The sequence below is a fragment of the Pseudoalteromonas arctica genome (assembly GCF_012927645.1).
GTDB lineage: Bacteria > Pseudomonadota > Gammaproteobacteria > Enterobacterales > Alteromonadaceae > Pseudoalteromonas > Pseudoalteromonas arctica_A.
The window spans coordinates 1-115,343 of the sequence record NZ_JABBMT010000001.1 but is presented as its reverse complement, the minus strand read 5'-3'; the positions used below and the strand labels follow the sequence as shown (position 1 = coordinate 115,343).

Here is a 115,343-nt window from a genome sequence, read left to right as displayed (position 1 = left end):
ATATCATTGCCAGTGTTAAGCAATTTGCCATTGCAGAGCAAACCGATATGCTGCAGTTTAAGTTGGCGTCAGGGCCTGTTGGCGTAATGGCAGCAACCAATGAATCAGTGGCTGCTGCACAACTGCCTATGATGTTATATGTTTATGGTGCGGTCATTATTTTATGCTTAATTAGCTTTAAGAGTGTAAAAGCGACCATCGCGGTAGTGTTGCCTTTGTATATTGTATCGACTCTCGCGCAAGCGTTGATGGTGCAACTTGAAATCGGCCTGACTGTTTCAACGCTACCCGTGATTGCATTAGGTGTTGGTATTGGGGTGGATTATGGGATTTATATTTTGTCATCAATGGTGGGGCAATTAAAACAAGGTGTTGCTCTACCTGTGGCGTATCGTAACGCACTTGTTGAGCGTGGTAGTGCGGTGTTATTTACCGGTATCACGTTAGCTATTGGTGTGAGCACCTGGATTTTCTCTGATCTGAAGTTCCAAGTTGACATGGGAATATTGTTAACCTTCATGTTTTTAGTCAATATGCTTGGCGCGGTCTTGCTTTTACCAGCAATTGGTAGTTTGATCTGGACTGACCAGAAAAAATAATCTGAATAATTTTGCTCCTAAATGGCCTGTAAAGGCCATTTATATCTATAATTTGTGAATAGATGACCAAATAGCTGAAATGCTTAAAATGTTTTCATCGAAAGGGCTGTTTATTAATCTTAAAAGGGTTAGAATTTGCCTGACTCCACACACTAAATTGCTGTACAAATTTTCCATCTAAGTAGGTGGTATAGATTTAAGGAACATGTAATGACACGAAATGAAGGGCAAGCCTCGGTTATCTTAGATAATGTCTGTAAGCTGATCCAGAAAAAAGTTCACGCTGATAATGTGTTACTCGTTGAGAAATTCGCCAAATCCTTGTACAGCAATATGTCTAAAGAAGATTTGGCACATCGCAATGATAGTGACTTATATGGCGCTGCACTTAGCCTATGGAACTCGCTAGAAAAAAATACCTCTGATGATGCGGTGATCCGCGTTTTTAATCCTGAAGTAGCAAAAGATGGCTGGCAGTCATCACACACTATCGTCGAAATTATCGCTAAAGATATGCCATTTTTAGTTGATTCTGTTCGTATGGCGATGACTCGCGAAAATATCGCATCTCACTTGCTATTACACAGCCCACTTAAGATTCAACGCGATAAAAACGCTAAAATCTCAGCTTTATCAAATTTAAAAGCCGAACAAGAGTCTAGCTCTACAAAAACAGTGTTTTTTATCGAGATTGATCGCCAAACAGATTCTTCAGTAATTGACTCGTTCAAAAAAGAGCTTGAGTCAGTGTTGAATGATGTGTCTACTGCGGTAGAAGATTGGCAACCGATCCGCAAAAAGTTAATTGCGGTTAGTAAAGAATTACCAAAACGTAATCATAACAACAATGCCAATGAAGTGGCAGAGACTGTTGAGTTCTTAGATTGGTTAGTTAAAGATAACTTTACCTTAATGGGCTATCGTCAATACGATTTATCACCAGTGCAAGGTGATTACCAGCTTAAAGGTAAAATCGAGGGCAGCTTAGGTTTAATGAAAAATTCAACCGAAGAGCATTCTCGCCTGTTATCTGAATTACCAGAAGTTGCACGTCAAGAAGCTCGTAGCAATAACTTGTTGATCCTTACTAAAACTAATTCGCTATCACGCGTACATCGCCCAGCTTACATCGATTATGTTGGTATCAAGCGTTTTGATGATGAGGGGAATGTGATTGGTGAAGACCGTTTTATCGGGTTATTCTCATCAAGCTTCTACAACAACAGCGCCGCTGATGTGCCGGTTTTAAAAAGTAAAATAAACCGCATCATGGAAATGTGTGACTTTGCTAAAGGCACGCATGCTTATAAAGCGGTGTTAAATATTCTTGAAACCTATCCACGTGATGAACTCGTTCAGGCCCGAGAAAGCGAATTACTTGAAGTTGCAATGGGTGTTTTACAAGTACAAGAGCGCGATATGTGTCGCTTATTTGTGCGTAAAGATGCCTATGGTCGTTTTTTCTCTTGCATGGTCTATGTACCGCGTGAGCGTTACAACACCGCGCTGCGGCGTGAAACTCAGTCTATTTTAGGCTCCGCATTTAATTCTGGCGATAAAGTCGAATTTACTACCTTCTTCTCTGAGTCTACACTGGCGCGTACTCATTATACCGTGCGTGTGACTGACAACAATATAGAATATAACGTGAAAGACATCGAAAATAATTTAGTAGAAGCAGCTCGTACTTGGGAAGATAAATTACAATCCGCATTGTTAGAATCTGCTGGTGAAGCGCGTGGTAACGATTTAAATCGTAAATATGCTAATGCATTCGCGCGTTCATACAAAGATGAAGTTCTGCCAAGTGCCGCTGTTGTTGATATTGAAAAGCTTGAACTATTGAATGACGATAACAAGCTTGAAATGTTGTTTTACCGTCCGCAAGAAGAAGCAAGCAGCAATATTGTACGTTTGAGCTTATTCCACAAAGATGAGCCAATCCATTTATCAGACGTTATGCCCATGCTTGAAAACTTTGGTTTGCGTGTCATTGGTGAAACGCCTTATTCGGTTAAAACCAGCGATGGCCGTATCAACTGGATCATGGACTTTTCAATGCTACTAGATAGTAAAGGCATTGCAGATTTCGATAAAGTATCAGCACGTTTTCGTGCCGCACTAACTAGCGTGTGGAGCAACCGTTTAGAAAATGACGGTTTTAACCGCTTAGTGTTAATGGGTGGCTTAACAGGCCGCGAAGCATCAATTTTACGTGCTTACGCAAAATATATGCGCCAAGTTGGGGTTACTTTTTCGCAAAGTTATATCGAGAGCACATTAGCTAATTACCCGCATATAGGTACGCAAATTGTTAATTTATTTGCTAAAAAGTTCTCGGTTAAAAGTCCTGCCAGTGTTAAGACGCTTGATAAGCTAATTGCACAAATTTATGTAGAGCTTGAAAACGTTGCTAACTTAGATGATGACCGTATTATTCGTTTATATGTCGATATGATCATTGCTACGCTGCGTACTAACTACTTCCAAAAAGATGACATAGGTCAGTTTAAGTCTTATGTGTCGTTCAAAGTAAACCCAAGCTTAATTCCAGATATGCCATTGCCATTACCTGCATTTGAAATATTTGTTTATTCTCCACGTGTAGAAGGTGTGCATTTACGTGGTGGTAAAGTTGCGCGTGGTGGCCTGCGTTGGTCAGATCGTCGTGAAGACTTCCGTACTGAAGTACTTGGTTTAGTTAAAGCACAACAAGTAAAGAATACAGTGATTGTACCTGTAGGCTCAAAAGGCGGCTTTGTTTGTAAACAACTGCCAACAGATCGTGACGCATTCTTCAAAGAAGGCCAAGAGTGTTACAAAATCTTCATTCGTGGTTTATTAGATATCACAGATAACATCATCCAAGGTGAAATTGTACCACCGGTTGATGTAACTCGTCATGATGAAGATGATGCATATTTGGTTGTAGCAGCTGATAAAGGCACAGCTACTTTCTCTGATATCGCCAATGGTATTGCTAATGAATATAACTTCTGGCTAGGTGATGCGTTCGCATCAGGTGGTTCAGTAGGTTATGACCATAAGAAAATGGGTATTACAGCCAAAGGTGCATGGGAGTCGGTTAAGCGTCATTTCCGCGAAATGGACATTGATACACAAACAACTGATTTTACAGTAGTTGCAATTGGTGATATGGCTGGGGATGTATTTGGTAATGGGATGTTGTTATCCAAGCATATCCGTTTGCAAGTGGCATTTAACCATCTGCATATTTTTGTTGATCCAAACCCAGATTCAGCGACTTCTTACCCAGAGCGCGAGCGCCTGTTTAACTTACCTCGTTCATCATGGGAAGACTACAACAAGGACTTGATTTCAGCGGGCGGCGGGGTGTTTTCACGTGCGGCTAAATCAATCACTTTAACGCCAGAAATGAAAAAAATGTTGGGCACTAAAAAAGCCAGCATGACACCAAACGAGCTGATCAAAGCATTCTTAATGATGGAATTCGATCTATTATGGAATGGCGGTATTGGTACTTACATTAAGAGCAGTAAAGAAAGCGATGCAGATGTAGGTGATCGTGCAAATGATGCCCTACGTATTAATGGTAGTGAGCTTGGTGCAAAAGTACTCGGTGAGGGTGGCAACTTAGGTGCAACCCAATTAGGACGTATTGAATTTGCAGCTAAAGGCGGTCGCGTTAATACAGACTTTATCGATAACGTAGGTGGTGTTGCGTGTTCTGATAACGAAGTAAATATCAAAATTTTACTTAATGGTTTAGTTACAGCTGGTGATTTAACACGTAAACAACGTGATGAACTACTGTATTCAATGACCGATGAAGTTGCACAACTAGTATTGAAAGATTGTTATCGTCAAACGCATACACTGTCAATTACGCAATTAAAAGGCTCATCAACGCTTAAAGAAAAAGTACGTTTTATTCATGCCCTTGAAAAAGATGGCAAGTTAAATCGTGCAATTGAATTTATTCCAAGCGATGAAGAGTTGGCTGAACGCGCTGCAGCGGGTAAAGATTTAACTCGCCCAGAGTTATCGGTACTTGTGTCGTACGCTAAAATGGTACTTAAAGAGTCACTCGTGACTGACGACATCACAGAAAACCCATATTATCGTCAGCTGTTAGTGAAGTCTTTCCCTTTACCGCTACGTGAAAAGTTCAATACAGCGATGGATAATCACCCACTGCGTAAAGAGATCATAGCTACTAAGTTAGCTAATAATATCGTTAACGATATGGGTCTGAACTTCATGGTACGTATGCATGAAGAAACTGGCGCAAACGAAGCTGAAATAGCGTTATGTTACTCTGTTGCCAGTGAAGTATTCCAAATGCGTGATACTTGGTCTGCAATTGTTGATCTTGATAACAAGATCCCAGCTGCAGTGCAAACTGAAATGTTGTATCAATTACGTCGTACAGTACGCCGAGCAACACGTTGGTTCTTACGTCATCGCAATAAAGCACAAAATATTGAGCAAACAATTGCCTTCATTGCACCGACCTTTGCTGATTTAAGTGCAAACTTAACTAACTACATGGTTGAAAAAGAAGGTGAACGTTTAGCCGCTGCCGCAGACAAGCTTATTGAAAGTGCAGTGCCAGCTGAACTTGCAACACGCATCGTATCGCTTTCTAGCTTGTTCTCAGTAATGGACTTAGCTGAAGTTGCAGCAAATTCAGGACGTAGTATTGATATGGTATCTAATACCTACTTCAAACTAGGTGCACGCATGGGACTGCATTGGTTCCTTGACCAAATTACTCATCAGCCTGTGGCAAATCATTGGCAAGCATTGGCGCGTGCATCTTATCGTGAAGAACTTGATTGGCAACAACGTACATTATCGGAAGTGGTATTAAACAACTTCACAGGTGATGACAAGGATGTGGACGGTCAAATTGATCAGTGGATGGATAGCCAAGATTTGTTACTACAACGCTGGAAGCAAATGTTAGCCGAATTTAAGACTTCACAAAGTCATGATTTTGCTAAGTTCTCAGTTGCATTACGCGAACTTATGCTACTTAGCCATAACTGTGATACATCTGCAAAATAAGCAATTGGCACTGGCTGGTTATTTTCTCACATGAAAATAATGAGTTAATCATTAAAATTGTTATACAATACCCCAGCCTAGTCTGGGGTATTTTTTTATTAAGAGGATTATTTCATGTTTTACGATCTTGCTCGCCGTTTTATGTTCACCCGTGATGCGGAATGGGCCCATGAATTTGCACTGCACAATTTACGCCGTTTTAACAATACCCCATTCAGTGCTGCATGGTCGCAATCAGTGGCAGATCATCCAGTCGAATTTTTAGGCTTACAGTTTAAAAACCCAGTAGGATTGGCCGCTGGTCTTGATAAAAATGCAGAATGCATAGATGCGTTTGCAAAGATGGGTTTTGGCTTTATTGAAGTTGGTACTGTAACACCTCGTCCACAAGTAGGTAATGACAAGCCGCGTATTTTCCGTCTGCCGGAGTCAAATGCAATTATCAATCGTATGGGCTTTAATAATAAAGGCGTTGATAACCTAATTAATAACGTCAAGGCTGCTAAATACGACGGCATTCTAGGTATCAATATTGGTAAGAATAAAGATACCCCAAATGAACAAGGTAAAGACGATTACATCCACTGTATGCGTAAAGTGTTTGAGCATGCTTCGTACATTACGGTTAATATCTCTTCGCCAAATACCCCTGGCTTGCGTGACCTTCAATATGGTGCGGCGCTTGATGACTTACTACAAAGCTTGAAAAACGAGCAACTTGATCTGATCGCAAAACACAACAAACAAGTGCCAATGCTAGTAAAAATTGCCCCAGATCTTGATGCTGTACAAATAGCGCAAGTTAGTGAGTCATTAGTAAATAATAATATTGATGGTGTGATTGCAACAAACACCACTTTAGAGCGAGCAGCTGTACACGGACAACAGTATGCTGATGAGGCTGGTGGCTTGTCTGGTCAACCGGTTCGTGAGCGTTCAACGCACGTAGTTAAAGAGCTCAAGCGCCTAACTGCGGGCAAGTTACCTATTATTGGAGTGGGCGGCATTGATGATGCTGCCAGTGCGAAAGAAAAGTTAAATGCAGGTGCGGATCTGTTACAGATATACACTGGATTTATATATAAAGGACCGCAATTGGTAAAAACGATCCTGCAAGGCTTATAAAGATCCGTTATTTAAGCTTTTGATCGTTCAATAAATGTTCTAAAGAAATATATATTAATTGGTCAAAAGCCGCTATACTCCACTATTCATAAGATTAATTAATAGGGGGGTAGGGAACGCATGTTACAAGCATCAAAGCAGTGGCAATGGATTGCTTGTCCAGTACGAAATCGTTTATTGATCGATTTAGATCAAGATATGCAGCTGTGCACGCCTTATAAACTACGCCAACTCACCGATGCTATTTTTACCCAACCTAACTTTAGTTTAGAAGATGCCGCCTTTTATCAGCAGGTTTATCAATATCTTGCTGGATTTAATCTATGGAATGGCGCACAGCTATGCCAAATCGCACTTAATGCGACAGCGGCTAAATTTTATTTGAAGCCAATGCTGGCAAAAAGTTGGTTTTTCGAACCCTACAAAGGCAATGAGCCCAGTATTGAAGCAGTTATAAGATTGCAAACTAGCGAACAAAGCGGTGAGTTTTTGATTGTTGACCACTGTAAAGAAGCCTCTTTGTGCATTTGTCTATCTGAGCATTTTAAGCTTGATGAAAATTTAAGCCTTAATCAATTTGAAGCTATTCGTATACTTAACAATCGTGTTCATCCAATTTATAACCACGCACAAAACAGTAAAACAGCCTAAGCATATTTTTTGTAGTTCCTTTGTTTATCGCGTGTTTGTGACCCAACCTATGTTATAATCCCGAGCAATTAGCTATTAAGGGTTATTACTTTGCATTTTATCGCACTTACTTCTATCGGAATCGAAAATTTATTGGTTGATGAACTTACTGACATTGGCGCTACGGTGACCAAACAAACAGTCGGTTCTGTGCGTTTTGACGCCGACACTACATTAGCACAAAAGGTCTGTTTAATGAGCCGCTTCGCGACACGAGTGCTGATGTTGATCGAAGAGAAGGAGGGCGTTAATAATAAAGAAAGCCTTTACAATTTTGCTCGCTCACAGCCTTGGCAGGAATGGTTTGGTCCAACGCAAACTTTTGCAGTCGACTTTAATGGTACCAACGACTCACTTAAAAATACCCAGTTCTCAGGTTTAGTGATCAAAGATGCGATTGTTGATTATTTTAATGATTTATTTGAACAGCGGCCAAATGTTGATAAACAAGATGCCAATGTACGCGTTGTTGCGCGTTTATCGCGTCAAGGTGTGGCCATGTATATCGATTATTCAGGGCCGCGTTTATCTGAACGTGGTTACCGAGAAGGTCAAGGTAAGGCACCTATTAAAGAGCATTTAGCGGCAGCACTGATCAAACGCAGTGGTTGGCTTGATAATGTTCAACAGCCGCTATTTGATCCCTGCTGTGGTGCTGGCACTATTTTGATTGAAGCTGCTGGCATGGCGCGTAATGAAGCGCCGGGTTTATTCCGTGAGGGATTTGCATTTGAGCGTTTACCAAGTTTCAGTATTGCTAAATACAAAGAGTTAAAAGAGCAGCTTACAGCACAAATTACCGACCCTAAGTTATGGCTTATTGGTCATGACAATGACGCTAATGTACTGAGCAAAGCAGTAGATAATGCTCGTAGAGCTGATCTAGGTGATGTGATCAAGTTTAAACAAAGCGATGCAACTAAGCTTACCTCAGTGGCAAAATTACCAGGTGTGGTTATTTCAAATTTACCGTATGGTGAACGTATTGGTTCGATGGCTGAGTTGGTGAGTTTACACAGTGCTTTAGGTACAGGCTTTAAAAAACATTTTAACAACTGGAAACTTGCTCTACTAGGCATGGATGAAAGTCTGTTTAAGTTATTAAAACTGGTAAAACTGAAACGTTATAAGTTTAAAAATGGTCCCCTTGATGTCGTACTTAACTTATATCAGTTAGATGATAAACAAGTAAGTCAAAGTTCAGAAGATAAACCGGCTTTAAACTTCGAAGGCTCAATGTCATTTGCCAATCGGGTAAAGAAAAATAAGCAAGGCTTAAAAAATTGGCTTAAGCAAAATGATATTCAGGCTTATCGTGTTTATGACGCCGATATTCCAGAATACAATGTTGCTGTGGACGTCTATGGTGATTCAGCCGTTATTTTTGAATACGCTGCACCGAAAGAAATTGACGATGTGACAGCGCATAAACGCTTGCAAGACGTGATTTCGTTAACCTCACAGCAGCTCAATATCGCACCTGGAAATATTGCTGTAAAAGTACGTAAAAAGCAAAAAGGTGAAGAACAATACACACCGATGGCTAAACAAAATCGTACTCAAGTAGTTGAAGAGTTTGGTGCGAAGTTTAAAGTTAACTTATTTGATTACTTAGATACAGGCTTGTTTTTAGATCATCGCCTTGCACGTCGTTATATCCAAGAAAATGCCAAAGATAAACGCTTCTTGAATTTATTTGCCTACACAGGCACAGCGTCTGTGCATGCCGCTCTTGGTGGCGCTAAAGCGATAACCACAGTTGATTTATCAAAAACCTACTTAAAATGGGGGCAGGATAATTTTGAACTGAATAATATCAGTAATACTCGCTATCGATTTGAGCAAGCTGATTGTTTGAAATGGCTTGAACATGCAACCAGTCAGTACGATTTGATCTTTTTAGATCCGCCAACATTTTCAAACTCAAAACGAATGAAAGACGCATTTGATGTGCAAAACGATCATATCAAGCTGCTCACATGGGTTAAAAAAATCCTTAGTCCATCAGGGACGTTGATTTTCTCGAACAATATGCGAGGTTTCAGCATGGATGAAGTGGGCTTGATTGGCTTAGGATTAAAAGCAGTTAATATTTCAGAGCAGACGATTTCTCCTGATTTTAAACGCAATAAAAAAATACATAATAGCTGGTTGATAACCCATGGCTAAGTGGATTTTATATCATACCGATGGCTGCCATTTATGTGAGCAAGCACAGGACTTGATCACGCCGTTGTTAGGTGATGATCGCTTACAGCTTGTTGATATTATGAGTGATGAAGAATTAATTACAGAGTATCAGACCAGTATACCCGTTTTAAAAAGCGATCAAGGCCCGCAATTATTTTGGCCTTTCACTGCACAAGATGTGTGTCAGTTTTTACGCAAACAGAATAAGAGTAAACAGATAGTATGGATTTAATTAGAATTTCTAAAGCGCAACTCGCCTATGGTACGCATCCACTGTTAGACAACGCTGATGCCGTCATCGAAACTGGCGAGCGTGTGTGTGTGGTTGGCCGTAATGGTGCGGGTAAATCAACGTTACTAAAAGTCCTTGATGGCCAAGTTATTTTAGATGATGGTGAAATAAATCAGTTAGGTAGTATTAAAATATCTCGTCTAGAGCAAGATCCACCAAAAGGAGCTAGTGGCTCGGTGTTTGATTATGTTGCGCAAGGAATGCCTGAAATTGCAAATTTATTAATTGATTTTCACCATGTTAGTACCCAGTTACAGACTGAATGCACGGATCAATTATTAAATAAATTAGAGCGTTTATCAAATCAACTCGAAGCCGCCGATGGTTGGCGTTTTGATAGTCGTATTCAATTGGTATTAACCCAGTTAGAATTAACACCAGAAGCGAAACTTGAATCACTTTCCGGTGGCTGGTTACGCAAAGTTGCCCTTGCTCGCGCACTGGTTAGTGAGCCTGATTTATTATTACTTGATGAGCCTACTAACCATTTAGATATGGAAAGTGTGATGTGGCTTGAACAATTTCTAAAAGAGTTTAAAGGTGGCATTGTTTTTATTTCTCATGACCGTGCGTTTATTCGTGCAGTGGCGACGCGGATCTTAGACTTAGATCGCGGTAAGCTGATTTCATATCCAGGCGATTATGCTACTTATTTAGAGCAAAAAGCCCATGATTTAAAAGTTGAAGAAACCCAAAACGCATTATTTGATAAACGTCTAGCTGAAGAAGAAGCATGGATACGCCAAGGTGTTAAAGCTCGTAGAACGCGTAATGAAGGCCGTGTACGCGAACTAAAGCAGTTACGTAATGAACGCAAACAACGTGTTGATCAAGTAGGTAAAACTGACTTCAATATTGAAACTGCAGACCGTTCAGGTAAATTAGTATTTGAAGCGAAACACCTAAGTCATGCATTTAACAAAGACAAAGTTATCGCCAATGACTTCTCTACATTAGTAATGCGTGGCGATCGTATTGGCTTAGTGGGCCCTAATGGGATTGGTAAAACAACTTTATTAAAACTGCTATTTGGGGATATTGAAGCTGATGAAGGGATTGTTAAGCAAGGGGTGAACTTAGAGTTTGCTTACTTTGATCAATATCGCCAAAAGCTTGATGAAGAAGCCACCGTACAAGATAACGTAGCAGAAGGTAAGCAAGAAGTGATGATGAATGGACGCTCACGTCATGTACTCGGTTATTTACAAGACTTTTTATTCCCACCTGCGCGTGCTCGTACACCAGTTAAAGCACTCTCTGGCGGTGAAAAAAATCGCTTGTTATTAGCTAAACTATTTTTAAAACCATCAAATATTCTAGTGCTTGATGAGCCGACCAATGATTTAGATATAGAAACTCTCGAGCTGTTAGAGGATATTATTAATCAGTATCAGGGAACTGTGTTAATAGTAAGCCATGACCGTGAGTTTATTGATAATACCTGTACCAGTGTGTGGGCGTTTGAAGGTAATGGGGTAATTACAGATATCGTCGGTGGTTACAGTGATTATGAAGCCTACACTAATTATTTAGCACAGGAACAAAAAAAACAGCTAACTACACCTGCTAAAAAAGAAGCAGTCGTTGCAGCAGCTCCTGTGGCTAAAGCAGATAACAAAAGTAATAAACTCTCTTACAAATTAAAACTTGAATTAGAACAATTACCCAGTAAGCTGGAACAACTTGAACAAGCATTAGAAGCGCAGCAACTTGTGGTTAATGACGCTGATTTCTTTAAACAAGATGCCAGTGCGACGACCAAAGAATTGAACCATTTAGCACAACTTGAGTCTGACCTTGAAGCCGCTTTGGAGCGCTGGGAAGAACTTGAAGATTTAAAGAATCAGTAGTAAGGACTAAAATGAAATATAAATTACTCGCTGCTAGTATTTTAGCTACTATGAGTACATCGGCAATCAGTGCAACCTATCAGTTAACCGAGCTGAGCACATTGGAAGAAGCAAAGCATAACTACGTTAAAGATGTCAGCGAAAGTGGCCATATAATCGGCGTTGCTAACGGTATTTACAATTTACCTATTGATGTTAGTTATATAGATTTTACAGATAGCTTAATTGAAAGAGCCTACGATCGGCGAGAAGACGATTTCGAGTTAATTGATAAAGAAATTACCTTTACGCTTGATGATATTGAAAACAATAATGCGGCGGCAACTAATCCTGATGCGCACAGTTTTATGTTGGATTTTTTAAGTTCAGATGCAACAAGAACAAACCCTGAATATCAAAAACTAGCGAATATTATCGGTTACAATGTTTTGAATGGTGAAGCTCAAGAGCAAGTTCTTTTTGATGTTGCATCAGTTGATTATGATGGCCTTACACGCTCCGTTAGCAATAACTATAATGCAGTAGCAGAAGACGGTGTTACTGTGGGTTGGGGCAGTGCGCCTTATGAGAAAACTAGCTTTCTTCCGAATGATAAAACAGAAGAAATAACACAATTTGTGCGTGATTTTATCTCTCGTGGCGTTGTTATATCTCCATCTGGTGTATCAGTTCCTTTACTTCCTGAATATGATGAATATGGCGGTATAAGTTCAGCTAACGATATTGTAAAAACAAACACCGGTTATATTATAGTTGGGCAAGTATCAACGGGGATCCCAGTTGATAGACAAGAAAACATTGATGATAGCTGTGATGGTGAAGATGAACCTGTCAGTGTTTGTATTGAGAATTTAAATCGGGCTAGATCATCACGATTGTTTGATACCCGCGCTGTTAAGTGGACACTTGATACAAACTTAAATATTACTAAAACTGAACAGCTTGGTTTGGGCCTTACACCCGAGGAAGATGATGGCTTTGCATTTGTAAGTAATGCACTTGCTGTTAATGGTAAGGGTATTGTTGCTGGTTATTCTGATATTCGTGATAATAACAAATCATCAACAATTAGATCATTGCCTGTTTATTACAAAAACGGTAACGTTGTTGAAATGCTCAATCAAGAAGATGATTGGACTGGTGGTAAGGCTGCTGCCATAAACGAAAATAACATTATTGTTGGCTATGGTATTAAAAGAATTGATGGCACAGATCGTCAAAAGTTCTTCTATCATGATATTGCCAGCAATAGTACTGTTTTCCCAAAGGATTACTTTAATAGCTCTAGCTCAGTTGCCAATGATATTAATGATAATGGCTATATTGTTGGTGAAGGTGAAACTGACTTATTTAATGTTGGTGTCCGTCGTCGCGAAGGCTTCTTGTATAAGATTGGTGATGATGCGATTACAAACATAAATGATTTATTGCCTTGCTACGAAGCTGATGGTGAAACACGTTATAGTTATGTCGTTTCAGGGGCTCAAGTAATTAACAATAAAAACGAAATTTTTGGTGTTGCTACTAAAACGGTCGAAAAAACTGATTCATTAGGTGATGTTGTACAAGATATCAATGGTGAAATAGAATACGAAAGTATTGTAGTACCAGTGAAGTTATCTCCTATTAATAATGGCAGTATTGAAAGTTGCTCAGATCCTGAAAGAGAAAGTTACAAACGCCAATCGTCTAGTTTTCCTTGGTATACGTTATTGTTACTACCGTTAGTCGGCCTGCGTCGTATAGTGCGTTAAGTATTGAAGTTATAGCTAGGTGATCCAGCATTAAGGCTCACTGAGTATTAAAATAAAAACCCCTGCTTTGCTAAGCAGGGGTTTTTTTGTCTATACTTTATGAGAAATTAGCAACAGTTATTTTTTATGTCGATTTAACCATGCTTTACGCACTGAGCGACGCCATAGTAAATCAACACCGAAATAGCCTACGATTGAAGCAACACAGGCACTGATAAACGAGCCAACTAAAAAAGCAGGACCAATGGTGGTTAAGCTTTCCATAAACCACTGCCAACTTGGTTGAAATGCAAAATGTTGTTCCGGTTGTCCTAACACCAAGGTGCCAATTAAATACGAACAATAAAAAATAGGCGGCATGGTTAGCGGATTGGTGATCCAAACCACGGCGACAGAAATAGGTAGATTTACTCGTAATGGAATAGCCAACGCAGCAGCAAGCACCATCTGAAAAGGAACAGGGATGAAAGCGAAGAATAAACCGACTGAAAATGCCCCACGAGCTGAGCGACGATTTAAATGCCATAGATTAGCATCGTGGAGTAAACGACCAAAAATTTTTAAATATTTATGATGTTTAACTTTATTGTGATCGGGTAAAAACCGTTGGATCGTTTTTTTAGCCATTTAAAGCAACCATTTACATCTGTTTGGTTAAGCGTTGGGTTTGTTGTTGGTTGTATTGTAACCATTTTTTATTATCAGACCCTTGTATTTATAGTTTTCGCGTTATTTCTGCTAATTGCGAGTGCCTATTTTAAGCCGTTTTACAGTGTATTGTTAGGTTTTATTTGTGGAATTTTGTGTGTTTGGGGACATTTTACCAGCTTCTACGCAATTTCCAGCTTTGCTTTGGATGAAAATAAACCACATCTAAGCAATATTACGATTGTTGAAATTATTTCAAAGCGCGATCACTATTATTTAAAAGTTCAGCTTAATAAGATAGACAATCAACCTATATCAAATATTAAGCCTCCTTTTGCATTACTTACTTTAAAAAACCACCAGACAATCAAAGTGGGTGATCATGTTACAACGTTGCTTGAATTAAAAAAATATCGTAGCCAAAAAAATTATGATGTGTTTGATAAAGAGCGTTACGCATTTAGTGAGCGGCTATTTTTTAAAGGTAAGCAAGTTGGCCGTATTATTGAAATATCTAACAATCATGAATTTGACCTAATTGAAAACTATCGAAATTTTATTAGACACACCTACCAACATAACTCGCTAAATTGGCTGTATTATCCGCTACTGACTGGCGACCGCAGTACTATGAGTTTTTCACAAAAGCAGGAATTACAGCAATTTGGTATTAGCCATTTATTGGCCATTTCGGGATTACACATTGGCTTGATATTTAGTATTGGCTTTTTTATAACTCGTTATTTAACAAGACTTTTTATTTTTGTGGTTAAACCAACTACACAGCAAATCAATTTGTCACTTATTTATAGTTTAGGTGGCTTTGTGCTTGCTTTTAGTTATGTGTACTTAAGTGGTTTTATCGTCTCGGCAACGCGTGCTTTGATCATGTTAGGATGTTATTTAGTTATTTATTACTTTGCTAAGCAGGCATTACGCTGGCGATTTATCTTGTTTGCATTGGTATGTGTATTACTCATTGATCCATTTAGTTTACTAGATCCAGGGCTGTATTTTTCATTTACTGCGGTGGCAATTATCTTTTGGGTTTTTAGCGTTATACCCCTAACTAGTTATGGCATTTTAGCCATCATAAAAACACTCATTACTCTACAGTGTGCATTGTTTATAGGTTTACTACCGTTATCGCTTTATTATTTTAATGGGATCAGTGTAATTGGCTTAGTTGTTAATCTAGTGGCTATCCCATTACTTAGTTTTATTATCATGCCTTGCTTAGTATTTTTTTCTGCAATCAGTGTGTTTTTTGATATTAGCGGGCTGATCAGTGTTTTTGATTCATTATTACAGTCTATTTATAATTTGCTATTGTTGATCCCGTCTAATTTTCGTTGGTTTGATACCACTAATTTTAGCCAGCTATGGCTTGCTAGTAGCTATATTATAGCAATGATTGTGTGTTTTTTGCCTTGGCGTTTACTGGCATGCATACCCTTATTACTGGTTGCCCTCGATCATTATTTACTGAACAAACCACGTTGGCAGCTTAATGTATTCGATGTAGGTCATGGCACCATGGTGTTGATCAGTAATCAAGATAAAGGTTTTATCTATGATCTTGGGCCAATTTATTTTAATACATTTACGCGGATCAATAGCACCTTAATACCTTATTTAAAAAGAAACGGCATTGAGGCGGAAGTTGCGCTCATCAGCCACATGGATAAAGACCATGCTGGAGGGCTTATCCATTGGTTAGAGCATGGTTACCAGCATACTTTTAGGTTGCTGCAACCAAATGGGCCAGAACAAGTTTGCAGAGCGGGCGAATATAGTTTTTATGACTTAACCATTACCGTGAGCCAGCCAGCACAGCATTTAATAACTGATAATGATAACTCGTGTGTCGTGCGTATTAGTGATGGCAGGTTCAGTGTTTTGCTTCCAGGTGATATTTCAGCAACTAGAGAAGCGCAACTAATCCAGCAGCAAAGTGTGCTTAAAAGTACGGTATTATTGAGTCCTCATCATGGTAGTAACACCTCATCGAGCGATGCATTTATTGGTGCAGTTGCTCCTGAGGTTGTTATTCATTCAACAGCATATAAAGGACAGTGGCAATTTCCACGCCCAGCAGTGGTAGCTCGTTATGCAACACAGCATGCTTTACAATATACCACAGCAGACAATGGGCAAGTTAAAATTGAATTTTATCAACATCACTACACAGTAAATCTAGCTCGTGAAGATGAAAGTTATTGGTTTCTAAAAGATTGAGTTTAGTTTTGTGCAACTGGAGGCTACAATAGCCACAGATTATGAATAAGAGAGTATTATGGATCAAACTAAATCACAAATTTATAAGCGTTTATTGACGTATGTGGGTGATTATAAAAGTGTTGCCATTTTTGCTGTGATTGGCATGATTGGCTACTCAGCTATGGATGCTTTATTTATCCAACTAATGCAGCCATTTATAGATCAGGGTCTAAATCAACGCAACGCTGAAGTATTAAAATATGCGCCATTTGTTGTCATCGCGTTAGTATTTGGCCGGGGTATTTTTAATTATATTTCGTCTTATTGTTTAAGTTATGTGGGTTCACAAGTTGTCCGTTCGTTACGTCAGCAATTATTTGAGCATATTTTACATTTACCTGTTGCATTTCATGATCAAAATTCAACGGGTGATTTGATTTCAAAAATAACCTTCGATACAGAGCAAGTACAGCAAGCGATCACCAAAGCAATGCTTATTGTGGTCAGAGAAGGCGCGTTTGTGGTGTTTTTGCTAGCTGTGATGTTTTATACCAGTTGGCAGTTGTCGTTAATCTTTTTGGTTATAATTCCCTTGGTGGCCGTTATTGTCTCTGTTGTATCAAAACGTTTTCGCCATATCTCTAAAAATATTCAATCGGCAATGGGGCAAGTGACTCGCAGCTCAGAGCAAATGCTCAGTGGTCACAAAGTTATTCATGGCTTTGGCGGTCAAGCGCAAGAAATAACCCAGTTTGCAAAAATTAATAACCATAATCGTCAGCAGCGTATCAAAATGGATGCCACTAAAGCGCTTAGTGTATCTGTAATTCAAGTTTTGGCTGCCAGTGCAATGGCGGTTATTCTTTGGGTGGTTTCTATGCCATCAATGATTGATACCGTCAGTTCTGGGGATTTTGTGGTGCTTATTTCATCGATGATGATGTTATTACGCCCTTTAAAGCAATTAGCTAATGTAAATAGCGATTTACAACGTGGCATATCTGCAGCGCAAAGTATTTTTTTAGTACTTGATCAAGAGGCCGAAAAAGACGTCGGTACAATTAGTGTAGACAAAGTAAAAGGTATGATTGAAGTTAAAAATGTCACCTTTAATTACCCAACGAAAGCAGAAGCTGTATTAAAAAACTTATCGCTTACTATAAAAGCAGGCGAGAGTATTGCGTTAGTAGGGCGTTCAGGTTCTGGTAAATCAACCATTTCAAACTTATTACCGCGTTATTATGATTTACAGCCGCCCAGTGAAATTTTACTCGATGGTGTGTTATTGGCGGATTATAAGTTAGCCGATTTACGCCGCCAATTTGCTTTAGTATCCCAGCAAGTGGTGTTATTTAATGACACTATTGCCAATAACATCAGTTATGGCATTACACGTTCACTTAGTGATAACGAGGTGTTGAATGTGGCAAAACAAGCACATGTGTGGGAATTTGTTAAAGATTTACCCGATGGTCTAAACACGATGGTCGGTGAGAATGGTGTAATGTTATCAGGCGGGCAGCGCCAACGAATAGCAATTGCGCGGGCGATATTAAAAGATGCACCAATCTTAATTTTGGATGAAGCAACCTCAGCATTGGATACAGAGTCTGAAAAATTGATCCAGCAAGCTTTAGAAGCATTAATGAAAAATAAAACCTCTATTGTGATTGCCCACCGATTATCAACAATTGAACAAAGCGACCGAATCTATGTTATTGATAATGGTCAAGTGATAGAAAGTGGCGATCATAGCAGCTTACTGGCTAATGATGGCACCTATGCAGCGCTGTGTAAGATGCAATTTGGTGAACACGGGTGAGTAGAATAGAACAAAGTTGGTATCGAGGTATAAGCTTTCTTACAGTATTACTTTTACCTCTGAGTGTATTATTCGGGCTGATAAGCTATCTGCGTAAATTAGCGTATACGCTTGGTTTATTGAAGGCATACCAAAGCCCTGTGCCAGTTATTGTGGTAGGTAATATTAGTGTTGGCGGTAATGGTAAAACCCCTTTTGTGATCTGGCTTGCAAATTATCTACAGCAGCATGATTTAAGGGTTGGTATTATTAGCCGAGGCTATGGCGGTAACAGTGCCAGTTATCCACTCACTGTGACTGAGCATACTGATACGACACTGGCAGGGGATGAACCTGTACTTATTCAACGCAGACTTAATTGCCCAGTAGTCGTAGGCCCAGATAGACAAGCTAATATAAAACAATTAATTGCGCAGCATCAGCTTGATGTGATTATCTCCGATGACGGTATGCAACATTATAAAATGGCTAGAACAATAGAATGTTGTATTGTTGATAGCCAACGACGTTTTGGCAATGGCTTGTTAATGCCTGCGGGACCATTGAGAGAAACAAAAAAGCGCTTAAAATCAGTTGATTTAGTTATTGAAAATGGGGGGAGTGCCGCGTTTAATTATCAGCTAAAAAGTGCTGATTTAGTAAATGTTGCCACTAATATAGTCACAGAAGTCCCGCTTTTGAGCGGTCACGCCGTGAGCGCCATTGGTAATCCACAACGTTTTGAAAATAGCTTACGTCAACAAGGCATTACACTGCTAAGTTGCCATCATTTTCGAGATCATTATGGTTATACAGCTCAAGATTTCATAAAATTTAATGATGAAATAGTGTTTATGACTGAGAAAGATGCGGTAAAATGTTACTCATTTGCAAAACCGACGTGGTATTTTTTACCCGTTGACGCAGAGCCATCCTCTGCGGTGGTTACTAAACTTAACTTATTACTGAGAGAAACAGGGATCCTAGATGGCCTTTGATACAAAATTACTTGAAATAATTGCTTGCCCAGTGTGTAAAGGCAAATTACGGTTAGACAAAGAAAACAGTGAATTGATCAGCACAGCAGCAAAACTTGCTTACCCTATTGTTGATGATATCCCAGTATTACTTGAGAATGAAGCGCGTGAATTGAGCTTAGATGAGATTGAAAAGTGGAATTCGTAGTCGTTATTCCTGCACGTTTTGCTTCTACACGCTTGCCAGGTAAACCGCTTGCTGATATTTGTGGCAAACCGATGATCCAACATGTGTATGAAAAAGCGTGTTTAGCGGGGGCGAATAAAGTGGTTATTGCCACCGATCATCAAAAAGTATTTGATGCGGCTAAGCACTTTACCAGCGATGTACTGATGACTCGTGAAGACCATCAATCTGGCACTGAACGTTTAGCTGAAGTGGTTGATTTGCTTGATTTATCAGATGATACCATAGTAGTTAATGTACAAGGTGATGAGCCGTTATTATCACCCGATAACGTGTCACAAGTGGCTACATTATTAGCACGATCAACCGCGCCAATGGCAACATTGAGTGTTGCTATTGAAGAGCGTGACGAGGTGTTTAATCCGAATGCGGTTAAAGTGGTCAGCGATATCAATAAAAATGCTTTGTATTTCTCAAGAGCCAACATTCCATTTGATAGAAGTGCTATGATGGGTGAGCAGCAACCACTGAATTTAGCGCCGTTTCAACGCCATGTGGGTATTTATGCGTATCGGGCTGGGTTTATCAAGCAATATATTCAATTATCTGTGTCACCATTAGAATTACTAGAATCCTTAGAGCAGCTTAGAGTGCTTTACCATGGCTATGCGATTAAAATAGAGCAAGCAGTGGTTACGCCGCATGCAGGGGTTGATACACCTGAGGACTTAGCTAAAGTTGTTGCACATATTCAAAGTAAAAGCGCGTGAGTACAGCAGATAGATCCGTGTTAAAGGTGCAATACACGCACGATGATTTTTACATCATAAATAAACCTCATGGGCTTAATTTTCATTCTGAAGAGGGCCCCGGTTTTGTGGTACGTGCTGAACAGCAGTTAAATGAAAAACTATTTGCGGTACACCGTTTAGATAAGGTCACTTCGGGCTTGATTATACTCGCACGGAACAAGGCTGCTGCAGCTGAGTTTACGCAGTTATTTACCCAGCATGCTATTAACAAGTTTTATTTAGCGGTCAGTGATACCAAGCCTAAAAAAAAGCAAGGTTGGATTAAAGGTGACATGGCAAAATCTCGCCGAGGCACATATAAATTGTTAAACTCACAGAGTAACCCCGCTATTACGCGTTTTTATTCGTTTAGCTTTAAAAGCGGATTTAGAGCTTACTTATTGAAACCATATTCAGGAAAAACTCACCAGCTTAGGGTGGCATTAAAGAGTATAGGTGCCGCTATATTAGGCGATGCTAGTTATTCTGGGAGTGCCGCTGATCGCACCTATTTGCATGCATTTGCGCTGGACTTTGAGTGGGCTGGGGAACAAATACAACACACTCTGTTGCCAGAGTGTGGAGTGGAATATGCGCAATTAATAAAACATCAAGATTTTGATTCTTGGCAAACGCCTTGGAAATTGGATTGGTAAATGAGTGAACAAGTAACTGATATCCGCTTTGGTGGTATTAAACGACTATATGGTCAACAGCAATTTGAATGGTTACAACAGGCACATTTCTGTGTTGTTGGTATAGGTGGCGTAGGCAGCTGGACTGCAGAAGCATTAGCGCGCACCGGCGTGGGCAAAATTACTCTAATAGATTTAGATGATATATGCGCAACCAATGTTAATCGTCAAATTCATGCGTTAACAGGCACGATTGGGGAAGCAAAAGTGGATGCCATGAAGGCACGCTGCGAGCTTATCAACCCTGAGTGTATAGTTAATGTTATTGACGATTTTATAACACTAGATAATATTCAACAGCATATTCAAGGTTTTGATTATGTTATTGACTGCATTGATGCGGTAAAAGAAAAAGCGGCGTTAATCGCGCACTGTAAGCGTAATAAAATGCCTATAATTACCACGGGCGGTGCAGGTGGGCAAACTGATCCAAGTCAAATTACATTTGGAGATGTGGCAAAAACGACTCAAGATCCATTGCTAGCAAAGGTGCGCTATATTTTGCGTAAGCAGTATAATTTCAGCTCTAATCCAAAACGTAAATTTAATATTGACTGTGTGTATTCAACAGAGCAGCTTGTTTATCCCGGTAGTGATGGCAGTGTGTGCCATGCGAAACAAAATGCAGATGGCAGTATGAATATGGATTGTAATAATGGCTTTGGTTCGGTGACGATGATCACCGGTAGTTTTGGTTTTTTCGTCGCAGCAAAATCAATACGCAAATATTTAGATCGCTGCGCACGGACCATGAAAAGTTAGTTTTTCTGTTCTGCCATGGTTTGAATACGCTCAACCATGGCTTTAATACCGTTGCCTCTGGAAGGACTCAGGTGCTGGATAAGCCCTAAATGATTAAACTGTGTAAATGCGTCAGTATGAATAGCTTGTTCAGGGGTTAAACCATTATAAAGCGATAATATGATCGCTAATAATCCTTTTACGATACGGGTATCTGAGTCACCAATAATAACCAAGCAATTCTCTTCAAGATCAAAATCCAAATACAGCCAAACTTTACTCTCACAGCCGCGTACAAGCGCCTCACTGGTTTTTAAAACAGCTGGCATAGTTGGTAATTGTTTACCTAGTAGCATTATTTCACGGTATTTTTGTTGCCATGATGGCGAGTTCTCAAGCGATAAAGCAATTTCTTTAAACGTTTTAATCATGTCTTATCCATAACTAGTCTAATAGCTCTAAGCAATTTTGCAAAGCGGCGATAAATAAATCAACATCGCTATGGTTATTATAAAGTGCAAAGCTGGCACGAACACAGCCATTAATACCTAAATGCTGCATTAATGGCTGCGCACAATGATGACCGCTGCGAACTGCTATACCATAACCATCTAAAAGTGTGGCTATATCGAACGGGTGTTCGTCCCTGTAATTGAAGCAAAGGGTGCCAATATTGTTCTCAAGGCTGCTATAAATAGTAACTCCTGCAATGCCTTGCAATTTTTCTGCTGCATAATTAAAAATTATTTGTTCATGAGTATATACACTCGCCTTGCTTAAACTGGTTAGATAATCAATTGCAGCTGCAAAAGCGATTACTGCAGCAATGTTTGGTGTACCTGCTTCAAACTTTGCAGGAGTCTGGCGAAATACTGTTTTTGCTAATGTAACAGTTTCTATCATTTCGCCACCAGTTTGATACACCGCTAGACTATTTAACCGATCATAGCGGCCATATAATCCGCCTAAACCCGTCGGGCCGAGCATTTTATGAGCCGAAAAAACATAAAAATCACAACCAAGTTGAGGTAAATTTGGTTGTAAATGTAGCGCAGCTTGCGCGCCATCCACTAAGGTGATTGCGTCATGACGTTTTGCGGCATGTAATATTGGGTCAAGATCTGTGATATTACCAAGCGCATTAGATGCGTGAGTAATAGCCAGTACTGATGGCTTATGCTGTTCAATAAATTTAACACATGTTTGCACATCAAAGCAGCCATTCTGTTGTAACGGAAGTGCCAACAGCTTTGCTCCCGTTCGCTTTGCTAGCTGTTGCCATGGCACGATATTAGCGTGATGCTCTAAGGCTGAAATGATGATGGTTGAATTATCATTAAGCTGCTCAGTTAAGCCATTAGCCACTAAGTTAATTGCCTCAGTAGCTCCTTTGGTCCAGACTAACTCGCTTGCTGTAATATTAAAATAATTGGCAACGGTCAGCCTTGCTTGTTCATAGGCCTGGGTTGCTTGTTCGCTTAAAGTATGGCGGCCACGATGAACATTGGCATTATTGCGCGCGTAAAATTGCTCAGTCGCACTGATAACTGACCTTGGTTTTTGGGTGGTCGCAGCCGAATCAAGATAGACTAGCGGTTGCCCGTTGATGAGCTGTTGCAGGGCAGGAAAGTCTGCGCGAATTTTTTCTATATTAAACATAACTTTTAAACATCAAGCACAGCAAAGCCGAATTAAAAACTGAACGAGAATTGTAATGACTTTGTGATATTTCTCAAGGACTAGATACAAAAAAGGCCGCAAATGCGGCCCTTTTTAGCATTAACTTAAATTAACGCTTATCTGTTGCTACGTAATCACGGTGTGTGTGACCAGTATATAGCTGACGTGGACGACTGATCTTATGACCAGGTTGAGATAACATCTCGTCCCAGTGAGTGATCCAACCAACAGTACGCGCCATTGCGAAAATCACAGTGAACATACTTGTTGGGATACCAATTGCTTTTAAGATAATGCCTGAGTAGAAGTCTACGTTAGGGTAAAGTTTCTTCTCAACAAAGTATGGATCTTCTAATGCAATTTGCTCAAGTTTCATTGCAATATCAAGCAATGGATCTTGAATGTTAAGCTCTTCTAACACTTCATGACACGTTTGACGCATTACCGTAGCACGCGGGTCAAAGTTTTTATAAACACGGTGACCAAAGCCCATTAAACGGAACGGGTCCGCTTTATCTTTTGCTTTAGCAACGTATTCGTCAATGCGATCAACAGAGCCAATTTCTTCTAACATATTTAAACATGCTTCGTTAGCGCCGCCGTGTGCAGGGCCCCAAAGAGATGCAATACCTGCAGCGATACATGCATACGGATTTGCACCTGAAGAACCAGCTAAACGAACTGTAGACGTTGATGCATTTTGCTCGTGATCAGCGTGCAGCATAAAGATTTTATCCATTGCTTTAGCTGTCACTGGATTAACTTTATATTCTTCAGCTGGTACAGAGAACATCATATGTAAGAAGTTTTCTGCATAGCTTAAATCATTGCGTGGATATACAAACGGTTGACCAATGTTTGTTTTGTAAGCCATAGCAGCAATAGTCGGTAGTTTTGCAACTAACTTAATTGCGCTTGTTTTACGTTGGCTTGCATCAGTAATATCAAGATCTTCATGGTAGAAAGAAGATAAAGCACCAACTACACCACAAAGCATGGCCATTGGATGGGCATCAAAACGGAAACCTTGGAAGAAATTTGCAATTTTCTCATCAAGCATGGTGCTATGTGTAATTTGTGATGCAAAATCAGCATATTGCTCTTTAGTTGGTAATTCAGCATTTAATAGTAAGTAACATAGCTCAATGTAATCTGAGTCTTCGGCTAATTGTTCAATTGGGTAACCACGGTGAAGTAATATCCCTTTGCCACCGTCGATATATGTAATTGAAGATTCGCAAGAACCAGTCGACATGAAACCTGGGTCATATGTGAAATGACCGTGAGCACCTAACGTACGTACATCGATTACATCCTGACCAGCAGTACCTTGGTAAATTGGAAGTTCGATTGGATCTAGACCATCAATATGGACTGTGGCTTTTTTATCCGCCATCTATGTATCTCCTATTAAGATATCTATTCTGATTTTTAGATTTTAAAGGTTCTGAAATCTGTTTTAAGCACATTCTTTTCATTTTAACGTGAAAGAGGGGGTTAAAGTCAATTTTTATAAACATTATGCACAAATGTATAATAAATATTCTCACGGGATTAAATATTATACCATTGGCTAAATTCGCAAATAGCTATAACTAAACAAGAATTGTAAAAAGACCTCTGGCTATATATACTATTGAAGGTTTTATACCGTATTGTCTGTAGGTAACGTTATTTTTTACAGCTAATTCTTTGCAAAAATGTGAATGTTAGTCGTAACAAAAAGCTTTACTTAGATAGTTCCATCAGAAAAATCGTTTTCTGATGGGTTAAGAAAAACAAGTAGATGAGCTCCTAGTGGGCAAGATGGGCAAGTAACTGTGAAAAAGCAAAGACCTGTAAATCTAGATCTAACAACTATATCTATGCCGGCAGCGGCTAAAGCATCAATTTTTCACCGCGTCACCGGTGTTGCATTATTTTTTGCTTTAACGTTTGTCATTTGGGCTTGGTCAGAGTCTCTTTCTTCTGCTGAAGGTTTTGAATTTGTCAAGGATCTGTTTAGCGGATTCATTGCTAAATTTATTGCTTGGGGCACCATTTCTGTATTGGCATACCACCTTATCGGCGGTGTTCGTCACATCATTATGGACATGGGACATTGGGAAGAACTTGGATCAGGTAACCTCAGCGCTAAAATTGCAATGGCACTTGGCGTTGTGGCTGCTGTATTAGCAGGGGTGTGGATATGGTGTTAAATCAAGCAACTCTAAAACGCGATGGCATACAAGATTATGTGTCGTTACGTACCACGGCACTAGTAATTACCGCATATGCGATTTTTATTATTGGCTACTTCTTATGTACGCCTGAAGTCACTTTCGAAGCATGGCAAGGCCTGTTTTCAAATCTAGCAATGAAAGGGTTTACACTAATTACCCTAGTTTGCATTATGGTTCATACCCGTATTGGCCTTTGGCAAGTACTGACTGACTACGTTAAATGCGCAAAATTGCGTGCTGTTTTAGGTTTTGTATTAAACCTAATGGCTGCTGCATACGTAGCAATTGGTCTAATCGTTTTATGGGGTGTTTAAGTGAAATATTCTGTTCGTGAATTTGATGCCGTTGTGATTGGCGCAGGTGGTGCGGGTATGCGCGCGGCACTTGCAATCACTGAATCAGGTAAAACCTGTGCACTTATCTCTAAAGTTTTCCCAACCCGTTCGCACACTGTGTCTGCACAGGGTGGTATTACGGTTGCACTGGGTAACTCACATGAAGATAACTGGGAATGGCACATGTACGATACCGTTAAAGGTTCCGATTTCATCGGTGACCAAGACGCTATCGAATATATGTGTAAAACAGGCCCTGAAGCCATTACTGAATTAGAAAATATGGGTTTACCGTTTTCTCGTTTTGAAAATGGTCGTGTTTACCAACGTCCTTTCGGTGGTCAATCGAAAAACTTTGGTGGCGAACAAGCTGCTCGCACCGCTGCTGCGGCTGACCGTACAGGTCATGCGTTATTACACCTGCTTTACCAGCAAAACGTTAAGAACAAAACGAATGTGTTCTCTGAGTGGTATGCATTAGATTTAGTTAAAAACGATGATGGTAATGTAGTTGGTTGTACAGCTATTGATATCGAAAGTGGTGAAGTTGTTTATTTTAAATCAAAAGCAGTTGTACTAGCCACTGGTGGTGCGGGTCGTATTTTCGCATCAACAACTAATGCCCACATTAATACTGGTGATGGTGTTGGTATGGCCACTCGTGCTGGTATTTCTATGCAAGATATGGAAATGTGGCAATTCCACCCAACCGGTATTGCTGGTGCGGGTACGCTAGTAACGGAAGGTTGTCGTGGTGAAGGTGGTTATCTTTTAAATAAAGATGGCGAACGCTTCATGGAACGCTATGCACCGAATGCGAAAGACTTAGCGTCACGCGATGTTGTTGCCCGTTCAATGATGACAGAAATTCGTGAAGGGCGTGGTTGTGATGGTCCTTGGGGGCCACATATTAAGCTTAAGCTTGATCACTTAGGTGAAGAAACGCTTAATTTACGTCTTCCAGGTGTATGTGATCTTGCTAAAACATTTGCTCACGTTGACCCTGCAAAAGAGCCAATTCCGGTAATCCCTACTTGTCACTATATGATGGGTGGTGTACCAACTAACGTAAATGGTCAAGCGTTACAAATCGATGCTAACGGCAACGAAAAAGTAGTTGAAGGTTTATTTGCTGTTGGTGAGATTGCCTGTGTATCTGTACACGGTGCAAACCGCTTAGGTGGTAACTCATTACTTGATTTAGTGGTATTTGGTCGTGCGGCAGGTAATTTCCTTGGCACTTACTTGAATGACGTTGAAGTATCTAAAGATGCCTCAGATTCAGATTTAGAAGCTGCACTTGCTCGTTTCAATCGTTGGGAAAACTCCACGGTTGGTCAAGGTGAAGATCCAGTACAAATTAAGAAAGACCTACAACAATGCATGCAACTTAACTTCTCGGTATTCCGTGAAGGTGATTCAATGGCAGCAGGTCTAAAAGAGCTTAAAGAAATTCGTGAACGTCTGCAGCATGCACGTCTTGATGATAAATCATCAGACTTCAACACTGCACGTATCGAATGTCTAGAGTTAGACAACATGATGGAAACAGCATACTCAACAGCAGTAGCTGCGAACTTCCGTACAGAAAGCCGTGGTGCACACTCTCGCTTTGACTTCCCAGATCGTGATGACGAAAACTGGTTATGTCACTCAGTATTCAATCCGCTGACGGATGAAATGAGCAAGCGTGATGTAAACTATGCGCCGAAACTGCGTGAAGCATTTCCACCTAAAGCACGTACCTACTAGGAGCGAGACGATGGCACAAGTACAATTTTCTGTTTATCGTTACAATCCAGATGTTGATAACGCCCCACGTATGCAAGAATATACATTGCAAACGGAAGAAGGCCACGACATGATGGTATTGGATGCACTTTTATTATTAAAAGAGCAAGATCCAACATTATCATTTCGTCGTTCATGCCGTGAAGGTGTATGTGGTTCTGACGGTGTTAACATGAATGGTAAAAATGGTCTAGCATGTATTACTCCTTTATCAACACTACAAAAAGGTGGCAAAGGTAAAATCGTAATACGTCCATTACCAGGTTTACCAGTGGTACGTGACCTTGTTATTGACATGAGTCAGTTTTACACTCAATACGAAAAAGTAAAGCCTTATCTAATTAACGATACACCTGCTGCTGGTGAACGTCTTCAATCAATTGAAGAACGTGACAAATTAGATGGTTTGTATGAGTGTATTTTATGCGCATGTTGTTCTACATCGTGTCCTTCGTTCTGGTGGAATCCAGACAAGTTCATAGGTCCAGCGGGTCTTCTTCATGCTTACCGTTTCTTGGCTGATAGCCGAGATACAGCAACAGAAGAACGTTTAGCTGACTTAGACGATGCATTCAGCGTGTTCCGTTGTCACAGTATCATGAACTGTGTTAGCGTTTGTCCTAAAGGTCTTAATCCAACTAAGGCAATCGGGCAAATCAAATCAATGTTAATAAACCGTTCGGTTTAATAATTTTGATAAAATGTAAGATGGCTAATGAGAATTGGCCATCTTGTTATTACAATTAATTTCTGCGCTAAAGAAAAGGGCTTATAAATGCACGAAGGTGTGATGAAGGCATGGCTAGAATCTTCACATTTAAACGGCGGCAACGTTGCTTATATAGAAGAGCTTTATGAAGCGTATTTAGACAATGCGACTTCTGTGCCAGAAGAATGGCGAGAAGTGTTCGAACAATTACCAAAAGTTGATGGTGTGGATGTTGAAGTAAAGCATTCAGAAGTTCGTGCACAGTTTGTGGCGCTTGCGAAAAACAAGCATAGAGAAGTAGTGGTAGCAGAAGGTGGAAGCAGTGACCCTAAACAAGTCAAAGTTCTGCAGCTTATTAATGCTTTCCGTTTCCGTGGTCACCAAAATGCTAACCTAGATCCATTAGGCATTTGGCAACGTGAACGTGTTCGAGATTTAGAACTTGAATATCATGAATTATCTAAAGCTGATTTTGACCGTGAATTTAACGTGGGATCATTTGCCGTAGGCCGCGATACCATGCCTTTAGGTGAGTTATATCAAGCTCTAATGACCACATACTGTGGTTCTGTTGGCGCTGAGTATATGCACATCACATCAACTGAAGAAAAGCGTTGGTTACAGCAACGTTTAGAATCAGTGCAATCACGTCCAACATTCAGTAAAGAAGAAAAGCTACGTATCCTTAAAGGTCTTACCGCAGCGGATGGTCTTGAAAAATATTTAGGGGCTAAGTTCCCCGGTGCTAAACGTTTCTCACTTGAAGGTGGCGATGCGCTAGTTCCAATGCTTAAAGAGCTTATTCACCGTGCTGGTGAAAGTGGCCAACAAGAAGCCGTTATTGGTATGGCTCACCGTGGTCGCTTAAATGTGCTTGTAAACGTACTTGGTAAAAATCCATCAGAATTATTTGATGAATTTGCCGGTAAGCACAAAGAGACACTAAGCTCTGGTGACGTTAAATACCACATGGGTTACTCGTCTGATTTTGCAACTTCCGGTGGCAAAGTTCATATGGCGCTTGCCTTTAACCCATCGCATCTTGAGATTGTAAATCCTGTAGTTATGGGGTCAGTGCGTGCACGTTTAGACCGTTTGGGTGACAGCTCAGGTATTAAAGCACTGCCAATCACTATCCATGGTGACTCAGCTGTTGCAGGTCAAGGGGTTGTTCAAGAAACCTTCAACTTATCGCAAACTAATGCGTTTAGTTGTGGTGGTAGTATTCGAATTGTTGTAAATAACCAAGTTGGTTTTACAACTAGCAAACAAGACGATGTGCGTTCAACAGATTACTGTACAGACATCGCAAAAATGGTGCAATCGCCAATTTTCCACGTAAATTCTGATGATCCTGAAGCGGTTGCATTTGTAACGCAAATTGCGCTTGATTTCAGAAATAAATTTAAACGTGATGTGGTTATTGACTTAGTTTGTTATCGACGTCATGGCCATAACGAAGCGGATGAGCCGAATGCGACTCAACCAATCATGTACCAAAAAATCAAGAAACACCCAGTGCCACGCTTGATTTACGCAGATCAATTAATGGCAGAAGGGTCGTTTACTGAAGATGAAATTAAAGCGCTTGCTGATGATTACCGCAATGGGCTAGATGATGGTCATTGTGTTGTTGAAGAAATTCAACCAGAAACATCACACTCATCGGATTGGGCTAAGTATGTAGGCCATGAATGGAGTGTAGATTACGATGCCAGCGTTCCAGTTGAAAAATTAAAAGAGCTGGGGAATAAAATCGCAAGCTATCCTGAGCAATATAAAGCCCAGTCTCGCGTTAAAAAGATTTACGATGATCGTAAATTAATGGCGGCAGGTGAGAAACGACTTGATTGGGGTATGGCAGAAACACTTGCTTATGCAACAATCGCCACTGAAGGCACTGATATTCGCTTAACTGGACAAGATTCTGGCCGTGGTACATTTTTCCACCGTCATGCCGTTGTTCACAGCCAAACTGATGGTGCAACCTATACACCGTTAGAACATTTAAGTGAAGATCAAGGCACTTTCCAAGTATTCGATTCTGTATTATCTGAAGAAGCCGTTGTTGCGTTTGAATATGGTTATGCAACAGCAGAGCCTACATCATTGGTATTGTGGGAAGCACAGTTTGGTGATTTTGCTAACGGTGCACAAGTTGTATTTGACCAATTTTTAAGTTCAGGTGAGCAAAAGTGGGGCCGCTTGTGTGGTCTTACAATCTTGCTTCCACATGGTTATGAAGGCCAAGGTCCAGAGCACAGTTCAGCACGTCTAGAGCGTTTCTTACAGCTTTGTGCTGATCACAACATGCAAGTATGTGTGCCATCAACGCCGGCACAAGTATATGCAATGTTACGTCGTCAATCAGTCAGACCTCTGCGTCGTCCATTGATTGTAATGACGCCGAAATCATTATTACGCCACCCATTAGCTACATCGACACTTGAAGAGCTTGCAGAAGGTGTGTTCCACAATATGATCGATGAAATCGATGATATTGATGCAGCTAAGGTGGAACGCGTTGTATTTTGTAGTGGTAAGGTTTATTACGAGCTATTACAAGAGCGCCGTAAGCTTGAACAAGACAATATTGCTATTGTGCGTGTTGAGCAATTATATCCATTCCCTCATGATGAAATGGACGCTATTATGGCGCGTTATCAGCATGTGAAAGATTTTGTTTGGTGTCAAGAAGAGCCACAAAACCAAGGTGCTTGGTATTGTTCACAACACCACTTTGTAGAAGCAATTCCACAAGGTGCTAAGCTTAAATATGCAGGTCGTAAAGCATCAGCTTCTCCAGCATGTGGTTACATGTCAGTGCATACTAAAGAACAACAAGCGCTAGTCGCAGACGCGCTTACTATTGAAAAGAAAGGATAAGCAATGAGCACAGAAATTAAAGTTCCTGTTCTTCCTGAGTCGGTTGCTGATGCTTCCGTTGCTACATGGCATGTAAGTGTTGGCGACAAAGTAAGCCGTGATCAGAACTTAGTAGACATCGAAACAGACAAAGTTGTTTTAGAAGTTGTTGCACCACATGACGGTGTGATCACTGAAATTTCACAAGAAGAAGGTGCAACCGTACTTGGCGACCAAGTGATCGGTATTATTGGTGACGCTGATGCAGCAGCGCCAAGTGAAGACGCTAAGAGCGAAGCACCAGCTTCAGACAAACAAGAAAACGCGCCAGAGGCGCCATCAGCACCAGCATCAGAAGGTAAAGAAGTGGACATTAAAGTACCTGTACTTCCAGAATCAGTCGCAGACGCGACAGTAGCTACTTGGCATGTGCAACCAGGTGACGCAGTAACTCGCGATCAAAACCTAGTTGATATCGAAACTGATAAAGTTGTTCTTGAAGTTGTTGCCCAAGAAGATGGCGTAATGGGTGAAATCATTCACGCAGAAGGCGATACAGTTCTGGGTGACCAAGTTATCGGTAAAGTTAAAGCCGGTGCAGCACCCGCTAAATCTGACACTAAAGCGGATACATCAGCAGCGGCTAAAGATGAGAGTTCAAGTGATAGTTCAGATGTGTTAACACCATCTGTACGTCGTTTAATTGCTGAGAAAGGCCTAGATGCGTCTAAAATTAAAGGCTCTGGTAAAAATGGTCGTGTGACAAAAGAAGATGTTGATCAATTCTTGAAGTCACCAGCGCCTGCAGCGAAAACTGAAGCAGCGCCAGCGGCCCCAATGGGTGACCGTACACAAAAACGTGTGCCTATGACTCGTTTACGTAAAACCATTGCTAATCGCCTTCTTGAAGCGAAAAACTCTACTGCAATGTTAACGACATTTAATGAAGTTAACATGAAGCCAATTATGGATCTTCGTAAGCAGTATCAAGAAGTATTCGAAAAGCGCCACGGTATCCGTTTAGGTTTCATGTCTTTCTACGTAAAAGCGGTCACTGAAGCATTAAAACGTTTCCCTGATGTAAATGCATCAATTGATGGCGATGATATCGTATACCACAACTATTTTGATATTAGCATTGCTGTTTCTACGCCGCGTGGCTTAGTGACACCAGTACTTAAAGATTGCGATAAGCTGTCTGTTGCTGAAATTGAAAAAGGTATTCGTGAACTAGCCCTTAAAGGTCGTGACGGTAAGCTTTCGCTTGACGATATGACCGGTGGTAACTTCACTATCACTAACGGTGGTGTATTCGGTTCGTTACTATCTACTCCAATTATTAACTTACCGCAGTCGTCTATTTTGGGTATGCATAAAATCCAAGATCGTCCAATGGCTGTTAATGGTAAAGTTGAAATACTGCCTATGATGTATTTGGCATTATCTTATGATCATCGTCAAATAGATGGTAAAGAATCTGTTGGCTTCTTAGTAACAATTAAAGAGTTACTTGAAGATCCAACTCGTTTATTACTGGATGTTTAATTCAGTTGTATAAAATATAAGCTGTGAGTCATATTCACAGCTTTTTTTTGCGCCTTTGGTCGTACTGGGGTTTTCATGTTAAGCCTTGGGATCTATACTAGGTGCGCAATTTGGGATAGCTGTCTGTTTATAAAAATAGTCAGCTCTTTTAGTATAAAAAATTGGATAAAGCATCATGAATTTGCATGAGTATCAGGCAAAACAACTTTTTGCCGAATATGGTTTACCAGTTTCTCAGGGGTTCGCGTGCGATACACCTGAAGAAGCTGCAGCAGCTGCTGAGAAAATCGGCGGTGATATGTGGGTTGTTAAAACTCAGGTTCACGCAGGTGGACGTGGTAAAGCTGGCGGTGTAAAGCTAGTTAAAACTATCGACGAAGTTAAAGCGTTTGCAGCTAACTGGTTAGGTAAAAACCTAGTTACTTACCAAACAGACGAGAATGGTCAGCCAGTTGCTAAAATTTTAGTAGAAAGCTGTACTGATATCGCCAACGAATTGTACTTAGGTGCAGTTGTTGACCGTGCATCTCGCAAAGTTGTTTTTATGGCGTCTACCGAAGGCGGTGTTGAAATTGAAACTGTTGCTGAAGAAACACCAGAGCTTATCCACAAAGCGGAGATCGACCCATTAGTAGGTCCTCAAGCTTACCAAGCACGTGAACTAGGTTTCAAATTGGGTCTTAACCCAACACAAATGAAGCAGTTCGTTAAGATCTTTATGGGTCTTGGCAACATGTTCAACGATTTCGATTTCGCACTTTTAGAAATCAACCCGTTAGTAATCACAGATGAAGGTAACCTTCACTGTCTTGACGGCAAAATCGGTATCGATGGTAATGCACTTTACCGTCAACCAAAAATCCGTGAGTTCCACGATCCATCTCAAGAAGATGCACGTGAAGCACATGCAGCAAGCTTTGAGCTTAACTACGTAGCGCTAGACGGTAACGTAGGTTGTATGGTTAACGGTGCAGGCCTTGCGATGGGTACTATGGACATCGTAAACCTACATGGTGGCAAGCCAGCTAACTTCCTAGATGTTGGTGGCGGCGCGACTAAAGAACGTGTTTCTGAAGCATTCAAAATCATTCTTTCTGACGACAATGTTAAAGCTGTTTTAGTTAACATCTTTGGCGGTATCGTTCGTTGTGACATGATCGCTGAAGGCATCATCGGTGCAGTTAAAGAAGTTGGTGTAAACGTGCCAGTAGTTGTACGTTTAGAAGGGACTAACGCTGAGCTAGGTCGTGACGTTCTTAAAAACTCAGGTTTAGATATCATTGCTGCTGAATCACTAACAGACGCGGCTGAAAAAGTTGTTGCTGCTGCGGAGGGCAAATAATGTCTGTATTAATCAATAAAGATACAAAAGTTATCTGTCAAGGTTTCACCGGTGGCCAAGGTACTTTCCACTCTGAGCAAGCGCTTGAGTACGGTACACAAATGGTGGGTGGTGTAAGCCCAGGTAAAGGCGGTCAAACGCACCTTGGTCTTCCAGTATTTAACACTGTACGTGATGCAGTACAAGAAACTGGCGCTACAGCTTCAGTAATCTATGTACCTGCACCTTTTTGTAAAGATGCTATCTTAGAAGCTATCGATGCAGGTATCGAGCTAATCGTTTGTATCACTGAAGGTATCCCAACGCTTGATATGGTTGACGTTAAGGTTAAGCTTGACGCAACTGGTACGCGCATGATCGGTCCTAACTGTCCAGGTATTATCACTCCTGGCGAAACTAAGATTGGTATCATGCCTGGTCATATCCACAAACCTGGTAAAGTAGGTATTGTTTCTCGCTCTGGTACTTTAACGTACGAAGCGGTTAAGCAAACTACAGACGCTGGTTTTGGTCAGTCTACGTGTGTTGGTATTGGTGGCGACCCAATCCCTGGTACTAACTTTATCGACGTTTTAGAAATGTTCGAAAAAGATCCACAAACTGAAGCAATCGTAATGATTGGTGAAATCGGTGGTACTGCAGAAGAAGAAGCTGCAGAGTACATCAAAGCTAACGTAACTAAGCCTGTTGTTTCTTACATTGCTGGTGTAACTGCACCAGAAGGTAAGCGTATGGGTCACGCTGGCGCAATCATCGCAGGCGGTAAAGGTACTGCTGATGAAAAATTTGCTGCACTAGAAGCTGCGGGCGTAAAAACTGTACGTTCACTTGCTGATATCGGTAAAGCACTTAAAGAAAAAACAGGCTGGTAATCAATCAGCGTTTATTCTTTAAAAAAGGCTCGCATTGCGAGCCTTTTTGTTATCTAAGTTTAATATGGATAGCTTATATGCTGAAAAAATCGCACAGATAAATCTTGGCGTTGTTTATTAATTGCTAACTCATCACATAAGCCATGAACGGCTTTTTCTACTTGGTTCATAAAGCGACCATAGCCAATTTCATGTTTATTATGCTCAGCTGCAACAATGACAAAATGCAGTGTTTCGACTAATTTATCGGCTTCAAAAAATATTTTTATTTGTGGCGCTGTATCTTCTATATCAAAACTAATTTTTTGTAGCTCTTCATTTCCTTCATTTCGATCAACTTGGCTGTTGCGAATTATTGGCATTGCACCATTAGCAACCATTGCAGCGTGGGTGAGTTTATTGTCTCCACATAACTGGGTGAATAGTTTTGAAAAGTGAGTATAGAACGGCTGATAAGTTTGGCTGTTAATCTCACTCTGAAATTGCGTTTTAATATTACGAGTTAGCGGTATAGAAAAGGTGACATAGGTCATTTCTGCGTGTGTGCTTGGTATCTCGCATTGTCTTGATTGATAACGAGGGTATAAACTTCTTAATTTATAACCGTAACTTTCTTTATTGCCTTTTTCTTTAGCGAATAAATCATAGGTTAAATGCTGATGATCACGTAATTTAAAGCGAGGTTGATCTACAAATAATTGCTGTTGTAAAAGATCCAAAACTTTTTGTACATTGTTATGAAATTGTGCAGAGTGAGCACGAATATCATCCCCAGTGGCTAAAAACAGTAAGCGGATTTTTTTACTTTGTTGATTTTCTGTGTAATGAAGTTTATGTGCTTCATGGTAACGAGGATTATAAAAAAACAACATTTGCTTATCTGTTTCAAGTTGATAAGACTCATCATTAAATCGTACGACTGGCAGTTTATCATTGGCGAGTAAATGCACATTGTGGAGTTCATATTCATCACAAGCGGCAAATAATTGGCGAGCAATACGCTGATAACATGCATTAATATTATTAAAGCTCTTATAAAACTCATCGTTTGGCGTAATTTCAGCTAATAAGTAATGGTTTGCTCTAGCATTGCTTGGGATATAAACACGGTGTTGATTTAATGAAGCCATCTTTCGTTCCTGTAAGTTGGGTTTATTTTTATACTATAGAATGCTTTGATGACTCAAATATTGCGCTAAAACAATTTTTGTTCATAAACTATCCCTTATTAAACAAACTTTGTTAATTAGCAGCATAAACCCGTATCTATTACTGTATGTTAGGCTTGGTTTTTGTAATAATGAATTAGTTTTGTTATCACGCAATATACAGAGGTTTATACTCCTATGGCGGAAATCGAGAATCGCCCAAGTAACTTTATTAGAACCCGAATTGATGAAGATTTAGCAAGTGGAAAACATGCCACAACGCATACCCGTTTCCCACCAGAACCTAATGGTTTTTTACATATTGGCCATGCAAAATCTATCTGTTTAAATTTTGGTATCGCACAAGATTATAACGGTCTGTGTAATTTACGTTTTGATGATACTAACCCAGAAAAAGAAGACATCAACTATGTAAATTCAATAAAAGAAGACGTGCAGTGGTTAGGCTTCCAATGGGATGGTGAAATTAATTATTCATCTAACTATTTTGATGCCCTATATGGTTATGCGGTTGAGTTAATTGAAAAAGGCTTGGCTTATGTGTGTTTTTTAACGGCAGATCAAGCCCGTGAATACCGAGGCACATTAAAAGAGCCAGGTAAAAATAGCCCAACTCGTGATACTAGTCCTTCAGAGAACTTGGCATTATTTGAAAAAATGCGTGCTGGTGAATTTAAAGAAGGCGAATGTGTACTACGTGCAAAAATCGATATGGCCAGTTCATTTATGGTGTTACGTGATCCAATTATTTACCGTGTTCGTTTTGCTCATCATCACCAAACAGCGGATAAGTGGTGTATTTACCCAATGTATGACTTTACGCACTGTATTTCAGATGCGCTAGAGGGTATTACCCATTCCTTGTGTACGCTAGAATTTCAAGATAACCGCCGTTTATATGATTGGGTATTAGATAATATTAGCCTTGAATGCCACCCACAACAAATTGAGTTCTCCCGCTTAAACCTTGAATACACCATAATGTCAAAGCGTAAGCTAAATGACTTAGTGGTCAATGGGCATGTTGAAGGGTGGGATGATCCACGTATGCCAACAATAGCTGGATTACGTCGTCGCGGTTATACTCCTGCATCGATCCGTGAGTTTTGCTCACGTATTGGCGTAACTAAGCAAGAAAACATGGTTGAAATGGGCATGCTTGAAGCCTGTATCCGTGAAGACTTAAATGAACATGCTCCACGTGCTATGGCTGTACTTGATCCGGTTAAAATCGTGATTGAGAATTATGAAGCCGACATCGTTGAAACATTGTCTGTTGCTAATCACCCAAATAAAGAAGAAATGGGCCGCCGTGATGTGCCTTTCACTCGTGAAATTTTTATTGAGCGTGAAGACTTCCGTGAAGAAGCAAACAATAAGTTTAAACGTTTAGTACTTGATAAAGAAGTTCGCTTACGTGGTGCTTATGTTATTAAAGCTGAGCGCGTTGAAAAAGACGAAAATGGCGAAATAACCACGATTTTCTGTAGCTATGATCCAGAAACGCTGGGCAAAAATCCAGCTGATGGACGTAAAGTAAAGGGCGTTATTCATTGGGTTTCAGCCTGCGAGTCAATTACCGCAGAAGTACGCTTATATGATCGTTTATTCAGCGTCCCAAACCCTGCAGCAGCTGAAGACTTTGCAACAACTTTAAACCCTGATTCATTAGTGGTATTAGCAAACGCAAAACTTGAGCCATCACTTGCCAATGCAGAGGCTGCACAAGGTTTTCAATTTGAACGTACGGGGTACTTCAGCCGTGATACTAAGTCACAGAACATTGTATTCAATCAAACAGTTGGTTTACGTGATTCTTGGACTAAAACACAGCAGTAGTTTTTTATCCCTTCACTCAAAGGCGAGGGGATAAAAGTAACAGACACAAAAAAACCTGCAAGCTGCAGGTTTTTTATTCAGCTAATAAATTATTGGCTATCAGCAAATGCTTTACATGCTGCAGTGTCAGTACACTCACCATAAAGGTAAAGGGAGTGGTTGGTTAATTTGATACCATTTTCTTCTGAAATTTCAAGTTGACGGCGTTCAATCATTTCATCTTCAAATTCAACCACTTTACCGCATTTTAAACACACAAGGTGATCATGGTGTGTGCTACCAGAGAGTTCAAATACTGATTTACCGCCTTCAAAATGATGACGGCTAACAATACCCGCATCATCAAATTGGTTAAGTACGCGGTACACAGTAGCAAGGCCAATTTCTTCACCTAGATCCAAAAGAATTTTGTAAACATCTTCAGCGCTGATGTGTTGGTTATCTGGAGATTGTAAAATCTCTAAAATTTTAATACGCGGCAAAGTTACTTTTAAGCCGGCCTTTTTTAATTCCAAGTTATGATCAGTCATTAAATCTGTCTCAATTATATTTGGTTATACTAGACACCTATAAAGATGTACACGACACATTAGCAACGATAAGAATAACGCGCCTAGTCATTAAGTGCAAAGATCAATTGCTAGAATTACTTATAAAAAGTGAAATACGAAAAAGAACGTCACAATTTTATTCGATTACTAGTAATAAAGTGCATTTAATCAGCAAGTTCACTTAAACACATCTCTTCATAAACTTGTGCTGACCATGCTTTTACACGCTGTTCAGTAAGCTCAGGTTGACGGTCTTCATCAATGCCTAAACCAACAAAATGGTTGTCATCAGCCATGCCTTTTGAGGCTTCAAAATCATACCCTTGCGTTGGCCAATGACCCACAACAATAGCGCCACGTTCAGTCACGATGTCATTGATCATACCCATCGCATCAAGGAAGTATTCAGCGTAGTCTTCTTGATCGCCACAGCCAAAAATAGCGACAAGCTTGCCATCAAAATTAACTTCTTCTAATTCAGGGAAAAAGTCATCCCAATCACATTGTGCTTCACCATAATACCAAGTTGGAATGCCAAATAAGATTAAATCAAATTCTGCGATCTGTTCTTTTGAACTTTTAGCAATATCATGCACAGCCACTAGCTTTTTACCCAATTCTTTTTGGATCATTTTAGCTACGTGTTCTGTGTTACCTGTATCACTTCCGAAAAAAATACCTACACTTGCCATGGATTTAAAACCTTTTATCTATCAATAGCCAATCTTTCTTGTAAAATAGTTTCAATCAGCGCACTGCGGCTAATATTTTGTGCGTCGGCCATATCGCTTAACGCTTGATATAACTGTGATGAAACTTTAAATTCGACACGTTTTAAACCACGTGCTTTATCTCTTTTTATTTGATTACGTTTATTTACCTTTAACTGAACCTCCCTCGGTAGGGGATTCGTTTTTGGTCTGCCGGGGCGTTTTTCGTATTCAAATAAATCGAGCGTTGTTCTATCTGTTTCAGACTTAGCCATGGTTAACCCACACCCGCACCTTGCCAAAACACCTGAATAAGTCCTTTGGCAATAAAACCAGAGCAACCTAAAAAGAGTACCAGCCACACAATATAACGACCAAATTTAGGCACATTGCCGCTTTTCAGTACGTCTTTAATTGCCAAGCCGATAAAAATAAAAATACCTGCTAAGCCAAAATACAACCCTAAGGTATCAAATTCGTTAATAAATTGACTGACCATCGACGTATAACCTTTAAATTAAACGGCGCGTACTATAGCATATAAAATTGTAATAATTTAGTGCGCTAAGTCAAAAATACGTGATTAAATTTAGCTTTATTACGCCATTAAAAAGTCATTGATCGACTTATTAACCGCCATTGGTTTTTGGGCATGCAACCAATGGCCGGCACCATGAATGATTTTTGCACTCACATTTTTAAACAGCGTATTAATTGCTTCACGGTGCTCAGCTAAAATGTAGTCAGAGTCATTACCTTTAATAAACAGAGTTTCGCATAAACAAGAATTATTTGCATTAATGTTGTCGGTAATTGTTGAATATTTATTATCAAGCACTGATAAGTTGAATCGCCAAACAAATTCCCCTGCATCATTTTTATATAAACTCTTTAATAAAAACTGACGTACACCTAGCTCTTCTATATACGGTTGCATTACTAAATCAGCTTGTTTTCTATCACTAATATCGGCATTTTTTACTGCATTTAATGCCTCAAGGATTTGGGTATGACGAGCCGGGTAGCTCACAGGGGCGATATCAAGTACCACTAATTTATCGACCAATTCGCTATGAGTCAATGCAACTTGCATAGCCACTTTACCACCCATGGAATGCCCTACAAAGTGTGCTTTTTGTATGTTTAATGTCGCCATTAATTCCATAATATCATTGGCCATGGCTAGGTAATTCATTTCATCACTGTGTGGGGAAAGGCCATGGTTACGTAAATCGACATTGGTTACGCAAAAGTGTTCACTTAATGGTTTTGCAATCACATTAAGGTTTTCTAAAGAGCCAAACAGTCCATGGATCAAAACAACATCAGGACCTTGACCAATTTGTTTGTAATTTAATTGCATAAACGTCTCCCATAATTTTGCGCATAGCGCATAGTTTGCCGAGCATTAACTTAAAAAGCAAAAAATAACAGCAACGTCGCTGAAGAAATAGTAATTGAGTGTATTTAGTTGTCGTTTTTATTTCTTTAACTACACTCAAGGGTGTATGAATACTAGTCAAAAGAGTGCTTGGCTAAGGTTGTAGTAAATACAAAACATTCTTTAAAAGGTGGTTTTATGTGTAACTTTACGAAACTAAAAAAATTAAAATACCTGCAAATTTTAGCCATGTCATTGATACTCGGACTAGCCGGTTGTGGCAGTGATAATGATGCTAACAAGTCTCCCCCTCCTGCTGAAGCAGATACGGTTGCTCCGGTGATCACTATTACCGGAGAGAGTGCTGTTTCTGTAAATCAAAATGAAAAGTATATAGAGCAAGGTGCTACAGCAACCGATAATGTGGATGGAACTATCACAGTAGTGATAACTGGCGATGTTAATACCTCTATTACGGGGGAGTACCTTGTTACTTATACTGCAACCGATACGGCAGGGAATGCTGCAACTGCGATAAGAACCGTCACTGTAGTGTCAGTAACCCTGAGTGGCACAGCAGCTGCTGGCGCTGCCATCGTCGGTACCGTCACAGTGAAAGGAGCTAATGGCAAAGTTAAATCATCACCTATAGCAGCAAATGGCAGTTATGCAGTGAATGTTACAGGCTTAGTTGCTCCTTATCGACTCCGTGCACAAGGCACCGTGGGTGGTCGTTACTATAAACTGCATTCATACGCAGCAGCTGCTAATGTGGGCGGCACCGTTAATATCACTCCATTCAGCGATTTAATCATAGCGAATACAGCGCAACAATTAGCGGAAAATTATTTTCAGTCAGATTCCTTTACAGAGCTGAGCAGTGCAGCACTCACTGCACAAGAAGGTGCATTACAGGCAAAATTACAAAATGTATTTGATGCACTCGGTTTAGATGCGGCGATTAATCTACTCAGTAGTAGTTTTAAAGCGGATCACTCAGGGCTTGATGCTGCGTTAGATTTAATTCGCATTTCAGTGAATGAAGAGAATAATATTGCCACTATTACCAATACTTTAGATGGCAGTTCAATTACAGATGATATTACTCAGTCAGATGATAATGATGCGGTGATCGAAGTTGATTCTGAAAAGGTGGGTAACGCGGTTACAGACAGGGTGGCGATTGCCAGTTTGTTTGCTAATTTTTCAGCGGCTTTCAACGACGGTTTACCGGAAGAGGATGATATAACTGGTTATTTTGCCACGGAATTTTTAAGTAATGATGCCGATTTAGCGCTGTTTTTAACCGATTTTTTAACCGATCCATTGCTAATTGGTGTGTCATTTAATAGCTTGGCTATTACTGAGTTAGACTCAGCTAATGGCAGTGCTGTCGTGGGCTTTAATGTTGCATATAATGGCCACCCGAGCTTTGAAACTGAGCAATGGTATGTTGCTAAAGATAGTAGTTTAGGTTGGCAATTTTTAGGTGATCAACAGATTGTTGATTTAGATTTTATCCATTACCACTGTAATGATTACGATGGCACTGACTCTATTGAGGGCAGTTGTGGTATCAATACTTCATTTAGTGATAATGATTTTAATAATAATGGCACACAAGGGATGCCCATTTTATCGGCCGCAATATCGGTGATCAGTCCACAAAACGGCAGTGTCAAAGATACCTTTTTTCTGGGTACGCCAATTAACAGTACAGAAGGGTTAATTTACGATGAAAATAACCAAGCATATAGTGGTGACTGGCGTGCATTCGGAACAAACTTAGGTGAAATCGACGCGAGTAAATTTAGTGTTGGCGATAAGATAAAATACCGTTTCTATACCAATAATTTAGATCTGAGCGATGCAAGTATGCCCACTGTTTCAGGCCAAGCCACAGCGGTTTATTCTCGCGAGCTAAATTATTTGCCAGTGACTACAGGTTTGTATCCTACAGCGCCACAAACAACCTTAGATAACCTCAATAACTTTACTTTGGGTAATGACTTAGTCGTTGAGTGGACATTGGCTGATGACACACAAATTGATGAAGTATTAGTTGAAATAACCGATAACCAAGACAACCATGTGTTATCAATTTGGGCATTACCTGCTTCAATAACGGACACCAGTATCACGTTTAATGCGGCAATGTTCGATCAAGAACTACTTGGAAACGATCAATTTCAGCCAGAGTTAGGTTATCAATTACTGATACGCATCTATGCTAAAGGTAATGCGCTGCCACAGTATTACTCAACAGATTACCGCGCTAGCGTAGCAGCGCAAGCTAGCTTTGCCTGCAATTATGAATCTGGTTGGAATGATAGTGCCGATAATGGCTTAGGGGCGCCAATTAACCCTAATTCGTTTAACGATTTCAAACAGGTCATTGCTAGCTGTGGCAATACAGTGGCCATTACTAAAAGTGAAGTGTTAGGTCACAGTTGGCTTAATGAGGGCGAGCGAGTCGAGTTTTATGATACGGGCTCGGCAACCCAAGCAGCTCCCAGTACTGGCAAGTTTATCGAGGGCAGTGAACAAATCGATTTTATTTGGTATATCGAAACAATAGGTGACCATACCTTTGTTGTCCAAGAAACTAACAGTGATTTAGACAATGACTTACCCACAGGCTTTTGGATAAGAGAGGCGTATGCTGTTATTGCAGTAACAACAGGTCAAGCAGGCGAAACGATATATTCGGCGGTTATATATGCCGAACAGTCCAATTATTCAGATCTCGACCGTGATACAAATAGTGACGGCGAAATTTGGAATAACAGTTACATCATTGAAAGCCTACAATAACCATTCCTTAGCTTAACATAATAGCCTAAGCTGTTATGTTAAGCCCCTCGTTATGTTAGAAAAATATATTTCGTTCTTTAATTGCAAGTAGACCAAACATAAATAACGCCAATAACAGTTTGCAGGGGTAAAGTTTGGGTTCCACTGTTTATTGTATAGTGCGTAATACAGCTTAAAGTAATTTAATAAATTATAATTCTTAACGATTGTTGTAACTCGCATTTCTAACTGTTTTGGGTATAATCATAGCGAAAGAAAAATGTGACCCGTAATGACAGGAAGAACATGAAACAAATCGACATAGACGACGAGTTATATCAGTACATTGCTAGCAATACCCAGAGTATTGGTGAAAGTGCATCAACTATTTTACGTCGTTTATTAAATATTCACGGCGATAATGATTTAGCTGTGCGAGAGAAACCAGAACAGCCCGTCAAGCATGAGATTGCAAAAGCGACTCAAGCAACTGAAAGCACCTCATTGTTCGAGAATAAAAAATCAACCACTGTCACACCATTGAAACAAGCGCATGCCAGTGTTTTTAATATACTTAATAAAGAAGAGTTGGCGATGCAAAAAGGCGTGGTAGGGCGCTTTTTGTTTATTCTATCGGCTTTACACAGAACCCATAAAACTGATTTTTCAGCGGTATTGGATGTGCAAGGGCGTGATCGCGTTTATTTTGCAACTAGCAAAGAAGCGTTAGTAAATAGTGGCAGCAGCATGAACCCGAAAAACATTACCGACAGTGAATACTGGGTAATGACTAACTCAAACACGACCCGTAAAAAAATGATGCTACATGAAGTGGCACTTGGCTTAGGCTACAGTGCTGAACAAGCTGAAAAAATTAGAGATTACTTATAAAGGAAATGTAATGGCGATTCATTCCGGTGCAGGCAAACCTGCAACACAATCAGATTTAGTAAATGTACCAAAATTAGTGTCTGCTTATTATTTAAATGAACCCGATCTAGAGCAAAACCCTGAACATTGTGTTGCTTTTGGTACTTCAGGGCATAGAGGTTGTTCATATGATGTGAAATTCAATGAATCTCACATTCTCGCCATTACTCAAGCAATTTGTGATTACCGAAAACAAAGTAATATTTTTGGACCGCTGTTCTTAGGTAAAGATACGCACGCGTTAAGTGAGGCGGCTTACAATTCAGCGATTGAAGTACTTGTTGCTAACGAAGTACAAGTGATCACGCAAGAAAACGACGATTTTACACCGACACCTGTGATTAGCCACGCTATTGTTAGTTACAATAAAAACCACCCAAATGAACTAGCTGACGGCATTGTTGTTACACCTTCACATAATCCTCCAGAAGATGGCGGTTTTAAATATAACCCACCTAATGGCGGCCCCGCAGATACTGACGTTACTAAGTGGATAGAAGACAGAGCTAATCAACTACTACTAGAAGATTTAGTTGAAGTTGAGCTGTTCCCATTTGCAAAAGCAGCCCGTTCAGGTTTTATTAAATACCAAGATTTAATGACTCCTTATATTGAAGACTTAATTAATGTGGTTGATGTTGCCGCTATAAGTAAAGCAAATATTAAAATCGGTATTGATCCACTAGGTGGCTCAGGTATTAATTTTTGGCCGGTTATAGCAACTAAATTCAATTTAGACTTAACGGTCGTAAATAACCAAGTTGACCCACGCTTTGGGTTTATGCCACTTGATAAAGATGGCAAAATTCGTATGGATTGCTCATCACCTTATGCGATGGCAAACCTAATTGCACTTAAAGATGATTTTGATATAAGCATTGGCAATGATCCTGACTATGATCGCCATGGTATTGTAACTCCTGACGGCTTAATGAATCCTAATCACTTTTTAGCGGTTGCGATTGATTACTTATTAAATCATCGTAACTGGTCTAAAGATGTACAAATCGGTAAAACACTGGTTTCAAGTGCAATGATCGACCGGGTAGTTACCCGTAATAATCGTCAAGTGCAAGAAGTTCCAGTTGGCTTTAAATGGTTTGTTGAAGGTTTAAGCACGGGCACACTCGCATTTGGCGGTGAAGAAAGTGCAGGGGCATCATTTTTACGTTTTGACGGCTCTGTTTGGAATACCGATAAAGATGGTTTCATCATGGGATTATTAGCCGCGGAAATTTTAGCTGTAACAGGAAAAACCCCATCGGCACTTTATAAAGAGCTTGAGTTCGAATTTGGTGCGCCTTTATACAAACGTATTGATGCGCCTGCAAGTTCTGCCCAAAAAGAGCGACTTAAAGGGCTAAGTGCGAAAGATGTTACGGCAGATACACTTGCGGGCGAGTCTATTTTACAAAAGCTAACTCATGCGCCTGGTAATAATGCCGCTATTGGTGGTTTAAAAGTAGTTACTGAAAACGGCTGGTTTGCAGCGCGTCCATCAGGCACTGAAGATATTTATAAAATTTACCTTGAATCATTTAAAGGTGAAGAACATTTAGCGCTATTAGAAAAAGAAGCCAAGAAGTTGGTTGATTCAGTTATTAGTTAATAACGCTTAGACTATTTTATAACGGCTGATTTATTCAGCCGTTTTTGTTTCTTATTTGCATAATAATATGAAGGCATTTGGATTATGACAGCCAACTCAGAGTATTTAAACGAATTACAACAGCAAGGCGATTTTTTAACTCTCAGCCGTAATAATGAATGGCACTTAGCAGCGGGTGCTTTTACTTTAAGTAATGGCACCGCTGTAACTATTCATGACACCGGCGTTATTGAGTTTCAACCAAAATGCGACACCACAATCGATGTGGTACTTTCAAGTGCGATCCATGGTAATGAAACAGCACCTATTGAAATTTGTGATGACTTAATTAAGCGTATTATCTTAGGTGATTTACAACTAGCACAACGTGTACTGTTTATTTTTGGTAACCCGCAATCAATTAATATTGGCAAGCGTTTTGTAGAAGAAAATCTAAATCGTTTATTTAATGGTCATCACACTGTCGAAGGTGTACGGATGAATAATGAGCGCACACGCGCAGCCAAGCTCGAGCAATATGTTAGTGACTTTTATCAACGTGGCGGGCAGCACAGAGAGCGTTGTCATTACGATTTGCACACCGCAATTCGTGGCTCAAAAAATGATAAGTTTGCTGTATATCCATTTTTACATGGTAAACCGTGGAAAAAGTCGCAACTACAGTTTTTATTAAGCTGTGGAGTGAATACGGTGCTAATGATGAAATCGCCAGCCACTACTTTTAGCTACTATTCGTCGTTTGTTCATGGTGCAGATTCATTTACCGTTGAACTTGGTCAAGTAAAACCGTTTGGTGAAAATGATATGAGTCGTTTTGCAAAAACCAAGGCGACCCTGAGCGCATTAATTAGCCAAAAAGAAGTAATATATAAAGAATTTGATGCAAGTGATTTTGAGTTGTTTGCTGTGCACCGGTCAATCAACCGCACTGAACAAGATTTTACGTTTCCCTTTTCGGATGATGCTGAGAATTTTACCGGTTTTAGCAAAGGTGATTTACTCGCAACGGATGGTCAGACCTGTTATTACGCAGATGTTGAAGGCGAAGCAATTATATTTCCTAATGCTGATGTTGCCCTTGGACAACGTGCATTATTAACGGTAATACCATTACAACTAACTGATAATATTATTTAACTTTTAGCTTTAAAGACCAGAAAAAATCGTTAACTATATGATTGTATATACTTTATATTCTTGTATAGTTAACTTTCCAGTACTACTCTCGCCAATTAACTTTGTTTCGTCTATGATTAGTTGAATAACACTTTACGTTAACGTAAGGTGTCAGCAGCTTTAATTTAAATACAGTACAGTTTCTGCAAAGTTTATCCTGCAGAGCACAGCCAATAATAACAACTGACTTGTACTGTTTACGACAACAAAAGAAGGTAGGTTATGAGCAATCCAAATAACGTATCGCTGAATATGAGTCATGATCTTGCATTTATTGACGGTCATGCCTTAAATATTCCGACCTTGAGTATTTTAAACGAGGATGGCGATATCCGCGACGGTGCAACAGCCCCCGATATTGATGAAAGTACTGCGCTGCGCTTATATGAAACAATGCGTTTTATACGCGCACTTGATGAGCGTATGCAAGCAGCTCAACGCCAAGGCAGAGTAAGCTTTTACATGCAATGTTTAGGTGAAGAGGCGGCAGTGACAGCGTCTGCTGCGGCACTTGATCAAGACGATATGATCATGGCGCAATACCGTGAGCAGGCTGCACTTCATTATCGTGGCTTCACACTTGATCAGTTTATGAACCAAATGTTTTCTAATGAGTTGGATTTAGGTAAAGGTCGCCAAATGCCAATTCACTACGGTTCAAATGTGCTTAATTACATGACTATCTCATCGCCGCTAGGTACGCAAATACCGCAAGCGACAGGTTACGCTTACGGGCAAAAAATTAAACACATAGATGCAAAATCTGGTGAGCTAAGCTCAACGATAGATAACATTACTATTTGTTACTTTGGCGAAGGGGCGGCTTCAGAGGGGGACTTTCATGCTGGTTTAAATATGGCTGCAGTGCATAAGTCACCGGTTATCTTTTTTGCTCGCAATAACGGTTATGCGATTTCAACCCCTGCAGATGAACAATTTAAGGGCGACGGTATTGCTTCTCGTGGTGTCGGCTATGGGATTAAAACAATTCGTGTGGATGGTGCTGATGCATTGGCCGTCTATGCTGCAACCAAAAAAGCTCGTGAACTTGCCGCTAAAACGGGTGAGCCGATTTTAATTGAATCAATTGCATATCGACTTGGCGCACATTCTACATCCGATGATCCTAGTGGCTACCGATCAAAGGACGAAGAAGCAAATTATCAGTCTTGTCCAATCGAGCGTTTTCGCAAATGGTTAATTAAGCAAAACTGGCTTAATGAAGAAGAAGACGACAAAGCCAAAGAGCAAATTCGTGAAGATATATTAGCCGCATTAAAACGCGCTGAAGTAATTGCAAAACCGGCGTTAGAAGAGTTGGTATCAGATGTATATGATACACCAATCCCTTCCTTGCAACGTCAATACGAGCAATTGAAAACGCATATTAAGCAGCACCCAGATGCTTACCCAGTGACTGCAGGGAGAATTAAGTAATGGCTAAAATGAATATGTTACATGCGATTAATTCAGCCCTTGATATAACTATGGCTGAACATCCGCAAGCGTGTATTTTTGGTGAAGATGTTGGCTATTTTGGTGGCGTATTTCGCGCAACCTCTGGACTACAAGAGAAGTATGGTCAGCACCGCGTATTTAATACACCATTAACCGAACAAGGGATCATGGGCTTTGCTAATGGCTTAGCAGCGTTTGGTGCACCTGCACTTGCTGAAATTCAATTTGCCGATTATATTTTCCCCGCATTTGATCAAATTGTAAACGAGTCTGCTAAATTTCGTTATCGTAGTGGCAACGAGTTTAATGTTGGCAACCTGACTATCCGTACTCCTTACGGTGGTGGTATTGCCGGTGGCTTATATCATTCGCAATCACCAGAAGCGTATTTTGCACATACTCCAGGACTGAAAATTGTTGTTCCGCGTAACCCTTACCAAGCAAAAGGCTTATTACGTGCTGCGATAAAAGATGATAACCCGGTTATTTTCTTTGAACCTAAACGTTTATATCGTGCATCAACTGGTGAAGTTCCTGAACAGGATTACAGCATTGAACTTGGTAAAGCTGAAATAGTTAGTGAAGGTACGGACGTAACACTACTTGCTTGGGGCGCACAGATGGAAATCATCGAAGATGCTGCAAAACGTGCCAGCGAGCAAGGTATCAGCTGCGAAGTGATTGATCTACGCAGTATTTTACCATGGGATATGGAAACGATTGCCACATCTGTAACCAAAACAGGCCGCTTAGTTGTCAGCCATGAAGCACCCATTACCAACGGCTTTGGTGCGGAAATCGCGGCGACAATCCAACAACAATGTTTTTTGCATTTAGAATCACCTATCTTACGTGTTTGCGGCTTAGATACTCCGTATCCATTAGCGCTTGAAAAAGAATATGTACCTGATGCGTTGAAAGTGCTCGCAGCAATCAAGCAATCGGTCGAATTTTAGGAGTCATCATGGCAAAAGATTTTATTTTACCGGATATCGGTGAAGGTATCGTTGAATGTGAAGTGGTTGAATGGTTAGTAACTGAAGGCGACGTTGTTGCTGAAGATCAACCTATTTGCGATGTAATGACAGACAAAGCACTGGTGCAAATTCCTGCGGTTCATGATGGTGTGATCAGTAAGCTGTATTATGCCAAAGGGGATATTGCTTTAGTGCATGCCCCGCTGTTTGCAATGGATGTAGCTGGTGAGACTGCTATTGATCATGCGCAAACAGAAGCAATCAGTGCAATTGAGCACACGCAAATAAATACTCACTCTGAAGTCGTTGAGGATTTTATCCTTCCCGACATTGGTGAAGGAATTGTTGAGTGTGAAATTGTTGAGTGGTTAGTCAGTGAAGGCGATTTGATAGAGGAAGATCAGGCTGTTTGTGATGTAATGACCGATAAAGCGTTAGTGCAAATTCCCGCTAAATATACGGGCACCGTGGTAAAACTTTATTATGCTAAAGGGGATATTGCGCAAGTACACAGCCCTCTTTTTCAAATGTCGATTGCAGGCACTCAAGCAAATGTTGTCGATATCAATGATGCATTAGTGAAAGCACAAACCAAAGCAGTAGTTGAAAAGCCAGTGGCAGCAGCTCCTGTAATTAATAAAAAGGCAGTCGCATCGCCTGCTGTAAGACGTAAAGCGCGTGAACTTGATGTTGATCTAACTACAGTTCCAGGTAGTGGTAAGAATGGCCGTATTTATAAAGAAGACATTGAACGCTTTGTAAAAGGTGAAGTGCCAAACAGTATTGATACTTCGCCATTGAAAGGTAGCACTGACATTGCAAATACAGCCAATTCCATCACAAGTGGTAAACGGGTTGAGCCAATCAAAGGCATTAAAGCGGCGATGGCTAAACAAATGGTTGCGTCAATTAGTACAATTCCACATTTTACATTTTGTGACGAAATTGATTTAACCGCACTTATTGCATTGCGTACTGAATTGAAAGAGCAGTATAAGCAACAAGGCGTTAAGCTGACTATGATGCCGTTTTTCATTAAAGCTTTATCATTGGCGATGAAAGAATTCCCGGTATTAAATTCAAAAGTAAATGATGACTGTACTGAGCTTACTTATTTTGCAGATCACAATATAGGTATGGCGGTGGATTCAAAAATTGGCTTATTAGTACCTAACATCAAACAATGCCAATTAAAAAGTATTGTGGATGTTGCCAATGAAGTAACGCGACTAACGGATGCAGCAAGAGAAGGGCGCGTAACACCGGATGACTTAAAAGGCGGTACTATTAGTATTTCTAATATTGGGGCAATTGGCGGCACTATTGCAACGCCGATCATCAATAAGCCTGAAGTGGCAATTGTTGCATTAGGTAAGTTACAGCATCTCCCGCGTTTTGATGAGCACGGTCAGGTTGTGAGTAAAGCTATTATGCAAGTGAGCTGGTCTGGCGATCACCGTGTTATTGATGGCGGCACGATTGCACGTTTTAATAACGTGTGGAAATCTTACTTAGAAACCCCAGCCAAAATGATGATGGCAATGAGTTAACTTTAATCGTTACCTATTTTAAAACCAGCCTAGTGCTGGTTTTTTGTTTTACTATTGTTGTTTTTTATTTATTATATTGGTGTCTCTAAATAGATACACCCGTAAGGGAATTTAAAAAAAATTAAGGAATTATTATGGAATATTTTATGGAAGCAATGCGTCGTTATGCCGATTTTAATGGCCGTACTCGTCGCAAAGCATATTGGATGTTTATATTGTTCAATGTTATTTTTTCGTGTGTCACTGGTGCAATAGATTATTTCACAGGTACTGCGATCATAGGAACACTATATAGTTTGGCTGTGTTGATCCCTCAATTAAGCGCAGGTGCTCGACGTCTTCATGATACGAACCGTTCTGGCTGGTGGCAGTTACTTTGGCTGGTGCCAATAATTGGTTGGATCGTATTAATCATCTTCTTAGCGCAAGATTCGCAAGAAGGCGAAAATGATCACGGCGCTAACCCAAAAGAAGTTGAACTAGTAGTCGAATAAATCTACCCAATACTTTAAAAGCTCTGTGATCGCTGAGCTTTTAAAGCCGTGAATTACACCCCAAAGAAATATAACCCATACCCAACCAGCATGGCAGGAATGGCTGAATAAATAGTCGCGACTAATGCGGCGCGTGGTGCCATTGCTATTGCTGGAAATAACGCATCACCGTCGTTAGAAATCGCGTTTCCTGCTAAAGCACTAAAGGGAATAATGCCTTGAATATAAAGAGTTGTAACAATTATTTGCGGGCCACAGCCGGGTAAAAATCCAATAAGTACTGCAATTAATGGCGCTAAATAGGCGTAATGTACAAACCACGTTTTTAAATCAATTCCTACAATGTTAACCAAAATCTCAAATAGCATAAAAGAAGCGACAACCCATGCCGTTACAAAATGGGTATCTTGTAATACTTTTATTATTTTAGAAGGGGGGTTACATGCATCGTCTTCTGACGTGACTTCTTGATAGCTTTCGCCTCTTGACGAAAGTGCCCAAATACTAACAATAAATAAAGCCATTACTGCACCAAATAGTGTGATCACAGTACTTGTGCTTGCACCATACTGTGAAAAATCAACATTAAACGCAATCAAAAAGGCAATTATAAGGCTTGGGATAATTGCTACCATCCAAACCGGTTTACTGATTTTAATAATGTTAGTTGAGAATATTTTAATGTGGTGCTTATGTTCTTGCGCTGTTGGGCGTAAAAAGTTTTTTTTGTGTATGGTATTCACCAGCAAACCACTGAATGTACCCACAACCAACCCTGTGCCCATAATTAACAAGCCTTCAGTAGGGCGGGTAGCAAGTAATAAAAACGCTGCATCGCCCATTGTGGCTGTTAGCACGGCAACAATAGCGCCAAAGCTTGCTTGGCCTTTTGTAAATTGAGTAACCACAATAATAGCCCCACCACAGCCAGGTAATGCACCTAAAACTGCTGCAAAGCTAATTTCTAACATAGGTGACTTGGCACTTAAATAACTAAGCTCTAATTGAGGTAAGTGTTCTATAGCGTAGTAATAAATTAAAAGAGTTGCGGCAACAAACACACTCACTTGAAAAAATGCATCACTCAGTGCGGTCATTGTTATTTCGCGTAATTGCGGTATTGCAAGGCAAGTTAAAATAAATAAAGGCAGCAGTAAGCGTTTATTTTGGCTCAAAAAGCGTTTTGAGGCGGGAGTAATAGCACCAATGTGAGAGAGTAAAATCATACAATGTGACCTAATAAATTAACTAGGTCACACTGTATATTTTAATTAAATGATAATCAATATCATTTAACTCTATTTAAATCGATTACTCTGTTTGAGTTTTTCGATAGCCAAATCAAAGTTAGTTTAAATTTGAATTTAAGGTTGTGATTAAATAGAACTACTTACGTTGAAATTCTGAGTTTGCATTCCACTTTGGCCATTGTGGTTGCTCAGAAATATCAAAACCTACTTGATAAAACAGTTGTAAGTCTTGTACAGCTCCCGATAGATCCCATTCATCACGGTATCTGTCACATGGTTGATGGTAACAACCACGTAGCACTAAGCTCATGCGTTTACGGTAATTGGCCGTATCCTCGTCAAGTGCTTCACTGCCACCGCCAGCATACATGGCTGGAATACCCATGTTGGCAAAAGCAAAATGATCAGAGCGATAGTATCCGCCTGAAGATGGTTTAGGATCGCCCGATACAGTACGCCCTTGTGCATTCGCTGCCTGTGCTAATAGCGAGTCCATTTCAGATTTACCAATACCAACCACGCTGATATCTTTTACTTTGCCTAACAAATTCAAGCTATCCATATTAATATTAGCGACTGTCTTATTTGCTGCAATTACTGGGTGTGTAGCATAGTATTTAGATCCTAATAAACCTTGCTCTTCAGCTGTTACAGCTAAAAAGGTCATCGAGCGGCTAGGGTGCTTTGGTAAACTTGCAAACGCTTCAGCTACTTCAATTAAGCCTGCAGTACCTGTCGCGTTATCATGGGCACCATTGTAGATTTGGTCGCCTTTACGGTTTTTATCAGTGCCTAAGTGATCCCAGTGTGCTGAGTATATAATATGCTCATCTGATTTTTCACTACCGGGTAAAGTCGCAATGAAGTTATATGAAATTGATTTTTTGATGGTGTTTTTAACTGCAACAGACGCGGTTAAATCGCCCATATCGACATGATAAGCGCCTTTTGCTGCATTGGCTTTCGCTGTGGCAAAATCTAAACCTGCTTTAGTGAAAAGCTCATTAGCAACCTCTGTAGTTACCCAACCTTCAACGGCTACCCTGTCCATATTATTGTTTTCTTTTTGAAAACCAAACTGCTCGCCACTCCATGAGTTTTCAACCACAGACCAAGGATAAGAGGCCGGTGCAGTTTCATGGATGATGATAGCCCCAGCAGCACCTTGACGGCTGGCTTCTTCATATTTGTAAGTCCAACGGCCATAGTAAGTCATGGCGTCACCAGTAAACAAAGCAGGATCCTTTGTAGCAAAACCAGGATCATTGACTAAGATCACTACAGTTTTACCTTTAACATCTAAACCTGCGTAATCATTCCAATTATATTCTGGGGCATTAACACCGTAACCAACAAATACTAGTTCAGAGTCTTTAATACTTTGGCGTTCGCTAATGCGACTGCTGCCCATCACCATATCTTTTTTATACTGGTAATCTTTGCCACCGATAGTTAACACCATGTTTGGATCAGCTTCAAGAGACACCAACGGTACTTCTTGTAAAAAGCTGTCGCCATTACCTGGTTGATAACCTAGTTTTTTAAATTCTTCAGTAAGGTACGCCAGTGTGAGCTCCTCACCTTTTGAAGATGGGGCGCGGCCACCAAATTCATCGGAGGCAAGCACTTTGACATGCTCAGCAAGTTGTTGGGCATTGATTGAATTATACCCTTTGCTAACATCATCAGAGGTGAGACTTGTTGTTGCACATCCTGCAAGTACCGCAGTTGCAAGGAGTGTAAGAGAAAAATAACGTTTCATAGTCGCTCTTTTTTTGTTTTAAGTGAGCTCAGTATAAGAACTTCTATTAAAGAGAACCAGTTTTTGCGGTAAACTCCAACCATAATAATTGTAAAGCTAAAGATACTCATGAAGCGTTTTACCCCTTACGAACAATGGCATAGCGCCAGTTTAGAAAATGGTGCTTTTAGCCATTTAAATACACTGTTTTCTTTAACCCGTTTACCTGACTGGCCGCAATGTGCGTGGTTTTCATCATATTTAGATGCTAAAAATGCAAATCAACAATCAATTCGTTTTGTTGACGATGCCTGCTTTAGTGAGGAAGAGCGCTATTATGAACAAATCATTTTTGATACCGGACAAGTCCCAACCCGACAACAAAATTGGCATGACTTATTTGGCGGACTTATCTGGTGCTTATTTCCTAAAACAAAAGCATTGATCAATCAGCGTCATGTTGAAGAGATCACACAGCATGGCACTAAAGTACGCTCAAAACATCGCAATGCCTTAACCTTGTTTGATGAATGTGGGGTTGTACTTGCTGTAAGTGATGATGTTTGGCCTAAACTGCTTAAAAATCATCAATGGCAGCAGGCATTTATTGAACAAAGAGCGTTGTGGGGGAAAACTATTGCGCCATTTATGTTCGGTCACGCCAATTATGAAATGCTAACAAAGCCGTATATTGGTCTGACAGGTAAAGCATTATTTGTAAAAGTACCAAATGACATATTTTGTAAAGATTTAGCCCAGCAGTATCAGTGTATTGATCAAACCCTTTATGAGATGATTAGCATTGATAACTGTTTAAGGGACAATAGTCAGCTATCTCCATTACCGCTGCTAGGCGTACCAGGCTGGTATGATAATAATAACCCCGAGTTTTATAGTAATACAGATTACTTTAGACCAAAACGAAGGACACGAACATGATAGAAGTTACGGAGCTTAAAAAGAAATTTAAGCTAACCAAAGATCATAAAAAAAACAAAGTCGATAAAATAGATCCCCGTGAAGATAAAGATTATTTTCATTCAGTGCGAAATGTCAGTTTTCATTGTAATAAAGGTGAAGTGCTTGGCTTACTCGGTCCTAATGGTGCAGGAAAAACCACCACGCTAAGAATGCTCTCGACAGCGTTAAAACCCGATGAAGGACAAATAATCATTGCTGGCGAAGACATTATTAAAAAACCACTATTTGGTCGTAAGTCTATTGGTTTTCTATCTGGCAGTACTGGTTTATATGGACGCTTAACGGTAAAAGAGAATATAGAATATTTTGCAAAACTACATGGTATGAATAAAGCCGCGATTAAAACGCGCTGCGATGAATTATTTGACCTACTTGATATGCATAGCTTTATTGATAAACGCGCAGAAAACCTATCAACAGGTATGAAACAAAAAGCCAATATAGCTCGCGCAGTTGTGCACCATCCCGCAGTAGTGGTACTCGATGAACCGACAACGGGGTTAGATATTATGACCACACAAACAGTGATCGAATTTATCAAAGGGCTCAAAGCACAAGGGACTCCAGTTATATTCTCAACCCACCATTTAGATGAAGTAGCGCTACTGTGTGACCGCGTTGCGGTGATCAACGAAGGGATCAGTTGTTTTGACGGCACTGTTGAAGAGTTTAAACAGGCAGGTAACAGTGAAGAGCTAAACCAAGCGTTTATGAACATTTTAACGGAGAAACGTGATGTTTGAAGTATTTAAAAAGGAATTAAAAGAGTTATTACGCGATAAAAAAACACTCATTTTTATTGTTGCATTGCCAGTGGCTATCTTTCCATTATTATTTGCGGTGATGGCATTTATTAGTTCTCAAGCAACACTAGAAGCCGAACAAAAAGTTCATACCTATGCCATTATCAATGGCGAATATGCACAATCATTCACAGATAAAGTTTTTTACCATAAAAGCTTTCAATTATATAAAGGTGAACATACCTTTAATACAGTTGCAGAGCTTACACAGGCTGTTAAAGCTGGCACCATTGATATGGGGATTTTCTTACCCGCAGATGCCAAACAAAACCTTGATGACGCAAAACAAAGCCAGTGGCAAGTGGTTTATAACGATGCCAAAGCGATTAACTTTTTATTCGATAGAGTAAAAGAGCTTGCTGAAGAGTTTGGTAATAACCTAAGAGCTGAAAAATTATTGAGTTATGGTGTTTCAGTTGAGCAACAAAGTGCGATTATTGATCCAATCAAAGTTGTGAAAGTTGATACTGCTGATAAACGAGAAAATTTAGGTGAGAAAATAGGCGGCTTTATTCCTTACTTACTTATTCCATTAGTATTGATGGGAGCAACATACCCAGCTATTGATTTAGGTGCAGGTGAAAAAGAACGCGGCACATTAGAAACCTTACTACTGACACCAATCACCCGTACGCAACTTGTATTAGGTAAATTTATTACTTTACTTGCAGCATCAATCGCGACCACAACCATAACCGTGTTGAGTATGGGTATATGGATCAGTATTGCGATTACTTTCATTGATTTGGATGTGGTAAAAACAGCATTTAGTTCATTACGAGTATTAGACTTGACACTCATTTTTATTATTTTATTGCCCGTTGCCGCTATTTTTTCTTCCCTTTCGTTAGCAATATCGATTTATGCACGTAGCTTTAAAGAAGCGCAAAATTATATGACTCCACTGAGCATGGGGGTGATATTTCCTATTATAGTTGCCTTATTACCGAATGTGGAGCTAACCGCTAAAACCGCATTTATCCCGGTAACTAATGTGGCTTTGGCGATTAAAGAAATTATCAAAGGCACGATTGATTATACGCTACTTGGACTAATCTTTTTAGCGACCGTTATTGTTGCAGGTGCGTTATTAGCATTTTGTGTTAAATGGTTTAATAAAGAAGCAGTCTTATTTAGGTAACACGATGCGCAGGAAATACTAAATACAGATCAAACGTCTTTGTATTACAGCAGGTATATAACTAAACCCATAAAGACAAAAGTTTTGAAGGATAAATTAGCTATGTGGTTAAAATAAACCACATAGTCTAAATTCTAAGCTGCTGATTTTTCTGGTTTAGCTTTTTCTCCGCCAAGATTTTGATTAAGTTTGGTAATATCAGCCGAATTAATTACTGTTTGAGTATCAGACCAGTGTAGTAATTCGATACGACCATTTTCTTGTTCTACCAGAGCTGTACAACTTTCTATCCAGTCTCCATCGTTACAGTAAACAATACCATCAACGACTTTAATTTCAGGGTGATGGATATGACCACAAATAATTCCATCAACACCTTGTTTTTTTGCTTCATGAATAGCTGCATTTTCAAAAGCTTCTATTGCTTCTCGTGCTTTATGAACGCGTGCTTTTATCCACGCTGCGAGTGACCAATAGTTCTGACCAAACAGCCGGCGAATACGGTTCGTCCAGCGATTTAAAAAAAGTAAAAAATCATAACCCGCATCACCTGCAATACTTATTAGCTTGTTGTAGCGAGTGGCAGAGTCAAAGTCATCACCATGGACAAGCAAAAAGCGCTTATTAGCCTTTGTGGTATGAATATATTGCTGGTGGACTTCAATACCGAATAAGCTGTTGTTTATATATTGCCTGAATGTTTCATCGTGATTGCCGGGAATATAAATCACTCGAGTACCTTGAACTGCTTTGGCTTGAATACAGGCTAATACTTGATAGTGACTAGGGTGCCAATAAAAATTTCGCTTCATAGACCATAAATCGACGATGTCACCCACTAGATAAAGGGTATCGCACTCAATTCTATTTAAAAAGTCGAGTAGGTAATCGGCTCGACAATCTTTATAGCCTAAATGTACATCGGAGATCCAAACGGCTGGATAGTACTTTTTATCACTTTTTTCGATATTGTGCATAGGAGGTTACTCACGGTGTAATAGTAACAAAGTTAAGCAACTTGAATGACGTTTATAAGACTGTTAGACGAAACATCTATGACAATTAATGATCATGGAAAAACAAAAAAACCGCATTACGCGGTTTTTTTGTTGTAGAGGGCTAATAATTAAGCGTTCATGGCTGCTTTTATTGCTTCAACAGCGGTATCAATATCAATCATTAGCTTTTCACCGGTACGGCGATTTTTTAGCTCAACCTTGTTTTCATCAAGATTACGCTCACCAATTACTAAGGTGAAAGATACACCAAGCAATTCCATGTCGTTAAACATTACACCAGGGCGCTCTTTACGATCATCAAATAACACGTCTAAGCCTGCGGCTTTTAGACCGTCGTAAAGATTATTTGCGATATCAGGAATACGATGCGATTTATGCATATTCATTGGTACAATAGCTAAATCGAATGGGGCGATTGGCTGTGGCCAAATAATACCGTATTGGTCATTATTTTGTTCAATAGCCGCTGCAACAATACGCGATACACCAATACCGTAACAACCCATGGTCATTATTTGGTTTTTACCTGATTCGCTTAGTACGCCAGCTTTCATCGCTTCTGAGTACTTAGTACCAAGCTGGAAAATATGGCCAACTTCAATACCGCGTTTGATATGTAAAGTACCATTACCACATGGACTAGGATCACCTTCGACACAATTACGTAGATCAGCAACTTCATACTCAGTTACATCGCGGTCCCAGTTTATGCCACTGTAATGCTCGTCATCTTTATTAGCGCCAGCAACAAAATCAGCCATCACATTGGCTGTGCGGTCAATAATAATTGGCATGGTTAAGCCAACAGGCCCTAATGAGCCAGGTTTAGCGCCAATAGCAGCAATGATGTCAGCTTCGTTTGCCATTGTTAGTGGCGAATCTACTAATGGATGCTTTTCAGCTTTAAGTTCGTTTAGTTCATGATCGCCACGTATCACTAATGCAACTAAATCACGTTGGCCATCTTCATTTGCTGCTCCGTAAACAATCAGCGTTTTAACACCACGATGAGGTTTAACACCGTAATGCTTTTTAAGCTCATTAATGGTTTTTGCATCTGGGGTAGGGAATGCGTTTAATTCTTTGCTCGGTGCAGGGCGTGCTTCACTTGGTGCTAATGCTTCTGCTTTTTCGATGTTTGCTGCGTAGTCACTGTTATCACTAAAGGCAATCGCATCTTCACCTGATTCAGCTAACACATGAAATTCATGAGATACGCTACCACCGATAGAGCCGGTATCAGCAATAACAGGACGGTAGTCAAGGCCTAAGCGATCGAATATATTACAGTATGCTTTGTGCATTACTTGATAAGTTGCATCTAAACATTCTTCACTTAAATGAAATGAATAGGCATCTTTCATGGTAAATTCACGCGCGCGCATAACCCCAAAACGAGGACGGCGTTCATCACGCACTTTTGTTTGTACTTGATACAAAGTAAGCGGTAATTGTTTATACGAACTTACTTCTTTACGAACAAAGTCGGTGATCACTTCTTCATGGGTTGGTCCTAACGCGAAAGTACGATTATGACGGTCAGTAAAACGCATAAGCTCTGGGCCAAACTGTTCCCAACGGCCAGACTCTTCCCATAGATCCGCAGGTTGAATAACAGGCATCAACATTTCGATTGCACCTGCTTTGTCCATTTCTTCACGTACAATTTTTTCGACTTTTCGTAACACGCGTAACCCAGAGGGTAACCAAGTATATAGGCCCGACGCGACGCGACGGATCATGCCCGCTCTTAACATTAATTGATGCGATACAATTTCAGCATCTGATGGCGTTTCTTTAAGTGTTGCGAGTATATATTGACTGGTACGCATGTTTATTCCGATAGTTATAAAATTATTATTTCAATTGGGCACTCAGTTTATCAGCGGTTGCTTTTACACTAAAGCGCTAAGTGTGTTTTTCTAACTTTTTTCTATGCTCGTGACATAGTTATGCTCGTCGTGGACTTGCCAACGGATATTAAAATCATACAAGGTCATCCCATAACTTTGTTCACCCTCTTTTTGCTTTTTATAAGCAGGGCGAGGATCTTGCTTGAGTACATTACTAATAAAATCATGCAACTCTGGGTAGTCGGTTTGCTGTGCAATAAACTCATGGACTTGCGGGCTATACTCAACGGTCATTTGCGTTTCTGGGCGAGTATCAGCAAAGCCAGCGGTGGCATCAATCATGGCATCAGAATAGGGTAAATATGGTTTGATGTCTAAAATCGGGGTGCCATCGAGTAAATCAATGCCCGCTAACAATAAGCATAATTGGCCATTTTTATACTCTATGCCTTCAAGCTTGACGGCACTCATGCCAATGGCATTGGGTCTAAAGGTGGCGCGTGTGGCAAACACGCCTTTGCGCTCATTGCCGCCTAAACGCGGTGGCCTAACCATGGCTGAGTAGCCTTTATCAGCAGTTTCATGAAAGCGAAACAATAACCAAATATGGCTAAATTCATCTAAGCCACGAACAAATTCTTCACGGTTAAAATCAGCAGCAAACACAAGCTTTGCTTTGGCTTGTGGCACTAAACGCGGTTGGCGAGGAATAGCAAACTTCTGCTTATAGGGAGATTGAATATGGCCGATGGCCGTTAGTTGAAAATTGCTCATGAAACTCAATGACTGTTGAAGATACGCTATTCTACCTGTTCATACTAAAAAAGGCAGCCTGAAGCTGCCTTAAATAAGGGGAGTTTAAAAAACTTTAGAACATGTATTGCACTGAAACAGACGCGACATCCATATCCGTATCAATATCGTCTTCTAATTTTATGTAAACTTTACTTGGCGATTATTCTGGTTCGCATTTGTGTAGTAAGGTTTCAGTTTCAATGGCAATTTCTTTCATTTTTATTGCGTAGTTTTCAAGTTGTTTCTCTTCGTTACTCACTGCCACATATTCTGGCACATTAACAGGGTAGCCAGTTTCATCCATGGCTACGAAACTAATAACACAGTGGTTTGTTTCAACCATATTTTGTGTTTTGGGATCACCACATCGCACTTGTATAAAGATTTGCATGCTTGTTTTACCCGTATGGGCAATTTTAGCTTCTACCTCAACAATTTGCCCAACAAGAATAGGGCGGCGAAATTTCACACCAGCCACTGATACTGTGACGCAGTAGTGACCACTCCAACCAGCGGCACATGCATAACCAGCTTGATCAATCCATTTCATGACAACACCACCGTGGACTTTTCCTCCAAAGTTAACATCGGTGGGCTCAGCTAAAAAACGAAACACTACATTTGACGACGGCATACATATTACTCTTTACTATTAGGCGGTTATTATTGAGCATAGCGTAAAAAAGGGGCCGAAGCCCCCTGCAATTTAGGATTAGTTCAAAATTTAAAATAATTTACATATTGGGGTAGTTTGGCCCTCCAGCACCTTCAGGGGTTACCCAGGTAATATTTTGGCTGGGATCTTTAATATCGCAGGTTTTACAATGCACACAATTTTGTGAATTGATCACAAACTCATCTTTTCCGTTAACCTGTTGCACTTCATAAACCCCCGCGGGACAATAGCGCTGCGCTGGTTCGTCAAATTTTACAAGGTTTACGTCAATAGGAATGGCGTTGTTTTTTAGTTGTAAATGACACGGCTGAGATTCTTCATGGTTAGTGTTTGATAAAAATACAGATGACAATTTATCAAAGCTAAGTACAGCATCAGGTTTTGGGTAGTTAATTTTATCTGCATGTTTTTTATCAACTAATGTGCAGTGATCAGGTGTATTATCTTTAAAAGTAAAAGGTAAGCCACCATCAAAAATATTTTGATCAAGGGTATTATAAGCTCCTCCTATAAATTTACCTAGTTTATGCATTACAGGACCAAAGTTGCGAGATTGATGCAACTCTTTATAGGCCCAGCTTTGTTTAAAGGCTTGTGTATACTCAGTAAGATCGGAGTGCGCCTGCGCGTTACTCAAGGCTTTAAAAATAACCTCAGCGGCAATCATGCCTGATTTCATCGCTGTGTGGTTACCTTTGATTTTGGCAAAATTTAAGGTGCCAGCATCACAGCCGACCAACAAACCACCTGGGAAGTGCATTTTTGGTAATGAGTGCAAACCACCTTTAGCAATCGCACGAGCGCCATAAGCAATACGTTCGCCACCAGCTAATACATCTTTAAAGATTGGGTGGTGTTTCATGCGCTGAAATTCATCAAACGGGCTTAAATACGGGTTTGAGTAATTTAAATCAACGATTAAGCCGACTACAACTTGATTATTATCACTGTGGTACATAAACGCACCACCGTTAGTATCTGTACTTAAAGGCCAACCAGTTCCGTGAACAACATGACCTTGCTTGTGTTTGGCAGGATCTATTTGCCAAATTTCTTTAAAGCCTAAACCATAATGTTGCGGTGAGACATCTTGATCAAGCGCAAATTGATTGATCAGCTGTTTGCCTAAGTGGCCACGACAACCTTCAGCAAATACAGTGTATTTGGCACGAAGTTCCATACCTGGCATAAAACCATCTTTTTCATTGCCGTCTTTATCAAGGCCCATATCGCCAGTAACAATACCTTTTACGGTATCGTCTTCTATTATTAATGAATGAGCGCTAAAACCTGGGAAAATCTCAACGCCAAGGTTTTCGGCTTGCTCTGCTAGCCAACGACATACGTTACCCATAGAGACAATATAGTTGCCATGATTATGAAATGTTTTAGGGGTAGCAAAATGAGGGATAGCGGTTGCTTTATTTTCGTTATTAAACCAATAAATCTCATCATTGGTCACTTTGGTTGTGACAGGTGCGTCAAGTTCTTGCCAATTGGGCAGTAACTCCTCCAAAGCGGTGGTTTCAAATACTGCGCCCGATAAAATATGGGCGCCCACTTCTGAGCCTTTTTCAACCACGCAGATCATGCACTCTTGTTGTTTTTCTTGTGCTTGTTGCGCTAATCGTATGGCGGTAGCTAAGCCTGCAGGGCCTGCGCCGATAATAACGACATCAAATTCCATGGTTTCGCGTTCGACCATATAAACCTCTTTTATGTGACGGACCTGTGCCTTTACGAGGGCAATTTCATACTTGCAAATGAAACGTTACAGGCGATGAATAGTTTAAGGTTATTTTAGGTTGACGTTTACGTCAACAGTAAGTAGTCTGATTTCATAAAATAAATAGGTTGACGTACACGTTAGCTTGTAGGTTTAAAAAATATGGAGTTGCTATGAAAGTTCTCGTTCCAATAAAAAGAGTTATCGACTACAACGTAAAAGCACGCGTTAAAGCAGATAATAGCGGCGTTGATCTAACTAATGTGAAAATGGCACTTAACCCGTTTTGTGAAATTGCCATTGAAGAAGCTATCCGTCTAAAAGAAGCGGGCACTGCCACAGAAGTGATTGCTGTAACTATTGGTGCTAAAGCATCTCAAGAACAATTACGTACAGCACTGGCACTGGGCGCCGATAAAGCGATTCATATTGAGACTGACGAAAAATTAGAATCACTGCACGTTGCAAAGCTGCTTGCTAAAATCGTCGAGCAAGAAGTTCCTGAACTGGTGATTTTAGGTAAACAGTCGATTGATTCAGATAACAATCAAACAGGTCAAATGCTGGCAGCTCTTACTGGGCGCGGGCAAGGCACATTTGCTTCAAAAGTAGATGTTGCAAATGGCACGATTAATGTAACTCGTGAAGTAGATGGCGGCTTACAAACCGTGGCTTTAAAACTGCCAGCTGTTGTTACAACAGACTTACGTTTGAATGAACCGCGTTATGCGTCATTGCCAAATATCATGAAAGCAAAACGTAAACCACTAGAGGTAATTGCAGCCGATAGCTTAGGTGTTGATTTAACACCGCGTATTCAACTTGTTACAGTGAATGAGCCTGCTAAACGCAGTGGCGGAATCATTGTTAATGATGTAGCACAGTTAGTTGATTTATTAAAAACACAAGCGAAGGTGATTTAAATGAAAACATTAGTTATTGCAGATCATGACAATGGCATTTTAAAGCCTGAAACATCAAAAACGATTAATGCGGCCTTAAAGCTTGGTTTTGCAGTTGATGTACTCATTGCGGGTGAAAACGTAGCACCGATGAGTGAAGCGGTTGCCAGCATTGCGGGTGTAAACGGTGTATTAGTTGCCGATAACAGTGCATATGCACATCAGTTAGCAGAAAATATCGCCGATTTAGTGTTATCGCTTGCGCCAGATTATTCGCATCTTGTTGCGAGTGCCACTACAACGGGCAAGAACTTTATGCCACGTGTTGCCGCATTACTTGATGTTGCACAAATTTCAGAAATCATTGATGTGGTTGACGCTGATACATTTAAACGGCCAATCTATGCAGGTAATGCCATTGCGACTGTAAAATCACTTGATAGCAAAAAAGTGATAACCGTTCGCGCAAGTAGCTTTGATCTGCAAGATGAGCAAACTCCCGCTGAGAGTCGTGTTGTTGACTCTGTGTTTAGCAGTGAATTAAGCGCCTTTGTAAGTGTTGAGCAAACCGAATCTGAGCGTCCAGAGTTAACCGCTGCACAGGTGGTTATATCAGGTGGACGCGGTATGCAAAACGGCGAGAACTTCTCATTACTTAATGGTATTGCCGATAAACTAGGTGCAGCTATTGGCGCGTCTCGTGCTGCGGTTGATGCAGGCTTTGTACCCAATGACATGCAAGTAGGTCAAACGGGTAAAATTGTTGCGCCTAACTTATATATTGCAGTGGGTATCAGTGGCGCAATTCAGCACTTAGCAGGTATGAAAGACTCAAAAGTGATTGTGGCTATCAATAAAGACCCTGATGCGCCAATCTTCCAAGTGGCGGATTATGGTTTAGTAGCTGATTTATTTGATGTGCTACCAGAGCTTGAACAAGCACTCTAATTTATAATAATTCTGGTTGTTAAAAGCTGTTGTGATCAGCTCGCTGATCACAACAGCTTTTTTGCGCAAAATATCAGGACACGTTAAGCTGAGGCTAAATGACTATAAATTCAGCACTATCCCTTACATTTATTTAGAATACGTTGAGACCTCGCAGTGAAAACCGAAGCAATTCGCAATTTTTATATCAATGAAGAGCAGTCGGTCTATTTGCTTTCGCACCATGACGCCAAAAAGCACCGGCAATGGTTGAATATCTGTATTAAACAACTCACTAATTTAGGCTACAGCCAGGTTGAAATGATTGGCTCGGGTGCTTTTGGATTTGTATTTGCGGGGTTAGATGAGCGAAAACGTCCTTGGGTGTTTAAATTTTCACGTATCACCTTGGCGCAAAGTGTACGTGATCGACTTGAGGACGAAGCGTATATGCTCTCGCAAGTTGATAACCCATTAGTGCCTAAGTTTTATGCTTTTGAACGGATCAAAAAGCAGGGCATATTAATGATGGCCCGCGCTACTGGTGAAGATTTAGAAAAAGTATCACTGAAAAAAGGCCGTTTTAGCGCCGCAGCAATTACCCGTTTAGCTTTACAACTGCGTAATGTATTAATTGATCTGCGTAATCATAAAAATGGGATCAGTCCACAGCCAATGGTGCATGGCGATATCAAGCCTTCAAACCTAGTGTGGGATGAAACAACCCAAGGCCTGTCGCTGGTGGATTGGGGTAGCTCAGTGTATGCCCAAATAGACAGTAATGGTGAACCGATCTCAAGCAATTTTATGGATTTAATGTCTGGCGATTTAAGTACCACTAATGCGCGGATGGGGGATGTGTATTTTATTGGTGATGAGCAAATGTCAGGGGCTAAATCATCGCCGCGTTTTGATGAGCAAGGTGTGGCTTCCACCTTATACGCACTGGCTTCTGCACAGTCATGCCGATTTGGCGCGCAAGTGATCCCTGTCTGTTCATTAGGGCTCCCTATGGAGCTTGCAAAAGTGATTGACGGTATGCTCTCTAAAGATAAAGTGATTCGAGATGGAGCTGGAGATTACTTTATGCGTAATATGCCTGCTATGGCAAAAGCATATTTACCAGAGCTCAATTTAGCTGAACATGTGCGAGCCAATATTCCATTTTGGTTTGGTAACGATGAAGAACTTCCCGATACAGTGGTTTATAGCTCACGCAAACAATTTTTACGCCAAGCCGACCATAACCAACAACTGCTTGATGTAAATGACGCTCAATTGGACCGGTATTATAAAGAATTCCTGTTTGATACCGGTGATACTGAAAAAGCATTTTTAGCCTCAATTAGCCGGCTAGCAAAATACCCAGTCGTAGGGGGGTTAAGCTTTCATTGGAAAGAAGAATCACTGTTCGTTGAATCATCACTGATCATGCATGATGAAAGTTTAGGCCATGCTTTTTCCCAAGCGGTTAATAATACCGTGATGTTGGCACAAGGCATTCATCAAAAAGGCTTATTTAAGTGTTGTTTATTTGATGCTAGAAAGACCATTCAACTTGAACGCGATGGCACCGGCGCATTTAAGTTTGAACAATTACCTGAGCTTAATTATGAAGTGATGAATTTAAAAAGTGCAGAAGTCACCCGACCACATTCGTATTTTGAAGATGGTAAAGATCCGGACGAGCAACTACAGCTCCCAAAAAAGGTTATAAAATGTGTGTTTGAGTTAAATCAAATACACCATACTGGCTGCATTATTTTTGAAGCTTTACCTGATAGAATGAAAATACATCATTACTATCGTTTGTTAGATGGCACTAAAGAAGCTCAGTTTAAGCGTCTGCTTAATAAGATGATGCAATATGCGGTGAGTATTACTGATGTCGGTGTCGCTGGGTTTATGAAACTACCTTACAAAAACACCCGTGAGTTTGCCTTGTGTGATCGCCAGCCTGATTTTTTCTATCCTAAAGATCCTAAACGTTTTGGCGCTTAATTTTGCCGTATAAATACGTTAAACTAATGCATCAAAAAAAGGATAAATAATGGCAAAAACTAAGCCCGTGATCACTATGCAAAGCTTTGGTTTTATCATTAATATTAAAAAAGCCAAAGGCGAAAAGCTTCATTATTGTATATACCATCCTGATATACCGGATGCTGATGGTGAGGTAATGCCACCATTTGACGGCTTTGAATACGTTAAAGACAATGACTGGCACTTTTACCTAGGTGATACCTTATGGGAACCTATAAGCAATAAAATAGGTGACTGGCGTATGACCATAGAGCTAAACTGATTGCCGATAAAACATTTTCAGTGTTTGAACAAGAGTCAATGTCAGAAATCGAATTTTGGCAAAAGCGCGGGTATTGTATTTTCATAACAAGTTGTCGCATAGACATTAGTTAGAGTGTATTGATATCTAGTAAACTTATAATTTGCGTGCAAATAAAAATAACAAGTATTTTGTGGAGGCTCAGAGCTAATGGAATTAATCAAATATCTTAATGAACATTTCTATACCAAGCTGGAGCTGCTTGATATTGCAAAAACGAACGAACAAGCTCTACGAGAGTACCAAGAACATGGCTTAATGCCGCAATGCTCTTATAAACTAAACCTAGCGTTAAAAAGTGACTCATTTTTTGGTTCTTATGATAGTGAACAAGAAATAGAATATTATGCAAAAGGTTATGCTTCATGGTTAGGCATAATTCAATCACTCAATTCACGCGATGCTATTTATGCTGTTTTTGCTACTCGTTATAAAACCGCTCTCGCTAACCTTAATAAGCAAGGTCATTGTTCAAGTGACGCTAAAGTAAATTCAGAGCTTAACAATCACATTAAAGAAGAATGGGGGCATTTTTTAAAGGGCATATATGGCTTGTGTACTAAATCAGGCTTACCTGAGGACATTGCAGCTAAAGAGTTGTCGATTCTTGAAATTAATGATTTATTAGCGCTTACAGAATTAACTGATGAACAACTAACTAAACTTAGCTCTGCTGTTAACCTTTTAGATTCAGCTAGTTCATTATTTGCCCCACACGAAAGGCTGAAAAGTTCTCGCCATCGTTTAATAAATGAAGTTCGCCGAAAATATAAACTCTAACAAGATTTATTAAGATATTAAGTGTTTAATTAATAATAGTTTGAATTTTTAGAAACATGTATCCAATATGTTTTTGCTGAATATAATTCTGCATAGAATTATGGCTAATTATATGCAATCAAACATCCGTTCCGAAATGCTCTTACAAAGACTTGGCTTTGAAAAAGAGGGGATTGCTAAATCCTATTTGAAAATAGCGGGGACTTGGCAAGATCATGTTTTAACATCAAGAATAAATTGTAGCTAATTTACTAAACTATGTTTTAACAGCTTTGCGTTTTAGTTTTGATGTGAAGGAGATTAAGTTAAACGAGGCAGAAATCCTACCTCGCTTTATACACACGTTAGCCTGCAGCTAACTCTTTACGAACGATTTCTGCACCAGCGGTTAATGCATTAAGCTTACCTCTTGCAACTGCGCGAGGCAGGGGAGCCATACCACAGTTAGTACACGGGTAGAGTTTATCAGCATCGACAAACTGCAGTGCTTTACGTAGCGTATTTGCCACTTCCTCTGGTGTTTCTATGGTATTGGTGGCAACGTCAATGGCACCTACCATTACTTTTTTACCGCGAATAAGTTCAAGTAGTTCCATTGGTACATGAGAGTTGTGGCATTCTAATGAGATAATATCAATATTAGATTGCTGCAGTTTTGGAAATGCTTCTTCGTATTGTCGCCATTCTGAGCCTAAGGTTTTTTTCCAATCTGTGTTTGCCTTAATACCGTAACCATAACAAATATGTACGGCGGTTTCGCATTTAAGGCCTTCAATGGCTTTTTCTAAACACGCAATTCCCCAATCATTTACTTCATCAAAAAACACGTTAAATGCAGGCTCATCAAATTGAATGATATCAACCCCCGCAGCCTCCAGTTCTTTGGCTTCTTGATTAAGAATTTTGGCAAATTCCCAAGCGAGCTGTTCGCGGCTTTTATAATGGTCATCATAAAGTGTATCTATCATGGTCATAGGACCTGGTAGCGCCCATTTGATCGGTTGTTTGGTTTGGCTGCGTAAAAACTTAGCATCATCAACAAAAACCGATTTGATACGACTAACAGGACCTACCACAGTAGGTACACTGGCATCATAGCGGTCACGAATTCTTACCGTTTTACGGTTTTCAAAATCTACGCCATTAAGGTGCTCAATAAATGTGGTAACAAAGTGTTGGCGTGTTTGTTCGCCATCACTGACAATATCCACACCTGCGCGTTGTTGCTCTTGCAGAGAGATCCGTAACGCATCGTGTTTTCCGTCAATTAATTCATCACCTTGTAGTTTCCAAGGTGACCAAAGAGTCTCCGGCTCTGCAAGCCATGAAGGTTTAGGTAAGCTGCCTGCCGTTGAAGTCGGTAATATTGTTTTGCTAATAGATGTTTTCATAATAAATAATGCCATTTATTTGGGTTAACTTTTTAAGTTGCGATTGAATCTAACGATTGAACTCGCTATTACGCGTAATTAGCAGACCATTGCTCAAGCACTGTTTGATATGGCTTGATGAAGTGCTGCTCAGCAAATTTCCCCTGTTCATTGGCCAATTTACTGCGCTCTTCACGGTCATAAACAATTTGCGTGAGTGAATGATCTAGGTTCTTCAAATTTGGTTGATATGATTTACCTGCAGTCGCATTGGCATTATAGATCTCTGGTCGGTAGATTTTTTGAAATGTCTCCATAGTGCTAATAGTGCTAATAAGCTCAAGGTGAGTGTAATCATTTAGCAAATCACCAACAAAATAAAAGGCTAAGGGCGCTACACTATTTGGCGGCATAAAATAACGCACCTGCAAGCCCATTTTTTTGAAATATTGCTCAGTCAAAGACGGTTCATTTGGCTGATATTCAACACCTAACGCAGGGTGCTGATTTTCAGTGCGATGATAGGTCTTGTTATCCGAAACACTTAGGCATATTACTGGCGGCTTTTTAAAGTGCTTTTTGTAGCTGTCTGAATTAATAAAATATTTAAATAGTTTGCCATGCAGCTCGCCAAAGTTATCAGGAATACTAAATTTAGGCTGATCTTTATTATGTTCTTGCAGTAATACGCTAAAATCATAGTCGCGCACATAGGAGGAAAAATTATTTCCTACAATGCCTTCAATGCGTTTGTTAGTGTGATGGTCAACAATATGTGTTTTCAATATTTCAATCGATGGAAAGCTATTACCACTGCCAGCAATATCTATATCAACAGAAATGATTTCAAGCTCTACAGAATAACGATCCGCTTTTGGGTTATCCCATTGCGCCAAGGCATTAAAACGGTTATCGATCATTTTTAAGGCGTTGCGTAAGTTTGCTTGGCGATAACTACCTCTGGCCAAGTTGGCAAAATTGGTAGTGATACGTGTATTAACTGCTGGATGATAATTTTCATCGAGACAAATACTCTTAATAGTAAATGTGAAATCTTTAGTCATGGTGATCTGTATCCAATTATTTGATTTAAAACCTGCGTTTGTGCTGTGCTCTTGAGCGAATTTACGTTATTGATATCTCAGTCAGTAATGTTCACAGCTTTTGTGTCTGATGATTAATTAAAACCGCTGTAAAACTGTGTAGCATCTAAGAGTTGAGTTATTTATACGTGGATCGGTACATGAATAAAAACGGTTTAATTTCACCTAAAACATGAGTTGTCTTCATCAGCTAAAAATAGTACTTACCATATAGCTAAAAATTACTCGTAGCGGAGCGTAAAAAATAGCATAGCTAAGTTAGGGTTCTATACATTTAGACTTCTAGATGGGTTTATTGTATTTATTTCATCTAAAACATGAGGATTATTCAGGGCTTAATTTAGCCAAATATATCAATGGGCATCAGTTATATTGATATACTCGCGGCCAATGTGGTGAGTGATAGCTGCTCTGTTGGAAATAGAACCGCATTCATCTGGCATGAGTGCCCCAAAATTATAATAAGAGATAAACGCAATGAGTGAATTGATAATGTTGATTTTATACTGCGCCTTACTTGGCAGCGGCGTAGGTTTTTTAGCAGGGCTACTAGGTATTGGGGGCGGGCTGGTTATTGTTCCTGTGTTGAGTATTATTTTACTGCATTTTGAAATTCTACCAGCTGAGCAAGTCGTTATTGCCGCAATTGCAACGTCATTAGCATCAATATTATTCACCTCAACGTCTTCCGCAATTGCCCACCATAAAAACGGTAATGTACCTTGGGAGTTAGCGCCGTGGGTAATGACGGGCGTTGCACTCGGAGCGCTTATCAGTGGTTTTTTAGCTGCACTACTGCCTGAAAACATAGTGCGTATTGTGTTTGCCGTTACTGTGGTGGTGATTGCCATTAAAATGTTTTTCAGTAGTAAAAGTACACCCTATGAACGTGGTATGCCAAATAAAGGCCTATTAACTATCCTAACTACGATCACCGGTGGTATATCGGCGATGATAGGAATAGGCGGCGGGGCGTTATTAGTGCCTTTATTAACATTTTTCTCGGTAAATATGAAAAAAGCCATAGGGTGTGCATCCGCATGCGGCATTGTTATCGCATTATTTGGTTCAATTGGTTACATCAGCTCAGGTAGCGGTCATTTTTCACTAGAAGATGGATTTGCTGGATTTGTGTACTTACCAGCGTTATTCGGTATTATTTGCACATCATGGTTTACCGCACCATTAGGCGCCAAAGGCACTCATTACTTACCGGTTTCTTTGATCAAAAAAATCTTCGCCGCATTGTTGTTAGCAACCGCAGTAAAAATGATTATGTATTGATGGCAAGGGTGCTGCAGCTAGCACCTAGTTTCCCCAAGGATTACTGGCATTTGAACGTTGCTTACGGGTTCGTGCACGATCTTTGGCTTCTTTTTTCGCTTGAATACGTTTTGCGTCGCTAAAACTTAACTCACATGGTTCACCCGGTTTATGATCTTCAGGGATAACACGATCACGTGGCGGAAGTTGATACTGTACGTCATCTGGTTTTGGTAGGTTTTTTAAACGGTACAAGTAAAAGTTTTCAACTTTATCTTGTGCCCATTGAGTTTTTCGTAAAAATTTAACCGCAGATTTAATATCAGGATTATTTTTAAAACAGTTAAGCAGTAGATAAGCATGTAAAAGCTCCCACCCATATTGATCAACTAATTCTGATACAACTTGCTCAAGTTTTACACCTTGCAGTGGGTTATTGCCAAATAAATCTTCATTACTCATGTTTACACTCTTTTTCTAAACGCTAATGGCATAATTATAATTTTTATCACGATAATTTGATACAAGAATATAGAGTCAGTTTGCTTATGTAATTTACATTTGTTTAGTTTATCGGTAATATTAGCGTACTTTAATAAGTATCGGCATGACGCCACAACATTAGATGATAGATTTAAGGAATAATACACATGGGTCTTTTTAATAAAATTAAAACACAAGCGACAACAATTGGTTCAAACATCAGCGATCCGTTCGGAAATCACCTCAATCGAAGGGCAGTTGAATATTGGCTACCAAGATATTGGTAAGAAGTACGTAGAAAACTTACTTGAAAACCAAGGCCAAAATGTCGAAACAGTTTTGCAAGAAGCGTTAAATCGTGTTGAACCGTTACTTGAGAAAAAAATTGAGCTTGAAGATGAAGCAATTGAAATTGAGAAAAAGCTCAAAGATCAAATCATCATTCAAGAGAAAGCTATTTTCCAAAAAGAATATGATCAAGAAAAAGAGAAGCTTGAAAAAGCGGTGAAACTTGATGTAATTTCAGAGCAAGAAAAAGAACAAAAACTAGCTAAAGCACGATTAAAGCTTGATAATTTTGACACTATCCGCAAAGTTAAAAAGCAACATGAAATGGGTTTGATTTCAAAAGAGGAATTAAAAGAGAAACTTGCTACTTTAGGCGCTTAGTTAGTTAATAGTTAAAGCTTCTTCTATCGCCAGACATAAGAAGCTTTAACAACTGTATTTTACAGCTGACAGTTAACCACCACACGGCCGCGAATATTGCCGGCCATCAGCTCATCAGCCGTATTAATAACCTGCTCTAAATTAATTTCAGTTGATATTTTATCTAAGTAGCTCTGCTCAACAAGCTCACCTAAACGTTGCCATGCTTGGATGCGGTCGGCCTTTGGGCGCATTACACTGTCTATGCCGATCAATGTAATACCACGCAAAATAAACGGCGCAACGGATGCAGGAAGATCCATGCCTTGTGCTAAACCGCAGGCAGTAACTACACCACCATATTTTAAAGAAGCACAAATATTAGCAAGGGTATGACTGCCAACCGAATCAATGGCTGCAGCAAAACGCTCTTTTGCTAATGGCTTACCTGGCTTTGATAGCTCATTTCGGTCGATCACTTCAGAGGCACCAAGTTGTTTTAAATGTTCACTTTGATCGACACGACCTGTTGCTGCAACTACGCTATAACCTAGTAGATTAAGTAAATACACGGCAAAACTACCCACACCACCGTTTGCACCCGTTACTAGAATATCACCAGAGTCGGGAGTGATGCCTTGCTTTTCAAGCGCAATAATACTGAGCATCGCGGTGTAACCGGCAGTACCAATTTGCATGGCTTGTTTAGGGGTTAACGACGTTGGGAGTGGGATCAACCAATCGCCATTAAGAGCGGCTTGTTGAGCCAGACCCCCCCAGTATTTTTCGCCAACACCAAAGCCATTTAATAATACCAACTGATCAATAGCGAGCTCGCTAGAATCACTGGCTGTTACTTTACCCACTAAATCAATACCCGGCACCATAGGAAATGAGCGCACCACGGGGCCTTTTCCTGTAATAGCTAAACCATCTTTATAATTTAGGGTGCTGTAAAGCACATCTAGTTTGACGGGGAGATTGGGTAATTCGCTATTGTTTAGTGTTTGTACTGATGCGGTATACCTATCGTCAGTATTATTTATAACAATAGCTTTAAATTGATTGTTCATCTGGACTCCATTTAGACCGATCGTCTTTTAATTGTTATGCAAAAAGAGCAATTACTTAAGCCGTTACCTAAGCAATGCACGTAAAAACATTTCAGTATATAAAATAAGTGGCTGAGTATTTTTAGTTAGCTTGGCACGCATTACTGCACCTTCCCAGCCAATCCAAAAAAATTCACTCATTTGTGTGGTATTCACGTTGGCTGCAATAACACGCTCCTGCTGAGCTTGTGCCAGGCAAGCTTGCACATGTTGTTGCCAAATCTCGTAGCTGTTTAATAGTTTATTTTTAAAGTCATCGCTGAGGTGGTTTAGTTCCTGATTTAAATTACCGACTAAACAACCGCGACTAAAATCGTACTTTTGCATACCCCGTGCTGCACTTTGGGTGAAATTGATCAGTCGCTCTAAAGGAGGGGTATCGCTTGGTCCTAGATAGCGAATGAGTTTAGCAACAAAGTAATCGTTGTAAGCATCTATAACAGCTAAGCCGTAGGCATCTTTATTATTAAAGTAGTGGTAAAAAGATCCTTTTGGAACACCTATTTTTTTTAAAATGGTATCAAGTCCTGTGGCACTGAAGCCAAACTCGCTAAGTGTTTCTACCCCCGTAGCAATAAGTAACGCTTTGGTATCGGCATTACTGCGGGCAACTTTTGGTGGGCGACCACGTCGTGGTGGATTTTGACTATTTTTTAGCATAAACACATATTAGACCGATCGTATTAATATACCCACACCACCTCAAGATGCGAGTTTCAGTTGGAATTAAAAGCGATTTAGGCAAGGCATTGATTGCAAGTAATAGTGGTTCTATTGTTAAAATCAATAACGCAGTATAAATCGCTTTTAAACCAACCCGTTGGGCGTTTCACAGGCACTTACTCTCAGCGTTGTTACTTCTTAAAAGGGACTGCCATTGTTGCAAAGTAACGCCTTGATACTAAGCCCCTGTGAAACGCTGAATTCTGTATCTTGAGGTGGTTTGGGTATAGTTGCAAGGATTAATTATTAAACAATTTAAAAAAGTGTATGTGAAATGTGGGCTAATTAAGTGCGAGTAAGCCGCAATAAACGGCCTGAATAAGTTCAAAAATTAAACTTCTTTACTATTAATGGGTTGAAATAAATTTGTCATAATTATATTTTTTATAGGAACTTCACCTATAAACCGCAGTCACAATTAGAGCAGGAAACTGCGTGTTAGTGATTAGATAGTCGTAATTTTTTGTACATATATGGGTCGCACAGAAGGTTGTACGACCACTTTACTTTTTTATATGTTAATTCATTTTTGCATCAGCAGCTTAGTTAAAGTCAATTTATTTAATTGCTTTTGTGATTTGAATTTAACAGTTTTATTAACTATTCATTAAATGTAGATGTCACGAACACTACAAATATATAAATATAAAAGGTGAGGATTTACCTATGAAGAGACAGAAAAGAGATCGGTTAGAAAGAGCTCATTCTCAAGGCTTTAAAGCTGGCCTCGCGGGCCGTTCAAAAGATCTATGCCCTTATCAACAAGTAGACCCAAAATCAGAGTGGTTAGGCGGTTGGCGCGAAGCGATAGAAAATCGCAATATGTATAAAACCTAATTTTTTTAGTATTGAATTAAAGCAAAAACGCCGCTGTTTCATAAACAGCGGCGTTTTTGTAGCAGGGCGCTTTAATAACAAAATTAAAACGCGCTAGTATCTTGGAATAAACCAACTTTTAAATCTTTTGCTTCGTAGATCACGCGGCCATCTACTTCAACAGTACCATCAGCCATACCCATGAATAATTTACGTTTAATAACGCGCTTCATGGTTAAACGGTAGGTCACTTTTTTTGCTGTTGGTAAAATTTGCCCTGTAAATTTAACTTCACCTACACCTAGCGCACGGCCAAGACCAGGGCCACCAGACCAACCAAGGAAAAAGCCAACCAGTTGCCACATTGCATCTAAACCAAGACAACCGGGCATGACTGGATCACCTTTAAAGTGACAAGCAAAAAACCAAAGATCAGGGTTAATATCAAGCTCAGCAACGATTTCACCTTTACCATGCTCACCACCGTCATCAGTGATTGAGATGATGCGATCCATCATTAACATGTTGTCACTGGGTAGACGACAATTGCCTTCACCAAACATTTCACCTTTACCACAAAGGATCAAATCTTCTTTTGTATAGCTATTTTTAGGTTCCATAACACTTTTTCGTCGCTTAGAAATTGCAGAGTACTTTAGCGTACACTTGTACGCTAAACAACTCTGAGCAGTTAAAAAATTAATATATTTGCATGAAATACCACCGCTTAGGTGAAGAACATGCTAATTATGCGATTAGATCGCGCAATCAAGAGCAAAAATCATTATAATTAAACTGACTTTTAATCAGTATAAAGGAAGTTTATGATCCTTTTTGTTAACGCACTTACAGTAATTGATTTTTCTTACTTGTGTAATAAACGAGGCGCGGTTGGCGAGAGCTGGATTGTTGATTTAACTTTGCATGGCAAGTTAAATGAAGAGTCTATGGTGCTTGATTTTGGCTTAGTTAAAAAGCAAATCAAAGGCATTATTGACCAATGTATTGATCACAAGTTAGCAATAGGCAACCAAATTAACGGCCACGTTGAAAACCATGGTGACTACACCACACTTGATTGTACTTTTGGTGATGATCACCACTTAGCAATGAGTGCGCCAAACCAAGCGTTTTGTTTAATTGATGCTGATGTTGTTAATGAGCAGTCAGTTATGGAATTTTTAATTGCTACAATCATGCCGCAGTTACCAAGCAATATCGATAAAATCGAAATTGAGTTAAAACCAGAACCTAGTAAGAGCTTTTATTATCACTATAGTCATGGCCTTAAAAAGCACGACGGTAATTGCCAGCGTATTATTCATGGTCACCGTTCGCAAATTGGTATTGCTCTTGATGGTATGGCAATGCCACGGTTACAAAAGCAATGGGCTGATAAATGGCAAGATATTTATTTAGCGACAGCAGAAGATCAAATTCAAGCGCCGCAGCTACAGTACATCAGCGGCAAAGAAAATGACCACTGTTTTGCCTATACCGCCGCACAAGGCTATTTTGAAATGGCAATAAGTAAAGAACGGTGTGATATTTTACCCATTGATACTACGGTTGAATGTATTGCAGGTTACCTTGCTGAGCAAGTTAAAGCGCAGCATCCTGATAATGACGTAAAAGTCACTGCATATGAAGGTGTGGGCAAAGGGTCCATTTGTTATGCGTAAATTATTAGCTGTTTCGATATTTGCTACCGTGAGCTTTTTTGCTGATGCCGTGGAGTTAAAAGGTCACTTAACCCAAGGCGGATTAGTGACTGGTCAAATTGATGGGGTTAAGTCAGTTACCTTTAATGGTCAAGCATTAAAAACCACCGCACAAGGCGAGTTTGTATTTGGCTTTGGCCGTGATGCTGAGTTAACCCATCAATTAGTTTGGGTCGACGCAGACGGTGTAAAACATCAGCAAGCTATTGAGATCACTAAACGTGATTATAAAATCGATAAGATTACTGGCGTGGCAAGTAAATATGTGTCACCGCCAAAATCGGTAAGTGAACGTATTAGCCGCGAAGCTGTGGCGGTAAGAAATGCCCGAAAAGTTGACTCTGAACTTAGGTATTTTTTAGATCCAGTTTACAAACCTGCAAAAGGGCGTATTTCGGGTGTGTATGGTAGCCAACGCTATTTTAATGGTGAGCCACGTCGGCCACATTTTGGTTTAGATATAGCCAACAAAACAGGCAGCCCTGTTTATGCGCCTGTCAGTGGTACGGTTGTTTTTGCAAATAACGACCTTTATTACTCTGGCGGAACTTTAATTTTAGATCATGGTCACAGTGTCACGTCGACCTATATACACTTAAGTAAGCTTGATGTAAAAGTAGGGGATACCATTAAGCGCGGTGATAAAATAGCTGAAATAGGTGCGACTGGCCGTGTAACTGGCCCTCATTTAGATTGGCGTTTTAATTGGAAAGGCGAACGCCTTGATCCTGCACTTATGATGTTAGATAAATTAGCAAACCAAAAGTAGAGAACATGACAACGCAAGTAAACCGTGAAGAAATAATTGCTCAGCGTATTAAAGACTCAACGACTTCAGTCACAAAAACAGTGTTTCCTGGGCGCACTAATCATCACAATACCTTGTTTGGTGGTGATGCATTGGCATGGATGGACGAAGTTGCATTTATTGCTGCAACGCGCTTTTGCCGTAAACCACTGGTAACCATTTCATCAGATAGAGTTGATTTTAAAGAAGCTATTCCAGCAGGCACTTTCGCTGAATTGATCTCTAAAGTTGTGCATGTAGGCAATACAAGTTTAAGAGTAGACGTTGAAATATTATTAGAAACAATGCATAGGGATGATAAACATTCGGCAATTACTGGGAGTTTTACATTCGTTGCGGTCGATGATAACCACAGACCAACGGCAGTTGTATGCGATAAGATGATTTATGGTTTTTAAACCGAATTGTTAAGTTAAGAAAGCACTTTTATGGTGTTTTCTTTGTTATATCAAAAGAACACATCATACTATATTGCACTGTTATATATCTTTAGCATCTGCGTTAAAGCAATAATTGAGTAACCAAGTCAGAGGGGATCTATTCTCTACTTGGTCACTCACATTCAAGGTACTAAAGCACCATCGCGGCTATCCAGCCAAATATTAGTAATGGAATATTAAAGTGGATAAAAGTAGGCACAACTGAATCCCAGATATGATCATGCTGACCGTCAGCGTTTAAGCCGGAAGTTGGTCCTAAGGTTGAGTCGGAAGCAGGGGAGCCAGCATCGCCTAATGCACCAGCGGTTCCCACTAGAGCTGCGGTTGCCATTATTGAAAAGTTAAGCTCTAAGCACAGTGGCACAAACAAAGTTGCTATTATTGGTACTGTAGAAAATGAGCTACCAATACCCATGGTGATCATTAAACCAACTAATAAAATTAGTGCAGCTGCCAAAGGTTTGTTGCCATCAATAATCGATGCGGCGCTTTGTACTAAACTAGTCACATCGCCTGTTGCTTTCATTACAGAGGCAAACCCTTGAGCTGAGATCATGATAAATCCAATCATTGCCATCATCGCTACACCTTTACTAAATACATCGCTATTTTGCTCCCACTTAACTACGCCAAACAAACTAAAAATTATCACCCCAACTAAGCCACCTAAAATCATTGAGCCACTGACATTTTGTGCTGCTAAAGAGGCTAATACCGCTGTAATACCGACGAACAATACTTTTTTAGGTTGTTCTACAATCACATTAGTTGCTTGCTCTTGAACTTCATCATGCTGATAATCCCGGCGTTTTCTATAACTGATAAACACAGCTACAATTAACCCGACTAACATGCCGCAGGCAGGAATGATCATCGCCATAGGTACTTGGGTATTAATGATATCTAAGCCATTTTCCACTAAGTTTTTATGTAAAATCGAGTATAAATAAATTCCACCAAAGCCATAGGGTAAAACCATATATGAGGTTGCTAGACCAAACGTTAAAATACAGGCAATAGCACGTCGGTCTAACCTTAGTTTATTAAATATAACCAGTAGCGGGGGGATCAAAATTGGAATAAAAGCAATATGAACAGGGATTAGGTTTTGCGATGAAATTGCACACACTAAAATTATTAGTAAGATAAAATAGCTCAAATTCGTTTCGCTATTACTACTATTGTTATTTACTTTAGCGAGTAGCTTTGCAGCTAAAATGCGTGTTAAGCCTGATTTTGAAATCGCAACAGCAAATGCGCCTAGCATTGCATAGCTTAGAGCGATCTCAGCTCCGCCAGAGAGGCCTGCGTTAAATGCGTTTAGGGTATCGTTTAAGCTAAGTCCGGCGGTTAAACCGGCGACTAAAGCACTTAAAGTCATAGCAACAATCACATTAACGCGGGCTAAAGTAAGGCCGAGCATTAAAATAACGCCAATCACGACTGCATTCATAGAGTTCTCTTAGTTGTTGTTTTAATTAATTTTACCAGATCTTTACTGTGTTTTTTACGATAAGCACTAAATATTAGCTGGCGATAACGCACATCGGAGTATAATTGCGCAAATTGCATGATATATGTCCGCTTATTAGGCAGCTGTTGAGCTGCATATGCTAAAAATTGCAGCGGCGTTTGGTTTGACGGTACTGAAATACCTTGTTTATTACACCAATGCACAACAGTAAGGTAATCTTTTGCGAGTGAATGCGCAGGCGATTCTGGCTTTTTAGGCCAAGACAAATACACAAAATAACAAATAAAGGCTAAACATACGGTTGCTATCACTAGTAATGAAATTTGCCAAAGCTGTTTATTACCGAATAATTCTTTTAGCAGGGAAGATTGCTTTTGCTGGTCAAAACCTAGCACCCAGTTTGTCCATTGGTAATCAAGATTTTCAAGTTTAAGCCTTAACCAGTTAATACCAGCGATATTACTCAATCGTAATAAGCCAAAACTCAAGTTGCTTGTAAATTCATTATTAAGTTGTACGTGCTGTGATAGAGATCCGTTTAATCGTTCAGGTGAAACAACCGCAGTTGCATCAAAAATTTGCCAACCTTTATTTTTTATAAATACTTCAACCCATGCATGGGCATCATATTGATAGACGCTCATATAACTATTTTGTTGATTATACTCACCACCTAAGTACCCTGAAACTACGCGGGCAGGAATACCAACACTTCTAAACATAAATGCAGCTGTGCTGGCATAATGGCCACAAAAACCACGTTTATTAGCAAATAAGAACTGGTCAAGGGTGTTGTTACCGGTAATTGGATCCGGCGTTAAGGTATAGCTAAAGTTGTTATTGGCAAAGTAATCATACAGTACTGAATAAAAAGCCTGATCATCGTTATTATGTTGTTCATACAGATGTTTAGCTAAAGATTGCGACTGTAAATTAGTCTCTTTAGCTAAACTAAGTTGCACGTTTTGATAGTGTGCAGAGCGAGAAAGGTCAACCAAACTAAAAGCATAACTTTGGGCTGTATAACTGATACTATTAGCTAAAAAACGTTTTCGCAGTAGTAAGCCATTGCTAGTTGCTTTGAGATCTTGATCGGCTGAGTCGGCAAGCTGTAACCCATACAGCCAAGGTTTAGAGGCCGGCTCTGCAAAAATTTGATAACTATATAATGGTTCACCACGTTCAGCTGAGGTGGTTTGGTCAATTACTTGTTGGCTTTTTAAAATGTCCGATACTAACCAGCGTTTACCATCAAACTCATCATGTATGATTGCTCGCCAGTAATAGGGGGGTGATGGCTTGTGCTGCTCAAATTTAGCTCGAAATACTAACTCATCTGAATTAGACAGGTTGGCTATATCAAATGGATCGACACTTTCTGATAAACCCGTTTTAGCGAGTTTTGGCCCCGGCAATTGCCAAAATGCGGGAAGTTTCGGTAACAATAATAATAAAAATATCGCTAAAGGTAGCGCTAGCAACAAAAGTTTGCAGCTGTCTTTGGCTGCAATTTTTAAACTATGTTTAGATTCAATCAGCGCCAACAGCGCAAAATTTAAAATATATAGCATGCTAATTACTAGCGTAGCAAATAAGCTCTGAGAAAATAGATACACTGTTGAGAGACTAAAAAAACTTAACAAAATGATAGTTTGATAATGCTTTTTTGTATTGGCTTGCAGTAGTTTAAATAAGCTTGAGAGGAGCAGCATCGCAACAAATAAAGTCACCGTATCGCTAAAACCTACATCATAAAACAAAATCAATAGACTCAAACCAGCTAAAGTATTTGCTAATATGGCATTGGGTTTATTGCGTTTCAATAAGGTAACGACTAGATTCCAAATACACAAACTAGCTAATAATGTATTAAATAGAGGTGGTAACTCAGGAAAAATAAAACTCAGCACTAAAATATAAACAATAGCTAACGACAAATTGATCGCGGTTAAATTATCAGTGACTTTCATTTTCATCCTTTGCAAAACGGCTGAGTGCTTCTAAACACTGTTTACAATGCTCTTTTGTATCACTGATCGCGTATAGTCCGGCTTCTAATTGCAGGCCATAACTAACGCCTTGCGAGTAAGCCTGAGTTACTAAATAGCTTAATTGTTGTAGGCGAGATTCGGTATTTCCTTGTAACTGATTAAAATCAAAAACTACACTTTGGGCTGAATAATTTACAAACTCTTTTACCATTAATTGCTGAGTTTTTGCGTAATGTTTCCATGATATTCGTTTCATATTCATACCAGGTTGATGAATATTTAAACCATCAAATTCATCACTGCCATGGCTGTTTTTATGCAGGCCATCATCAGTGTTGTGGTTATTTTGCAAACTAGCGTCATGCAATGGTTTGAGTTGTTGCGGGTAGACAAATACCGTATGTGCTAATTGCATATAGCTCCATACCGATACTAATCCAAACGGATACTTGCTGATTATTTTTAATCGGCGCAAGGGGTATTCACCACGTTCTTTTAATCCTAAATCTAAATTAACTATTTGCTGTTGACTGGTTATTTCATCAACGGTTGTGAGGGTTTTATTTTCATAAATAAACTGCAATGATTGACATTTTCTTTCGGTTTTTAGTTGCAGCTCTAATAATGCAGAGCAGGGAGCATAGCTAGCTATATGATTTTTATAATCAACTTTTAATCCTTTAAGATTGCTATAACCCATAAGTAGCGAAAATATCATTACTACGAGCATTAAATAAGCCATCGCTAAAATCAAATTATTCTGATAATTAATGCCTAATATAAAATTAAGCATAGTAACCACTAAAAAGCTCACGCCCAATTTTGATGGCAAAACATACAGTGTGTTATGCGTTAAGGTAAGATGTTCGGTATTATGTTTATTTCTTAGTAATAGCTTGAAAACCTGAGCTTTAAACTGAAACCAAAAAGTAGGGCGATTTCCTGTTTTATTGTTCATACCTTAAAGTGGCACATCAACAGTATTTATTAATTGTTTGATCTGTTGTGAGCTAACATCATGCTGCAGACCTAAACGATGTTCGGTAACACTAGCAAAAATAGTTTGTACATCATCAGGGGTAACAAAGTCACGACCATCAATAAACGCCCATGCTTTCGCGGCTTTGCCAACTGCAATACTGGCCCGTGGAGATAACGCATTAGCAAATTGGCTGTTATTTCGGGTTGCTGATACAAGCGCCAAAATATAATCAACAACCGGTTCACTTAACATAACAGCAGTTACTTTATTTTGTATTTCAATTAATTGTTGTGTATCGATACGTACAGGTAAGTGGGTATAATCACGATTATGTTGGCCTAAAATGAGTTTACGTTCAGCTTCTTTAGGTGGAAAACCCAAACTAATACGCATAAAAAAACGGTCTAATTGAGATTCAGGTAAAGGATAAGTACCTGATTGATATAAAGGGTTTTGCGTGGCTATAACAAAAAATGGTGTTGGTAGGGCATGTTTATCACCATCCATAGTTACTTGGTTTTCTTCCATTGCTTCTAATAAAGCGCTTTGTGTTTTTGGGCCTGCACGGTTTATTTCGTCCGCTAAAACAACTTGACTGAAGATAGGCCCTTTATGAAAAGTAAATTTATGCTCATTGGCATTAAAAATACTTGAGCCCAGTATGTCTGAGGGTAATAAATCACTGGTAAATTGTACTCGTTGATACGACAAACCTAATACCGCAGCAAGTGCATGCGATAAAGTGGTTTTACCCATACCAGGCAAATCTTCAATTAATAAATGACCTTGGCTGAATAAGCAGGTTAACGCGAGTTTTATTTGTTGCTGTTTGCCAAAAATAACCTGAGATAAATCATCAATGATCGTTTGTACGGTCTGTTGCATAGTAACCTTGTAGGTTGAAATTAGATTAAATGAGCTCGAGGCGTTTCATGACCGTATCAACTTTTTTAGCATTAAATGGCTTTGCAATAAAACCTTTAGCACCAAGCTCCCAGGTATTTTGCACATTTTCAAGACTATTGTGGCCTGAGCACATAACAACATATGTATGTGGGTAATTGTCATTTAAGTATTCAAGAATTTCTGTACCATCGGTATCGGGCAGTTCAATATCGAGAAAGATAACATTCGGAGACTTTTCAACAATCAACGTTTTAGCCGATTCAAAATCTCTGCTTTCAAGAATATCTTCAAAACCTAATTCAGTTAAGATCTGATTTAAGTAGTCACGTATATCTTGAACATCATCAATTATTAGGATTGGTTCTAACGGGCGCACAAATTCCATATTGTTTACTTCTTGTGGTACAGCTTAAATTGTATTTTTAATACTATGCTAAGCGATAATGAAGCTCAAGAAAGATACTCGAATTAAACTGTATTATTGAAATAATACCACCACTAAGTCCAATACTAGACGGTATCGGACTTAGTGACGCCGTCGTGTATTTATATAGGTGCTCTCGCAAATATAGATAATAGCCCATAAATTACGGTACGTAATATTAAAGAAAAGGGCGAAAAGCCCTTTTTTATTAATTGGTTAGTGCTGCTGTCTATCTTGACAGTTTGGCATTAGTGGTACATAGGGTCGCAAGCTTCAACATACTTTAATTCATTTTCCTTGGTTCTATTATTTACATATAAATTAGTAAATAAATCACATACACCAAGTAGCTCTTGGAATTTTTCTTCACCATATTTATTTTTTAAACTTTCAATATAGGCGTCTCGAAGTTTATGTAGTTGCTCATCTTGCTCCTTTTTGTGTTTTTCCATAGCAACCTCAAAATTGTGTGAAAAAGTTTCCTCTTTAGCTATGTGTTCAACACTGTTTAAATTAGTTGGTTTAGTGCGTGATTTATTTGCAACAAACAAAGCCACCGATAATACAATGAATATGATTATAAAAATTTTTAAATTACTCATACTAACTCCCTGTACGCTCTGAGATTTCGCCAATTATATCTAAAAGCTGGCTTTGTAGGTCAGATAAATATACATCTTGTGTTTTATTTTGTTCCTTAAGTGTTTTGTACATATTTTCAGATTTCCTTGCTGACCATTTGTATCGGTGAACTAGTTGAACATCGGATGGTTTAACTTTGCCCCATGGTGTAGTCATAGTGTGGTCATGATATGAAATTCTGCAATCTGCCCATGGGCCAGTTGGAGGAAGATACCCCCGATACATAATTGATATTAATTTTTCGATTGGCTTAGATGCTTTATTTGCTTTCACATACCGCCTTACTTGACGTTCACTTACACCCAGTTCTTTAGCGCCTTTTGCATAATCAAAGCCGAACAATGATAAGAACTGCATTTTAAAATTTCCCATTGTGATTTACTCCTTTATTAAAATCACAATAGGAACTCAGCACAGGTGTAAATCTCGGATTATGCATTAACAGAAATTCCGTATTTGTTTATCAAGGGCGCAAGCGCGGTATCGAGTAACTAAGGGCAGGGGTTGCGCTTCGCTTGGTTACGACCGATAGAGTATGATGCTAAATTAATAACGGTGAGCGGTCTACATGGCTGCGCCATAAAAATGTCTCTGCATTTGATTGCATTCTTTATCCTGGCAAGCAACCGGCTTTCACTTTAATGATTGCAAATGGTGCTTTTTATCCTGGCTTAATAGTGGTGTTTTGATTGCAAAATCACAACTGAAGGTTTATCCTGGCTGTTCATTATGATTGCAAAGGATACTAAGATGGCTATTACATACCGCCCAAATGATGAAGTAACCAAGGAGCTTAATCGCTTAAAGGGCAGGCTAAATATTAATACTTCAACCAAGTTAATTGATTATTTGATACTCGAATATCAAAAAACACAAACTGAAATCAGCAATTTAAAAGCTGAGAACTATCGTTTAGTTAATTCACTAGACGATAAAATTGAGGCTATTAACGACTTTAAGCAAGCATTCGATAATCTGATTAAATAGCCTTTTTCATGCGGCCAGTTATGACACTGCGAGCCATAAAGGGAATGTGGTCAGGGTTATCGATTAAAAACTCTATCATTTGTTTTATCTCAATTTCTGAGTCATCAGGTATCCAAAGGGTTACTTTTTTTAACCCTTTGCCTTTTTGCTTTTGTTCGTACTTTTGATTTCTAGTCATAATGTCACCAGTGACGGTATCTTATTTGTAAATATTTAAACGCCAGCCTACGGTTTCAACAAGTTGAAAAGCGTAGGCTCTGGCGTTTAATTGGATGTATATAAATCATGGTATGATTCGTCGGGTACTTGATTAAAAATCTGTCCTCTTGGTCTATATCTAAAAACTGCGGCCAAATGGTCACCGCGATATGCTTCAATACCTAATAAGGTTTTCTTTAAGCGATAACCAAGCATTAATAATTCATCACGTGTAAATTTATCAAGTATTTGCTTATTTGAGTTTTCGACAACCAATAAAACGTCAACTATTCGGCCTTTATAAATTTCTTCGTAAGTAATGATAGAGTTGTTTTGCTGAATTAAATCCCTCAACCTTTCATATGGGTCTGTACTGGATTTTGGTTTTTGCTCAGCTGATTTTTGTGGCAAGTCGCCAGTTGAAATTAATTGGTTATTTTCGGGTTTTGCAACGGGCCCGTTGCTAGGTTCTTTAGCTTTTTCAGATTCCAACTTTGATTCACTGTCAAAGAAGCCATTTAGAAAATAAAGTGAAAAAGCCACAAGAAAAATAAATAAAGGTAAATAGAAAATAAACTGCTTGGACTTAAATACATTAACACGATCATCAGAATAAACATCTGTGTTGCCAGTTGTTTGTTGGTGACTAAGATAAGAACCAAAATATTTAGAGTCGTACTTTTCAACACCAGATTTTATTTTAGTAAAAACGACATCGCCTTTTACGCCGTTAATAGAACCTTGGTACATTTCCCATTTATATTTACTATCCATACCAACCATAGATAGTTTTAAAAATGAAATTTTGCGCTCTATTCTTCGTTTCCATGTGGTGTGACAATCTGCAAGAGCTTGCCCCATGCAGATTATATCCATACCTCTATGGCGATGCTCAGCAATGAATTGTGTCATTTCATCACTAAGCTTTTGCCTGCCACTGGGGAAGAAGTTTTGAAGCTCATCAATAACAAGTAAGCAATCATTTTCAACCAAGTCATAGACAGTATGCACCTGCTCTTCTGATATTTCAGTGTAAAGCGCTTTAAGTTCATCAACTGTTTTGCCTGTTAATTCACTTACTTTTTCAAAGTTAAAACCATTTAAACGGGCGTAAACTTTACGACCTTTGGTTAAGCTTGGAATTATATGCTTAACAAGTGCTTCGTAACTTTTACCAGAACCAGGCAAGCCTTCATGGAAAATTATCATATTGTTACCATTGGAATAATGTTAATACTTTGCGAGTTAAACGAAACGTATAACCCAACCCTATTAAAGCCAACGCATCACTAAAACCAGTTGCACCCAATAGATAACCAATATCTGATGGTATTCCAGAAGTAAGAGAGCTTATGCCACTTTGAATAAATTGTGGCGGGTCTATCATTGCAAAAACAAATCTAAAACCCTCCAATAGACGCTCGAATGTTTGTAATACTAACCACATAAAAGCATTCAAAATAAAAATAATTATTTCATAGCACCAATCTATGAAGGCTTGCCATTGTTGGGCTAGCCAGTCTATAAAATCATTCAATTGCAATCCTCCAAGCAAAAAAACCTGCAACTAGCATTAAAATAGCTCTTATATATGGGAGTATATTTTGAACAGCACTAGAGCAAAATTGGTCAATTTTTATATTTAAATTAGCATCCATTACGTTAACGGTTGTTTCCCAAACTGGGCAAGAGCCGCCAAAAGAAGTGACAAAAAAATTGTCTATTGCTGAAAACAAAGGTAAGCCACGCATAGCATCAATATGCTCTTCCATGACAGTACCAAAATTATTATTTTCCCAATCGAACTCAGCTATCTCGGTGTAGGCATCGGGTTTAGTTTCATAATCAATTAATGGTTTATCGCCATCGTATTCACTGAGTTTTTTTAATGACTCGGTGTGCTTTTCGAGTTCTGTTGTTTGCTTTTTCATTTCGGTTAATTGGGTATCTAGCGCGGAAATTATGCCATCTTCATCAACGCCATTTATTTCAGACATAGTGCCATCTTCACACGATATTTGAGCATCACCATTAGGCAATTGAACAGTTGTACATGAATCGCCATTTTCTAATTTTGCAGTTCCGCTTTCACATGCGATAGATGCACCATCTGGTGTATTTATAACAGAACAACCAACACCATCTTCACCATCAATACCATCTTTGCCGTTAACACCATCTTTACCATCAACACCAGCTAGACCATCAACACCGTCTTTGCCATCAGCACCGTCTTGACCATCAACACCATTTATGCCATCAACACCGTCTTTACCATCAGCGCCTTTTTCACCAGTTGCACCATCGGCGCCGTCTTGTCCATCAATACCGTCTTTACCATCAGCGCCTTTTTCACCAGTTGCACCATCAGCGCCGTCCTGTCCATCAATACCGTCTTTACCATCAGCGCCCTTTTCACCCGTTGCACCTTTTGCGCCAGCAACACCTTGAATACCTTTTTCGCCCTTATCTCCTTTTTCACCTTGATCACCTTTAAGTTGACCGGAATTTACCAAAGCCGTTAAATCCTCTTGCTTCAAAAAGCTAGCTTCAATAGCTGCGATTCGCTGATTATCTAAAGCGCTGGCTTGAGCAAGGCCTGTTACAGTATTCCAGTTGATAGCAATTGAAGATTCTGGGCAATCAACCTGATAAATTCCTGAGGAGTTACTGACATTGCAAAACTTATCTTCACCTTGTGATTCTGGTTGCTTTACTTCCATGCCGTTTTCATCGCATGCGTTGCCCGTAAATGTTGAACCACCAACAGGAGACCAAACGGTGTGTGTTTCATTGGATACAACATCAATCCAAATGGTGCTAGTTACTTCGCATTTAGCTGTGCCAGAATCAACACACTTAGGCATTTTACCGCCAGCAGTCGAAGAATTTGGTAACGTAATAGAATTTAATGCGGGGTCATTCCCTATTTGACTTTGACATTCTTCATCATCAGTAATTAAAGGTTTGCCACACATGAAAGCATCTGGGTTTTCGGGGGTAGGTTTGGGAACTGTTAATTTATGAAGCGGGTATGCAGCAGGAGGGCAAGCAAGTACTTTTTCATCTTCTACGAAAGAACCGAAAGAAGTAAACCATAAATCATGTGACCAATGGGTTCTAAACTCAACAAAAATAGTATAACGGTCGTTACCTGTTGGCTCGGATTTTACTGCGCCAACATTACCAGCATTTCTTGATTTTAAATCGGATTGTATATAAGTCTTGCAATCCGAAAGGGATAAGTCTGACTTATTTGGACCGTTTGTATAACCGCAAGAACCAAACGGTTCTAAGTCAGGATTCTTTAAATCTGTCATATCAACTTGTGCCATTACTACAGACGAAAAAACAGTAAACAGCATTAGGAAGAACCAAAGCTTAATGAAACCGAAGGTTGATTTTATTGGGTGACGTAGAACATATTTAAAACCACGCCAAAGCCAAGATATAAATTTACGCACCTTCAAAACCACGAATGACCGCAGCGGCGCAAGCAATTCCAAGAACGGCATAATAAATTCCCCAAATCATAATAATTCTCCATTAAAAAAGCCCCGCAACTTTGTAAGAATACAGGGCTTAGATTGCGTTTAGGTCAGTTGTTAAGTTACTAGCGGAACCAGCCAATAACTTGATTGTAACCCCAGCGAGCAACACCCGGTGCTAACTTAATAGCGGCGCAAGCAGTAATACCAGCGACAACAGTTGTTGAATCAATAGCTGCTGTAATTGTTGAAAAATCCATAATGAATTCCTTGTAAGTTAAAGTTTAATTATCATGTTCTGGTTTAAACCAGTTGATTATTGTGCCGTATGCCCATGAGGTCATATAGCAGATTATGACTAACGAAAAACCACTGACAAAAAGCGCCTGTGCTACTTCGATAGAAATTTCACTCGGGTCAAAAAGTGATGACGCAAGTAGAAACTGTTGGTACTCGGTAGGCTCTAACATGACGAAGCCTGTACAGTCCTGAATCGATTGTGCAGTTGGTTTTAATTCTCCGTATTCGAGCTGTACGCAAGTAGCCATAAATTACTTAACCTTGCTTTCTTGAGGTAAACTGTGCAGACGGAAACCTTTCCAGTCCATTTGACGTGCCACATTAGCACCTTCGTAATATTCAATATTGAGTAAAACAGGCTTTAAGCCCCAACCATTCGGGTCTGACTGCAAATGCTCTAACTGCTGATAAGTACCATCGTTATATTGGTCAGCGGATACCTTGACAGATAGAATCTGAGCAGGGTTTTTAGTATGTAGCTTGAACTCGCCAGTTGTAGGCAGGGGAGCGCCTTTATCATCTGTGCGGTTGACTTTTACTAGGTCTGTAATAGCGCCTTCAATATTCATAATTTCTCCAATTGGGTTTAGTTTTATTAATAGTTACAGTTAATGACACAAGTCCAAGCTCACGACTTCGTCGCTCGTAATGTTGCCAGCCAAAGCTTCATAGTCCATGAATAGACACATGTTTTGATAATCCTCAAGAACGCACGCTTCAAGGAACTGCATATCTTCATCACTAGGTGCGAATAAACGACCATCATCATGCCAGCCTTGTATCTGCTCAGAGACACCGCACATGATTTTACGTTGAGCTTTAATATCTTTTTCAGTGAGTATCTGGGTAGTACCGCGCCGAGTAATAACAACAACAGCATCCCATGCAACGCCCAAAATTCTGTTAGCTGGTTGGTCGCCGTATTTGGTAGCAAAGTAGGGCGATTTTGTTTCGCTGCGGCTAATTTCCCCCGTGATACGGTCAACAATATCGGGTAGCTGGTAGTGGATGCGTAAGGTTTGGTCTTTGCGTTTTACTTGTACGCCCCCCATTGCAAGGCAAAACGCTTTCCAATCTGATGAATCAGCGGCTTGGCGTACCTTCTCAAGTGCGTATTTTGAAACTGTATCTAGTGTTGTATTCATTGCGTTTGCAACCTCACATTTGCCAGTATCACCTTGGCCTAATCGTCTAAGTTCACGCCAAAGAGTGACCGAAGGGCCACCAATTTGCTGAAAACGTCTAATATCAAAAGTGCTCGCCCAAGTAGATGCACGTTCTGCGGCATCCGCTGGAAGTATTTTCATTTCACCCGCCTGCGAGCAAATAACTTTATCTATGCTGTCACCAGTCACCGCTTTAGTGATGTATTTAGCAATGTAACCAGCAGCAGAACCTTTACTTTTATTAATCGTAATGGCCTTAAAACGGGTGGTGCTTGTTCTAAATTCAGTGGGTGTATCTTCCGTACACAGCTTTTTCATGATTGCGCGAACTTGTATTGCATCGCCTTTTTCCATAAATAAAAGCATGTGCCAGTGTGGGCAACCGTCATGATGTGGTTCAACAACGCGAAAACCATAAGGGCGTAAATTTTGTTTAGAGAATAGGGCGCGGGCACGTTTCCAAATACCGTTAAAATATTCCTGTGCATCTTGAGGTGTTGACCCATCATATTTATTGTTAGGTCTACCAGTATGGTGAACTGCATGAAAACGACTAGGCGCAGATAAAGTATAGAATTCGCCACGGTGGCCGTGCATTTCTGCTAATTCTTCAAAACCACGAATACGTACCATTAATTCAGCAGCTTGTTGTTTACCGGATGTATGAGAACGCTCAATAATTGATTGCAGTGTTTCGAACTCATCAAACGGGTTTGCATCGTTTGGAACAACAAATAAATCAGACATTATTTCGGCTGATTTACGCTTACGTTCTCGGCGGTTCTGGATGGTTGGTTGTGATACATAAGCACTCGCTTTTTTATGTACGAGTCTTAAATCCCGCGCTAATTGTTCAATAGTAAACGCTTGGATTTTACGTAATTTACGACGCCAGAAAATAGGGTCGGCAAAGCGATTTAAAATACCTGTTAAAGAGTCAGCTGCAAAGTGTGTGCAATAAGGTGTAACTAATTCAGGCTCTTGAATATCAAAGGAATTTAAGTATTTAACCAGGATGTTAAATACAGATAAAGTGTGGCCGTTTTTACTTATTTTAAGCTCGCAATAGCGTGCTTTTTGCTCAGCAATTTCGCATAATTCATCGTCTGAACAAGATAAATTTATATGACCGTGTTTAAAATTTCCAAGGGTTAAAGCGGTATCAGCAGATTTTAAACGCTTGTTTGCTTCAGCTAAATTGTTGAATTTTTCAGCCAAAAAGTAACCGGTGCTAAGCATATGAGCAAGGTTTGAATGACGCTCAAAAATACGATTTCGCCATGATTCAAAGTCAAAAAAACGTTCTTTCATTGGCTTAGAAAGGTTCTCGAAAACGTCTTTTGCAGTGTTCGCAGGGTGCAAATTTGCAGTTAAATTCATTGCAGTATTTAACGGGAAAACTTGAGAATATTGGGCGTTAGATAATGAGTTCATTTTGAAACCTCATCATCATTTGATGAAGATGAATAGGTATCTTGGGTTAATTGGTTGATAGTAACCAAAGCCATTAAGATCATAAAAGAATAAGAAGTTAGCCAAAGAACCATAGTTACAGGCTCAGAAATTGAGATAGAAAAATTATCCAAAAGGTACATTGATAACGTGGAATCCAATTCTTGGATTATTTCTAAAGTCATATCCTTAATCCTATAAAGGTGACAAACTGTCATTCTTGAATGTTTTGGAGTCTAGCTTTCACGCTTGACAGTTGTCAACTTTTTATTTATCAAGATTGACAGTTATAATTAACTTAGCGAGGAGAAATGCTATGAACTTTAGTTACGAACTAATTGAAAAATATAAAAATTTCATGGGTTACAGTCAGGATAAACAAGTCATTTCTGATTTTGAAGAATTTAACTCTGGTAATATGTCCCAAATTAAAAAGGGAACACGTCATCTAACAGCGAATCAGTGTATTTTTATGGCGAATACCATTGGTATGGATCAAAAAGAAGCATTGTTGAAACTTGCTATCGAAAAATCAAAATCGAAGGAAGAAGGTCAAATCTGGTCTGATATTGTAAAAAAGATTAGTGCAGCATGTGTAGCGCTAACACTAGTTGCAGGACTAGCAAACGCTCCAACTGAGGACGCATTTGCGTAATAGCGATATCCCATAAATTACGTTATGTTAAATTGGTAAGTTTAATAAGAAACAACCTAGCTCTAAAACCTTTGGTACGATACTTTTAAATGCCTATGATAAATTATTAACATAAGCATTATTAATTACACATACCATATTGATACCAATTATTTAGGCGAGAGCCCTACAATTGTTGAGTTAAGCGAATTAATTAAACAAGTTAAAATGTTTAATGCAGCGCAGCAGTAAACGGAATGTTTTTACATATTTCAGCTTCAGCGATAAGAATTTCTTCTAATCGTGTATCAACCTCATTTTTATCAAAATATTCATAAGCTAATTCTACAAATAGGTTTTTGTGTTTTTCTTCAGATTTGGCAATTGCGACATAAAAATCTTTTTCTTTGCCGATTGGTAACGCTTTTGCAACTAAAGAGAAACGCTCGTGTCCCCTCGCCTCTATTACGGCACCGACCAATAATCTATCCATTAAAAATTCGTCGCGGCCATTTCTAAAAATCGCTCTAATTTTTTTTACGTAGGGATCTTTTTGGTCATTGCCCAAGTTAACATCGCGATCAAGAAGCAGTTTAAGTACCTGCTTAAAATGGATCATTTCTTCGAGTGCCAAATCGGTCATTGCTTTTACAAGCTTGCGGCGATCGGGATAATGCGACAACATTGACATCGCCATGCCTGATGCTTTTTTCTCCGCGGCAGCATGATCCTGTAAAAAGGTATCAAAGTTTGCCATCACAGCTTCGGTCCATGCAAATGGAGTATGATATTTTAATTCGAACATAAATATTTTACCTAAAAACTAATGGCGAGATTTTAACGCAATTGCACTACAAAATCTTGTGATAGCAATTATTTTATAATGGTCAACACGCCCTAGTACTCATCAAAGCTTTGGGTATAGGTATTTATCGATTTTCCCATTTGCTGTTGAAGCTATTTTTAGTGGATGTTTTATTGCATTCCAAGCAGTTACTTTGCCGCCAATATTCATTTTTTCAAACTTTGTTAGTTCAGTTTGTAATAGTAAAAAATCACAAAGCTGATTAAAACTATTTGGATCCGCGATATCTATTGATAAAAAGTCAGCTGTTCGCTTAGCAAAATAGTTATGCGCCGCACTTTTGTGCTGCTCATAGCATTGTTGCAAATAGGTATCACTGCGTAACTCGTCAATAGAAAAAGTGCCAAAGGTGTGCAGATAACAACGCTTAATATGAGGGTTAAACCCCCCATCCACTCGCATTAAGTTGGTGCGCATTCTCAGTAATAATTGGCGAATTGAAGGTAGCCATTTTTCTGCTTCTCGCTCTAAATAGATAAATTTAGCATTTGAATAAAGTAAATCTAAATATTCGTAATCATTAAAAATTGGGGTGTCAGCGATCACTTGCGCTTGGTTAAAACATTGCTGGGTATAGGCTGTATGGGCACAACTAAAACCAAGTTGTAAAAATGCATGACATACGCTCGTTGTGCCCGTACGAGGTAGGCCAATTATAAATATTTTCTCTGACATTTAATAAAGACATGTAAGTAATAAGATAAATGCACTTAATACTATATTATTGGTTGTACTATACAACTATTGTTATTTAGACTAGACGTTCGTTTATCAAATATTAACAATATTGTAGCCAAAAAACTCAGTGCGAACCGTATATGTACTAATAATTAGACCTACAACAAGGTTTGTTGTTAAGCTTACAATACAAACTAACTGTTTGATACCGCAACTAAGTCACCTTAGGATTTATATATGTTTACTCCGCGAAAAATTGCCGATAATTACCGTGAATTAGTCAGTAGTATTGGTTTCTATCCATCGTTATTATCAGTGGTCTTTTTATTATTTGCAGTGCTTGTTACAACAATAGAGTATACGTCGTTTGTTATGGAACTTAAATCGCTGCTTGAGGTGCTTTTGGTTGATAGCGAAGAAAATGCACGAACAATTCTAAGTACAATAACGGGCAGTATTATTTCGCTTACTGTATTTAGTTTTTCTATGGTTATGGTGGTACTTAATAGTGCTAGTGCAAGTCTATCACCAAGAGTATTGCCGGGGCTTATAACGCGTAAATCACATCAACTTGTTTTGGGTTTTTATCTCGGCAGTATTATTTTTTCAATCGTTATGCTGATCAACATCCGTACTATGGCTGATGGTGAAATAGGAATTCCTTCATTGGGTATACTTTTTTCACTTGTTTTTGGCCTGATATCATTAGGCTTTTTTGTATTTTTTATCCATTCAATTTCAAGAGCTATTCAAGTCGATAACGTACTAAACGACTTATATAAGAACACTAAAAATGAATTGAAATCGATTATTACCATGCAAAAAGATAGCCCTATTGATGTATTTCCTGACTTTGACGATTGGTCTAGTATATCAAGTAAAACAGAAGGTTACTTTAAAGGCGTCAATAGCGATAAATTATGCGCCCTTTGCCAACAACACGATATAAAAATTTATGTTGCAGTTAAGCAAGGTTTTTTTACTGTTGAAGGCTACCCATTTTTAAAATGCAACTATGATTTATCTGATAACGAGGAGCTCTTAGAAAAGTTACTTAATTGCTTTATTTTTTATATTGAAGAATATGTAAGTGACCATTATCGGTTTGGAATGACACAAATTTCAGAGATTGCAGTGAAGGCGATGAGTCCGGGTATTAACGATCCAGGTACTGCGGTAAAGGCAATTGATATGCTCAGTATTTTACTCATTGATCGATTAAACATTTATAACGTTAATTATTCTTTTAAATATAGTGATAATAAACAGCCACTGTTATATTTTCATGAAACATCATTTGATGAATTATTGCATGATAACTTCACGCCAATTCGCAACTATGCAAAAAATGATGGTTATGTGATGAATAATATACTCGAAGCATTCAAAAACATTTTGTTTAGAACCCATCAGAACAGTGGAGCAGAGCAGAGTCTATTTACTTATTTAGATGCTATTATCGATGATATAAATGAGAATATTAGTAACCAATATGATCGCGGCCAAATAATTAATATGCTTAATGCTATTGCGAGGATCTCCCCTGAAATGGGAGAGCAATTGGTGGCGAAATTTTGCCACCAATGAGTTGATTGTTAATTTTTAATTAGATAAATAGCGTAACTGTCTGCTGAAATTGTGATCTCGCCGGCATGATAGGCATCAGGCACGAAATTACCTGAATTACTGTCTGATAGCATGGTTTTTTCAGCACGCATATAAGGTTGAGCTGATACGTTCATAGGGGCATTTGAAGCACTATACAAACCTTTTAGCTCTACGTCATAATCAGCTGCAAATTCTTTTGCCGCTGATTTTGCATCTGCAATTGCCATTTTTTGCACTTTCTTTTGCAATGACTCGTAACGACTCGATGTGAACTTAGTTTGGTTTATTTCATTAATGCCTGCGTCAACTAAACTTTGCAGCAGTAATGGATATTTTTTTACATCAGTCAGTGTGAGTGACAGCGTACGACTAACACGGTAACCAATAAAGTCTTGCTTACCTGTTTCACGGTTGTATTGATTTTCTCGATTAATAGAGATTTGTGAACCATAAATACTTTTTTCATCAATCCCCTGCTGTTTTGCTAATTTAATCGCTTTAGCCATCGTTTGATCAGCTTTATGTTTCGCGCTCATCAAGTCTTTATCAACTTCAACAATAGCAACTCCTAACATTACATTATCGGCAATAGTGGTGATTTTTGCTTGGCCTTGAATATAAATGTGTGGGGCATCGGGTGTACTGGCTGCAAAGACATTGAAACTTAGAGTTGCGGCTAACAATGGTAAATAACGCATACATATATCCTTAATAGTTTTAATAACGTTATTAGATACCGTACGCGGTTAATTTAAAATGAACAAGCATAAAAAAACAGGCTAAAGCCTGTTTTTTTATCTAGCGTAGTTTAAATACTACAACGTTTGTAATTACGGTATTTTGGTAACCAGTAATTTCTGTCTATTGCGGCCCATAACATATCATCGCTGATCTCAAGTGCTGCACCCTCTTCGATGGCTTTTTTAGCCACACCAAAGGCAATACGTTTACTCAGCGTTTCAATTTCTGTCAGTGCTGGTAATAAACTGCCTTTACCTGTATTAGCACGAGGCGATGATTCTGCCAATATTTCACTCGACACCATGAGCATTGCATCAGTAATACGGGTGGCTTTCGCCGCAATGACACCTAAACCAATACCTGGGAAAATATAGCTGTTATTACACTGTGGAATTACAAATGTTTCACCGTCATAAACAACCGGTGCAAACGGACTGCCAGTTGCAATAATCGCTTGACCTTGTGTCCAATTGAGCACATCTTCTGGCAAGGCTTCTACTTGCTTAGATGGATTACTCAACGGAAAAATAACGGGCTGTGCGCAACCATTGTACATAGCGCGAATAACTTGCTCAGTAAATAAACCAGGTTGCCCTGAGACACCAATCAGAATATCAGGAGCAGTGCAATGCATCACATCAAGTAGTGATGCATACTCTCCGCTGTATGTCCAATCAGCTAATTTATCTGTAGGTTGGGCAAGTGCTTGCTGGAAGTCGCGTAGTCCTTCCATACCTTGTGTTAACAAACCAAAACGATCAACCATGAAAACTTGGCTGCGGGCTTGTTCGTCAGAAATACCTTCCGATACCATTTGCGTAATGATTTGCTCGGCAATACCACAACCTGCGGAGCCTGCACCTACGAACACTACTTTTTGTTCTGCTAATTGTACATTTTTCACACGACACGCAGCAAGTAGCGAACCAACTGTAACCGCCGCAGTACCTTGAATATCATCATTAAAGCTACAAATTTCATCTCGGTAGCGTTTTAACAAAGGCATTGCATTAGGCTGTGCAAAGTCTTCAAATTGTAATAACACATTTGGCCAACGACGCTTAACTGCTTTAATAAATAGATCTAAAAATTCATCGTATTCATCTTGTGCAATACGTTTATGACGAGCGCCCATATACATAGGATCGTTTAGTAACTTTTCGTTATTCGTACCTACATCAAGCATAACCGGTAGCGTATATGCTGGGCTTATGCCACCACAGGCGGTATAAAGTGATAATTTACCAATTGGAATGCCCATGCCACCAATACCTTGGTCGCCTAAACCAAGAATACGTTCACCATCGGTAACAACGATAACCTTTACTTTGCCTTTAGTCGCATTACGTAAAATATCATCGATTTGGTAACGGTCTTCATAAGAGATGAATAAACCGCGCGCACTACGATAAATATCTGAGAATTTTTCACAGGCATCACCCACTGTCGGGGTATAGATGATTGGTAACATTTCTTCAATATGGTCACGCACTAAACGGTAATAAAGAGTTTCGTTGTTATCTTGGATAGCACGTAAATAAATGTGTTTATTGAGGTTGTCTTTAAAACTTGAATATTGTTGGTAACAACGTTCAACTTGCTCTTCAATCGTTTCATAGCGAGGAGGCAGTAATCCCGCTAGGTTGAAACTCTCACGCTCTTTTTGAGTAAATGCACAGCCTTTATTTAAGAGTGGCGTTTCAATCAGACCAGGACCTGAGTGATGAATATAAAGATAATTTGGGTCAGTGTTTGTAGTCATAAGTCCAAGCTTAACAAAGTCTTTAGGTTACGATCTGTCATTATTACTGTTGAATATTAAAAAGCAATGATATTCAATCTTGTCAGACCATTAAGAGAAAATAAGACGTGTGTGCTTAATACACACGTAAAAGTAGATTGTACATTAAATCACTATGTCAATTAAGGCTTATTCACTGGCATTTTGTGCTCTTTGCTCACTTAAAGCGATCCCTTCACGGCGAGGATCTGCTGCACCAAATAAAGTGCCATTGACGACTTCAACCGCATGCAAGCCTGAGTTTAAATCAACCACTTTGACGGTATGACCACGTTTTTGTAGATCAGAAATAATCGTTTCGATCGCGGTGCCCTTTTCAACACTGGTGTAATTATTATTACGATTAGTAATTCTTGGCAAGTCAATCGCTTGTTGAGCTGTTAGTTGCCAATCTAATACACCAATAACCACTTGTGCGACATAGTCGATAATTCGGCTACCGCCAGGTGAGCCGACCACTAAGCGTAAACTGCCATCGTTATTAAACACCATCACTGGTGACATTGAGCTGCGCGGGCGTTTACCTGCTTCAACGCGGTTAGCCAATAATTTGCCATTTTTGCGCGGCGATAAGGCAAAATCGGTTAATTGGTTGTTCAATATATAACCATTCACCATAACCGTTGAGCCAAACGCCATTTCTATTGAGCTGGTCATTGATACCGCATTCCCTTCACTGTCGACAATAGATACATGGGTAGTAGATGGCAATTCATACGCATCATCTTGTGCGTAACTCAGTAATGGACGAGGTTGCCCTGCATAGGCTTTTTCATCTCGCTCACTTATTAATTTTGTTCGTTGCTCGATATAGTGTTTATCGAGTAGCTCATTAGTAGGAATATCTGTAAAATCGGGGTCACCCATATATACATTACGATCCGCAAAAGCGAGTCGCGATGCTTGGCTAAAATAATGCAGGGCTTGTGCAGAATTAGCTTTAAATTGCCCCATGTTCTTATCTTCAAGCAAAGCGAGAATTTGTAAAACCGCGACTCCGCCACTGCTCGGTGGTGCCATGGAGCATACTTTATAGCTATGGTAAGGTGTACACACTGCGTCGCGTTGTTTACTTTGATAATTAGCTAGATCGGTTAATGCTAAAGTACCCGGTGCAACAATAGAATGCGTAACCGCAGCAACCATTTGCTTGGCGTTATCGCCTTTATAAAAAGCATCAATGCCTTTACTGGCTATTTTTTTATAAATCTCAGCAAGTGGCTGGTTCGTTTTAACAGTGCCAACAGCAAGCGGTTTACCATCGGGGAAAAAATAATCACGGATCACCGGAAGTGTTGTCACCCCAGGGTTTATTTGTTTGGCTAATAAAGCATGTAAACGCGGCGATACTACAAATCCTTGTTCAGCAAGTTCTATGGCCGGTTTAAACAGTTCCGACCATGCTAGTTTGCCATATTGCTGATGGGCTTTAGCAAAGGCATGCAACAAACCGGGTACACCCACTGAACGGCCGCCAACCACTGCTTCAATCCATGGTGCTGCGTTACCTTTTTCATCTAAAAACAATGTTTCGTCAGCATTGCTTGGTGCTGTTTCGCGGCCATCAAAACTAGTTAACTTATTATGAGCCTTGTCAAAATACAGCATAAAAGTACCACCACCGATCCCTGAAGATTGTGGCTCTACTAAGGTCAGCACTAATTGCGTTGCAATGGCAGCATCAACTGCACTGCCGCCCTTAGTTAGTATGGTTTGTCCGGCTCTAGCAGCATAGGGGTTTGCCGCAGCAACCATATACTGCTGACCAGTTACATGTTGCTTAACTTGATGGCCAGTAGCGGCTTCTGGCTCGCGTATTTCCCGTGGTGTTTGAGTAGCTAACACCGGTAAAGTGAGAAAAGTTAAACTAAAGACGACGCTGGTTTTAAAAGGTAAAAACATAAAAAGGCCTTAATTGCATTGAGATATTTGGCATCTTAAAGTTAAACGGGCACAATATGCAAAATTTTGCTGTAAAAATAAGAATAAAATGGTCAATTTACCACTTCAACCTCGATATATTTTACCCCCGCTGTGTTTAATGGCATTAAGCGCTCTATTTGCAGTGTTTAATTTAAACGATATTTTAGAGTTTAATCGCCAGCTGATTGACCAAGGCCAAGTATGGCGTTTGATCACCAGCCAATATGTGCATGCTAACTGGCCGCATTTAGCATTAAATTGTGCCGGTATCATACTGATATGGACGTTACATGCTGAGCATACAAAACCGACACAATATGCATTACATACCTTATTTTTAGCTGCTTGGTGTGGTATAGGAGTTTACTTTTTTTGTCCTGATATTCACATTTACACCGGATTGAGTGCCCTGCTGCACGGTGTCATTGTGTGGGGGGCAATAAAAGATATTGAGGTTGGCATGAAAAGCGGCGGTTTATTGTTTATCGGTATTTGGCTTAAAATTGCTTATGAACAATTTCATGGCCCCAGTGCTGAAGTGAGTAAGTTAATTGCCTCTCAGGTGGCAGTTGATGCTCACCTAATAGGCGCAATTGGTGGAATAGTGTTAGCAACGCCACTGCTGATCAATTATATAAAAAAACGCCAAGCATAAGCTTGGCGTTGTCTAAATTTGAGTGTTTATAAACTTTCTTTAAATAGTTTATGAATACGACGGTATTCATCTAACCAACTAGAAGGTTGTACAAAACCATGTGGTTCGACTGGAAATATAGCCGTTTCAAAGTTTTCTTTTTTCAGCTCAATTAAACGCTGTACTAGGCGTACTGAGTCTTGGAAAAACACATTGTTATCAACCATTGGTGCGTTGATCAATAAGCGGTTTTTAAGGCCCTGTGCATAATAAATTGGCGAACTTTTTTCATACGCAATTGGATCAACATCTGGGTGATTTAAAATGTTTGATGTGTATGGACCATTATAGTGTGCCCAGTCGGTAACTGGACGAAGCGCAGCACCTGCCTGAAATAAATCAGGCTGAGTAAATAACGCCATAAAGGTCATAAAGCCACCGTAAGAGCCACCATATGTCCCTACTGCACCGGTATCAACATTGGCATTTTCAGCCATCCATTTAACACCATCGGCTAAATCTTCAATTTCTGGGGTACCCATTTGACGGTAAATCGCCGTACGCCAATCACGTCCATAACCTTTTGATGCGCGATAATCCATGTCCATCACGACATAACCTTCAGAGGCTAGTAATGAATGAAACATAAATTCGCGGAAGTAACCTGACCAACCCATGTGTGAGTTTTGTAGATAACCTGCACCATGGTTAAAAATGATCGCTTTGCGGTTTTTGCCGCTCTCACCTTCTACATAGTCTGCTGGGTAATATACTTTAGCGTATATCGGTTGTTTGGTATGACTTGATGGTACAGCAACAATTTTAGGCGCAATTAATTGTTTTGTTAAAAATTCACTCGATACTGTATGAGTTAGCTGCGTTGCAGTTGTATTCGCTTTTACATCAGCAATATATAACTCTGGTGGAGCCATGATTTTGGAGTGTGTTAACAATAATTTGCTTTGATCAGGGCTTAATTTATAGTCGGTCATACCGTCTAAGTTTGTTACTTGCTCTGATTTTGCCGTTTGTGGATCAACGCGGTAGATTTCATATAGGCCAGGATGCTCAACATTGGCTTTGTAATAAATTGCATTGTCGTCATCTGTTAGTGTGAGGTTCGATACGACAAACTGCCCTTTGGTAAGTTGTGTTGCTTTACCATTGAGTGGTTTTTTATATAGGTGGCTATAGCCTGTTTCTTCAGATAAATAATACAAGGTATCTGAATTATTTAACCAACCAAAATCGTTATAAGCATAGTTAACCCATGCATCATCGTGTAAACGATGCTGGGATACTAATTTTGAATTTTTTGCATCTACAGTAACTAACCAGCGGTCTTTATTGTCCCATGCTTCAAGCATCATTGCAGCATGAGTACCAGCTTTGTTCCATACAATAGCACTTTGATCCCAGCCCCAATCCATCATTAGGTTGATAGCACGAGGTTCTTTTTTAGATTCATATGTTTTGCCGTCACGGGCATAGTTTTCTTTTTTAACTGCCGCTAACACATCGTCATCAAAACCAGGTAAAGTATCAAATGCAAGTGTTGTTTGCGTTTGCTCAGTTACATCGATGTAGATAACCTGCGAGGTTTGTGGTTTTTCATCAGCAACACGACGACGTACTTTTTCAGCTTTTACCCGTGCATCATCAACAATATAATTTGGCATGATATCAGCGTCATCGCGCCAAGGTCTGATCTCGGTGACAACCGCGATTAATGCTTTCCCATTTGGTGATAACTGCACATCGACCAACTCATTGCCTTTACCTAAGTAAAACTGAGCATTGGCAATTGAACTATTTTGCTGGTTAAGTTGCTCTTTAAACGCTTGTTTATCTTTTTTATTTTTATGGGTTAGCGCAATGTAATCAATCAGCTTATGCTGCTCTTTAGCGATGTAAGTTTCAGGCTCTGTAACACCTTTTGGTGCATCGCTTAAATGAAGATTTACAAGCTCAGCTTGCAGTCCAGTTGCCAGATCTACTTTATAAAAAGTGTTTGCTTGGCGATAAGCTAAATTACCATCAGTTAAAAATTGCGGTTTAGATTGTTTAGCGCTGTCGTGAGTAATTTGTGTAATTGCACCTGTATTAATGTTCTTAACAAATACATTACCTTCAAACACATAAGCTTGTTGTGTTCGATCCGCTGAATAAACAGCATCACCAGCCCCTAATGTATGCAACTTATTTAATGCTACTTGACTTGCAGCTTGGCTATCAACAGCTTGTGTAAATAAGTCTCTAAGCTCATTACCTTGTTGTTTTTGCGCATAGACAACTGTTTTTGAATCGGCAGCCCAAAATGCACGCTCTGCTTGGCGGCCTAACCAATCAGGATGAGCCATTGCTTGCTCAAGTGTGATTGCGCTGCTGCCTGTATTCGCAGGTGTTACAACAACGCTGGCAACAGTTGATTGTGGTTGCTCTGTAAGAGTAGATGCGGTTGTTTGACAACCAGATAACATAACGCTGGACGCTACGGCAAGTGCAATTAAGGTTTTTTGAGTAGAAGATTTAAAAATCATAGGGCTTCTGTAAGGTTATTGTAATTCTCCCAATTTAAGCAGAAGCACCTATGTAATAGCAATTATTTCAGATAAACAGCCAAACTTTGCTGTTTAATAACCAAGTTACTTTATAGAAATATCTAGCCACACCATGCGATGATCTGACGATGCATTACGATCTTTAATTAACCGATACAACTCGCTACTTTTAGTTGGCCAAAATACCCCCCCGTCATGAACTTCAATGCCATAAGTTGCAGGCAACACATAATCTACACGAGCTTGCCAGTTAGCAGTGTAAGCGGCAGCATATTTTTCACTGTAGCTGGTTTTAGCGCCCTTACTGGTTGGTATAAATTGGCTGTTTATTAATGAGTTTTTTAACAGTTGATCCGTTGTTTCTGGGCGTTTTTTATCTCCTTCAGGAGCCGCATTTAAATCCCCGACTATAACAAATCGTGATTTTTCAGCTAGCCCCCCTTTAATCCCATGATCGTCATAGAGGTAATCTGCACTGGCGATATAATCTTTAATCAAACGTACTTCATCATGATTACGTAAGCCGTTTCTATCTTCAGCACCATCAAATACAGGAGGCGTGGGGTGCGATGCAATAACGTGTAGTGTTTTGCCTTTTACAGTAACCGGAATATCCCAAAACGATTTTGAGCTGAGTCTCAAGGCTTGCCATTCTTCGTTGTTATACCAATTTTCACCTGTAGTTGGATCAATAGGCATTTTAGCATTTGGCATATCTTTGTATTTGAAGGTTTGTAAGGTTCGAATTTTATCAAAATCAATTGGGTAGCGCGATAAGACGGCCATGCCATAATGGCCTTCAAAAAAACCGAAACCAAATGCATCCCCTTTAACCCCCGTGGTTTGGCCGTCATTATCTAGATCAAATGGCGTTTTTAAACCAGTGTTTACTGGGCCAACATAGCTGTACGGATAATCTATAGCAGGCTGTTTATTTTGGCTTTTAGCAAGATAGTGTGTTTTAAAGTAATCAATGCCTTGCGCTTTGCTGACATAATCAAATTCATTTAATAAGAGAATGTCAGGGCGAACACGTTGAATGATCTCAGCAATATTTTTGATTTGTGGATGATCACTTTGTAATGCATTTATCAAACCTTTGGCATCAAGGGGTTTCTCATTTTCAGCATAATTGGTTGCATCCATACTGACATTAAACGTGGCTACACGTAAAGATGACACGGCCAATGCTGAGTTAGAAAAACCACTGATTAATAGGCACGCTAATGTGGCGATAAAAAACTGCTTCTTCATACGATATATCCATCTAAAATTAATAACAAAATGACACTACTTACGACTATCCATAAAATAATTGCCATTATAAAAGGCTTTAGTCCTGCTTGTTTTAATACAGCTAGTGATAAGCCACTGCCAATTAAGAATAAAGTCATTACTAATAATTGTTTTGCTACGGTGTTGATCAGCTGCCATGTATCTGTAAACTGCGGTAAATACGTATTGATCAATGCTGCCGCTAAAAAGCCAACAATAAATAAAGGAATGCTGGTCTTTTCTTCTGAGCGCCAAAAGACACCTGCAATCGTAGTGTAAGGAATGATCCACATCGCACGTGTGAGCTTAACGGTTGTAGCAATACTTAGTGCAACAGCTCCGTAAGCTGCTGACGCCCCTACTACACTGCTGGTATCATGAATAGCTAACGCTGCCCATAAGCCAAATTGGTGTTGGCTTAGATTAAAATAATGCCCAATGGTTGGAAATAGCAGCAAACCGACACCGTTTAATAAAAACACCACACCAAGTGCAACCGCGACTTCGTGATCTTTCGCTTTAATTACTGGCGCCATCGCGGCAATTGCACTGCCACCACAAATGGCCGTACCAAATGAAATTAATACCCCTGTATTACGATTTAACTTAAAGGCTTGCGTTAAAATTTCACCAAGACCGATGATCGCTGTAATACTGACTATGGTAAGTACCAGAGAACTGCGCCCAACTTCAATTACCTGATTAAAATCAACAGCAAAACCTAATCCTACTACCGCTGCTTTGAGCATCCATTTACTCGCCTTTTGGGATAGCTCTGCAAAGGGATTACCGAGCAAAATTGCAACCAACGCCCCGCAAATTAGGGCACTACCACCACCAATTAAAGGAGTGCCGCACAGAGCAAGTAACAACAGGTATATGGGCTTTTTGCTCCGAGCAGAAATAACCCCTTCGGTTATCATTAAACATTCCTTTTAGGTACTGGTAAAAAGCCGAGATAAACTCGGCTTTTTTAGTTAATTTAAAATCAAAGCGGTGCTGGCCGCTAACACTCCGGGATAATCCTCCTCTGGAAGATACTCCGACAATTGTGCTAAGCGTTCACCTAATTCATGAAGATTAGCAGCAGATATATTAATATGACCCATTTTACGATCAGGCTTTGCTGTTTTCCCATACCAATGACTCGTAACCTCTGCAATACCTAGGATTTGCTGAGGAATAGCGGCTTGTCCAAGTACATTCACCATTGCCGTAACACGCTGCAATTGTGTGCTACCTAATGGCAGCCCTGCGACAGCTCGCATATGATTTTCAAATTGACTACAATGCGTGCCTTGCTGAGTCCAATGGCCAGAATTGTGAACCCGAGGAGCAATTTCATTGACCAATAACTGCCCTGCCACATCGAAAAACTCAATCGCCAACACACCAACGTAATCAAGCTCATTAGCCAGTTTATTAAATGCCTCTTCAGCTTGTTGCTGAATCGCTGATTTTTCTTTACCAGCGATAGATAAGGTTAAAACACCATTGGTATGCTGGTTTTCAGTAAGTGGATAAATAGCGGTGTTACCACTTTTATCACGAACACCAATGATTGATACCTCGCGATCAAATGGGATCATTTGCTCAGCAATAATGGTGTGTGGCGCGGATTCTGTACCTGAGGCAATAAAATCAGCCATTTGTGACCATATCTGCTCAATTTGGTCATCTGATTTTAAACGCCACTGGCCTTTACCATCGTAACCAGCTTGACAGGTTTTGATCACTAATGGCTTACCCAAGCTAACAACGGCTTGTTCTAAGTGGGCTTTTTCAGTGATTAACTGATATGGTGCGCACTTAACTGCTGTTTTACTTAGTAATGCTTTTTCTAGGGCACGATCACCACCCGTTTTAATCGCAGCTTTACCTGGGTAAAACTTATTGCTTGTGCAGCATAGCGTTAGCACATCATCAGGAATATGTTCAAACTCAGCGGTGATCGCATGAGCGTCCGCAATGGCTTGCTCTAACGTTGTAGTATAAATTTGTCCAGTTAATGGGTGAACAATTTTTTTACTACCAACATCATAAGCAACCACATTTAAATTCAATGGCGCACCAGCTAAACACATCATGCGTGCTAATTGACCAGCTCCTAAAATTAAAATAGTCATATTACTCTGCTGGATTTGGGTTAGCTAAAATAGTTTCTGTTTGTTCTTTACGGAACGCTTCAACTTTGGCAAATATTTCCGGCTGCTGACAACCTAAAATTTGTGCAGCTAATAACCCCGCATTTGCAGCGCCAGCTTCACCAATTGCTAATGTACCTACCGCAACACCTTTTGGCATTTGGCAAATCGACAACAATGAATCAATGCCATTTAGCGTTTTAGATTTAACCGGCACACCTAATACTGGTAATGATGTAAAAGCAGCAGCCATACCGGGTAAATGCGCTGCACCACCGGCACCGGCAATAATGACTTTAATACCACGTTCTGCTGCTGAACTTGCGTAATCAGCGAGTAGTTGAGGAGTACGATGAGCCGATACAACTTTAGTTTCGTAAGCGATGCCAAATTTATCTAGCATGATCGCCGCATGTTCCATAGTTGGCCAATCTGACTTGGAACCCATAATAATGCCAACAGTCATAAATACTCCTCAGTAATGTTTTAATACTTATAGCGGACTTATGTCCGCATTAAAGGCGGTTATTATACACGTATTAATTGTTAAATTGCGAATATCGAGTAACAAAAAAGCCATGACTGGCATGGCTTCTTGATTAGTATGTAAATTGAGTTTTAGCCTTCTTTACTAGCTAAATATTCAGAGTAAGTACCTCTGAAATCAATTATTTTGCCGTCTTTGATTTCCCAAATCCGAGTTGCAACTGAGGATACAAATTGACGGTCGTGAGATACAAACATTAACGTACCTTCATATGCTTCAAGCGCAAGGTTTAATGCTTCTATTGACTCCATGTCCATATGGTTGGTCGGTTCATCCATTAATAAGATATTTGGTTTATGCATCATGATTTTACCAAATAACATGCGGCCTTGCTCACCACCTGATATCACTTTTACAGACTTTTTAATATCATTTTGTGAAAACAACATGCGGCCTAAAAAGCTACGAACCACCTGCTCATCATCGCCTTCTTGCTGCCATTGCTCCATCCACTGAAACAAGTTCATGTCGGTGGCAAATTCATCCGCATGATCTTGCGCATAATAACCAATATTATGGTTTTCAGACCATTTAAACTCGCCTTGCTTCGGAGCCAAACGACCAGCTAAAGTATTTAATAATGTTGTTTTACCAACCCCATTTTCACCGATGATAGCGATACGCTCGCCTACTTCAACTAATCCTTCAAGGCCAGTGAACAGCATATCGTCAAAACCTTGGCCTAAGTTTGTTAATTCAAGAGCATTACGGAATAACGGTTTTTCTTGCTCAAAACGAATGAACGGTGTTTGACGTGATGAGGCTTTAACTTCATCTAATTGAATCTTGTCAATTCGCTTGGCACGAGATGTTGCTTGCTTTGCTTTAGATGCATTCGCTGAGAAGCGCGAAACAAACTGTTGTAGCTCGGCAATTTGATTTTTCTTCTTGGCATTTTCACTTAATAAGCGTTCACGAGCTTGCGTTGCTGCAAACATGTATTCGTCATAGTTACCTGGGTAAATACGCAATTCACCATAGTCAATATCGGCCATATGTGTACATACAGAGTTTAAGAAATGACGGTCATGGGAAATGATGATCATGGTGCAATCACGTTGGTTTAAAACATCTTCAAGCCACTTGATAGTATAGATATCCAAGTTATTAGTTGGCTCATCAAGTAGCATGATATCAGGATCTGAAAATAACACTTGCGCTAAAAGTACACGTAATTTGAAACCAGGCGCAATTTCTGACATTGGACCGTAATGCTGATCAGTTGTAATACCTACGCCCATTAGTAACTCGCCTGCTTTAGATTCAGCAGAATAGCCATCCATTTCAGCAAACTCAGTTTCTAGATCGGCAACCTTCATGCCATCTTCTTCACTCATTTCAGGCAAGCTGTAGATACGATCACGCTCTTGTTTAATTGCCCACAGCTCTTTGTGGCCCATTATTACAGTATCAATAACAGAATATTCTTCGTAAGCGAACTGATCTTGGTTTAGTTTAGCAACACGCTCATTTGGATCAGTACTTACATTACCAGCTGACGGCTCCAGTTCCCCACTTAAGATTTTCATAAACGTTGATTTACCACAGCCATTTGCGCCAATTAAACCATAACGGTTACCTTCACCAAATTTAGCTGAAATATTCTCAAATAACGGTTTAGCACCAAATTGCATGGTGATGTTAGCTGTACTGATGATAGCGCTACCCTCCAACGGGGAAAATCAAAGAAATAAAATTGGCTGGAGTGTAAACCAAATAGGCCTATTTTTCCATGAATTATTAGCTTTGTGGGCTATAGCTGCTATGCATCGAAATAAGCTAATTTGGGTCAATTTATTATGCTAGTATTATAGCGTTGTGCGTAAAAAGAACAGTCATTAACAATTCAAATTTCCTCTATCATTTTTTGATGATATTTTTTCACTTTAGCCATTAATTTAGCTTTGTTAGTCTGCGCGACCAAAGGACAATGATAAATAGCACACAAGGCAATATTAAATGAATAGAAAATTAATTGGGGTCATCATCGCAAGTGCATTGATGGCACCGAGCGTAAACGCTGTTGAGGTTTATGATGACGGAAAAAACAACTTAACCATCGGTGGTTTTATTGACGCCAGAATAATCCACACGCAAGGCCAAACTGAAATAGTTAATGGTGCATCACGGATCCGCTTTGATTTTAATCGCAAACTAAAAGATCAGTGGTCAGCTTTAGCTTTATTAGAATGGGGTGTAAACCCTGTTGGCAGTAGCGATATTATCTATAACAACCGCTTTGAATCTATTCAAGATAAATTTTTATATAACCGGCTTGGTTATGTAGGTATAGCGCATGAAAAATACGGACAAGTGACAATAGGTAAACAATGGAGTGCTTGGTACGACGTAGTTTATAGTACTAATTACAGTCTAGTGTGGGATGGTAATGCAGCCGGTGTTTATACTTACAACAAAGACGATGGTGCAATTAATGGCACTGGACGTGGTGACAAGTTATTGCAGTACCGTAATACGTTTGGTGATTTTAGTATTACAACACAAGTGCAATTTAAAAATAATGATTTTTATACCTGTGATATTGAAGCTATTTCTGAAGCTGCTTGCCAGACATTGTGGGAAAGTGGCAGTGATCTTGCTCAACAAGTAGAATTTAATTCTACATATGGGGCAGCCGTTACCTATTCAGTAAGCGACGACTTGAAACTTACTGCTGGGTTTAACCGCGGAGAGCTGACCGTAAATTACGCAGCAGGACGAATCAAGCCTGTTAAAGATTTAATTTATGGTGCAGGCGTTACTTGGGGTAGCTTCAACCGTGATGGCCTTTATTTTGCTGCAAATATCAACAAAAATGAAAATCATGATACAGATAATTTAGGCCGTCTGATCAAAGAGGCAATTGGGGTAGAGTCTTTATTATCTTATAAGTTTGATAATGACATTCGTACCTTCATTGCATATAACGTCTATGACGCTGGAACAGATTACGTGATCCAGCCAAATTTTAACGCCGATCCTAATGACAACTTTAAACGTCAATTTACAGTACTTGGCTTTCACTATTTATTCGACGAAGATACGATTTTTTACATTGAAGCACGTAAAGACTTTAGTGATTTTTCAAGTGCCGATAAAGAGCAAGAATATCAAATGAGTATATCTGAAGGTGATGGTATTGCATTTGGTTTTAATTACACATTATAACTAGAACACTTACAGGCTGATTATTTAATCAGCCTGTTTTGCTCTAATATTTAGCACCCTGTGCTATAACACTTTTTTGAACAGTAAATGAGTGAATTTAAAAAACAACTTTTCAATGAACAATCCTTGTATCAATGAAGATCGCACCGCCGTCGAATAAGCATAACCTTTGCCGGAAAAGTTTAAGCGAATAGCTAACGTTGATTCATTAAGCTCATAATCCCTTTTGGCAGTCTCTAGTTAAAAATCCCCTTATGTTGAGTTATCTTAAAAACCACATAAGTATGATGTGTTCTTTTATAGTTAACCTTACTTCTTACTAACTTAGTCTTTGATTAAGCATATTAGTTTATCGAGGAATTATAGAAATCGAGTGCCTGCTTAACACTAACCACCGGGTTTTCCCGGTGCTCTAAGCCATTATTAATTCTGCTATTCCAGATAATATCATTTGCATTATCGTTAAGGCTATTATTAAGGCCAGCAAAAGCACTTAACATTAATGGATGCTCCGCACCTCCGACTGTTATATATAGCGACAGCTGTCTGTTATGATCAGTATTGTGGCTTCGTTGCAATAAGAATTGATCAAACTCTTTTACAACTGTCATATCGTCGTACCAAGCAGCCGGACTAAATGCAAAATAACCGTTAAACAGCCAAGGTTTTGTACTCATAGTGTATAAAACAAAACTCCCTCCAGCTGAATACCCCGACAAAACACGATTATTATCTAGCTTATAATGTGATTCTAAATACGGTAATAACTCACCTTCAATAAAAGCCAAAAATTGATCTGCTTGACCAAATAATTCTGGTGAATTTTCACTTGCAGGACGAGCTTGGGTATTGACATCTTGGCGTGCATACGGCGGGACTAAATCACGATTTCTGGTAAAGGTCCAAAATTGATTAGGAATAGATACTAAAATTGTATTTTGCTGCGCTGGTAACCCTGCCATCACGGAATCCCACTGCGTAAGATTAAAGTTACCATCGGTTCTAATGATCAAGGAGTAGCGTTTATTTGACTCATAATTTCTAGGTAAACGAATAAACACTTTCCTATTTTCACCCAATACCTGAGAATAAATTGTGATGTCTTTAAAATTTGACGTGTAATGCGCGTTATATTTATAAATCACTACGGCTGCTGCAATCAGTGCGGCTAGGCTTAACAAAATAAAAATTACAGTGCGATTTAGTTTTTGTAATAAAGCCATCATAACTTCCTGTAAAATATTATTTAAAAACAATACCCTTGTTCAGGCTACGATTAAATGACTGTTTTGTAACAAAGTATGATTTAAAGTTTATAAACCCAATGTTCACTCGCTACATGAGTGAAGTTAAAACGGCGAAGTAAATTCTGACTTTGAGTATTTTCTGTCGCCACTTTAGCGTGTAAGTTTATAATTTTCACATTACTATCTAGCGGTGAAACAACGGCTGTTATATTTGTTAGCATAAATGCTAATGCTTCAGACATATACCCATTCCTCCAATAATTTGCAGACAACTCAAAACCTAACCAAGCAGTATTTTCCTCAATATCATATAAACCAACACAGCCAATTAAGGTCGATGTATTTAATAAGTACATTCCTAAGCGCAGTGTATTTCCTTCATACATGCCAGTAATATCATCTTGGATCAATTGTTTTACGTCGTTACGTGTAAGTGGCACTGCATAGTCATTATATTGAGCAACTAACGGCTCAGACAAAATAGTCCACAACGCGCTACAATCCCTATGCTTAATTGGCTTTAATGTGATCCGGCTTAATGCAAACTCATTGTTCATAAAGAAAATTAAATTACAGCTTTAAAGCACACTATTATTGTCTTAATATACCGCGCATACAAGTTAATAACACAGCAAATATTATGAGCGACGAATTTAAAGTAATACAACCAACAACCACTGTTTATTGCCCTGACCGTGGTGAAGGCTGGACTTTAACAGGCATAACGAGCATTGATGAGTTTACATCTGTAATGTTTGATGGCGTGCGTTACACATTGCCAGCAAGGGAAATTGTAGAGCAATTACTGCCAAACCAAGTTGCTAGACAAAACCAAAAGTAATTAACATTACGTATGCTCTGGCACCTGCTTCGCTCTACCTCCTAAACCCATTTACTCGTAGTGCCCCAGCGACCACAAAAGATATAGGAAAAACCTGGCTGCGATGAGATCGCAATAAGAGAGCCTCACCCTGTGTTTGCCGAAAGCTACTTGCTTAACAACCACATTGACGACTTGATTTAGAATTGACCGTCACTTTATTAAAACGGTCAAATAAAATACTAGTGCCTATTGACAGAGTTAAGGCTCATATGTGTTATATTTTTATGCAACTGCAAAATCTACAGAATGCACATTTGTAAGGTTAATTTGTTGTTTAGCGTGCCACAGATCATAATTATCTTGCATAGCTAACCAACTTTCGGGAGTTCTACCTATTGCTTTTGACAAACGAAGTGCCATTTCTGGTGAGATTGCACTTTGCCCTTTAAGAACTCTGTTTAAAGTAGATGATGCAACATCTAATTGTTTAGCTAAATAACGACAGCTGAAACCTGCTGGCTCTAGATATACGTCGTAGATGAATTCGCCTGGGTGCGGTGGGTTATGCATAGTCATTAGTGATAGTCCTCATAATTGAGTATGTATGCATTACCATCGATGAACTCAAAAGTAATGCGCCAGTTACCATTTACAGTAATAGACCAAATCCCGTCACGATCCCCTTTGAGAGGATGCAATTTAAAACCGGGTAAATTGATATCATCAATTTCTTGTGCGGTATCTATTGCTGTAAGTTGCATTCGCAATTTGCGTTGATGCTTAGCCTGAATTCCAGCAACACTTCCTGTTTGGAAATATTTCTTGAGGCCTTTATGTTTGAAAGATTTAATCATGACACAAGTGTAGCGCGATGCGCATCGCTCGTCGATAAAAATATAACGAGTCTGTAGATTAACTCGTTTTTAATTTATTTTTATTGATATATTAACCATATCCGAGTTCCTATTTTGATTCAATCGGTTACTTCGATTTTACATAAAATATATTAGCACTCGTGGATTTACTGTGTTTTTGATAGCCTAAATGCTCATCCATTTCTGCATTAAGTGCTGCTTCAACGGTTATCTTTTTTAACATCTGACTAAATTGATTTAAATCGTCTGGTGTTTTAATGCTTTTAGCCGCTTCCTTAACAAACGCTTCGAGTTCTTCTTTATTCATGTTCATCGCCTAATCCTTAAACTCTCGATAGAGTAAATTATGATAGGCATTTACACAAAATTAGTTACATCCTCTAATACTGTCCATACACCCACTCTCCAACTATATGATCATCTTTAAATATCCCTTTTAAACGTAGTTTTCCATTTTCATTAAAATATAATTGCTCACCATCTTTTTTGCCTTTTTTATAATTTTCTTCACTTTTAATATTTCTATTATGATAATAAGTTAATTTTTTACCATCGATATAATTTCCAATACAGAAACATCACTCAGGGCAGGATCATACTTTGTAAATATTTATAATTTATGATCTAATACTATAAATTTCATAACTTTATATTCCTTATGTCCTTATTCTCCCATTTAGAACTTGTAAAAGATAACCGCTCAACTATCAACCAGCATCATAATCTTGTCGATGTGCTTTTCCTTATTATTAGTGCTGTAACGTCTGGGTGCGA

The 115,343-nt window shown here is 39.5% G+C and carries 106 protein-coding genes and 3 pseudogenes (1 of these 109 running past the window's edge); 54 read left to right on the top strand and 55 right to left on the bottom strand.

All coding sequences use genetic code 11. From position 1 onward, the window contains the following. From HHO47_RS00540 to HHO47_RS00505, 8 genes are all read left to right on the top strand, one after another. Nucleotides 1–599, top strand: the end of a protein-coding gene (locus tag HHO47_RS00540; protein ID WP_169017868.1) for an efflux RND transporter permease subunit. The gene continues 1,726 nt to the left of window position 1, outside the view; 599 of the gene's 2,325 nt are visible here — the last part of the coding sequence; its start codon lies off the left edge, out of view; its stop codon occupies nt 597–599. 210 nt (nt 600–809) lie between these two features. Beyond that, nucleotides 810–5,651 (top strand): NAD-glutamate dehydrogenase, encoded by a 4,842-nt coding sequence (locus HHO47_RS00535; RefSeq protein ID WP_169017866.1) that lies wholly within the window; start codon nt 810–812, stop codon nt 5,649–5,651. 114 nt (nt 5,652–5,765) lie between these two features. After that, nucleotides 5,766–6,776, top strand: coding sequence for a quinone-dependent dihydroorotate dehydrogenase (gene pyrD / locus HHO47_RS00530; protein WP_169017864.1), 1,011 nt, complete (start codon nt 5,766–5,768; stop codon nt 6,774–6,776). A gap of 120 nt (nt 6,777–6,896) precedes the next feature. After that, a complete protein-coding gene (locus HHO47_RS00525; protein WP_169017862.1) occupies nt 6,897–7,427 on the top strand; it encodes a cell division protein ZapC domain-containing protein in 531 nt (176 codons plus the stop codon). 90 nt (nt 7,428–7,517) lie between these two features. Next, complete coding sequence (rlmKL, locus tag HHO47_RS00520; RefSeq protein WP_169017861.1) at nt 7,518–9,635, top strand: bifunctional 23S rRNA (guanine(2069)-N(7))-methyltransferase RlmK/23S rRNA (guanine(2445)-N(2))-methyltransferase RlmL; 2,118 nt, start codon at nt 7,518–7,520, stop codon at nt 9,633–9,635. Then, nucleotides 9,628–9,888, top strand: coding sequence for a glutaredoxin family protein (locus HHO47_RS00515; protein ID WP_169017859.1), 261 nt, complete (start codon nt 9,628–9,630; stop codon nt 9,886–9,888). The genes rlmKL and HHO47_RS00515 overlap by 8 nt, the downstream gene beginning before the upstream one ends. Further along, a complete protein-coding gene (uup, locus tag HHO47_RS00510) occupies nt 9,879–11,798 on the top strand; it encodes an ATP-binding cassette ATPase Uup (RefSeq protein ID WP_169017857.1) in 1,920 nt (639 codons plus the stop codon). The genes HHO47_RS00515 and uup overlap by 10 nt, the downstream gene beginning before the upstream one ends. A gap of 11 nt (nt 11,799–11,809) precedes the next feature. After that, entirely contained in the window at nt 11,810–13,552 is a 1,743-nt protein-coding gene (locus tag HHO47_RS00505; RefSeq protein WP_169017855.1) for a DUF3466 family protein, read from the top strand. A 117-nt stretch (nt 13,553–13,669) separates the two neighbouring features. Here the strand turns inward: HHO47_RS00505 and HHO47_RS00500 are convergent, their stop codons facing one another. After that, nucleotides 13,670–14,179, bottom strand: a complete 510-nt coding sequence (locus HHO47_RS00500) for a DUF2062 domain-containing protein (protein WP_169017854.1) — start codon at nt 14,177–14,179, stop codon at nt 13,670–13,672. 225 nt (nt 14,180–14,404) lie between these two features. Here HHO47_RS00500 and HHO47_RS00495 point away from each other — a divergent pair, with 225 nt between their 5' ends. The 7 genes from HHO47_RS00495 to tcdA are packed head-to-tail and all read left to right on the top strand — an operon-like array spanning nt 14,405 to nt 21,633. After that, complete coding sequence (locus HHO47_RS00495; RefSeq protein WP_248290892.1) at nt 14,405–16,438, top strand: DNA internalization-related competence protein ComEC/Rec2; 2,034 nt, start codon at nt 14,405–14,407, stop codon at nt 16,436–16,438. 58 nt (nt 16,439–16,496) lie between these two features. After that, the gene (msbA, locus tag HHO47_RS00490; protein ID WP_169017850.1) at nt 16,497–18,242 is read left to right on the top strand and encodes a lipid A export permease/ATP-binding protein MsbA; all 1,746 of its coding nucleotides are present in this window, start codon (nt 16,497–16,499) and stop codon (nt 18,240–18,242) included. Continuing rightward, on the top strand, nt 18,239–19,219 hold the full coding sequence (gene lpxK, locus HHO47_RS00485; RefSeq protein ID WP_169017848.1) for a tetraacyldisaccharide 4'-kinase: 981 nt from the start codon (nt 18,239–18,241) through the stop codon (nt 19,217–19,219). The genes msbA and lpxK overlap by 4 nt, the downstream gene beginning before the upstream one ends. Continuing rightward, on the top strand, nt 19,209–19,406 hold the full coding sequence (locus tag HHO47_RS00480; protein ID WP_169017846.1) for a Trm112 family protein: 198 nt from the start codon (nt 19,209–19,211) through the stop codon (nt 19,404–19,406). The genes lpxK and HHO47_RS00480 overlap by 11 nt, the downstream gene beginning before the upstream one ends. Further along, nucleotides 19,394–20,155 carry a 3-deoxy-manno-octulosonate cytidylyltransferase gene (gene kdsB, locus HHO47_RS00475; protein ID WP_169017844.1) on the top strand — a complete coding sequence of 254 codons (762 nt, stop codon included), beginning with the start codon at nt 19,394–19,396 and terminating at the stop codon, nt 20,153–20,155. Before HHO47_RS00480 ends, kdsB begins: the two co-directional genes overlap by 13 nt. 17 nt (nt 20,156–20,172) lie before the next feature. Next, complete coding sequence (locus tag HHO47_RS00470; RefSeq protein ID WP_432651923.1) at nt 20,173–20,832, top strand: TIGR01621 family pseudouridine synthase; 660 nt, start codon at nt 20,173–20,175, stop codon at nt 20,830–20,832. Further along, nucleotides 20,833–21,633, top strand: a complete 801-nt coding sequence (tcdA, locus tag HHO47_RS00465; RefSeq protein WP_169017840.1) for a tRNA cyclic N6-threonylcarbamoyladenosine(37) synthase TcdA — start codon at nt 20,833–20,835, stop codon at nt 21,631–21,633. Here tcdA and HHO47_RS00460 read toward each other — a convergent pair. From HHO47_RS00460 to HHO47_RS00450, 3 genes are all read right to left on the bottom strand, one after another. Next, the gene (locus tag HHO47_RS00460) at nt 21,630–22,043 is read right to left on the bottom strand and encodes a SufE family protein (RefSeq protein ID WP_169017838.1); all 414 of its coding nucleotides are present in this window, start codon (nt 22,041–22,043) and stop codon (nt 21,630–21,632) included. The genes tcdA and HHO47_RS00460 overlap by 4 nt on opposite strands. A 13-nt stretch (nt 22,044–22,056) precedes the next feature. Next, complete coding sequence (locus HHO47_RS00455) at nt 22,057–23,271, bottom strand: aminotransferase class V-fold PLP-dependent enzyme (RefSeq protein WP_169017836.1); 1,215 nt, start codon at nt 23,269–23,271, stop codon at nt 22,057–22,059. 130 nt (nt 23,272–23,401) lie between these two features. Further along, nucleotides 23,402–24,688 carry a citrate synthase gene (locus HHO47_RS00450; protein ID WP_169017834.1) on the bottom strand — a complete coding sequence of 429 codons (1,287 nt, stop codon included), beginning with the start codon at nt 24,686–24,688 and terminating at the stop codon, nt 23,402–23,404. Nucleotides 24,689–25,112: 424 nt separating this feature from the next. On the opposite strand from HHO47_RS00450, the gene sdhC reads away from it, so the two are divergent. The 8 genes from sdhC (at nt 25,113) to sucD (ending at nt 34,973) form a co-directional block, all read left to right on the top strand. Next, nucleotides 25,113–25,490 (top strand): succinate dehydrogenase, cytochrome b556 subunit, encoded by a 378-nt coding sequence (sdhC, locus tag HHO47_RS00445; RefSeq protein ID WP_169017832.1) that lies wholly within the window; start codon nt 25,113–25,115, stop codon nt 25,488–25,490. Next, nucleotides 25,481–25,828 carry a succinate dehydrogenase, hydrophobic membrane anchor protein gene (gene sdhD, locus HHO47_RS00440; protein WP_169017830.1) on the top strand — a complete coding sequence of 116 codons (348 nt, stop codon included), beginning with the start codon at nt 25,481–25,483 and terminating at the stop codon, nt 25,826–25,828. The genes sdhC and sdhD overlap by 10 nt, the downstream gene beginning before the upstream one ends. Continuing rightward, the gene (gene sdhA / locus HHO47_RS00435) at nt 25,829–27,601 is read left to right on the top strand and encodes a succinate dehydrogenase flavoprotein subunit (protein ID WP_169017828.1); all 1,773 of its coding nucleotides are present in this window, start codon (nt 25,829–25,831) and stop codon (nt 27,599–27,601) included. It abuts the gene before it with no gap. Between the two features lie 10 nt (nt 27,602–27,611). Further along, nucleotides 27,612–28,328, top strand: coding sequence for a succinate dehydrogenase iron-sulfur subunit (locus HHO47_RS00430; RefSeq protein ID WP_064666153.1), 717 nt, complete (start codon nt 27,612–27,614; stop codon nt 28,326–28,328). 87 nt (nt 28,329–28,415) lie between these two features. Next, the gene (locus HHO47_RS00425) at nt 28,416–31,235 is read left to right on the top strand and encodes a 2-oxoglutarate dehydrogenase E1 component (protein WP_169017826.1); all 2,820 of its coding nucleotides are present in this window, start codon (nt 28,416–28,418) and stop codon (nt 31,233–31,235) included. A 3-nt stretch (nt 31,236–31,238) separates the two neighbouring features. Continuing rightward, entirely contained in the window at nt 31,239–32,759 is a 1,521-nt protein-coding gene (gene odhB / locus HHO47_RS00420; protein WP_169017824.1) for a 2-oxoglutarate dehydrogenase complex dihydrolipoyllysine-residue succinyltransferase, read from the top strand. A gap of 175 nt (nt 32,760–32,934) precedes the next feature. Then, nucleotides 32,935–34,101: an ADP-forming succinate--CoA ligase subunit beta gene (gene sucC, locus HHO47_RS00415; RefSeq protein WP_169017823.1), complete on the top strand. Its 1,167-nt coding sequence runs from the start codon at nt 32,935–32,937 to the stop codon at nt 34,099–34,101. Further along, complete coding sequence (sucD, locus tag HHO47_RS00410) at nt 34,101–34,973, top strand: succinate--CoA ligase subunit alpha (RefSeq protein WP_169017821.1); 873 nt, start codon at nt 34,101–34,103, stop codon at nt 34,971–34,973. The genes sucC and sucD overlap by 1 nt, the downstream gene beginning before the upstream one ends. 59 nt (nt 34,974–35,032) lie before the next feature. Here sucD and HHO47_RS00405 read toward each other — a convergent pair whose 3' ends face one another. Then, nucleotides 35,033–36,103 (bottom strand): DUF3083 family protein, encoded by a 1,071-nt coding sequence (locus tag HHO47_RS00405; RefSeq protein ID WP_169017819.1) that lies wholly within the window; start codon nt 36,101–36,103, stop codon nt 35,033–35,035. Between the two features lie 216 nt (nt 36,104–36,319). On the opposite strand from HHO47_RS00405, the gene glnS reads away from it, so the two are divergent. Continuing rightward, the gene (gene glnS / locus HHO47_RS00400; protein ID WP_169017817.1) at nt 36,320–37,981 is read left to right on the top strand and encodes a glutamine--tRNA ligase; all 1,662 of its coding nucleotides are present in this window, start codon (nt 36,320–36,322) and stop codon (nt 37,979–37,981) included. An 89-nt stretch (nt 37,982–38,070) separates the two neighbouring features. Here the strand turns inward: glnS and fur are convergent, their stop codons facing one another. The 5 genes from fur to HHO47_RS00375 form a co-directional block, all read right to left on the bottom strand. Beyond that, nucleotides 38,071–38,511, bottom strand: a complete 441-nt coding sequence (gene fur / locus HHO47_RS00395; RefSeq protein ID WP_145233880.1) for a ferric iron uptake transcriptional regulator — start codon at nt 38,509–38,511, stop codon at nt 38,071–38,073. A gap of 185 nt (nt 38,512–38,696) precedes the next feature. Next, a complete protein-coding gene (fldA, locus tag HHO47_RS00390) occupies nt 38,697–39,224 on the bottom strand; it encodes a flavodoxin FldA (protein ID WP_169017815.1) in 528 nt (175 codons plus the stop codon). A gap of 14 nt (nt 39,225–39,238) precedes the next feature. Continuing rightward, nucleotides 39,239–39,517, bottom strand: a complete 279-nt coding sequence (gene ybfE / locus HHO47_RS00385) for a LexA regulated protein (protein WP_016709654.1) — start codon at nt 39,515–39,517, stop codon at nt 39,239–39,241. Nucleotides 39,518–39,519: 2 nt separating this feature from the next. Beyond that, nucleotides 39,520–39,741 (bottom strand): DUF2788 domain-containing protein, encoded by a 222-nt coding sequence (locus HHO47_RS00380; RefSeq protein ID WP_008113777.1) that lies wholly within the window; start codon nt 39,739–39,741, stop codon nt 39,520–39,522. A gap of 99 nt (nt 39,742–39,840) precedes the next feature. After that, entirely contained in the window at nt 39,841–40,605 is a 765-nt protein-coding gene (locus tag HHO47_RS00375; RefSeq protein ID WP_169017813.1) for an alpha/beta fold hydrolase, read from the bottom strand. Between the two features lie 216 nt (nt 40,606–40,821). On the opposite strand from HHO47_RS00375, the gene HHO47_RS00370 reads away from it, so the two are divergent. The 8 genes from HHO47_RS00370 to HHO47_RS00335 all read left to right on the top strand — a co-directional run bounded on the left by HHO47_RS00370 (nt 40,822) and on the right by HHO47_RS00335 (nt 51,610). After that, nucleotides 40,822–43,437 carry a DUF5011 domain-containing protein gene (locus tag HHO47_RS00370; RefSeq protein ID WP_169017811.1) on the top strand — a complete coding sequence of 872 codons (2,616 nt, stop codon included), beginning with the start codon at nt 40,822–40,824 and terminating at the stop codon, nt 43,435–43,437. Between the two features lie 285 nt (nt 43,438–43,722). Next, nucleotides 43,723–44,307, top strand: coding sequence for a replication initiation negative regulator SeqA (gene seqA, locus HHO47_RS00365; protein WP_169017809.1), 585 nt, complete (start codon nt 43,723–43,725; stop codon nt 44,305–44,307). 10 nt (nt 44,308–44,317) lie between these two features. Further along, nucleotides 44,318–45,955, top strand: a complete 1,638-nt coding sequence (pgm, locus tag HHO47_RS00360) for a phosphoglucomutase (alpha-D-glucose-1,6-bisphosphate-dependent) (protein ID WP_169017807.1) — start codon at nt 44,318–44,320, stop codon at nt 45,953–45,955. Between the two features lie 84 nt (nt 45,956–46,039). Beyond that, on the top strand, nt 46,040–47,092 hold the full coding sequence (astE, locus tag HHO47_RS00355) for a succinylglutamate desuccinylase (RefSeq protein WP_169017805.1): 1,053 nt from the start codon (nt 46,040–46,042) through the stop codon (nt 47,090–47,092). Between the two features lie 261 nt (nt 47,093–47,353). Next, nucleotides 47,354–48,568 (top strand): thiamine pyrophosphate-dependent dehydrogenase E1 component subunit alpha, encoded by a 1,215-nt coding sequence (locus tag HHO47_RS00350; protein WP_169017803.1) that lies wholly within the window; start codon nt 47,354–47,356, stop codon nt 48,566–48,568. Further along, entirely contained in the window at nt 48,568–49,545 is a 978-nt protein-coding gene (locus HHO47_RS00345; RefSeq protein ID WP_169017801.1) for an alpha-ketoacid dehydrogenase subunit beta, read from the top strand. Before HHO47_RS00350 ends, HHO47_RS00345 begins: the two co-directional genes overlap by 1 nt. A gap of 8 nt (nt 49,546–49,553) precedes the next feature. Further along, complete coding sequence (locus tag HHO47_RS00340; RefSeq protein ID WP_169017799.1) at nt 49,554–51,116, top strand: dihydrolipoyllysine-residue acetyltransferase; 1,563 nt, start codon at nt 49,554–49,556, stop codon at nt 51,114–51,116. A 134-nt stretch (nt 51,117–51,250) separates the two neighbouring features. After that, complete coding sequence (locus HHO47_RS00335) at nt 51,251–51,610, top strand: DUF805 domain-containing protein (protein WP_169017797.1); 360 nt, start codon at nt 51,251–51,253, stop codon at nt 51,608–51,610. A 53-nt stretch (nt 51,611–51,663) separates the two neighbouring features. On the opposite strand, the gene HHO47_RS00330 is transcribed toward HHO47_RS00335, so the two are convergent. Together HHO47_RS00330 and HHO47_RS00325 are read right to left on the bottom strand one after the other, a co-directional pair. Continuing rightward, nucleotides 51,664–52,836: a putative manganese transporter gene (locus HHO47_RS00330; RefSeq protein WP_169017795.1), complete on the bottom strand. Its 1,173-nt coding sequence runs from the start codon at nt 52,834–52,836 to the stop codon at nt 51,664–51,666. 160 nt (nt 52,837–52,996) lie between these two features. Then, nucleotides 52,997–54,622, bottom strand: coding sequence for a M28 family metallopeptidase (locus tag HHO47_RS00325; protein WP_169017793.1), 1,626 nt, complete (start codon nt 54,620–54,622; stop codon nt 52,997–52,999). Nucleotides 54,623–54,730: 108 nt separating this feature from the next. Here HHO47_RS00325 and HHO47_RS00320 point away from each other — a divergent pair, with 108 nt between their 5' ends. The 3 genes from HHO47_RS00320 to HHO47_RS00310 are packed head-to-tail and all read left to right on the top strand — an operon-like array spanning nt 54,731 to nt 57,526. Further along, a complete protein-coding gene (locus HHO47_RS00320; protein WP_169017791.1) occupies nt 54,731–55,540 on the top strand; it encodes a DUF3025 domain-containing protein in 810 nt (269 codons plus the stop codon). Next, nucleotides 55,537–56,325: an ABC transporter ATP-binding protein gene (locus HHO47_RS00315; protein WP_169017789.1), complete on the top strand. Its 789-nt coding sequence runs from the start codon at nt 55,537–55,539 to the stop codon at nt 56,323–56,325. The genes HHO47_RS00320 and HHO47_RS00315 overlap by 4 nt, the downstream gene beginning before the upstream one ends. Then, entirely contained in the window at nt 56,318–57,526 is a 1,209-nt protein-coding gene (locus HHO47_RS00310) for an ABC transporter permease (protein WP_169017787.1), read from the top strand. The genes HHO47_RS00315 and HHO47_RS00310 overlap by 8 nt, the downstream gene beginning before the upstream one ends. A 134-nt stretch (nt 57,527–57,660) precedes the next feature. Here HHO47_RS00310 and HHO47_RS00305 read toward each other — a convergent pair whose 3' ends face one another. The 5 genes from HHO47_RS00305 to HHO47_RS00285 form a co-directional block, all read right to left on the bottom strand. Beyond that, entirely contained in the window at nt 57,661–58,503 is an 843-nt protein-coding gene (locus tag HHO47_RS00305) for a UDP-2,3-diacylglucosamine diphosphatase (RefSeq protein ID WP_169017786.1), read from the bottom strand. 149 nt (nt 58,504–58,652) lie between these two features. Further along, complete coding sequence (locus HHO47_RS00300) at nt 58,653–60,377, bottom strand: proline--tRNA ligase (RefSeq protein WP_169017784.1); 1,725 nt, start codon at nt 60,375–60,377, stop codon at nt 58,653–58,655. A 90-nt stretch (nt 60,378–60,467) separates the two neighbouring features. Next, nucleotides 60,468–61,172 (bottom strand): tRNA (N6-threonylcarbamoyladenosine(37)-N6)-methyltransferase TrmO, encoded by a 705-nt coding sequence (tsaA, locus tag HHO47_RS00295; RefSeq protein WP_169017782.1) that lies wholly within the window; start codon nt 61,170–61,172, stop codon nt 60,468–60,470. Between the two features lie 181 nt (nt 61,173–61,353). After that, nucleotides 61,354–61,827 (bottom strand): acyl-CoA thioesterase, encoded by a 474-nt coding sequence (locus HHO47_RS00290; protein ID WP_169017780.1) that lies wholly within the window; start codon nt 61,825–61,827, stop codon nt 61,354–61,356. Nucleotides 61,828–61,927: 100 nt separating this feature from the next. Beyond that, nucleotides 61,928–63,574, bottom strand: a complete 1,647-nt coding sequence (locus tag HHO47_RS00285; protein ID WP_169017778.1) for an electron transfer flavoprotein-ubiquinone oxidoreductase — start codon at nt 63,572–63,574, stop codon at nt 61,928–61,930. 194 nt (nt 63,575–63,768) lie between these two features. Here HHO47_RS00285 and HHO47_RS00280 point away from each other — a divergent pair, with 194 nt between their 5' ends. From HHO47_RS00280 to HHO47_RS00255, 6 genes and pseudogenes are all read left to right on the top strand, one after another. Beyond that, on the top strand, nt 63,769–64,518 hold the full coding sequence (locus tag HHO47_RS00280; RefSeq protein WP_169017776.1) for an electron transfer flavoprotein subunit beta/FixA family protein: 750 nt from the start codon (nt 63,769–63,771) through the stop codon (nt 64,516–64,518). Further along, on the top strand, nt 64,519–65,445 hold the full coding sequence (locus HHO47_RS00275) for an electron transfer flavoprotein subunit alpha/FixB family protein (protein ID WP_169017774.1): 927 nt from the start codon (nt 64,519–64,521) through the stop codon (nt 65,443–65,445). 156 nt (nt 65,446–65,601) lie between these two features. Then, a complete protein-coding gene (locus HHO47_RS00270; RefSeq protein ID WP_169017772.1) occupies nt 65,602–67,425 on the top strand; it encodes a protein kinase domain-containing protein in 1,824 nt (607 codons plus the stop codon). A 49-nt stretch (nt 67,426–67,474) separates the two neighbouring features. Next, nucleotides 67,475–67,842, top strand: a pseudogene (locus HHO47_RS00265) (DUF3859 domain-containing protein). Between the two features lie 76 nt (nt 67,843–67,918). Next, nucleotides 67,919–68,548 (top strand): DUF6058 family natural product biosynthesis protein, encoded by a 630-nt coding sequence (locus tag HHO47_RS00260; RefSeq protein WP_169017770.1) that lies wholly within the window; start codon nt 67,919–67,921, stop codon nt 68,546–68,548. 67 nt (nt 68,549–68,615) lie between these two features. Next, nucleotides 68,616–68,795: a GNAT family N-acetyltransferase gene (locus HHO47_RS00255; RefSeq protein ID WP_169017769.1), complete on the top strand. Its 180-nt coding sequence runs from the start codon at nt 68,616–68,618 to the stop codon at nt 68,793–68,795. A 97-nt stretch (nt 68,796–68,892) separates the two neighbouring features. Here HHO47_RS00255 and HHO47_RS00250 read toward each other — a convergent pair whose 3' ends face one another. Both HHO47_RS00250 and HHO47_RS00245 read right to left on the bottom strand, forming a co-directional pair. Then, the gene (locus tag HHO47_RS00250) at nt 68,893–69,939 is read right to left on the bottom strand and encodes a methionine synthase (protein ID WP_169017767.1); all 1,047 of its coding nucleotides are present in this window, start codon (nt 69,937–69,939) and stop codon (nt 68,893–68,895) included. A 68-nt stretch (nt 69,940–70,007) separates the two neighbouring features. Continuing rightward, on the bottom strand, nt 70,008–70,982 hold the full coding sequence (locus HHO47_RS00245; protein ID WP_169017765.1) for a DUF1852 domain-containing protein: 975 nt from the start codon (nt 70,980–70,982) through the stop codon (nt 70,008–70,010). Between the two features lie 516 nt (nt 70,983–71,498). On the opposite strand from HHO47_RS00245, the gene HHO47_RS00240 reads away from it, so the two are divergent. Beyond that, nucleotides 71,499–72,305 carry a sulfite exporter TauE/SafE family protein gene (locus tag HHO47_RS00240; RefSeq protein ID WP_169017763.1) on the top strand — a complete coding sequence of 269 codons (807 nt, stop codon included), beginning with the start codon at nt 71,499–71,501 and terminating at the stop codon, nt 72,303–72,305. A gap of 24 nt (nt 72,306–72,329) precedes the next feature. Here HHO47_RS00240 and HHO47_RS00235 read toward each other — a convergent pair whose 3' ends face one another. After that, nucleotides 72,330–72,746 carry a VF530 family DNA-binding protein gene (locus HHO47_RS00235; protein ID WP_169017761.1) on the bottom strand — a complete coding sequence of 139 codons (417 nt, stop codon included), beginning with the start codon at nt 72,744–72,746 and terminating at the stop codon, nt 72,330–72,332. Between the two features lie 228 nt (nt 72,747–72,974). On the opposite strand from HHO47_RS00235, the gene HHO47_RS00230 reads away from it, so the two are divergent. Beyond that, nucleotides 72,975–73,436 carry a hypothetical protein gene (locus HHO47_RS00230; RefSeq protein ID WP_248290890.1) on the top strand — a complete coding sequence of 154 codons (462 nt, stop codon included), beginning with the start codon at nt 72,975–72,977 and terminating at the stop codon, nt 73,434–73,436. A 59-nt stretch (nt 73,437–73,495) separates the two neighbouring features. On the opposite strand, the gene HHO47_RS00225 is transcribed toward HHO47_RS00230, so the two are convergent. Continuing rightward, on the bottom strand, nt 73,496–74,488 hold the full coding sequence (locus tag HHO47_RS00225; RefSeq protein ID WP_169017759.1) for an MDR family oxidoreductase: 993 nt from the start codon (nt 74,486–74,488) through the stop codon (nt 73,496–73,498). A 63-nt stretch (nt 74,489–74,551) separates the two neighbouring features. Continuing rightward, nucleotides 74,552–75,187: a TetR/AcrR family transcriptional regulator gene (locus HHO47_RS00220; RefSeq protein ID WP_169017757.1), complete on the bottom strand. Its 636-nt coding sequence runs from the start codon at nt 75,185–75,187 to the stop codon at nt 74,552–74,554. Nucleotides 75,188–75,916: 729 nt separating this feature from the next. Between HHO47_RS00220 and rmf the strand changes: the two genes are divergently transcribed. Then, nucleotides 75,917–76,087: a ribosome modulation factor gene (gene rmf / locus HHO47_RS00215; RefSeq protein WP_016707188.1), complete on the top strand. Its 171-nt coding sequence runs from the start codon at nt 75,917–75,919 to the stop codon at nt 76,085–76,087. A gap of 83 nt (nt 76,088–76,170) precedes the next feature. Here rmf and fabA read toward each other — a convergent pair whose 3' ends face one another. Continuing rightward, a complete protein-coding gene (fabA, locus tag HHO47_RS00210) occupies nt 76,171–76,686 on the bottom strand; it encodes a bifunctional 3-hydroxydecanoyl-ACP dehydratase/trans-2-decenoyl-ACP isomerase (protein WP_169017755.1) in 516 nt (171 codons plus the stop codon). 204 nt (nt 76,687–76,890) lie between these two features. Here fabA and HHO47_RS00205 point away from each other — a divergent pair, with 204 nt between their 5' ends. The 3 genes from HHO47_RS00205 to HHO47_RS00195 are packed head-to-tail and all read left to right on the top strand — an operon-like array spanning nt 76,891 to nt 78,993. Further along, entirely contained in the window at nt 76,891–77,748 is an 858-nt protein-coding gene (locus tag HHO47_RS00205) for a 6-carboxytetrahydropterin synthase (protein ID WP_169017753.1), read from the top strand. Beyond that, nucleotides 77,741–78,556 carry a M23 family metallopeptidase gene (locus tag HHO47_RS00200; protein ID WP_169017752.1) on the top strand — a complete coding sequence of 272 codons (816 nt, stop codon included), beginning with the start codon at nt 77,741–77,743 and terminating at the stop codon, nt 78,554–78,556. The genes HHO47_RS00205 and HHO47_RS00200 overlap by 8 nt, the downstream gene beginning before the upstream one ends. A 5-nt stretch (nt 78,557–78,561) precedes the next feature. Then, on the top strand, nt 78,562–78,993 hold the full coding sequence (locus HHO47_RS00195; RefSeq protein ID WP_169017750.1) for an acyl-CoA thioesterase: 432 nt from the start codon (nt 78,562–78,564) through the stop codon (nt 78,991–78,993). A 172-nt stretch (nt 78,994–79,165) separates the two neighbouring features. Here HHO47_RS00195 and HHO47_RS00190 read toward each other — a convergent pair whose 3' ends face one another. The 7 genes from HHO47_RS00190 to HHO47_RS00160 form a co-directional block, all read right to left on the bottom strand. Beyond that, on the bottom strand, nt 79,166–80,488 hold the full coding sequence (locus HHO47_RS00190) for a Na+/H+ antiporter family protein (RefSeq protein WP_169017748.1): 1,323 nt from the start codon (nt 80,486–80,488) through the stop codon (nt 79,166–79,168). Beyond that, the gene (locus tag HHO47_RS00185; RefSeq protein ID WP_169017746.1) at nt 80,485–82,479 is read right to left on the bottom strand and encodes a transglutaminase TgpA family protein; all 1,995 of its coding nucleotides are present in this window, start codon (nt 82,477–82,479) and stop codon (nt 80,485–80,487) included. The genes HHO47_RS00190 and HHO47_RS00185 overlap by 4 nt, the downstream gene beginning before the upstream one ends. Further along, entirely contained in the window at nt 82,466–83,293 is an 828-nt protein-coding gene (locus tag HHO47_RS00180; RefSeq protein ID WP_169017744.1) for a DUF58 domain-containing protein, read from the bottom strand. The genes HHO47_RS00185 and HHO47_RS00180 overlap by 14 nt, the downstream gene beginning before the upstream one ends. 168 nt (nt 83,294–83,461) lie before the next feature. Next, complete coding sequence (locus tag HHO47_RS00175) at nt 83,462–84,367, bottom strand: AAA family ATPase (protein ID WP_169017742.1); 906 nt, start codon at nt 84,365–84,367, stop codon at nt 83,462–83,464. A gap of 25 nt (nt 84,368–84,392) precedes the next feature. Further along, nucleotides 84,393–84,773: a response regulator gene (locus HHO47_RS00170; RefSeq protein WP_169017740.1), complete on the bottom strand. Its 381-nt coding sequence runs from the start codon at nt 84,771–84,773 to the stop codon at nt 84,393–84,395. A 287-nt stretch (nt 84,774–85,060) separates the two neighbouring features. Then, a complete protein-coding gene (locus HHO47_RS00165; protein ID WP_169017738.1) occupies nt 85,061–85,414 on the bottom strand; it encodes a hypothetical protein in 354 nt (117 codons plus the stop codon). Between the two features lies 1 nt (nt 85,415). After that, a complete protein-coding gene (locus HHO47_RS00160) occupies nt 85,416–85,826 on the bottom strand; it encodes a hypothetical protein (RefSeq protein ID WP_169017736.1) in 411 nt (136 codons plus the stop codon). Between the two features lie 378 nt (nt 85,827–86,204). Between HHO47_RS00160 and HHO47_RS00155 the strand changes: the two genes are divergently transcribed. Continuing rightward, nucleotides 86,205–86,441 (top strand): hypothetical protein, encoded by a 237-nt coding sequence (locus HHO47_RS00155; RefSeq protein ID WP_169017734.1) that lies wholly within the window; start codon nt 86,205–86,207, stop codon nt 86,439–86,441. Here the strand turns inward: HHO47_RS00155 and HHO47_RS00150 are convergent. The 9 genes from HHO47_RS00150 to HHO47_RS00115 form a co-directional block, all read right to left on the bottom strand. Further along, nucleotides 86,434–86,619, bottom strand: coding sequence for a hypothetical protein (locus HHO47_RS00150; protein WP_169017733.1), 186 nt, complete (start codon nt 86,617–86,619; stop codon nt 86,434–86,436). The genes HHO47_RS00155 and HHO47_RS00150 overlap by 8 nt on opposite strands. Nucleotides 86,620–86,705: 86 nt before the next feature. Then, the gene (locus HHO47_RS00145) at nt 86,706–87,848 is read right to left on the bottom strand and encodes a zonular occludens toxin domain-containing protein (RefSeq protein WP_169017731.1); all 1,143 of its coding nucleotides are present in this window, start codon (nt 87,846–87,848) and stop codon (nt 86,706–86,708) included. Nucleotides 87,849–87,852: 4 nt separating this feature from the next. Next, nucleotides 87,853–88,176, bottom strand: a complete 324-nt coding sequence (locus tag HHO47_RS00140; protein ID WP_169017729.1) for a hypothetical protein — start codon at nt 88,174–88,176, stop codon at nt 87,853–87,855. Next, nucleotides 88,169–90,004 (bottom strand): hypothetical protein, encoded by a 1,836-nt coding sequence (locus HHO47_RS00135; protein WP_169017727.1) that lies wholly within the window; start codon nt 90,002–90,004, stop codon nt 88,169–88,171. The genes HHO47_RS00140 and HHO47_RS00135 overlap by 8 nt, the downstream gene beginning before the upstream one ends. A 248-nt stretch (nt 90,005–90,252) precedes the next feature. Next, nucleotides 90,253–90,387: a hypothetical protein gene (locus tag HHO47_RS19520; RefSeq protein WP_282435187.1), complete on the bottom strand. Its 135-nt coding sequence runs from the start codon at nt 90,385–90,387 to the stop codon at nt 90,253–90,255. 24 nt (nt 90,388–90,411) lie between these two features. After that, nucleotides 90,412–90,675 carry a hypothetical protein gene (locus HHO47_RS00130; protein ID WP_169017726.1) on the bottom strand — a complete coding sequence of 88 codons (264 nt, stop codon included), beginning with the start codon at nt 90,673–90,675 and terminating at the stop codon, nt 90,412–90,414. Nucleotides 90,676–90,678: 3 nt separating this feature from the next. Beyond that, a complete protein-coding gene (locus HHO47_RS00125; protein WP_211183551.1) occupies nt 90,679–90,996 on the bottom strand; it encodes a hypothetical protein in 318 nt (105 codons plus the stop codon). A gap of 39 nt (nt 90,997–91,035) precedes the next feature. Next, nucleotides 91,036–93,027 (bottom strand): replication endonuclease, encoded by a 1,992-nt coding sequence (locus HHO47_RS00120; protein WP_169017725.1) that lies wholly within the window; start codon nt 93,025–93,027, stop codon nt 91,036–91,038. Then, a complete protein-coding gene (locus tag HHO47_RS00115; protein ID WP_169017724.1) occupies nt 93,024–93,230 on the bottom strand; it encodes a hypothetical protein in 207 nt (68 codons plus the stop codon). The genes HHO47_RS00120 and HHO47_RS00115 overlap by 4 nt, the downstream gene beginning before the upstream one ends. Before the next feature lie 131 nt (nt 93,231–93,361). Between HHO47_RS00115 and HHO47_RS00110 the strand changes: the two genes are divergently transcribed. After that, nucleotides 93,362–93,700, top strand: coding sequence for a DUF3693 domain-containing protein (locus HHO47_RS00110; protein ID WP_169017723.1), 339 nt, complete (start codon nt 93,362–93,364; stop codon nt 93,698–93,700). A gap of 211 nt (nt 93,701–93,911) precedes the next feature. Here HHO47_RS00110 and HHO47_RS00105 read toward each other — a convergent pair whose 3' ends face one another. Then, the gene (locus tag HHO47_RS00105; RefSeq protein ID WP_169017722.1) at nt 93,912–94,484 is read right to left on the bottom strand and encodes a tRNA-(ms[2]io[6]A)-hydroxylase; all 573 of its coding nucleotides are present in this window, start codon (nt 94,482–94,484) and stop codon (nt 93,912–93,914) included. A gap of 102 nt (nt 94,485–94,586) precedes the next feature. Then, nucleotides 94,587–95,219, bottom strand: coding sequence for a sulfotransferase (locus HHO47_RS00100; protein ID WP_169017721.1), 633 nt, complete (start codon nt 95,217–95,219; stop codon nt 94,587–94,589). 240 nt (nt 95,220–95,459) lie between these two features. Between HHO47_RS00100 and HHO47_RS00095 the strand changes: the two genes are divergently transcribed. After that, nucleotides 95,460–96,809, top strand: a complete 1,350-nt coding sequence (locus HHO47_RS00095; protein WP_169017720.1) for a DUF2254 domain-containing protein — start codon at nt 95,460–95,462, stop codon at nt 96,807–96,809. Nucleotides 96,810–96,817: 8 nt separating this feature from the next. Here the strand turns inward: HHO47_RS00095 and HHO47_RS00090 are convergent, their stop codons facing one another. From HHO47_RS00090 to ggt, 3 genes are all read right to left on the bottom strand, one after another. Further along, entirely contained in the window at nt 96,818–97,528 is a 711-nt protein-coding gene (locus HHO47_RS00090; protein ID WP_169017719.1) for an SIMPL domain-containing protein, read from the bottom strand. Between the two features lie 110 nt (nt 97,529–97,638). After that, complete coding sequence (locus HHO47_RS00085) at nt 97,639–99,333, bottom strand: NAD-dependent malic enzyme (protein ID WP_169017718.1); 1,695 nt, start codon at nt 99,331–99,333, stop codon at nt 97,639–97,641. 168 nt (nt 99,334–99,501) lie between these two features. Next, nucleotides 99,502–101,274 (bottom strand): gamma-glutamyltransferase, encoded by a 1,773-nt coding sequence (ggt, locus tag HHO47_RS00080; RefSeq protein ID WP_169017717.1) that lies wholly within the window; start codon nt 101,272–101,274, stop codon nt 99,502–99,504. 88 nt (nt 101,275–101,362) lie between these two features. Here ggt and rrtA point away from each other — a divergent pair, with 88 nt between their 5' ends. Beyond that, nucleotides 101,363–101,950: a rhombosortase gene (rrtA, locus tag HHO47_RS00075; RefSeq protein WP_169017716.1), complete on the top strand. Its 588-nt coding sequence runs from the start codon at nt 101,363–101,365 to the stop codon at nt 101,948–101,950. Nucleotides 101,951–101,976: 26 nt separating this feature from the next. Here the strand turns inward: rrtA and HHO47_RS00070 are convergent, their stop codons facing one another. The 6 genes from HHO47_RS00070 to HHO47_RS00045 all read right to left on the bottom strand — a co-directional run bounded on the left by HHO47_RS00070 (nt 101,977) and on the right by HHO47_RS00045 (nt 110,114). Further along, nucleotides 101,977–104,469 carry a S9 family peptidase gene (locus tag HHO47_RS00070; protein WP_169017715.1) on the bottom strand — a complete coding sequence of 831 codons (2,493 nt, stop codon included), beginning with the start codon at nt 104,467–104,469 and terminating at the stop codon, nt 101,977–101,979. 105 nt (nt 104,470–104,574) lie between these two features. Then, nucleotides 104,575–105,744, bottom strand: coding sequence for an endonuclease/exonuclease/phosphatase family protein (locus HHO47_RS00065; protein ID WP_169017714.1), 1,170 nt, complete (start codon nt 105,742–105,744; stop codon nt 104,575–104,577). Further along, nucleotides 105,741–106,688, bottom strand: a complete 948-nt coding sequence (locus HHO47_RS00060; protein ID WP_169017713.1) for a YeiH family protein — start codon at nt 106,686–106,688, stop codon at nt 105,741–105,743. Before HHO47_RS00060 ends, HHO47_RS00065 begins: the two co-directional genes overlap by 4 nt. Nucleotides 106,689–106,742: 54 nt before the next feature. Beyond that, nucleotides 106,743–107,891: a 5-(carboxyamino)imidazole ribonucleotide synthase gene (locus tag HHO47_RS00055; RefSeq protein WP_169017712.1), complete on the bottom strand. Its 1,149-nt coding sequence runs from the start codon at nt 107,889–107,891 to the stop codon at nt 106,743–106,745. A 1-nt stretch (nt 107,892) separates the two neighbouring features. Further along, nucleotides 107,893–108,375 carry a 5-(carboxyamino)imidazole ribonucleotide mutase gene (gene purE / locus HHO47_RS00050; protein ID WP_145233343.1) on the bottom strand — a complete coding sequence of 161 codons (483 nt, stop codon included), beginning with the start codon at nt 108,373–108,375 and terminating at the stop codon, nt 107,893–107,895. Nucleotides 108,376–108,527: 152 nt separating this feature from the next. Continuing rightward, nucleotides 108,528–110,114 (bottom strand): ABC-F family ATPase, encoded by a 1,587-nt coding sequence (locus tag HHO47_RS00045; RefSeq protein ID WP_169018228.1) that lies wholly within the window; start codon nt 110,112–110,114, stop codon nt 108,528–108,530. A gap of 301 nt (nt 110,115–110,415) precedes the next feature. On the opposite strand from HHO47_RS00045, the gene HHO47_RS00040 reads away from it, so the two are divergent. After that, on the top strand, nt 110,416–111,624 hold the full coding sequence (locus tag HHO47_RS00040) for a porin (protein WP_169017711.1): 1,209 nt from the start codon (nt 110,416–110,418) through the stop codon (nt 111,622–111,624). 344 nt (nt 111,625–111,968) lie between these two features. Here the strand turns inward: HHO47_RS00040 and HHO47_RS00035 are convergent, their stop codons facing one another. Together HHO47_RS00035 and HHO47_RS00030 are read right to left on the bottom strand one after the other, a co-directional pair. Beyond that, nucleotides 111,969–112,847 (bottom strand): alpha/beta hydrolase, encoded by an 879-nt coding sequence (locus HHO47_RS00035; RefSeq protein WP_169018226.1) that lies wholly within the window; start codon nt 112,845–112,847, stop codon nt 111,969–111,971. A gap of 83 nt (nt 112,848–112,930) precedes the next feature. Beyond that, nucleotides 112,931–113,428: a GNAT family N-acetyltransferase gene (locus HHO47_RS00030; RefSeq protein WP_169017710.1), complete on the bottom strand. Its 498-nt coding sequence runs from the start codon at nt 113,426–113,428 to the stop codon at nt 112,931–112,933. Between the two features lie 83 nt (nt 113,429–113,511). Here HHO47_RS00030 and HHO47_RS00025 point away from each other — a divergent pair, with 83 nt between their 5' ends. After that, entirely contained in the window at nt 113,512–113,712 is a 201-nt protein-coding gene (locus HHO47_RS00025) for a hypothetical protein (protein ID WP_169017709.1), read from the top strand. Nucleotides 113,713–113,976: 264 nt separating this feature from the next. Here the strand turns inward: HHO47_RS00025 and HHO47_RS00020 are convergent, their stop codons facing one another. From HHO47_RS00020 to HHO47_RS00010, 3 genes and pseudogenes are all read right to left on the bottom strand, one after another. Then, nucleotides 113,977–114,270 carry a HigA family addiction module antitoxin gene (locus tag HHO47_RS00020; protein ID WP_169017708.1) on the bottom strand — a complete coding sequence of 98 codons (294 nt, stop codon included), beginning with the start codon at nt 114,268–114,270 and terminating at the stop codon, nt 113,977–113,979. Beyond that, nucleotides 114,270–114,548, bottom strand: coding sequence for a type II toxin-antitoxin system RelE/ParE family toxin (locus HHO47_RS00015; RefSeq protein ID WP_068547700.1), 279 nt, complete (start codon nt 114,546–114,548; stop codon nt 114,270–114,272). Before HHO47_RS00015 ends, HHO47_RS00020 begins: the two co-directional genes overlap by 1 nt. A gap of 151 nt (nt 114,549–114,699) precedes the next feature. After that, a pseudogene (locus HHO47_RS00010) lies at nt 114,700–114,876 on the bottom strand (IS256 family transposase); the annotation flags it as partial. A 351-nt stretch (nt 114,877–115,227) separates the two neighbouring features. Here HHO47_RS00010 and HHO47_RS00005 point away from each other — a divergent pair. Further along, nucleotides 115,228–115,343: pseudogene (locus HHO47_RS00005) on the top strand (ISAs1-like element ISPsesp1 family transposase); the annotation flags it as partial.

Bases quoted from the DNA above. Each gene is read 5' to 3' on its own strand.
- HHO47_RS00330 (WP_169017795.1), bottom strand. From the start codon at position 52,836: ATGATTTTACTCTCTCACATTGGTGCTATTACTCCCGCCTCAAAACGC.
- HHO47_RS00195 (WP_169017750.1), top strand. From the start codon at position 78,562: ATGACAACGCAAGTAAACCGTGAAGAAATAATTGCTCAGCGTATTAAA.
- HHO47_RS00105 (WP_169017722.1), bottom strand. From the start codon at position 94,484: ATGTTCGAATTAAAATATCATACTCCATTTGCATGGACCGAAGCTGTG.
- HHO47_RS00085 (WP_169017718.1), bottom strand. From the start codon at position 99,333: ATGACTACAAACACTGACCCAAATTATCTTTATATTCATCACTCAGGT.
- HHO47_RS00290 (WP_169017780.1), bottom strand. From the start codon at position 61,827: ATGCCGTCGTCAAATGTAGTGTTTCGTTTTTTAGCTGAGCCCACCGAT.
- HHO47_RS00300 (WP_169017784.1), bottom strand. From the start codon at position 60,377: ATGCGTACCAGTCAATATATACTCGCAACACTTAAAGAAACGCCATCA.
- HHO47_RS00095 (WP_169017720.1), top strand. From the start codon at position 95,460: ATGTTTACTCCGCGAAAAATTGCCGATAATTACCGTGAATTAGTCAGT.
- HHO47_RS00405 (WP_169017819.1), bottom strand. From the start codon at position 36,103: ATGGCTTCATTAAATCAACACCGTGTTTATATCCCAAGCAATGCTAGA.
- HHO47_RS00380 (WP_008113777.1), bottom strand. From the start codon at position 39,741: ATGGTCAGTCAATTTATTAACGAATTTGATACCTTAGGGTTGTATTTT.
- HHO47_RS00280 (WP_169017776.1), top strand. From the start codon at position 63,769: ATGAAAGTTCTCGTTCCAATAAAAAGAGTTATCGACTACAACGTAAAA.
- HHO47_RS00370 (WP_169017811.1), top strand. From the start codon at position 40,822: ATGTGTAACTTTACGAAACTAAAAAAATTAAAATACCTGCAAATTTTA.
- HHO47_RS00035 (WP_169018226.1), bottom strand. From the start codon at position 112,847: ATGGCTTTATTACAAAAACTAAATCGCACTGTAATTTTTATTTTGTTA.
- pyrD (WP_169017864.1), top strand. From the start codon at position 5,766: ATGTTTTACGATCTTGCTCGCCGTTTTATGTTCACCCGTGATGCGGAA.
- HHO47_RS00205 (WP_169017753.1), top strand. From the start codon at position 76,891: ATGATCCTTTTTGTTAACGCACTTACAGTAATTGATTTTTCTTACTTG.
- HHO47_RS00130 (WP_169017726.1), bottom strand. From the start codon at position 90,675: ATGGCTACTTGCGTACAGCTCGAATACGGAGAATTAAAACCAACTGCA.
- HHO47_RS00100 (WP_169017721.1), bottom strand. From the start codon at position 95,219: ATGTCAGAGAAAATATTTATAATTGGCCTACCTCGTACGGGCACAACG.
- HHO47_RS00190 (WP_169017748.1), bottom strand. From the start codon at position 80,488: ATGAATGCAGTCGTGATTGGCGTTATTTTAATGCTCGGCCTTACTTTA.
- HHO47_RS00125 (WP_211183551.1), bottom strand. From the start codon at position 90,996: ATGAATATTGAAGGCGCTATTACAGACCTAGTAAAAGTCAACCGCACA.
- HHO47_RS00120 (WP_169017725.1), bottom strand. From the start codon at position 93,027: ATGAACTCATTATCTAACGCCCAATATTCTCAAGTTTTCCCGTTAAAT.
- HHO47_RS00455 (WP_169017836.1), bottom strand. From the start codon at position 23,271: ATGTTTAATATAGAAAAAATTCGCGCAGACTTTCCTGCCCTGCAACAG.
- HHO47_RS00160 (WP_169017736.1), bottom strand. From the start codon at position 85,826: ATGGGAAATTTTAAAATGCAGTTCTTATCATTGTTCGGCTTTGATTAT.
- HHO47_RS00460 (WP_169017838.1), bottom strand. From the start codon at position 22,043: ATGATTAAAACGTTTAAAGAAATTGCTTTATCGCTTGAGAACTCGCCA.
- HHO47_RS00305 (WP_169017786.1), bottom strand. From the start codon at position 58,503: ATGCACAATATCGAAAAAAGTGATAAAAAGTACTATCCAGCCGTTTGG.
- HHO47_RS00240 (WP_169017763.1), top strand. From the start codon at position 71,499: ATGAGTGAATTGATAATGTTGATTTTATACTGCGCCTTACTTGGCAGC.
- HHO47_RS00535 (WP_169017866.1), top strand. From the start codon at position 810: ATGACACGAAATGAAGGGCAAGCCTCGGTTATCTTAGATAATGTCTGT.
- HHO47_RS00225 (WP_169017759.1), bottom strand. From the start codon at position 74,488: ATGAACAATCAATTTAAAGCTATTGTTATAAATAATACTGACGATAGG.
- HHO47_RS00135 (WP_169017727.1), bottom strand. From the start codon at position 90,004: ATGCTGTTTACTGTTTTTTCGTCTGTAGTAATGGCACAAGTTGATATG.
- HHO47_RS00480 (WP_169017846.1), top strand. From the start codon at position 19,209: ATGGCCTTTGATACAAAATTACTTGAAATAATTGCTTGCCCAGTGTGT.
- rmf (WP_016707188.1), top strand. From the start codon at position 75,917: ATGAAGAGACAGAAAAGAGATCGGTTAGAAAGAGCTCATTCTCAAGGC.
- HHO47_RS00430 (WP_064666153.1), top strand. From the start codon at position 27,612: ATGGCACAAGTACAATTTTCTGTTTATCGTTACAATCCAGATGTTGAT.
- glnS (WP_169017817.1), top strand. From the start codon at position 36,320: ATGGCGGAAATCGAGAATCGCCCAAGTAACTTTATTAGAACCCGAATT.
- sucC (WP_169017823.1), top strand. From the start codon at position 32,935: ATGAATTTGCATGAGTATCAGGCAAAACAACTTTTTGCCGAATATGGT.
- HHO47_RS00325 (WP_169017793.1), bottom strand. From the start codon at position 54,622: ATGAAACGTTATTTTTCTCTTACACTCCTTGCAACTGCGGTACTTGCA.
- HHO47_RS00015 (WP_068547700.1), bottom strand. From the start codon at position 114,548: ATGATTAAATCTTTCAAACATAAAGGCCTCAAGAAATATTTCCAAACA.
- HHO47_RS00060 (WP_169017713.1), bottom strand. From the start codon at position 106,688: ATGATAACCGAAGGGGTTATTTCTGCTCGGAGCAAAAAGCCCATATAC.
- HHO47_RS00250 (WP_169017767.1), bottom strand. From the start codon at position 69,939: ATGAAAACATCTATTAGCAAAACAATATTACCGACTTCAACGGCAGGC.
- HHO47_RS00505 (WP_169017855.1), top strand. From the start codon at position 11,810: ATGAAATATAAATTACTCGCTGCTAGTATTTTAGCTACTATGAGTACA.
- HHO47_RS00200 (WP_169017752.1), top strand. From the start codon at position 77,741: ATGCGTAAATTATTAGCTGTTTCGATATTTGCTACCGTGAGCTTTTTT.
- HHO47_RS00255 (WP_169017769.1), top strand. From the start codon at position 68,616: ATGTTTTTGCTGAATATAATTCTGCATAGAATTATGGCTAATTATATG.
- HHO47_RS00030 (WP_169017710.1), bottom strand. From the start codon at position 113,428: ATGAACAATGAGTTTGCATTAAGCCGGATCACATTAAAGCCAATTAAG.
- sdhD (WP_169017830.1), top strand. From the start codon at position 25,481: ATGGTGTTAAATCAAGCAACTCTAAAACGCGATGGCATACAAGATTAT.
- HHO47_RS00310 (WP_169017787.1), top strand. From the start codon at position 56,318: ATGTTTGAAGTATTTAAAAAGGAATTAAAAGAGTTATTACGCGATAAA.
- HHO47_RS00345 (WP_169017801.1), top strand. From the start codon at position 48,568: ATGGCTAAAATGAATATGTTACATGCGATTAATTCAGCCCTTGATATA.
- purE (WP_145233343.1), bottom strand. From the start codon at position 108,375: ATGACTGTTGGCATTATTATGGGTTCCAAGTCAGATTGGCCAACTATG.
- HHO47_RS00025 (WP_169017709.1), top strand. From the start codon at position 113,512: ATGAGCGACGAATTTAAAGTAATACAACCAACAACCACTGTTTATTGC.
- HHO47_RS00340 (WP_169017799.1), top strand. From the start codon at position 49,554: ATGGCAAAAGATTTTATTTTACCGGATATCGGTGAAGGTATCGTTGAA.
- HHO47_RS00375 (WP_169017813.1), bottom strand. From the start codon at position 40,605: ATGCAATTAAATTACAAACAAATTGGTCAAGGTCCTGATGTTGTTTTG.
- HHO47_RS00170 (WP_169017740.1), bottom strand. From the start codon at position 84,773: ATGGAATTTGTGCGCCCGTTAGAACCAATCCTAATAATTGATGATGTT.
- fabA (WP_169017755.1), bottom strand. From the start codon at position 76,686: ATGGAACCTAAAAATAGCTATACAAAAGAAGATTTGATCCTTTGTGGT.
- HHO47_RS00315 (WP_169017789.1), top strand. From the start codon at position 55,537: ATGATAGAAGTTACGGAGCTTAAAAAGAAATTTAAGCTAACCAAAGAT.
- pgm (WP_169017807.1), top strand. From the start codon at position 44,318: ATGGCGATTCATTCCGGTGCAGGCAAACCTGCAACACAATCAGATTTA.
- msbA (WP_169017850.1), top strand. From the start codon at position 16,497: ATGGATCAAACTAAATCACAAATTTATAAGCGTTTATTGACGTATGTG.
- HHO47_RS00220 (WP_169017757.1), bottom strand. From the start codon at position 75,187: ATGCTAAAAAATAGTCAAAATCCACCACGACGTGGTCGCCCACCAAAA.
- HHO47_RS00020 (WP_169017708.1), bottom strand. From the start codon at position 114,270: ATGACTATGCATAACCCACCGCACCCAGGCGAATTCATCTACGACGTA.
- HHO47_RS00525 (WP_169017862.1), top strand. From the start codon at position 6,897: ATGTTACAAGCATCAAAGCAGTGGCAATGGATTGCTTGTCCAGTACGA.
- HHO47_RS00500 (WP_169017854.1), bottom strand. From the start codon at position 14,179: ATGGCTAAAAAAACGATCCAACGGTTTTTACCCGATCACAATAAAGTT.
- HHO47_RS19520 (WP_282435187.1), bottom strand. From the start codon at position 90,387: ATGGATTTTTCAACAATTACAGCAGCTATTGATTCAACAACTGTTGTC.
- odhB (WP_169017824.1), top strand. From the start codon at position 31,239: ATGAGCACAGAAATTAAAGTTCCTGTTCTTCCTGAGTCGGTTGCTGAT.
- HHO47_RS00450 (WP_169017834.1), bottom strand. From the start codon at position 24,688: ATGGCGGATAAAAAAGCCACAGTCCATATTGATGGTCTAGATCCAATC.
- HHO47_RS00145 (WP_169017731.1), bottom strand. From the start codon at position 87,848: ATGATAATTTTCCATGAAGGCTTGCCTGGTTCTGGTAAAAGTTACGAA.
- HHO47_RS00115 (WP_169017724.1), bottom strand. From the start codon at position 93,230: ATGACTTTAGAAATAATCCAAGAATTGGATTCCACGTTATCAATGTAC.
- HHO47_RS00425 (WP_169017826.1), top strand. From the start codon at position 28,416: ATGCACGAAGGTGTGATGAAGGCATGGCTAGAATCTTCACATTTAAAC.
- HHO47_RS00070 (WP_169017715.1), bottom strand. From the start codon at position 104,469: ATGATTTTTAAATCTTCTACTCAAAAAACCTTAATTGCACTTGCCGTA.
- ybfE (WP_016709654.1), bottom strand. From the start codon at position 39,517: ATGGCTAAGTCTGAAACAGATAGAACAACGCTCGATTTATTTGAATAC.
- uup (WP_169017857.1), top strand. From the start codon at position 9,879: ATGGATTTAATTAGAATTTCTAAAGCGCAACTCGCCTATGGTACGCAT.
- fldA (WP_169017815.1), bottom strand. From the start codon at position 39,224: ATGGCAAGTGTAGGTATTTTTTTCGGAAGTGATACAGGTAACACAGAA.
- HHO47_RS00515 (WP_169017859.1), top strand. From the start codon at position 9,628: ATGGCTAAGTGGATTTTATATCATACCGATGGCTGCCATTTATGTGAG.
- HHO47_RS00110 (WP_169017723.1), top strand. From the start codon at position 93,362: ATGAACTTTAGTTACGAACTAATTGAAAAATATAAAAATTTCATGGGT.
- HHO47_RS00065 (WP_169017714.1), bottom strand. From the start codon at position 105,744: ATGAAGAAGCAGTTTTTTATCGCCACATTAGCGTGCCTATTAATCAGT.
- tsaA (WP_169017782.1), bottom strand. From the start codon at position 61,172: ATGAGCAATTTTCAACTAACGGCCATCGGCCATATTCAATCTCCCTAT.
- tcdA (WP_169017840.1), top strand. From the start codon at position 20,833: ATGAGTGAACAAGTAACTGATATCCGCTTTGGTGGTATTAAACGACTA.
- HHO47_RS00175 (WP_169017742.1), bottom strand. From the start codon at position 84,367: ATGCAACAGACCGTACAAACGATCATTGATGATTTATCTCAGGTTATT.
- HHO47_RS00090 (WP_169017719.1), bottom strand. From the start codon at position 97,528: ATGCGTTATTTACCATTGTTAGCCGCAACTCTAAGTTTCAATGTCTTT.
- rrtA (WP_169017716.1), top strand. From the start codon at position 101,363: ATGGTCAATTTACCACTTCAACCTCGATATATTTTACCCCCGCTGTGT.
- HHO47_RS00155 (WP_169017734.1), top strand. From the start codon at position 86,205: ATGGCTATTACATACCGCCCAAATGATGAAGTAACCAAGGAGCTTAAT.
- fur (WP_145233880.1), bottom strand. From the start codon at position 38,511: ATGACTGATCATAACTTGGAATTAAAAAAGGCCGGCTTAAAAGTAACT.
- HHO47_RS00040 (WP_169017711.1), top strand. From the start codon at position 110,416: ATGAATAGAAAATTAATTGGGGTCATCATCGCAAGTGCATTGATGGCA.
- HHO47_RS00285 (WP_169017778.1), bottom strand. From the start codon at position 63,574: ATGGTCGAACGCGAAACCATGGAATTTGATGTCGTTATTATCGGCGCA.
- HHO47_RS00235 (WP_169017761.1), bottom strand. From the start codon at position 72,746: ATGAGTAATGAAGATTTATTTGGCAATAACCCACTGCAAGGTGTAAAA.
- HHO47_RS00260 (WP_169017770.1), top strand. From the start codon at position 67,919: ATGGAATTAATCAAATATCTTAATGAACATTTCTATACCAAGCTGGAG.
- astE (WP_169017805.1), top strand. From the start codon at position 46,040: ATGACAGCCAACTCAGAGTATTTAAACGAATTACAACAGCAAGGCGAT.
- HHO47_RS00185 (WP_169017746.1), bottom strand. From the start codon at position 82,479: ATGAAAGTCACTGATAATTTAACCGCGATCAATTTGTCGTTAGCTATT.
- HHO47_RS00180 (WP_169017744.1), bottom strand. From the start codon at position 83,293: ATGCTTAATTTTATATTAGGCATTAATTATCAGAATAATTTGATTTTA.
- HHO47_RS00055 (WP_169017712.1), bottom strand. From the start codon at position 107,891: ATGACTATTTTAATTTTAGGAGCTGGTCAATTAGCACGCATGATGTGT.
- HHO47_RS00335 (WP_169017797.1), top strand. From the start codon at position 51,251: ATGGAATATTTTATGGAAGCAATGCGTCGTTATGCCGATTTTAATGGC.
- HHO47_RS00275 (WP_169017774.1), top strand. From the start codon at position 64,519: ATGAAAACATTAGTTATTGCAGATCATGACAATGGCATTTTAAAGCCT.
- ggt (WP_169017717.1), bottom strand. From the start codon at position 101,274: ATGTTTTTACCTTTTAAAACCAGCGTCGTCTTTAGTTTAACTTTTCTC.
- HHO47_RS00150 (WP_169017733.1), bottom strand. From the start codon at position 86,619: ATGACTAGAAATCAAAAGTACGAACAAAAGCAAAAAGGCAAAGGGTTA.
- HHO47_RS00350 (WP_169017803.1), top strand. From the start codon at position 47,354: ATGAGCAATCCAAATAACGTATCGCTGAATATGAGTCATGATCTTGCA.
- HHO47_RS00165 (WP_169017738.1), bottom strand. From the start codon at position 85,414: ATGAGTAATTTAAAAATTTTTATAATCATATTCATTGTATTATCGGTG.
- seqA (WP_169017809.1), top strand. From the start codon at position 43,723: ATGAAACAAATCGACATAGACGACGAGTTATATCAGTACATTGCTAGC.
- sucD (WP_169017821.1), top strand. From the start codon at position 34,101: ATGTCTGTATTAATCAATAAAGATACAAAAGTTATCTGTCAAGGTTTC.
- HHO47_RS00320 (WP_169017791.1), top strand. From the start codon at position 54,731: ATGAAGCGTTTTACCCCTTACGAACAATGGCATAGCGCCAGTTTAGAA.
- HHO47_RS00245 (WP_169017765.1), bottom strand. From the start codon at position 70,982: ATGACTAAAGATTTCACATTTACTATTAAGAGTATTTGTCTCGATGAA.